Source organism: Nocardia xishanensis NBRC 101358, assembly GCF_001613365.1.
In the GTDB taxonomy this organism is placed as follows: Bacteria; Actinomycetota; Actinomycetes; order Mycobacteriales; family Mycobacteriaceae; genus Nocardia; species Nocardia xishanensis.
Genome location: NZ_BDCF01000014.1, coordinates 1 through 115,343, shown reverse-complemented (window position 1 = coordinate 115,343; position 115,343 = coordinate 1). Strand labels below are relative to the sequence as shown.

The window sequence follows — 115,343 nt, the reverse complement described above, 5'->3', positions numbered from 1 at the left end:
CCAGCGGCACCCGGAGGTTGCGCCAGGAGGGGGCGGGGCCGATGTCGAGCGGTTGCACCGAGCCGAGCTCTGTCACCGCCCCGTCGGGTCCGCGAGTGCCGTACTCCAGCTTCAGGTCCTGGCCGTAGGTGACCACGCCGTCGGCGTCCACCGACCTGATCCGCCCCGCCGCGGTGATGGCGAGCACTCGATAGGCGGGATCGTCGCGCATGCTGTCGGTGAGGTCGAGGCGGTACCACTGCGAGGTCAGCGACGACTGCTTCTGCTCGCCTTCCTGGTAGGAACCCATGATCGGGGTGCGTGCTGGATCGAGCCCGAACGGCAGCGCCACGGTGCTGCCGTTGATGCCCGCCTGCTGGGTGGAGCCGCCGCCGGTGCCCGCGCCGGTGGTGTTGGTGGTCTTGTTCTTCGAGTCCTTGTCGACCGTGTTCGCCCCGCCCGTCGTGGTTTCCTCCGCGTCGGCGGTCAGGTCGCCGGCGACGCCGTTGGGGGAGAAGCCCTTCGACTCGGCATTCAGGCCGTCGGCGGGCGAGCCCTCGTAGGGCAGCAGCAGCGAATCGGCGGTGTCGGTCTCGACGAGCACCTCGTCGGCCAGCCCGCACGGATTGCCGCGCAGCGATTCCACATTCGACTTGGCGATCGAGTACGCCGGGTACTGGGTGGCCGCGGCCTTGGCCAGCGAGGCGAACTCGAACAGCACCAGCAGAGCCGCGGCGATGGTCAGGGGCGCGGAGGCCAGTCTGTCGAAACCATTGGCGGCCTTGGTCCTCTCGCGCCGGTAGGGCTCGCGGTAGTGGAACCAGAGCCCGAGCAGCAGCGCGACGACGGTCAGTCCGAGGAACAGCGTCGAGATGCCCTTGCCCGCCACCAGCGGCGCCTTGTCCCACCACGGCACGCCGTAGCTGGACACGTACCACCAGCCGTTGGAGCCGGTGAACGTGATCGCGAGCAGGAACAGCACGGCGGCGGCGAACAGCGCGCGGTTGCGCGCGGAGCGAATCGCCGCGGTACCTACCGCGACGGCGGCCAGCGCCGCCAGCGATCCGGCCAGACCCGCGTACACGCCGAAGTGGTGGGTCCACTTGGTCGGAGTGAACATCATCAGGAACAGCGAGGCGAAGACGATGCCGAGGATGCGCACCGAAGGACCGCGCGAGGTGCCGGGGATGCGGCCCTTGCGCAACACTTGGAGCACGCAGACCAGCAGGCACAACAGCATGACCAGCACGCCGAAGCGCCGGGACAGCGAGCCGTCCGGCGCGAGCATCAGCAGCGAATCCCAGCGGGTGCGCTCGTCGAACCAGGCCACGTTCGGCCCGACGAGGGTGCGCACGCGGGTCGCCTCCATCACCGTCGCCAGGGTCTGGTCCGCGAAAACCGCGATCAGCACCAAGGTTCCGGCCGCGAGACCGGGAAGCAGCAGCGCCGAATAGCGGAAAACCTTGGCGCCCACCGAGTCCGTGGACGTGCCGCGCGCCCGCTTGACGATGATCTCCAGCACCGGGCGCGATCCGGCGATCAGCGCGGCGACGCAGATCAGGCCGGTCGGACCGGCGGCCAGCGAGAAGGCCGCGATCAGCACCGCGACGGCGGCGGGCAGCAGCCTGCCGGTGGCGATGGCGCGTTCGATGGAGCACCAGGTGAGCAGCGCGCCCGCGGCGATCAGCGGTTCCGGGCGCAGCCCATTGTCGTAAGGGAGCCAGAAGGCGAGGAAGACCAGTCCCGCGGTCCACAGCGCGACCCGGTTGCGGCGAACCCGTGCGCCGAGGCGTGGCAGCACCTCTCGGCTGATCACCAGCCAGCAGACGATCCCGGCGAGCAGCGTCGGCAGGCGCATCCACGGGCTGGCGTCGGAGATCTTGGTCATCCAGGCCAGCACCTCGTAGGACCAGCCGAACGGCGCCTCGGGGACCGCGAACCAGCGGTAGTAGTTGGCCATGTAGCCCGAATGTTCCGAGGCTCTGGCCATATTGAGGATGTAGCCGTCGTCGGAGGTGTTCGCGCCGATGACGTGCCAGACCGCAAGGGTGCCGAGCACGACCGCGTCGGCGGGGGTGAACCGCCACCAGTGCGCGGGCAGGAAGCGGCGGGCGCGCCTGCCGTCGCCGGTGTCGAGCACGTGCAGTGCGACGAGCGCGATGATCGTGCCGACCGCGGCCGCGATCATGGCGGCCAGCTTCAGCGCGCTCGGCGTGGAGGAGAACCGCGAGTCGATGTCGGCGTGCAGCCGGGCGCCGCCGAGCTGATCGGCGGACAGGTCGGTGAACACGCCGACCAGCTGCGGGCGGATGTCGCGATCGATCGTGTTGCGGAAGGCGGTGCCGTCCGCACGTCGCACGCCGGTGAATTCGACGGTGGTGGCGGCCGCCGTCGAGGAGATCTCGATGCCACCGCACGACCCGATCTCGGCGACCGGCGCGGACAGCAGCGGAATGTCGCGTTGCAGCACCGAGAGCGTGCCGTCGGCGACCGAGATCACCAACCCCTTGGGACTGGCCTGGCCGGAGGCGACCGGAATGGTGGACAGCAGCGTGTCCGCGCCGGATTGCAGCGCCGAACACGGCAGCGTGGCTTCCAGCCGCAGCGGCACGTACGACACCAGCGGCGCCTCGACCTCGGCGGCGCCCGGCTGGGGCCAGTCGAGCGTCGCCTGGTCCTGCCGCACCGGCAACAGCGGTGTGAGCAGCGCCAGCACGAATCCGAGAAGCCCGGAGACGAGGGCGATCAGGCGGTATCTGGTGAACGCTCGAGAAGATCGGTCCGGTCGCACGGTCGTTCATGCTATCCACCCCGCGATCGTGACTCTCGGCACGCGGGTGCGGCGTATCGCGTCGGTTCAGCGCAAGCCGCGAACGTCCCATAGCCACACGTCGTCGACGCGGGCCGGGGCGAACCCGAGCAATTGGGTGACGGTGCTGGTCAGCACGTCGGAGTGGGCCGACGACGGCAGTACGAGGATGTCCGCCCGCCAGTACCGCAAGTCCGCCAGCGCCGCGTCGCGTTCCTCGGCGCCGATCGGCGGCACCGCTCCGGTGTCCAGCGCCTTCACCAGCAGCGCCGTGGTCCGCCGCGCCTCGGGCCCGTAGCTGCCCTTCCTCTCGACGCCCGTAGGCCCGACGAAGTAGCCGCCCGCCAGCGGGAAGGTGAAGCCCGCGTCGGCCTGCCAGCGCAGCGCCCTCGCGTCCGGCGGCCGGGGCGGCGGGATCATGACCACCGAACCGTCGCGCACGTACTGCCGCACCGTGCCGTCGGCGAAGAATCGCGGCGTCGGCGCGCGGTCGGTGACGGGCAGGATCGTCGGCGTCAACGGGAGCAGCGCGAAGGTCAGCGCCGCGAACCAGGCCAGCGGCTTCCAGTCCGTCGCCGACTGCTTCCACGAGGCCGCGGCGCGATCGGAGGCCAGTGCGAGCACCGCGGCGATCGCGGGGACGGCGGCCATCGTCAGCCGGGTCTCCAGCACCGAATCGAGCAGCGGGATCTTCTCGGCCAGCGCCCACGGCAATTCGACGCCGGTGGGTCGTTTGCCGACGGTGGCCACCGCGCCCAGCGAGAGCACGCCGAACACCGCGATCACCGCCGCCGCCGCGCGCACCACCCGATCGCGCCAGAGCAGCGCGACAGTGGCGGTCAGCACCAGCAGCAGCGGCCAACCGAAGTACGCGTTCTGTTCGGTGTCGTTGATCGCCACGTATTGACCGGGAGACCACGCGCCGCCGAGGGATTCGGACGGGAACTGCGCGAGGGCCTTCAGGTCGTTGCCCATCGGACCGTGGTCGATGGTGTGATAGCTCTGCGGCCCGAAGAACTGCCACCAGAGCGGGACCGCGGTGAGCAGCAGCGTGAGCCCCGCGGCCGCCGCGATCGTCGGGGCCACTGCGCGCAGCGCCCGCACGCCCACTCGCGGCTGGTGCAGGTGATAGACCACCGCGAACGATCCGAACGCGAGCGCGAAGATCAGCAGCGGCTCCTCGCCGAGCGCGATCTGCGAGGCGATGAGCAGGGCGAGCACGATCGCGTCCCGCGTCCGATTGCGCGGCGCGGCTTCCGCGTCGAGCGCCGCGCGCGCCATCCGGATCAGCCGCCCGGCGATGACCGGGAGCAGCGCCAGCGCGACGAAGTTCGGGTGCGCGTTGGCGTGCGAGATCATCGCGGGCGCGAAGCCGCAGAAAAGTCCGCCGATCGCCGCGGCCGCCCGCGAACTCACCAGCTCGCGCGCGAACAGCCGGTACCAGGCGTAGGCGGTGGCGGCCAGGCCGAGGGTGAGGGCGAGCACGAAGGTGACCGTCGGCCCGAAGAGCAGGGTGACCGGGGTGAGCGGGACGCCGACGCCGAACATGGCCGTATTGGCCATCATGTTCACCCCGGCGGGGAAGTTCTGCAGATTCGTCCCGAGCGGGTTGTCCAGGTGCGCGACCGAATGCGCGGTCACCGCGAAGAACCACTCCCACATGGTCTGGTCCTGACCGCTCTTGATCAGGTAGCCGCTGCCGGTGTCGCGCCACTGCTTGGAGAGCACCGCGGTGGCCAGCGCCAGGTAGACGAACGCGGCGAGCAGGTCCGCCCGGTGGACGCGCGACGCTGCGATCGCGGGGCGCTGGAGAAGTCCCGGCCGGGTGGCCGCGATACCTCCCGCCGATCGCTGTGTTGTCTCCCGATCGGCGCTGTCCAACCGCACGCGCTAACTCTCCCTCTGCCCTGCCGGAAATCAGCCGCCCACGATAGCGACGGCGGCCGATAGCGGGCGTCCGCCGAACCCGCGCGGTGCATGGTCGACCGGATGGCAGCCGTCGAGATCCGCGCAGGCCGGGAAGACGCCCAGTCCGTCGGTTAACCAGAAACGGCCTCGCCGACACATCCGCGTCGTGGTCGGGCCGGTGACCTGCGGATTTCAGCGACGGACGGTGACAAGGGTGAACGGCCCGATGTCGGTGGTGATGAAGGCGGGATCGTCGAACAGCTGCTTCGGGAAGCTCACCGAGTAGCGCTTCACGTTCGGGTCGTTGGGGTAGACGTCCTCGGCCAGGCGCAAGGTGTACGCGTCGTCACCGCGGCGGAACAGGAAGGCGTCGGGTGCGCGCCACGGGCTGTGCGCCATCGCGTCCAGCAGCTCGGTGGGCGAATCCAGCTTGCTCCAGTCCCTGATGGCCGCCGCCCGTCCGGAGAAATCGGCGAGCTGGTTGGCGTAGTGCGAGGTGAGCGCCTGGAAACCCCAGTAGGGGTAGAAGGAGAGGAAGCTGGTGTCGGCGGTGAGCACGACCGTCTCGTCGCGCGGGCGGCCGGTCTGAGCGAGCAGCGCCGCGTCGATCTCGTCGTAGTAGGAGACCGCGGAGGCCGGGCGCTTGTCGGCGCGGTTGCCGTCGCCGTCCGTGTCGGTGTAGGCGGTGGTGATCTCCGGGGTCAGCACGTGCGGGATGTCCTGTACGAACGCGAGCGCGCCGATGATCGCGATCGCGACCACGGCGAGCCGGAACCGCCGGGGTTCGCCGAATCCCTGGTACACGGCGCGCGCACCCTCGACGAAACCGAAAACGCCCGCCGCGGCGAGCAGCACCATCAGCGGCGCCTCGAGCCGGAACGACAGCAGGGTGGTGCCCGCCGCCGTCGCCAGCATGGACAGCAGCGTCCACAGGTAGATCGCCACCACGCCGATGCCGAGCGCCTGCGCGCGCCGCGACGAGCCCGCGCGCACCACCAGCCACACGGTTCCGATCAGGCACAGTCCGCCGAGCAGCGTGAACTCGACCATCGGTAGCGGAAGCTCCGCGCCCGACTTCGGCAGGTAGTGCAGTGCGGTGCCGGAGCTGGGTGTCTTGCTGGCGAGCGATTTCACCAGATACGGGCCCCAGCACACCAGCGCGATCAGCCCGGAGATCGCGGCGATCGCCAGCAGGCGCAGCAGTGGCGGCACGGCCGCGCGCCATGTCCGCCGCTGCCGGATCTCGAGCCCCATCGCCAGCAGTCCCATCAGCGCGATCGCGAAGGCGGCGACGAGGAAGTGCAGGGTGTAGAAGGTCGCGGCGATGCCGAGGAACAGGCCGGTGCCGATCACCGCGCCCCAGCCGCCCGCGGTTCGCGGAGCGTCGGGCGCGTTCTCTTTGCCGCGCGCGTCCTCGAGCGGCCGGTACAACGCGCCCCAAGCCAGGACCAGTGCGGGCGGCAGCAGCAGCACGATCACGCCGCTGTACGGCTCGGGCGATGCGTAGGTCACCGCCACCGCGGTGGTCGCCGCGGTCACCGCGACGGCCGAGTCGGCGCGGATCAGCTGGGTCCACAGCACGAGCGCGAGCACCGCGGCCACCGCGAGCGAGCCGATCGCGTACGGCTTGAACGCCTCCCAGCCGTCCATGCCCAGCACGTTCGCCACGCGGCCGCCGACCCAGAACCAGCCGCCCGGATAGTACGGCGGCAGATCGACGTAGGTCATATCGCGCAGCGCCGCACTGTCGGTGAGGCGCGTCAGGTACTCGGTGCGGAACTCCTGGTCGACGGACACGCCGAACAGGTACAGCTTCGTCGCCGCGAGCGGCATCCCGAGCGTCACCGTCACGAACGCCGAAATGCCCACCCAGGAAAGCACTTTCGCCACCCAGGGCCACTTGTGCACCCGCAGCAGCCAGATCGCGGCGACCAGCATCGTCGCCGCCGCGACCTGCCCAGCAGTCGTCAACGCGCGAGTCACATTGGAGGAGTTGAACGCGGGCCAGTGCACCAGCGAAAAGGCCACCAGCCCAACCGCTGCGACGACCGCGGCCACCACCGCCGCGAGCAGGCCCTCACCGAGCCCGGCCCCCACCTGCCGCAGGAACAGCGACATCCGCCCCGGTGGGGTCGCGGTGCTCTGTTCCGTGACAGTGGTGCTCATAGCGCCTCCGCTCTCAGTAGTCGGCTCCGCGCCCGGTACCCACCGACCGCCGCCCCTGATTCGCACCGCACGCTAACAAACTCCCCGCACACAGGCAGAAGACCGGGTCGCACCGCCGCGCGAGCGGACCGGAACGAGAACTGCCGCGGCATCGGGGATGGCGCGGCAGTTCTCGGTGCGGGATCCCTCAGAGAGGGAGCTTGCGGAAGATGGGGCGGGGGATGTGGCGGATGACGGACATCAGGAAGCGGACGGGGCCGGGAGCCCAGATGAGTTCCTTGCCCTTTTCGGAGGCGGAGACCGCGAGCGCCGCGACCTCTTCCTTGTCGACGGTGAACGGGGCTTCCTTGGCGCCGGTGGCCTTCCAGTGGTCGAGGGTGGTCGTGGTGCGCACCTGGCCGGGGCGGATGACGAGCACGCGCGGGCCGAAGGGCCGCAGCGCCTCGCCGAGGCCGAGGTAGAAGCCATCCAGGCCGGCCTTGGTGGAGCCGTAGACGAAGTTGGAGCGGCGCACCCGCTCGCCCGCCACCGAGGACATGGCGATGATGCGCCCGTAGCCCTGCGCCTTCATCTTCTCGCCGACCAGCACGCCGACGGAAACCGCAGCGGTGTAGTTGATCCCGGCGACCTGCACGGCCTTGCGCTGGTCCTGCCACAGCTGTTCGGCGTCGCCGAGCACGCCGAAGGCCACGATGGCGACGTCCACGTCACCGCCGGACCAGGCCGCGTCGATCACCTTCGGGTGCGAGTCGGTGTCGAGCGCGTCGAAGTCGACGACCTCCACCTTGCTCGCGCCCGCGGCCTCCATCTGGGCCACCGCGCCCTCGCGCAGCGGATCGTTGGGCAGCGTGGCCAGCACGATCCGCGCCGGCCCCTTCTTCAGGTACTCGGCGCAGATCGCCAGCCCGATCTCCGAGGTACCGCCCAGCAGCAGGATGGTCTGCGGGTTGCCTACGGCATTGATCACTGAAGCTCCAGCCTTCTCGCCATATCGGACATGAAAACGCCTGTGGGATCGACAGTCCGGCGGACCTTGATCCACTCGTCGATCCGCGGGTACATCTTGTGGAAGGTCTCCGCGGTAGTGCGCGAATCCTTTCCGGTGTAGAGCCGCCCGCCGAATTCGAGCACCCTGCGGTCCAGATCGGTGACGAACTCGTTGAGGCCCGCCGAGATCGGGAAGTCGACGCAGATGTTCCAGCCCGGCATGGGGAAGCTCAGCGGCGCCTGGTTACCCGGGCCGAAGAGCTTGAAAACATTGAGGAACGAGTAGAACCCGGACCGCTGGATGTCGACGATGATCCGCTTGAACTCGTCCACCGACTCCGGCGGCACCACGAACTGGTACTGCAGGAAGCCGTTGGAGCCGTAGCCGCGGTTCCATTCGCCCAGCATGTCGAGCGGGTGATAGAACTGCGTCAGGTTCTGCACCTTACCGCGGTAGGTGCCCGACTTGCGGTACCAGAGCTCGCCGATCGGAGTGAAGGTGTACTTGTTGGCCAACCCGTTCGGGAACACGTCCGGCAAGGTGAAGAACGTCTTGCCGTTGAACCGCAGCGGATCCTTCTGCAGTTTCTTGGGCAGTTGATCCAGCTTGGCAAGGTTGCCGCGCGAGATGGCGGCCCGGCCAAGCTTGGGTTCCGGGCTGATCGCGTCGAACCACGCCGAGCTGTACTCGTAGCGGTCCTCGGAACCGTCGCTGTGGAAGGCGATGGTCTCGTCCAGACCGGCCGTCACGTCACCGTCGGCGATGAAGTACGCGGTCTCCGTCGGCGTCATCTCGATGGTGGCGCGCAGGATGATGCCGGTGAGGCCGCAGCCGCCGATGGTGGCCCAGAACAGCTTGGCGTTCTTCTTCGGCGTGATGTGCTGCACGGTGCCGTCGGCGGTGAGCAGCTCCATCGAACGCACGTGGTTGCCGAAGCTGCCCGCGCTGTGGTGGTTCTTGCCGTGGATATCGGAGCCGATCGCGCCGCCGATGGTGACCTGTCGCGTGCCGGGCAGCACCGGGACCCACAGGCCGAACGGCAGCGCCGCCTTCATCAGCTGGTCCAGGTTCACGCCCGCGTCCACGTCGACCAGCCGGGTGTCGCGGTCGATGCGGTGGATCTTGTTCAGCGCGGTCATGTCGACGACCAGGCCGCCCGCGTTCTGGGCGTTGTCGCCGTAGGAACGACCGAGCCCGCGGGCGATCACGCCGCGGCGTAGATGGGCCGGCTTGCCGTCGTTGTCCTCGGCGACCATGGCCACGGCCTTGGCGATCACTTCCGGATCGCTGGTCGAGAGCACTTCCGCGGAGGTCGGTGCGGTGCGACCCCACCCGGTCAGCGCCCGGGTCTGGGTCGGCAACGCGAAGCCGTTGGCGCTCGCAGCGCCGTTGTCGGTGCTACCTGCGGTCCCGCTGTCACCGTTCGTCGCGGTGGCGGTCGAAGCTTTCGTGGACATCGGCATAGAGGCTACAGGCATGACGGCCGAAGGGGTTGCCGTCTCCGTACTCATCAGTATGGAGACGGTCGTCACGGCCCCGCGGGCCGAGGAGGGGCGGGGTCGGGTCGCGCCCGTTACGCTCGTGCGCGTGCAAGCCGAACCCCACCTGCCGCTCCCGGCCGAACTGCCGCTGGTCGACGAGCCCGCCGGTACTGAAGTCGACCTGAAGACGCAGATCATCCGGTTCACCCTGACCGGCGGCCTGTCGGCGATCGTGGACTTCGGGCTGTACGTCCTGCTGCTGAACGTGCTCGGCTTGCCCGTCTCGATCGCCAAGTCCATCGGCTTCATCGCGGGCACCACGACGGCCTACCTGATCAACCGCAGGTGGACGTTCAAGGCGCCGCCGAGCCGCGCCCGCTTCGCCGCCGTGGTCGCGCTCTACGCCACGACCTTCGCCGTGCAGGTAGGCATCAACCAGGTGCTGTACTACGCGATCGGTGAGCAGTGGTGGCGGGTGCCGCTGGCGTTCGTCGTCGCGCAGGGCACCGCGACCGTCATCAACTTCGTCGTGCAGCGCCTGGTGATCTTCAAGATCCGCTGACGCGCCGCGCGCCGCTCATCTGGCCGGCGCGGCGGCGTCCGCGAGCTCGACGCGGGACTGCGCCTTCGCGCCGAAGTAGTCCCCGCCCTTCGCCCGCACATTGTCCGTGCCCCACTCCCTCTCGCGCTCTGCGGGCACGAGGTGCGGAATGTGTTTGCGGCAGTGGATGTACGCCTCCTCGACGTCCACCACGACCCAGAGTTCCGCGGCCCTTCCCTTGACGTTCTCGGGTAGCTCGGGAACGCTGCGCCGCAGCGTCGCGTCCTCCACGATGCGGGCCGACCCGTTGATGTGCAGGCCGATGAGGTCACGCACGAAATCGATTAGCAGGATGCCCACATGGGGATTCTCCAGAATATTGCCGAGACTGGCCATCACGCCGTTGCCGCGGTATTCGGGATACGCGACCGTCTGCTCGTCGATCACGTGAAGAAATCCGGGGGGACCTGCACGGAAGCTGTTGTCGCATTCGCCGTGTTTGTCGGCCGTCGCGATGAAAGCCATGTCCATCCTGCCGATGAACTCGATCATCGTCTCGTTGAGCCGATCCAACATCTGATCTGCGTAGAAGCGGTCGGCTCTGCCCTCTGTGCCGTACCTTTCCTGTAGCTCGCGCTCGCCATCACTGCCGCAACGTGTACCGGGCATCGCGCCCCCTCTGGTCGCCGGAGTCCGGGGTACCGCGCGACTCGACGCTGAACCGCGACTTTACCGAAATCCTGTCCATTTTAATGGGTTCGGGTGTGGCAGATCTACGAAATCGCCATCGAGAATGCACCGAATGTGGCGTTAGCGCAAGGGTTTCCGCGAGTTTGCTCAATTCCGACCGGCCGGAATTCTTTCCGGCCGGTCGGCGTCGCTTCTTGCGGCGGGCGTTCTCACGCGGGCGTCAGCGTCACCGGCACGCCGTTGAACACCGCGTTCCCCGATGGCACGTCGACCACCGAATCATCGGTCAGCACATTGGCATTCACCCCGGCGTTGGCCTTGGCCACCGTCTGCGAGCTGCCGTCGTGGCCCCAGCCGTGCGGCAGGCTCACCACGCCGGGCATGATCGCCTCGGTCGGTTCGAGCGGCACGGTCAATGTCCCCGCCGCGGACTTGACCACGGCTTGGTCGCCGAGACCGAGCCGGTTGACGTCGTCGGGGTGGATCTGCAACGTGCACCGGTTGGTACCGCTCACCAGGGTCGCGACATTGTGCATCCAGCTGTTGTTGGACCGCAGATGCCGCCGTCCGATCAACACGAAATCGGGCGCGTCCTCGGCCAGTTTGGCGCGCAGCCTCGCCGTGTCCGCGAGCAGCGGTTCCGGCGCGAGCTCCACTCGTTTCGACGCGGTGCGCAGCGCCTCCGGCAGCCGGGGCCGCAGCGGGCCGAGATCGATGCCGTGCGGGTTGTCCAGCAGCGCTTGCAGATTCAGAGTGCCGCCGTTCCACTCGCCGTACGGCCCGAGCCGCAGCATCAGGTCGATGCGCTGCTCGGTGCTGGTCTCCCCGTGCAGTTCCGGCCGACGCTCCGGAATGCCCGCCTTGTGCAGCATGCCCGCGATGACCAGCTCGTCCACCATGGTCAGCGGGTCCTGGTCCCCGGTGCCGTTGTGCGGCCTGCCGGTGAGCGCCGCGCCGAGCCGGGCCAGCACGCCCGCCTCCGAAGGGCGGTCGCCCAGCGGCACCAGCGGGCGCGAATAGCGGGTGTAGTTGCGCACCGCGAACTGGAGCAGCGCGAAGTCGTAGTGCGGTGACTGCAGCGGGCGCGGCGGCGGCAGGATGACATCGGCGTGCCGCGTCGTCTCGTTGACGTAGCGGTCCACGCTCACCATGAATTCCAGCCCGGCGAACGCCTCGTCCAGCCGCGGTCCGCTCGGCGCGGAGAGCACCGGGTTGCCCGCGACCGTCACCAGCGCGCGCACCTGACCCTCGCCCGGCGTGCGGATCTCGTCGGCGAGCGTGGCCACCGGCAGCTCGCCCATCGACTCGGGCAGACCGCGTACCCGGCTGGTCCAGCGGCCGGTGCGGAACGGTTTGGTGCGTGGGACGCCGCCCGCGGCGGCGGTGGCGAACATGGCGCCGCCCGGCGAGTCCAGATTGCCGGTCAGCACGTTGAGCACGTCGACGAGCCACTGGGTCAGGGTGCCGAATTCGGCGGTGCAGGTGCCGATCCTGGCGTACACGGCCGCGGTCGGGGCCGCGGCCAGCTCGCGAGCGATGCGGACGACCGTCTCGGCGGTCACTCCGGTGCGGGCCGCGACGACGTCCGGTGTGAAATCGGCGGCGGCCGCGCGCAACTCGTCCAGGCCCGCCACCTCGACCCGCACGTCGGTGAGTCCCTCGGCGAATAGCGTGTTCACGATGCCGAACAGCAGATAGGCGTCGGTGCCGGGCCGCACGAACAGGTGCTCGTCGGCGAGCTTCGCGGTGCGGGTCAACCGCGGATCCACCACGACGAACCGGCCGCCGCGCCTGCGCAGCGCCTTCAACCGGCCGGGGAAATCCGGCGCGGTGCACAGCGATCCGTTGGACTCCAGTGGATTGGCCCCGAGCATCAGCAGGTAGTCGGTGCGGTCCAGATCCGGTACCGGCACGGTGAGCGGATCGCCGAACATCAGCCCGCTGGCCACCTGCTTGGGCATCTGGTCGGCGGTGCTCGCGGAGAACAGATTCTTGGTGCCGAGCGCGCGGAACAGCACCGGTAGATACAGCGCGCCTGCGACGGTGTGCGCGTTCGGATTGCCCAGATAGAGTGCGGCCGCCTGGTTCCCGTGCCCGGCGAGGATCGGCGGGAAGCGTTCGGCGATGTAGTCGAAGGCCTCGTCCCAGCTCACGGTGCGCCAGGTGCCGGTCGCCCTGTCACGGATCAGCGGTTCGGTGACCCGGTCCGGGTCCTCGTCCAGATGACCGAGGCTGGCGCCTTTGGGGCAGATGAAGCCCTTGCTGAAGGGGTCCTGCTTGTCGCCGCGGATCGAGGTGACGTGGTCGTCGCCGTCGAGGGTGATCTCGAGCCCGCACACCGCTTCGCACAGCGGGCAGGTGCGCAACAGGTTGCGGGAGAGGTCTGTGATCGGAGCCATACCCCATCTTGACTTGGCGGTCGGCGGGAGGGAAGGCAAATTTGCGACATTTTTTGGACGATGTCCCATAGTCGCGATCCGTGCTCGAGAAACGAGGAAGACCGGCATCCGTCGAACGGATGCCGGTCGTTCAGGGCCGGTAGTGCGGGCCGCCCCTGCCTCAGGGGAAGCCGTCAGCAGGCGACGCTGGTCAGCTGCGCGCGGCGCCGGGTGGCGGCCGAACGCACGGCGGCGCTGATCGCGACGACCGGCGGCACCCAGCGGGCCTCGTGCGGGGCGACGCCCCAGCAGGCCGACCCGGCCGAGAGCTTGCTCGGCGGCAGCGGGACGCCCGCGCCGTCGGTGTACACGGTGGCGCCTGCCTCGCGCAGCGCCTCCAGCGCCATGGCGGCCTTGCGCACGCCGGTGACGAGGTGGATCTCGCGGCGGTCGGCACCGGGGAACTCGATCACCGGGCCGGACAGGTTGTTGGCGCGCAGGAAGCGTCGGACCGCGCCGGCCAGTTCGCCGCTGACCTCGATGCCGGAAATCTCGTCATCGGTGATCAGGCAGATCCCGTTGGCCGTTTCGGCGACCGTCCACCCGCGCTGGATGTAGTCCTGCGCCGCGGCGTCCATGTCGGCCGCGGAGACGGTAGTCGGAAACGAGGTTCGCACTGTTTTTCTCCATTCCCCGATAGATCTGGGTCCTGCGTTCATGGGTCGTATCGAGGGCCGGTGGCCCCGGCGTTACGCGATCCGCCGAACTTTTTCGAACTGTGCAGTACATCTCATCCGGAGGGGGTCCGGTCGGGGTCGTACGGGTCGCTGACACGGGCCAACTTCGGGTCGCGTCGCTGTGTCCCGGCTGTGACGTTCCCGGGGCTGGTCCGGGACGGGAAATGCGTGCAGGATTCGGCACATGACCGAGGAATCGAGCGGGACTCCGGTGCCCGATCCGGAGGAGTACGAGACCGAATCTCGTTGGATCGCTTGGAAAGAGTCGGCCACCAGGCGCTTCACCAGGGCGGGCGAGCGTGACGAGGAGCCCGCCGAGCCGTTCCGTAGCCCGGTTGCCTTCCGGCAGTGGAGCGCCGAGACCGCGCGCGCCCTTGTCGACGTGCAGTTCCACCGGAGCGCGACCACCACGCTGCTGCCGCTGGCCTACCTGCTCGGCCTGATCTTCGCCTTCACCGTCCCGATCGGCATAACGGTGTGGATGTGGCAGGTTTCGGCGGTGCTCGGCGTGCTGGCCGGCCTGGTCGCGCTGCCGCTCGGTCTCTCGATCGCCGCCGCTGTGCGCCTGATGCTGGAATTCCTGGTCAACGCCTCGCGGCTGGCCACACGGGTGCAGCACATCAGCGAGCTGGCCGACGATCTGTTCCAGGCGCTTGCGGATGTCGCCGAGCCGGTGAACCAGCTCTCCGAGGACGTGCGCGCGGTGCAGTTCTGGCGCTTCCGCAAGCGCGGTTCGCGCAAGTAGGCAACCCGACAGGGTTGCCATGGGATGACTATGCCGAACCTTATTGTCTCTCTCGAGCCATCGGCCTGCCTGGGCCAGCAATCCTGCGCTAGGTGAGTTTCGCTGTGAAACAATGCTGTTCGAGCGTGCGGGAAGGTTCCGGATGTTCGGTAGAGAGCGTCGGTATCGGCGGCACGCAACGTTTTCGCCGTGTCACATCGACGCCTGGCGCGAGGGGGAAAGCATGGCTTTACCGCAGGGAACAACCGGATCGACCATGCCGCGTCGGCAACTCGGCCGACACCTCCGCGACCTGCGAAACCGCGCCAGGATGACCACCAGAATGGCCGCCCAGCAACTGGAATGGTCGGAGGCGAAGATCTGGCGGATCGAGACCGGGCAGACCTCCCTGCGCAGCCTCGACGTCGAGGCGATGTGCAAGATCTACGGCGCCCCCGGCGATCTCGTCGGCCCGCTCACCGCGCTGGCCAAGGAGACCAAGGCCAGGGGCTGGTGGACCGCGTACAGCGATGTGCTCGGCGAGGGTTTCGAGATCTACATCGGTCTGGAGGAGGCGGCGCGTCAGCTCTCGACCTACGAGAACGAGCTGGTGCCAGGGCTTTTGCAGACGGAGGCCTATGCGAGGGCGATCCTGAGCGCGGCGCGGCCGGACGCCTCGCTCGCCGAGATCGATCGCAGGGTTCAGTTGCGGCTGGCCAGACAGGCATTGATCACCCGTGGCGAATCTCCGGTGCAGCTGGACGTGGTGATCAGCGAGGCGGTGCTGTGGCGGCGCGTCGGCGGCGCAGAAGTGGCCGCGGCCCAGCTCGAGCACCTGCGGCGCATGAGCGACCTGCCGAACGTCCGGCTCCAGACGGTGCCACCGGAATCCGGCTACCACGCCGGGATGGAGTCGGGCCGGTTCGTGATGCTCGAATTCCCCGAGGGGCGCATGGGTGAGGAGCCCGAGCCGCCCGTGGTCTACGTCGAGGCCTTCACCGGACCGGTCTACCTGGACAAGGACAGCGAAATCGACCGGTACCGGAAGGCTTTCGCGGACATCAGGTCGGTCGCGGTGGACGCGCGCCAGGTGCTCGACGACGCTCGGGCCGCTATCGCCTGATCGGACGAGCTCCGCGGGAAACCCGCACTCGGCCGGAGTGTTCGACGGGCTGCCTACTGCCAGGTGCGGCCGAGTACTTCGCGATGCGTCGGCAGTGCCTGCTCGTAGACCTGCTTGCCCTTTTCGGTCAGGCAGACGAAGATCGCGCGCCGGTCGTCGGAGCACATGCTGCGCTCGACGAGTCCGTCGCGCTCCAGCCGCGCCACGGCGCGGGACAGCGCGCTCTGGCTCAGGTAGATGTCGTTGGCCAGATCGCTCATTCGGTACTTGCCGCAGTCGGCATCGACCAGCCGGTCCAGCGTCTCGAACTCGCTGAGCCCCATCTTGTGCCTGCCCTGCAGCTCTTTTTCCAGCGCGCAGCTGACGGTGGCGTGCCGGTCGAGGAGCTCGCGCCATTCGCCAACCAGCTCGGTGGGCGCGACGGTGCGCCGAGCGGTGTCAGTGGTCGGCTTCGACATGGCCTCATCTTAGTGCCAAGGGCAGATGCATGCAACGGCATTTAATGTGTTGGCATTTAATGCGTGCGCATGTAATGTCCTCCGCATGACTTCACCAGCAACGCTTTCGGCCGCCGCAACGGCGATCGATCCGACCAGATGGTCCGCCCGGCTCTGGGGCATGCTGATCACTCTCTGCATCGTGTTGTTCCTCGACGGTCTCGACGTCTCGATGATCGGTGTCGCGCTGCCCTCCATCGGGTCCGAACTCGATCTGTCCACCTCGACCCTCCAGTGGCTGGTGAGCGGCTACGTGCTCGGCTACGGCGGCCTGCTGCTGCTCGGCGGCCGCACCGCCGACCTGCTCGGGCGCCGCAAGGTCTTCCTGATCGCGCTGGCGGTCTTCGCACTCGCCTCGCTCGCGGGCGCGCTGGTCAGCTCGGGCCCGCTGCTGATCCTGACCCGTTTCGTCAAGGGCCTGGCCGCCGCGTTCACCGCGCCGACCGGTCTGTCGATCATCACCACCAACTTCGCCGAGGGCCCCGCCCGCAACAAGGCGCTGTCCATCTACACCGTGTTCGGCGCGGGCGGCTACTCGTCCGGCCTGCTGTTCGGCGGACTGATGACCGGCGTCGGCTGGCGCTGGACCTTCCTGCTGCCGGTGCCGATCGCGCTGGCCGCGCTGGCAGCCGCATGGGTGCTGGTGCCCAAGGACAAGCCTGCGGAAGAGGGCGGCCACGACATCCTCGGCGCGGTGTTCTCCACCGCCGCCATGCTGCTGTTGGTCTACACGGTGGTCACCGCTCCCGAAGTGGGCTGGGCCTCGGCGCGAACCCTGGGTTCGTTCGTCGCGGTGATCGCGCTGTTCGCCGCCTTCCTCGCGGTCGAGCGGCGGGTCGCGCACCCGCTGGTCCGCCTCGGCATCCTGCGCAAGTCCTCGCTGATCCGCGCCAGCCTCGCCATCGTCGCGGTCGCGGGTTCGTACTTCAGCTGGCAGTTCATCGTGACCCTGTACATGCAGGAAACCCTCGGCTGGTCGCCGCTGAAGCTGGCGCTCGCGCTGCTGCCGGTCGGTCTGCTCGTCTCGCTCTCCGCGGTGTTCTCCGACAAGCTGGTCGACCGCTTCGGCACCGGCCCGATCATCGCCGTGACCATGGTCGTGATGGGGATCGGCTACCTGCTGTTCCTGCGGCTGAACACCGACCCGTCCTACCTGACGGTGATCCTGCCCGCTGTCCTGCTGATCGGCATCGGCTGGATCGGCTTCCCCGCCATCAACATCCAGGCCACCAACGGCATCGAAGACGAGGAGCAGGGGCTGGCCGCGGGCGTGCTGCAGACCTCCATGCAGGTCGGCGCGGCCATCGTGCTCGCGGTGACCACCGCGATCATCTCCTCCGGCGGGCACGGCGACTCGCCCGCTGACATGCTCGACACCTACCGTCCCGGTTTGGCATTCGCCGCGGGCGTGGCCATCGTCGGCGCGCTGGTCGCCCTGCTCGCCTTCGTGCCGAAGCGCGGCAAGCAGGCTGCCGCCGAACCGGAGCTAGAGCTCGTCGGCTGATCCGCAGCAGCCGGCGACAATCGGACGCCACGTCCGGCAGCACCCGCTGCCGGGCGTGGCGTCCGGCTTTTCGGAGAACTCAGGAGAACGGCGGCGCGGCGGCGTCTTTGGGGGAGCGCAGATAGGTCAGCGGCGTGCCGTCGCGGCCGACCTTCGGCCATTCGATGCCAAGCCGCGGGTCGAAAGCGTCCAGGTCCCGGTCCAATTCGGGGGTGTACTCGATGGAGCACAGGTAGGTGACCGTCGACTCGTCCTCCAGCGAGAGGATGGCGTGGCCGAGTCCTTCGGACAGGAAGACCGAGCGCCGGTCCACGTCGTCGAGCAGTACGCTGTCCCAGCGGCCGTAGGTCGGCGAGCCGGGGCGCAGATCCACCACCACATCGAGGAAGGCGCCGCGCACGCACGTCACGTATTTGGCCTGGCCGGGCGGGTCTTCGGTGTAGTGGATGCCGCGCAGCACGCCCGCGGCCGAGACCGAGCAGTTCACCTGGTGCAGCTCGAACGGCCGCCCGGTCGCCTTCTCGAACTCGGAGGCCTTGAACGACTCGACGAAGGTGCCGCGCTCGTCCTGGAACCGGCGCGGGGTGACCACCCAGGCGCCGGGCACCGCGAGCTCCCGAATCTGCATGCTCACCAATCCCGTCCGCGTTCCAGCAGATCGAGCAGGTAGCCGCCGTAGCCGGATCGGACGAGCGGCTCGGCGCGGGCGCGCAACTGCTCGTCGTCGATATACCCCATCCGCCAGGCGACCTCCTCCGGCACGCCGATCTTCAGACCCTGCCGCTCCTCGATGGTGCGCACGTAGTTGGCGGCGTCGAGCAGCGAGTCGAAGGTGCCGGTGTCCAGCCAGGCGGTGCCGCGGGCGAGCACGTCGACCCGCAGCCGTTCCTGTTCCAGGTAGGCGCGGTTGATGTCGGTGATCTCGTATTCGCCGCGGGCCGAAGGCCGCAGGCCGCGGGCGATCTCCACCACGTCGTTGTCGTAGAAGTACAGCCCGGGAATCGCGTAGTTGGAGCGCGGGACCTTGGGCTTCTCCTCGATCGACACCGCACGTCCTTCGGTGAACTCGACGACGCCGTAGGCGGTCGGGTCCGACACCCAGTAGGCGAACACCGCACCGCCGTCGATCCCGGCGAACCGGTTCAGGCTGGTGCCCAGCCCGGGGCCGTGGAAGATGTTGTCGCCGAGCACGAGCGCGGCGCACTCGCTGCCGATGTGATCCGCGCCGAGCACGAAGGCGCGCGCGAGGCCGTCCGGCTCGGGCTGCACGACGTAGCTGATCGAGATGCCGAACTGGGAGCCGTCGCCGAGCAGCCTGGCGAACGCCGCGGCGTCCTCCGGTGTGGTGATCACCAGGATGTCCTTGATGCCCGCGAGCATCAGGGTGGACAGCGGGTAGTAGACCATCGGTTTGTCGTAGACCGGCACCAGCTGCTTGCTCACCCCGCGCGTGATCGGGTGAAGCCGGGAACCGGTGCCGCCCGCCAAGATGATTCCGCGCATGCTCTGGAGTCTGCCAGTTCGGCCGCTCCCGGATTCGGGGAGGTTCCGACTCGTGCACGAATTGATCACGAACGTTTCGCCGCCCGGCGCGCCGGGCGATTGATGTTGCAGAGGTCACACTTTCCGTGGTCTTCTGAAACACGAATGTGTGAGATGTCAGCGCCGACACTCGCCCGCGGCCCCGGCTGAACGGGTTCGGTTCCGCCAGGCCGGGTTCGGCGCGCCAGGGTGAGGTAGGTGCGCGATGACAGCGACCACGATCGAGGGCTCCGCCGTCGTGATGAATCCGGACGGCCCGAGCGCGGCGGCGCGGCTGCTGCTGGCGACCTGCCGCGGGGTGGTGCGGCCGATGTTGCGGGTCGCGCCGATCACCAGGGCCACCATCCCGTTCGGCGCGTTCGCCATCGACGGGCTGGCCCGGCTGCGTCCGGCCCCGCACGGCATCGACCGCGAACAGGTCAGGCTGGGTGGCTTCCGAATGGAGATCGTGCGCCCCGCCGGAGCGGCGCGAGCCATGCGGCACGGCGCGGTGCTGTACATGCACGGCGGCGGGTTCGCGGTCTGCGGACTGGAGACGCACCGGCCGGTGGCGGCCAGCCTCGCTCGGCGCATCGGTCTGCCGGTGGTCAACGTCGACTATCGCCAGCTGCCCGCGGGCAGCATCGGCGGGTCGATCGAGGATTGCCTCACCGCCTACCGCTGGCTGCTTCGGCACGGCGCCGATCCGGCGCGAATAGTCTTCGCCGGAGATTCCGCGGGCGGCTATCTGAGTTTCGCGACCGCGTTGCGGGCGATAGAGGCCGGGCTGCCCGCGCCGGCCGGATTGATCGGCCTGAGCCCGCTGCTGGATCTGGATTACGCGGCCAAACGCGATCACGTCAACGTCGCGCGTGACCCTTATATCCCGCTGTCGGCGCTGGAGGCGGTCGTGAAGCTCGGCGCCGAGATCGACGGCGCGCTCGATCCGCTGCTCTCGCCGGTGAACGGTGCGCTCGCCGGGCTGCCACCGGTGCTGATGGTCGCTGCCGAGGACGAGGTGCTGCGCTACGACTGCGAGCTGATGGCGCGGCGGCTCACCGTGGCGGGCGTGCCGCACGCGGTGGAGCTGTGGCGTGGCCAGGTGCACGCGTTCATGAGCATCGCGCCGAACCTGCCCGAATCCAGGGCTGCGCTCGGCCGGGTCGCGCGCTTCGTGCGCACCAGGTTCGAGCAATTGGAGCAGGCTCGGACGGCCTGATCACGGTCGGCCGGACGAGTCTCATCCCGCCCCGGGCCCGTGCCCGGGGCGGGTACTCGGCGTATCGACTCAGCTCACCGGGAACGGTGCGGTGACGGGGCCGACTCGGGGTGGTCGGTCGCGGCGGCGGTGCCCGCCAAGACGGCGACCAGCAGCCAGGCGGTTGCGGCGAATTTCCTCATCAGCATTTGTCCGAATCACTTATTCGCAGTGTGCCGGGAATTTCGCGCGGAGTCGAAAACAATTGGTAACCGTACGAATCGGTAATGTTAAGATTGTGTTCACTCGATCACCGGGCCGCTCAGATAATTCCCTGTTCGGAGCCGTTCGGTCTCCGGCTCCACGTCGACGTCAGAACTTGAACTTTTGTCCAGCTCGAGCGCGCGGCGGCTCGGAATGTGGCGATCGTGTCTGGCGTCGAACGGGTTGCGGGAAGTGTGCGCCGCGTCGTGGCGCGTCTGCGTGGCAGGCAACGCCGCCCGGCGCGCGAAAGCCCCGCCCGGTCGAACCGGGCGGAGCCTTCTGTTCGCGACTCAGTCGCGCGTGTTCAGTTGTGCGGCAAGCCGTTCGGAACTACTTGGCCGCGGGCGGGGCCACGAACGGCTGGTTGATGGTGGTGAAGTACTGGATCGCAGCACCGATCGCCACCGGGGCGGTGATGAAGATCTGACCCGCGAGGGCACCCAGGGCGCCCACGGCCAGGATGCCACCGATGCAGCCGACGGCAGCGGCCGGAATGAACGGACCGAACAGGCCGACGATGGTCGCCGACGCGACGGTCGCGCCCGCGATGCCGCCGAGGACGCAGCCGACGGCGCCGCCGCCGAGGCCACCGACCAGGGTGCCGATGGTGGCGCCCATGCCGATGGTGTCCTTCATGCGGTTGAACGCGGCGAGCTCACGGTCGTACTCGTTCTTCCACGGCGCCTTGTCCTCGTAGGGCAGGGCGACCGGCTTGTACACGGCCTTGTCGACATCGAGCTGCGGGGTCAGGGTCGCGGTGCGGTCGGAGATCTCCGCGGCGATCGGGAACTCGAAGTCGTCGACGCGGAACTTCAGCGGGGTTCCGGCGACAACGGTGCCATCGGTGGCCTTGATCTTCAGCGCGTCGTCTTCGACGACCAGCGAGCCGGAGTCGAGGGTGATGACGGACTGGGTTTCGGTGGACTTGGCGGTGAAGTTGATGGCGCCGGTCTCGGCGGGAGCTTCGGGGGCCGCGTTGACGGTGCCTGCGGTGACGCCGAGGGCGGCGATCAGCAGCGCCGAGGTAGCGGCGAATTTCCTCATCAGCATTTCGTTTGGAACCTCGATGTGAAGCGTTCGGAGGGGACTAGATGATCGAAATCTAGACCAGCTAACGCGTGGTGAACCGGTTGTGACCGTTAATTCAAATTTTGTTCACCATTGCGACTCACAGCGTGGTGGGATCTTGGAAACGTGCACGAGGAACAGGGATTTCGGCGGCGAACCAAACCGGTCGCCACTCTTTACCGAAATTTAGTGAGACGAAGGTCACATGCACGCTGTCCGGATTGTCCGTACCTTTCATAGCCCACCCTCATAGAGGTTGCGACCCGATCCACGTAAAGTCGTGGGGTGCGATTGCTCGTAACCGGCGGTGCCGGCTTCATCGGTGCGAATTTCGTCCACCAGACCGTGGCCGAGCGACCCGACACGACGGTGACCGTGTTGGACGCCCTGACCTACGCGGGTAACAAGGCGTCGCTCGAATCGGTCGCGGACCGAATCGATTTCGTGCACGGCGATATCGCCGATCTCGACCTGGTCGACGAACTGGTCAGCGGGGTCGACGCGGTGGTCCATTTCGCCGCCGAATCGCACAACGACAACTCGCTGACCGAGCCGTGGCCGTTCGTGCAGACCAATATCGTCGGCACCTACGCCCTGCTGCAGGCCGTGCGCCGCCACGACGTGCGTTACCACCACGTCTCCACAGACGAGGTGTACGGCGACCTCGGTCCCGACGAGCCCGCCTTCACCGAGCGCACCCCGTACAACCCGTCCAGCCCGTACTCCGCGACGAAGGCGTCCAGCGATCTGCTGGTCCGCGCCTGGGCCCGGTCCTTCGGCGTGCGCGCGACGCTGTCCAACTGCAGCAACAACTACGGGCCCTATCAGCACGTGGAGAAGTTCATCCCGCGCCAGATCACCAATCTGATAGACGGCGTGCGTCCCCGGCTCTACGGCGCGGGACACCAGATCCGCGACTGGATCCACGTCGACGACCACAACCGAGCGGTCTGGGAAATTCTCGACCGCGGCCGGATCGGCCAGACCTATCTGATCGGCGCGAACGGCGAACTCGACAACAAGACCGTGGTGCGGATGCTGCTCGAGGCGTTCGATCGCGACCCCGACGATTTCGACCATGTCACCGACCGTCCCGGCCACGACCAGCGCTACGCGATCGATGCCACGTTGCTGCGCACGGAACTCGGCTGGGAACCGCGCTACGCCGATTTCCGCTCCGGTCTGGCGGCCACCATCCAGTGGTACCGCGACAACGAGTCCTGGTGGCGCCCGGACAAAGCCGCGACCGAACGCGCCTACGCGGCGGCGGGCGAGCAGGCCCTGGGCTCGGTGTAACCGACCGGGTCCGCCAACTGCCGTTCGTGCTCCGCCGAAAGAATCTCGATGTAGCGGCGCGCCGGGTTCGGCCCTGTGGAGCGGGATTCAGCGCGGCGGAGCGGGCGGGGATCAGCCCCAGACGATCGTGCTGTACTTCGCGACCGAGGCGATCAGCGCGACCGAGCTCGCGACGACGATCGTGACGGCCGCGCCCCGCCCCGGCGCCTTCCCACGGGCGTCGCTGAGCCGCAACGGCATCCAGCGCAGCAGCGCCGCGAAGGCGATCAACGCCAGCGGCACGAAGTATCGTCCCTGCACGCCGTCGATGATGTAGTAGCCGACCGGCGTGAACGACATGTACAGCGTCACGTAGATCATCGCGACGCTGGCCGCCGCGGTGAGCGCGACGACCAGCGTGCGCACGAACGTGGCGGTGCGCGGGTTCATCCGGTCGGCGATGCCGATGCTCACCGCGAAAGCGAGCAGGCAGGCCAGCACCGCGATGGCGGGCACGTCGATGTAGGCGAAGCCGAGCTCGCCGAAGAACTGGGTGAACCAGCGCTGATCGCGGTAGAAGATGCTGTCGCCGAAGACGTCCAGGAAGTGCAGCGGATCGCCGAGGATCTCGCCGAGCTGTTCACCGGGCTTGACGGTGTACCACTGGTGGCGCGGCCGCATCAGGCTCATGCCGTCGCCGGTCGGCGCGGCGATCTTCATCCAGACCGCGAAGGCGAGCGCGCCCGCGGCGGCGAACGCCCACGGCACGAGTCGTCGCCAGGTGAAGCCGGAACCCGCCGCGGCGCCGAAGAACGCGAAGCGGTCCACCGGAACGAGCACAACGAGCATGGCGAGCAGCACATAGGTCGGCTTGCTGACCGGAAGCAGCACCGTCGCGCCGAGCAACGCGACCGTCTCGGTACGGGTCAGCCCGTTGCCGAGGAACAGCGCCTTGATCAGCAGCGCGGAGACCATGATGGCCAACGCGTTGGTGAGGGTGTCGGCGGTGACCGTGCCCGCCTGGAACACCGCGATCGGCAGCACGGCGACGGTGAACGCGAGCCACTGCACGCGGTGCGCGCGCAGCGCGTACAGGCCGAAACCGACCACGACCAGATAGGCGAGCAGACCAGCGAGCCTGGTCAGGATCACCATCGAGCCCACGTCCAGGTCGAGCAGCGCGGCGGCCCGGATGCCGACGGCGGCGGGCACATACGGCACCGGGGAGTAGGCGGCGGTGTTGGTGAACCATACCGATTCCATCGGCGAATCGACCTGGGCGCTCTTCAGCCGGTCGTACGCGCCGGGATCGGACACCATCGCGCCCGGCTCTTCCGGGTTGTCCTGGTAGTCGCGGAACGAATAGCCCATCAGCGCGTCGATGTTCGCGGGCACATCGCCGCCGTAGGCGAGACCGCGATCGTCATGAATCTGCTGCGGCAGGAACCCGCCGTAGGCGACCTGATAGGCGCGACCGAACTGGGTGATCTCGTCGTGGCCCCAGAACGGCGGGGTGAGCACGGTGAACAACGTGCCGAAGAGCGTGGTGAGCACGGCGAAAGCGATTGTCGCCGCGCCGAAGCGAGTCACGATGGCGCGGGCGGCCTTCCGGACCGCGCCGGGCGGCTTCGAATCGGTTGCCGAATCCTGTTCGCGCGCATCGGCTTCGGCCTCGGACGCAGTCTTGCCCACGTCAGCGGAGGCCGGTGCGCCGTCCTTGTGGCCCGATCCGTTGGTCTGCGCCGAGCCCGCTTCGGTCTCTTCGGTGGTGCCTCTATCGGCGGACGTGGTCACCGCGCGTTCCCACGGGTCTGCGCGTCACCGCCGTTTCGGAACGGGTCGTCGTCCGCCGCGACCGCCGAATACCGCAGGTAGACCAGGCGCGCCGCCTCGTGGCGGGAACGGCGGATGCCGTCGAGGATCAATCCCGCGGTCCAGGCCAGGCTGCCCAGCAGCAGCAGGGTGAAGCCGAGGAACAGGGTGGGGAAGCGCGGAACCTCGTGCGTCCTGGTGAACTCGATGACGATCGGGATCGTCAGCACGATCGAGATGAGCCAGCTCAGCGTGCCGAACAGACCGTAGAACGCGACCGGTCGCTCGTGCCTGGCCAGGCCGATGATCAGCGCCAGGATCTTGAAACCGTCGTGGTAGGTGCGCAACTTGGATTCGCTGCCCGCCGGGCGATCGCGGAATCCGACCGGCACTGCGGTCTGCGGCACCCGCAGGTGCAGTGAGTGCACGGTCAGCTCGGTCTCGATCTCGAACTCGCGGGAAACCGCGGGGAAGCTCTTGACGAAGCGGCGCGAGAACACCCGGAAGCCGCTGAGCATGTCTTCGACGTTCTCGCCGAATACCTTGCCGACCACGCCGTTGAGCACCCGGTTGCCGGTCTCGTGGCCTGCGCGGTACGCGGTGCCGGTGGCATCCTGCTTGCGCACGCCGAGCACGTGATCGTAGGGGCCGTCGAGCAGCGTCTTGATCATCAGCGGGGCGTCGCCGGCCTCGTAGGTGTCGTCGCCGTCGATCATCAGGTAGACGTCGGCCTCGATGTCGGCGAAAGCGCGCCGCACCACGTTGCCCTTGCCCTTGGTGTGTTCCTGACGGACGATCGCGCCTGCCTCACGGGCGAGCTCGGAGGTCCGGTCGGTGCTCAGGTTGTCGTAGACGTAGACGACGATTCCCGGCACGGCGGCCTGCAGGTCGGCGACGACCTTGGCCACCGAGGCCTCCTCGTTGTGGCACGGGACCACGGCGGCAATACGAAGCTCGGTGGAGTCCACCCGGGGTCATTCCTCGATGTCGGCGTGAATGGGGAACACCGGGAGGGTACATGGCGCACGGCCTCCGGCGCGCACCCGAGGCGTTCGGGTGCTGGGGTACCGTCGCCCGGTGTCTTCCCCCGAGCAGCCCGTGTCCGTTCCCGAGCGCTCCACTCGATCCGCGCAGGACGAACCGGCGCGGCCCGCGTCCGAGTCCGTCACCGGCGAGCCGCTGACCGTCAAGGTGGTAGGCGCGCTGCGCAAGGGCGCGGCCTTCCTCGTGGTCGGCGCGATCGGCTTCCTGGTCGACGCGGGCACCTACAACGCGCTGGTGTTCTGGGGCGGCGAAGGCGTGCTTTACCACTCGCCCCTGCCCGCCAAGATCATCGCGATCGCGGTCGCGACGGTGGTGACCTATTTCGGCAACAAGTGGTGGACCTTCGGCCACCAGCAGACCGATAATCCGGCGCGGGAGTATCTGCTCTACGCGGTGTTCAACGTGATCGCCATCGGCCTGCAACTGGGCTGCCTCGGCTTCTCCCGCTACGTTCTGGACCTGTCGAGCCCGCTGTCGGACAACATCTCGGGAACCCTGGTCGGACAGATCGTCGCGGTGGTCTTCCGGTATTGGGCCTATGACAAATTCGTCTTTACCGGCGAACTGGCAAACAAACAGCAACAATAACGGGTGAGGTACCCCTGGTTGCTGGACGGGCAGGGTCCGACGTCGGTTGATATCCTCGCTCCCGCCGCGAACGGTATCCAGGGACACGTCTGTCCCGTCGGCAATAAATGAGGATTTCGAGGACTTCATGGAGCAGTCGGCTACCCAGGCCGTTACCGAATCGAACGATCACGCTACGCCCGCCGCCGCGCCCGCTTCGTTGCGTGCCGATCACCGGGCACCGGACAGGTTGGTCCTGCAGCGCGGCATCTTCACCGGTCCCTCGGCCAAGGTGAGCGACGAACTCTACGCGGTGGTCAAGGGGCGCTCGACGCGTGAACGACTGGCGTTGCACCTGGACAAGGGCGCAACCGCCCACACCAATACTTACTTCGGCCGGTTCGCGGCCAGCTATTGGCAGCGCTGGACCACCGTCACCGAGGTCCGCGCCACGATGGTGCTCGACGTGACAAAGAAGGCCAGGGTCAGGCTGGTCGCCTCGGACATCGCGGGCCATCGCAGAATCATCGACACCGCGAAGGTCGACGCGAGCGGTCCGCTCACCCTGACCGCGCCGCTGGACCAGTACGTCGACGGCGGCGCGATATGGCTGGAGTTCGACGCCGACGGCGGCGAGCTCGGCATCTCCGAACTCACCTGGTCCTCCGTCGCTCCCGAGCGCATCCGCCCGGTCGCCATCGCGATCTGCACCTTCAACCGCGCGGCGGACTGCGCCGAGACGGTGGCCGCGCTGGCCTCCGACGCCACCGTGCTCGCCGCCATCGACGCGGTCTATGTCGTGGACCAGGGCACCGATCTGGTGCAGGACCGGCAGCGGTACCAGGAGGTGCAGCCCGTCTTCGGCGACAAGCTGCGCTACATCCGTCAGCCCAACCTCGGCGGCGCGGGCGGCTTCACGCGCGGGCTCTACGAGGTCTCCGCGGTGAACGAGCACGCCGACGTCATCCTGATGGACGACGACATCCTCTGCGAACCGGAAACGGTGCTGCGGCTCAACGCCTTCGCCAACATGACGGTGGAACCCACGCTGGTCGGCGCGCAGATGCTGTTCCTGCTCAACCCCGACTACCTCAACGTCGGCGCCGAGGAAGTGCACTTGCACGAGCTGCGGCACGGCCAGAAGGTGCCCAAGGCGCTGCGCAACACCAGCATGCTCAAGAAGAACCAGGAGCGCCGCGTCGACGCGGGCTACAACGCCTGGTGGACCTGCCTGATCCCGGCCGAGGTGGTCGCGAAGATCGGGCTGCCGGTTCCGATCTTCTTCCAGTGGGACGACGTGGAGTACGGCGTGCGTGCGCGGGAGCACGGGTTCGTCACCGTCACGCTGCCCAACGCGGCGGTCTGGCACGCGGACTTCTACTGGAAGGACTTCGACGACTGGGCGCGCTACTTCAGCACGCGCAACTCGCTCATCGTCGGAGCCATGCACGCCGATCTGGACGGCAAGAAGATCACCAAGCAGCTGTTCCGCAATATCGCCGAACACTTGGTCGCCATGCAGTACGGGCTGGTGCACACGACGTTGCAGGGCATCGAGGACTTTCTCGAGGGCCCGAAGGTGCTGCGCGACGGCGGTATCGCCGCGCTGGCCGCCGCCCGCACCAGCCGCGCCGACTACAGCGAGACGATCAAGCACCCGGCCGCGACGCCGCCGGTGCGCGCGGCCGACATCCAGTTGCGCCGGGCGGGCGGCGAGCCTAGCCGGGAAGCGCTCGTTCTCGTCAAGCGCGCGATCAACCAGTGGTTCGGCCGCACCCAGCACGGCCTGATCGGGGTCACCCGCGAGGACGCGCACTGGTGGCACGTCTCGCTGTTCGATCATGTCGTGGTCACCGACGCCTCGCAGTCCGGCGTCCGGGTCAGGCAGCGCGACAAGGCGCGCGCCCGCGCGCTGCTGCGGCGCACGTTCCACGTGCTGCGTCGCCTGCGCAAGGAACTGCCCACCCTGCAGGAGCAGTACCGCGCCGCCATGCCCGAACTCACCAGCCGCGCCAACTGGGAGCGCCTCTACGGCATCAGCGACTGAGCCGGAACGCGGCGCCGTCGGCACGGCGGCGCCGCGGGGCGGTCACACCAATTCGGGTACGCGCAGGTGCGCGAGTGCCAGCTCGAATTCGCGGACGTCGGTCACCCGGATGCCCGCACGCCTGGTGTTGGTCTCGCGCATCGCCGCGGCCTGCTCGCGGTTGCGTTCCATCGCTTCCGCGCTGTCGAAGGTGACGGTGGAGACGCCGCGCCCGGATGCACGGTCGACCATCAGGCTCGCGCTGCAGAAGCCTTCCAGGCCCTCCATTTCTTGCAGAGTGTGGGACTTGTAGGTCTCGATCGCCGTATCCGCTCGACTCGGGTCACCCTCCACCCAGACCCCGCGTACGCAGGCGCCTTCCCGGGAGCGGTGGTCGCGGTGCAGCACGGCGATCTCCCATTCCTGGACTTCCGCGTTGCCGCCGAACATCTCGGCCGCGCGCTCCCGGATCGGCCGGACCCGGACCGCGCTGTCGTGCATCGCCTGCTCGGTCTCCCACGCCGTCGTGACTATGCACCGGCCGGAGCGCCGGTCGACGAGCAGCGAGAGCCCGATACAGCCCGGTATGCCTTCCACCGCGGGCATCACTTCATCGCGCACGTGCGCGATTCCGTCGTCTATCGCGGAGGTTCGCGCGTGAATAGTGGTAGAACGTGCGAACACGGTCCACCCCCTCTGTGCTCGGGGCAGCGCCCCGGTGGCGCCACCGGTGCTTATCACACTTCTCCACCCGCCGCGCCTAGGCAATAGGACCCCGCATCGCACACGCTTCGCACGCCGCGGAGCGGCGATGGCCCTGTGCGGCGTGCGAAAGGTGTGCGGCTACGGCGGTATCAGAGGAAGAGGTCGGTGGTCAGCTCGGCGTCGCCGGGGACCACGCGGTATTTGTCGAGGTCGGTGATGCCGTGTGCGGCGAGCACCTCGTCATCGATGAAGAAATTGCCGGTGGTCTTCTCGGCCGGGGAGGTGAGCACCAGGTAGGCGGAGTCGGCGTAGATGTCGGGGGTGCGCGAGGTGGCTACCATCTGCTCGCCGCCGAGTAGGTTGCGCACCGCGGCGGTGGCGATGGTGGTGCGCGGCCACAGCGAGTTCACCCCGATGCCGTCGCCCTTCAGCTCTTCGGCGAGGCCGAGTGTGGTGAGCGACATACCGTATTTGGCGATGGTGTAGCCGAGCGAGCCGCCCGCCCACTTCGGGTCCAGATTCAGCGGCGGGGAGAGGGTGAGTATGTGCGGGTTGCGCCCGGCCTTCGCCGATTCGCGCAGGTGCGGCAGGCTCAGCTTGGACAGCAGGAAGCTGCCGCGGCAGTTGATGTCCTGCATCAGGTCGTACTTCTTCATCGACAGCGCGTCGGTGTTGGACAGGTCGATCGCCGACGCGTTGTTCACGACGATGTCGATGCCGCCGAAGCGTTCCACGGTCAGGCGCACCGCCTCGGCCACCGACTCGTCGACGCGCACATCGCCGACGAACGGCAGCACCTGCCCGCCGGCCTCCTCCAGTTCCGCGGCCGCGGTGTGGATCGTGCCGGGGAGCTTGGGATGCGGCTGATCGGTCTTGGCGATCAACGTGATGTTGGCGCCGTCGGCCGCGGCGCGCTTGGCGATCTCGAGACCGATGCCGCGGCTGCCGCCCGACATGATCATCGTCTTGCCAGCCAGCGACTTCGAACCCGGTTCCGTCATGGCCTGCTCCTGTCGTCGTGCCGCGGATCGCGGCTGCCACGCCTTGCAGGCTAAGCGTAACCCCGCGCCCTATGCAACTAGTTGCATAGGGCGCGGGATCGATCGCTACGGAAGCGGCGACGTCGGGCAGAGCATCGTGCCGCGGGAGGGCCTCATTTCCGTGAACCGCGCTCCCGATACATCCGGCGCTGCTCCTTTCTGATGCCGCGCCAGGCGCGGTCGCGCTCGGCTTGCAACCGCTTGTCGACCCTGGCCGCCATCCAGGCGTTCTCCTTGGCGAGCTTGCGATAGCTGTCGAACCGGCGCTGGGTCAGCGCCCCCGTCTCCAGCGCGTCGCGCACCGCGCAGCCGGGTTCGCTCTCGTGCGAGCAGTCATCGAAACGGCATGCGGCGGCGAGGGATTCGATATCGCTGAAGGTCTTCTCGATCCCTTCGGCGGCATCCCACAGGCCGACGCCGCGCAGCCCGGGAGTGTCGATGAGCGTCCCGCCGTTGGGCAGCGGGCGCAGCTCCCGGTGCACGGTGGTGTGCCTGCCCTTCTTGTCCACCGCGCGAACGGCGCTGGTGGCGAACACTTCCGCGCCGAGCAGCGCGTTGGCCAGCGTCGACTTGCCCGCGCCGGAGGGGCCGATCAGCGCGACCGTCCCGTCCAGCACGGCGGTGAGCACATCGATGCCGTACCCGCTCGCCGCGCTGACCGCGAGCACCGCGGCGCCCGGCGCGACGGCCTGCACCGCCTCGATCGGAACATCCTCCGCCGCATCGGCTTTGGTGAGCACGACGACCGGTTGCGCGTTGCTCTCCCAAGCCAGGGCGAGCAGCCGTTCGATCCGGCCGAGATCCACGTCGCCGTCGGCGGCGGTGCAGATCAGCACGGTGTCGACATTGGCGGCGAGCACCTGCCCCTCGGACCGTCGCGAGGCCGTGGAACGCACGATCGCCGAGCGGCGCGGCAGCAACGCGCGCACGTTGCGCTGCGCGTCGATGCTCACCCAGTCGCCGGTGCACAGTCCATTCGGCTCGGCATCCGCGCGCGGGCAGCGGGCTCGCGTCGCGCCGTCCGGTGTCGCGACCTCGCATTCGCTGCGATCCATCCGGATCACCCGCGCGGGCACGCACCCCTCGTCGATGAGTGCGGCGTATTCATTGCCTACGGCTTCCGTCCAGCCGTAAGGGACGAGCAGGTCGTAGTCGACCATGATGGGAAGAATCCATTCGTCGGGCGCCGAACCCGACCCGGGTTCAGCGAGAGGAGACAGAGGTGGAGTGCGGTGCGGCGGCACGCGGCAGCGCGGCGCACGCGGGCACGACAACCCGGACGTTCGTCGTCACGATCTCCACCTCCTCACTTCCGTCTCGCCCGGCCGAACCGGGAACCTCCACGAACATTGCCAGACCCGGATAGGCCCCGCAAGCGATTTTTCGCCCCCGCGATCGGCGGCCTTACTTCTCCGGTTTGCCGAACTGCTCGTTGCGCCCGAGCGAGCGCAGGTGGAACCATTCGCGCAGTCCCGCCGGGTCGCGGCGAGTGACGAGGAAGAACCAGGAGAAGCGAATCCACTCCTGCGGCAACAGTTTGCGCATACCGGGCTGGGCCATCAGATAGCCGCGGTTGCGGTAGGTGAAGTAGCGCTTCACCGGATCGTCGGGGTACTGGGTGTGCATTCGGCCGCCCAGGATCGGCTTGAATTCGGCGGCGCCGTTGGGATGCAGGTAGGCGGTCTGCAGGCAGGTGCCGAAGGGTAGGCCCGAGCGGACCAGCCTGCGGTGCACCTCCACCTCGTCGCCGCGCACGAACAGGCGTAGGTCGGGTACGCCGATCAGGTCGACCGCCGCGGCGGAGACGAGCGCGCCGTTGAACAGCGACGCGATGCCGGGCAGGAAGTCCTCGTCGCCGAGCTCGGAACGCAGCCGCCGCCACACCACGCCGCGGCGCAGCGGGAAGGCCAGCCGGTCCGGGTCGTCGATATCGCAGACCACGGGGGAGACCTCGGCGAGCTCGTGCCGCTTCGCGCAGTCGAGCAGGGTGGCCAGCACCTCGGCGCCCTCGGGTCGCCCGTCGTCGTCGGCCAGCCACACCCAGTCCGCTCCCTGGGTCAGCGCGTGCAGGATGCCGAGCGCGAAACCGCCCGCGCCGCCGAGATTGTGCGCGGAGCCGAGATAGGTGGTCTCGATCGGCTGCTGCTCGACCAGTTCGGCGACCTCGGGCTCGTTGCCGTTGTCCACCACGATGAGGTGATCGACCGGCCGCGACTGCGAGGTGACGACCTTCAGCGATTCGGCGAGCAGCTCACGGCGCTTGTGGGTGACCACGACGGCGATGATGCGGGCGCCGGGACCGGTGTCGCTGGGCGTGTAAACCCGCTCCGGTGCGGTCGAGTCGACCGGGGCTTGCGCCCCAGCGGTGATCGGGGCGTCTTGCCCGGTCGGCTCGTTCATGCGTTGTTTCGCTCCAGTTCTCGTGCGCTGTCCTCGGACTTTTCGGTCGCCACCCGCTCCGCTGCCATTTCCTTCAGCACGGTCGCGACGTGGTTTCCGGCGTCCGGACCCTCGTACGCGCGCACCACCTCTTCGATGCCGCCGCGCAACCGGATCTGTCCGTGATCGATCCACAGTGCGGAATCGCAGAGCTGAGCGAGGAATTCGTTGGAATGGCTGGCGAACACCAGAATGCCAGAACGCGCGACGAGTTCCTGTAGACGAAGCCGCGCTTTTTTCATGAATTCCGCGTCGACCGCGCCGATGCCCTCGTCCAGCAGCAGGATTTCGGGGTCGATGGACGTGACGACGCCCATCGCCAGCCGCACCCGCATACCGGTCGAATAGGTGCGCAACGGCATCTGCAGGTATTCGCCGAGCTCGGTGAACTCGGCGATCTCGTCGATCTTGGCGAGCATCTGCTTGCGGGTCTGGCCGAGGAACAGCCCGCGAATGATGATGTTCTCGTAGCCGGAGATCTCGGGGTCCATGCCGACGCCGAGGTCGAATACCGGCGCCACCCGCCCGCGAATGCGCGCGCTGCCGCGGGACGGTTCGTAGATACCCGAAAGCAGGCGCAGCAGCGTGGATTTGCCCGCGCCGTTGTGGCCGACCAGGCCGACCCGGTCGCCTTCCTTGAGCGACAGCGTGATGTCGCGCAGCGCTTCGACCACGACCACGTCGGATTGGTTGCGCCCGATCGCGCCGCCCGCCTTACCGAGGAACGCCTTTTTCAGAGACCGCGATTTGGCGTCGAAGATGGGGAACTCGACCCACGCCTGACGGGTTTCGATACTCACACGACTCATCGCTGCGGCTCCTATACCCAGTACGGTACGCGCGAACGGTACTGCTTCATGGCCAAGGCCGCGATGATCCAGCCCACCACAGTGATCGCGCCGACGATCACCCAGTGCCGCGGTTCCTGCGGTTCACCGAGCAGGGGAGCGCGGACGATCTCCAGGTAGTGGAAGGTCGGGATGATCTCCACCAGCCTGGCTCGTTCGCTCGCCCCGCCGATCTGGCTCTCCAAGGTTTTGGTCGTCCACATCACCGGCGTCAGCACGAACAGCATCAGCGTGGTGCTGCTGAGAATCGGCGCGATATCCCGGTACCGGGTGCTGAAGATGCCGAACACGATCGACACCCACATGGAATTGAGGAAGATCAGGCCGATCGCCGGTATCGCGAGGAGGCTCGACCAGCGCAGGTTCTCCCATATTCCGAACGCCGCAAGCAGTACCAGGTAGATGACCATGTTGTGGGCGAAGAACAGCAGTTGTCGCCACACCAGCCGATACACGTGCACGCTCAGCGCGGACGGAAGCTGTTTGATCAGGCCCTCGTTGGCGATGAACACCTCCGAGCCCTCGAGAATGCTCGCCTGGATCACATTCCAGACGATCAACCCGACGGTCACGTAGGGCAGGTATTCGCGCAGCGGCTGATCGAGCAGGGTCGCGTAGAGGATGCCCATCGCCGCGGCCTGCACGCCGGTCGCGATGGTGATCCAGAAGGGGCCGAGCACCGAGCGCCGGTAGCGCTGTTTGATGTCCTGCCAGCCGAGCGACAGCCATAGCTCGCGCTGGCCGAAGCCGTCGCGCATGTCCTTCGCCGCGCGGCCGAAGGTCTGCGAGTCGGAGACGAGCGGCGTCATCGCCTCGGCGCTCGGCTGCTCCGGCGCGGTGCTCTCGGCACTCACCGGACGCTCTTCGGTGGTCGAGGGACTGTCTGAACGCAAGCTGTCATCTGAACGCACTGGGCTCTCTTCAGGACGCGCCGTACTCTCATCGGAGTCGGGGCGAGCGGCAGCGGCGGGCACGGTGCTCGACCCTACCCCTGCATCCTCGCACCGGGTCCGCTGGTACACGCTGGACCGGGGAAACTCCTCACCCGCCAAGCGGGGTTACAGGTACTGGCCGGAACCGCCCGTTACCTGGTCGCCGCGGCCGCCGCGCGGGTCTACCGCGTGGATGCCCGGCGGCAGCGCGCCCTGGCGCATCTGCTCGAGCTGCGCGCGAGCGGCCATCTGCTGGGCGAACAGCGCGGTCTGGATGCCGTGGAACAGGCCTTCCAGCCAGCCGACCAGCTGGGCCTGGGCGATGCGCAGCTCGGCGTCGGACGGCATGGTGTCGTCGGTGAACGGCAAGGTCAGCCGCTCGAGCTCGTCGCGAAGCTCGGGGGCGAGGCCCTGCTCGAGCTCGCGCACCGAGGACTTGTGGATCTCCTTGAGACGGTTGCGGCTGGCGTCGTCGAGCGGAGCGGCGCGCACCTCCTCGAGCAGCTGCTTGATCATGGTGCCGATGCGCATGACCTTGGCCGGCTGCTCCACCATGTCGGCGAGCGACTCGCCCGCCTCCTCGCGGTCGTTCGCGTCGTCGGCCTTCTCGTCGCCGTCGGTGACCACCTGTCCGGTCAGCGGGGTGCCCGCGTCGGCCGGGATGATCAGCGGCCGGCCGTCGGGTCCGACCACGACGATGGAATCGGGTGACTCATCCGAGTGCGTCATGTCCCCTATCATGTCGCGTTGTCGGCGGACGCGCTAAATGGCCACCTCCCGGCGGAGGTGGCCGGGCCGGTGCCGCGGCTGGACGGCGCCGACTATCCTGTTCGGGTCCGTGTGGTTCGGATTTTGCTGAAAGTCGGTTGCCATGCTGATTCCCGGGTCGCTGCGTTGCCGCGCATCGGCGCCAAGTCCTGACCGGTCCGGTTCCGAGCGACTCAGCGCGGAGCGGTCCCGCCCCCGTCGGTCCTGCCCCGCGCCGCCCCGCCCTCCCCGGCGGAGCCCCGGGCGAAATGCCAGGTCCGGGTCGGTGCCGAGCCGGCCGCGTCCGTCCGTCGTCCGGTCCGCGCCGCGTGCCGTGCCGACGCCTTCGCGAGCAGGCCGGGAGGGGAAGGCGGTTACGCAGGCTTGCCCGCTGCCCTTAGAGTGGCCAGCATGACTTACGACGTCGCGAGGGTTCGGGGCCTGATACCGTCCCTGGGCGACGGCTGGATCCATCTCGATCCGCAGGCGGGCATGCTTGTCCCGGATTCGGTATCTCGTGCCGTATCAACGGGTTTCCGCACGTCGTCGTTCTCTCACATCGGCCGCAACGGCGCAGCGGTGCGCAGCGCGGCCATTCTGGACGCGGCCCGCGAGGCCGTCGCCGATCTGGTCGGCGGCGATCCGGCGGGCGTCGTGCTCGGCCCCGACCGGGCGGTGTTGCTGGCCTGGCTCGCGGAATCGCTGAGCTCCCGGCTCGGTCTCGGGACCGGGATCGTGCTGTCTCGCCTCGACGACGAGGCCAACGTCGCGCCGTGGCTGCGGATCGCCAACCGCTATGGCGCGCACGTGCGGTGGGCCGAGGTCGAGATCGAGACCTGCGAGATGCCGTCCTGGCAGTTCGAGGAGCTGATCGGCCCGACAGCCCGGCTGGTGGCGTTGACCGCGGCCTCGCCCATCGTCGGCTCCGCGCCCGCCGTGCGGGTGGCCGCCGACCGGGTGCACGAAGTCGGCGGTCTGCTGGTCGCCGACGCGTTCGGCGCGGCGCCCTACGCGCTCATCGATATCGACGAACTCAACGCCGACGTGGTCGCGCTGAGCGCACCCGCGTGGGGCGGTCCGCAGATCGGTGCGCTGGTGTTCCGCGATCCCGCGTTCCTGGACCGGATCCCCTCGATGTCGTTGAACCCGTACGCGAAGGGCGCGGAAAGACTCGAGGTCGGCGGGCATCAGTACGCGCTGCTTGCCGGGCTCACCACGTCCATCGATTTCCTCGCCGGTCTGGACGAACGGGCCACCGGCACCCGCCGCGAGCGCCTGGAAATCTCCATCACCTCGCTGCAGGACTACCACGACCAGCTCTTCGAGCACCTGATGGACACTCTCGACAAGATCCCCGGCCTCACCGTCATCGGCCGCGCCTCCACGCGAATCCCGACGGTCAGTTTCACCATGGCGGGCATGCAGGCGGAGAAGATCGCCGCCAAGCTGGCCGACGCCAGGATCGGCACGCTCAGCGGCGTGCACGGCGGGAGCAGGCTGCTCGACGCGCTCGGCGTCAACGACGAGGGCGGCGCCGTGACCGTCGGACTCGCGCCCTACACAACCAGATTCGAGATCGACCAGCTCGGCCGCGCGCTCGCCGCGTTGGAGTGAGCCGGATATTCAGTTCACGTCTTCGCGCACGCGCAGCACGACCTTGCCGAAGGTGTCGGCGCCATCGAGCATCCGATGCGCCTCGGCGGCTTCGGCGATCGGCAGCTCGGCGTGGATCACCGGAACGATGGTGCCGTCGGCGATCAGCGGCCAGACGTGCCTGTGGACATCGGCGATGATCTCGGCTTTGCTTCCCGTGCCGGTGGCGGGACGGTTGCGCACGTTCGTCGCGTGCACCGAACCCCACTTCGACAGCAGCGCACCGAGGTCGAGCTCGGCCTTCACACCGCCCTGCATGCCGATCACCACCAGGTGGCCGTGCTTGGCCAGCGCCTCGACGTTGCGGGACAGATAGGCGGCGCCCATGTTGTCGAGGATGATGTCGGCGCCCGGTCCGTTCACGCCGGACCGCTCGGCGCGCACGGCGGCGACGAAATCGTCCTCGCGATAGTTGATCAGCACGCTCGCGCCGAGTTCGGCGCAGCGAGCCAGCTTCTCGGCCGAGCCCGCGGTGACCGCGACCCGCGCGCCCTTGTGCACCGCGAGCTGGATGGCGTGCGTGCCGATGCCGCTGCCGCCGCCGTGGATCAGCACCAGCTGGCCCGCGTGCAGACCGGCCGTCATCACCAGGTTCGACCACACCGTGGCCGCCACCTCCGGAAGAGCCGCCGCCGCAGCGAGATCCAGGCCTTCCGGCACCGGTAGCACCTGGCCGGCGGGGACGACGACCCGCTCGGCGTAGCCGCCGCCCGACAGCAGCGCGCACACCCGGTCGCCGACGCGCCAGTCCCGCACGCCGTCGCCGACCTCGGCGATGACGCCCGAGCACTCCAGACCGATGATCTCGCTCGCGCCCGCGGGCGGTGCGTAGAAACCTTGGCGCTGGAGCAGGTCCGCGCGGTTCACTCCCGCGGCCACCACATCGATCGACACCTCGCCGTGGCCCGGTGCAGGATCGGGAGCCTCGCCCCACGTGAGCACCTCGGGCTCGCCGAATTCTTTCAGCTCGATCGCACGCATCACCCCATAGTGCCCCGCCGCTCGACGCGCCACCCGCGCGACCCGTTTCCCGCCCGTTCGCTCGTCGGCGAACGCCGCTTATTCGCTCAGCGTCCTGCGGGAAAGGAAACAACGGACTAGCGTTCGCAGCGTGAGCAGCTTCATCGACTTCCAAAACGAGATCTACCTGGGCGGATTGGGCGGTCTAGTGCCCGAGCTGCCCATGACGGCCGCCGGTTTGGAACAGCGCGCCAAGGAAGTCCTAGGGCCTGCCGAATACGCCTACGTCGCGGGCAGCGCGTCGGCGGAGCGCACCGCGGCGGCCAACCGCGCCGCCTTCGACAGGTACCGGATCATCCCCCGCATGCTGCGCGGCACCACCGGGCCCGGCACACGCGATCTCTCGGTGGAGGTGCTCGGCACCCGGCTGGCCGCGCCGGTGCTGACCGCGCCGATCGGGGTGCTCGAACTGATGCACGCCGGCGGCGAGGTGATCGTCGCCGAGGTCACCAAGGAACTCGGGATCGGGTCGGTGCTTTCCACCGCGGCCTCGTCCACCATCGAGGAGGTCGGCGCGGCCGCGGGCGAATGGTGGTATCAGCTCTACTGGCCCAACGATCACGAGCTGGCGCGCTCGTTCGTGCGGCGGGCCGAGCGCGCGGGCGCCAAGGCCATCGTGGTCACGATCGACACGCCGACCCTCGGCTGGCGGCCGCAGGATCTCCAGCTGGCGCACCTGCCCTTCCTGCACGGCAAGGGCATCGCCAACTACCTGTCCGACCCGGTGTTCCGCGCCAAGCTGCCGACGCCGCCCGAGGAGAGCGAGGACGCCATGCGGGTCGCGATCCTCACCTGGGTCGGCCTCTTCGGCAACCACAACCTGCGCCCCGCCGACCTCGCCCACCTGCGCGAATGGACCGACCTGCCGATCGCGGTGAAGGGCGTGCTGCACCCGGACGACGCCCGTGTCGTGGTGGACGCGGGCGCCGACGCGGTGGTGGTCAGCAATCACGGCGGCCGCCAGGTGGACGGGTCCATCGCGGCGCTCGACGCACTGCCTGCCATCGTCGCGTCGGTCGGCGACCGCGCCGACGTGCTGTTCGACTCCGGCGTGCGCAGCGGCTCCGACGTGCTGATCGCGCTGGCGCTCGGCGCCAAGGCGGTGCTGTACGGGCGGCCGTACGCCTACGGTCTCGGCATCGCGGGCCGCGACGGCGCCAGACACGCGTTGCGGCTGCTGCTCGCCGATCTGGACTCGGTGCTCGGACTCTCCGGATGCGCGAAGCCTGCCGATCTGAACCGCGGCATGATCGCCGCCGTCCGGTGAAAAGAATCGGGGTTTGCCCAGCTCAGGGCTGCTTAGAATAGTGCAGTGGATCCCGAACCAAGCGGTCGCACGTCCGAACCTCGCTGGCTGAGTCCGACGCAGCAGCGCGCGTGGCGCGCCTACATGGACGGACATCAGCGGCTGATGACGGAGCTGAACCGGCAGTTGCAGCGCGACAGCGACCTCAGCCTGGCCGAGTACCGCATCCTGGTGCTGCTGTCCGAGGCGCCGGGTCGCTCGCTGCGCATGAGCGAACTCGCCGACGGTGTGCTCTCCTCCCGCAGCAGGCTCACCCACCAGATCCGGCGTATGGAGGCGCAGGACATGGTGCGCCGCAACACCTGCGAAGAGGACGGTCGCGGTGTCCTCGCCGAACTCACCGACGAAGGCATGCGCCGCCTCGAAGCCGCGGCCCCCGGCCACGTCGAGGCCGTCCGCAACGACTTCATCGATCTGCTCGTCCCCGAACACCTCGCGGTGATCGGCGAGGTGTTCGCCCGCGTCGACAAGATAATCGGCGAGCGAGCCGACTGAGCCGTCCGTTAGGATCGGGGGCCTGGAGACGTGGCAGAGCGGCCGAATGCACTCGCCTTGAAAGCGAGCGTCGCGAGAGCGACCGGGGGTTCAAATCCCTCCGTCTCCGCTCCACTCGTGCGTGGCGCATGCTCATGGGGAGCATTCGCCGGGCTCGTTTCGCAATGTTTTGTGGGGGTGCAACCCCCACGCCCCGCCCGGCGGGCTTCGCCTCCGGACCCCCGTTTGTGGTCGGGCCGATCATGGGACTTTCGCGTGTAATCCAGTGCGGCGCTCAGCGGATCGGGAGCCGGGCGGGGAATCCGGGTTGTGCGGCAGCTCCGTTCGCATCCCACAACGTGACTGCGGCGGGGGCGATCATCCGGTGCAGTACCGCCGTTCCGGCCAGCAGGAGGACGGCGGCTATGGCGTCGAGCCAGTAGTGGTTTCCGGTGCCGATCACGATGACGGTGGTGAGGGTGGGGTGGGCGAGGGCGAGCCAGCGCCAGGGGGTGTTGGTCGCGGCGACCACGGCGACAGCGAGGAGCAGCGCCCAGCCGACGTGTAGCGAGGGCATGGCCGCGAACTGGTTCGACAGGCCTTCGGATTCCGTGGGGCCGTAGACGGATTGACCGTGCAGGGCCGCCACGTCGACGAAGCCGCGGTCGGGCAGCATGCGCGGCGGTGCGAGCGGCAACAGCACGTGCAACAGCAACCCGGCTCCGGTCAGACCGACCATGAGGTTGCGCGTCATGCGGTAGTGCCAGGGGCGGAAGACCCACAGCCAGACGATCACCGCGACGGCGACGGTGAAATGCGCTGTCGCGTAATAGAAATTGGCGGGTACGGCGAGAAAGTCCCAGTGCAGGAACGGTCCCTGCACGGCGGTCTCGGCGAGGAATCCCAACCGGTGCTCGACATCGAGCAGCGCGTGCGCGTTGCTCGAGGCGCGTTCGGTGTCGTCGGCGGTGATCATCCGGCCGGCTCGATAGCCGAGATACAGCACGGTGATCAGGGCCAGCTGCCGGACCGCCTCGCCGCCGCGGCCGTGCACCGCCGCACGCAGCCGTTCGACCACTCCGGTGGCCGGAAGGCCGAATTCCAGATGCGGACCGGGAAATCCGACAGCCACCATCGCCCGTGGTCTCCTTCGCCATTGAACAGATCCGCCGAAACGTTTAACCGGAGGTGCATTCTCCGTTTACCGTAACAGCATCGGCTCGTCGGAAAGTCCGTGTGTGACCCGAGAAACACCCCGGGTCGACACGGCGCCGAAGGGCAGGACCTGCGTGGCAGCGAAGCGGACGAGACTCAGGTGGTCTCGCGGTGGACGAAGTTGGGGCGGATATCGTCGTCCGGCGGGTCGAAGTAGCGGTGGAAGGTCGGGGTCAGGCCGGAAGAGATCGGCGGGTTGATCCAGCTCCAGTCGGTGGGGCAGGCGCGACCTGCTGCCTTCTCTTTCTCGGCGTGGTCGCAGAACTGCTTCGCCACGGTGTGGTGGTCGACGATGTGCACGCCCGCCGTGCGATAGCTGTGCAGGACGGCCCGATTCAGCTCGATCGAGGCCTGGTCGCGCCAGAGGGTGCGTGGGTGCGAGGTGTCGAGGCCCATCATGTCGGCGATCAGCGGGAGCATGTTGTAGCGGTTCGTGTCGCTGAGGTTGCGCGCGCCGATCTCGGTGCCCACGTACCAGCCGTTGAACGGCGCGAAGGGGTAGGTGACGCCGCCGATCTCCAGATTCATATTGGAAACTGCAGGCACCGCATGCCATTTCAAGCCGAGCTTGGCGAACCAGTCGAACTCGGGATGCTCGATATCCACCTCGCGGGCCAGCTCGCGCGGCACCTCGAACCACCTGATCGGCTCGTCGGGCGTGCTGATCAGGACAGGAAGAATGTCGAAAGGCGTGCCCGCGCCGCGCCAGCCGAGCTTTCCGGCCAACTCGGTGATCGCGACATTGGCCGCGTCGCCGGTGACCGTCCCGTCGCCGTTGCGGTACCCCGCGTAGCGCAGCAATTGTGGGCTGACGATGCGGTACTCGCGCCCGTCGCCTTGGCGCGGCGGACCGACGGTGATCATGGACTGCACCGCGCCGCCGTTGGTCGCCATGTGCAGGTGCTGCCAGCACACCTCGGCCAGGTCGCGCGCCGAGCGGACGCGCCGCGCATCGAGCAGTTTCAATGAGCGCCAATGCTTTCGGCCGACGCATCGGGAATGGTTGCGCCAGGCCAGGCGTGCGCCGATCAGGATTTCCTCGGCGGTCTGCACGTAAGAGCCGGTCTGGCGCAGCTGGTCCAGCGCGTTGCGGCGGCGCTGGGCGTTCAGGTGGGCGAGTTCGGGTTGTCGGAAGAAGTCGTCGCACTCGCGCAGGCGGCGAGCCAGCCCAGGGTCGAAAGACGGGGTGGCGGAGGCGGTTTCGGGCGGTGGAACGGGCAATACGTGGTTCACGGTCTTTTCTCCGGTCGGGCATCAGGTACTGCGGCCAAACAGACATCGATCGAGCAGAGAATTCGCGCGCGGCACGGCCGGCACACCGATCAGCTCGGTGGTGCACGGGTGCGCGTCAGCGGCGCCGGGGGAATTAGCCCTCGCGTTGCCAAAAACCCGGTCGGACGGTGTGGATGCGGGCGCGCCGGATGCCGACCTCTGTCAGGGTCGTGGCTGTGTCCGGTCATGGCGGTCCCATCGACGTCCCGTTGAAACGCCCGAGACGCAGCGTAAGGCGAGTGTGCTGGCGGTGTGCCCGAATTCGGAGTATTCGCAGTTCACCTCGGTGCGAGCGGAACCGCGAAAGTGGCGCTCGTCACAAAGGATTCGAATCCGGAATCGCGGGGTCGAGTGGCCCGCTCGCCATCTGGCACCATGGCAGGCATGCTGTCTCGGCGTTGGATGCGGCGACGGCTTGCGGTCGTCGCGATGAGCGTTGCACTGCTCACCGGTGCGGCTGGGTTCGGAGCGCCTGCGACGATGGCCGCGCCCGACAAACCGAGCACCGGGTCTTCCGACGGGCCCGGCCCCGCTGAGCCGACCACCGCGCCTGCCAACACGCCCTCGATCGAGCGCATCGAACCGATCACCGACCGCAGGTTGCGCGTGTTCGTGAAATCACCCGCGATGAGCCGCACCGTGCAGGTGCAGGTGCTGCTGCCGCGCGACCAGAGCCACAGCAGGCCGACCGTCTACATGCTGGACGGGCGCAGTGCCGAGGCCGACAGCAACAACTGGCTCGAACTCGGCCACGCGGACCGCTTCTACGAAGACAAAGACGTGAACGTGGTGTTCACCGTCGGCGGCCCCGCCAGCTTCTACACCGACTGGCAGCGTCCGGATCCGGTACTCGGCACCAACCGGTGGGAGACCTTCCTGACCACGGAATTACCGCCGCTCATCGACGAGGAATTCCAGGGCAACGGCCGCAACGCGATCATGGGCGTCTCGATGGGCGCCGAGGCCGCGATGATGCTCGCCTTCCGCAGGCCGGAGCTCTACCGCGCGGTGGCGGCGCACAGCGGCTGCTTCTCCACGGGCACCGATATGGGCCAGGCGCAGGCCCGCGCCGTTGTCGCCACCTATCAGGGCCAGCCGGACAACATGTTCGGGGAGGAGGGTGATCCGGACTGGCTCGCCCACGACGTGGTGTTGCACGCGGAAGCGCTGCGCGGCAAGGCGATCTATCTCTCCGTCGGCAGCGGTATGCCCGGCAAGTACGACGTGCCGGGCAAGACCGACGTTGTCAGCACCATCGGCTTCGGCGGACCGCTGGAGGCCGCGACCAACGCGTGCACCCGCAGGCTGGTCGACCGCTTCACCTCGCTGCGTATGCCGGTCACCGCGAATTTCCGTGCCACCGGCACCCATTCGTGGCCGTACTGGGGCGACGAGCTCGCCGCCTCGTGGACGACGGTGTACCCCGCCCTCCGCTGACGGCGCGGGCGTCGGCAACCGGCCCTTGGACAACGACGGGCGTCGCGCCCGGTCTCAGGCGAAACGCGCCAGCACGCCCGCGTCCGTGGCGAAGTCGAGGAAACTGTCGTTCTCGTGCGGATCGCCGACGGTCACCCGGACGCCGTCCGTTCCGTACGGCCGCACCAGCACACCGGCTTCCGCGCTCGCCTCACCGAACTCGGCGCTGCGCTCACCCAGCGGCAGCCAGACGAAATTGGTCTCACTCGGCGGCACCGGGTAGCCGGCCGCGACCAGCGCCGTGCGCATCCGATCGCGCTCCAGGATCACGGCGTCGGTGCGCTCGAGCAGCTCGTGGCGCGCCTCCAGCGAGGCGATCGCCGCGGCCTGGGCCACCCGGTTGACGCTGAACGGGATGTGCACCTTCATCAGCGCGGCGATCACCTCCGGGTCGCCGACCGCGTAGCCGACGCGCAGGCCCGCGAGCCCGTAGGCCTTCGAGAAAGTACGCAGCACAATCACATTCGGCCGGTCGCGGCCCAGCTCGACGCCGTCGGGGCGATCCTGCGGAGTGAGCCGCAGGTACTCGTAGTACGCCTCGTCCAGCACGACCAGCACGTGCGGAGGGACCGCGTCCAGGAAGCGGATCAGCGCCTCGCGGCCATGCGCGGTGCCGGTCGGGTTGTTCGGGTTGCAGACGAAGATCAGCCGGGTGTCGCCGGTCACCGCGGCCGCCATCGCGTCCAGGTCGTGCGTCAGCTCCGGCGTCAACGGGACCTGCACGGCCGTCGCGTTCCCCACCTGGGTGACGATCGGGTACGCCTCGAACGAGCGCCAGGCGAACAGCACCTCGTCGGTCGGTGCGGCGCAGGTGATCTGGACCAGCTCCTGGCACAGCGCGACGCTGCCGCAGCCCACCGCGACGTGCTCGGGCGTGACCCCCAGGAACTCGGCCAGCGCGGCGCGCAGCTCGCTCGCCTGGTTGTCCGGGTACCGGTGGGCGAGCTCGGCCGCCTCGGCGATCGCCTTCGCGGCGGCGGGCAGCGGGGGCAGGGTGGTCTCGTTGCTGGCCAGTTTGACCGCGCCCGGATGGCTGCGCCCGGGCGTGTAGGCCGGGATGGCGGAGAGGTCGGGCCGGATGCGCGCTGTCACCCCTCCACCCTAAAGGGCCCGTGGCGAGCGACGACCGGCCGTCCCTCCGCCTTCGCCGCAGCCGTGCGCGGGCCGCCGCCGGGCCTCCGGCAGTGCCGGAATTGCGGCTTCCATACCGGAAATGTTGCGGGTAATGGCCGCTCACGTGCAATTTCTCGCGAAGACAAGCGGCTCGCCCTAGGCTGGTTCCATGTCGGGCATTTATGACGATATCGCCCCACTACGCGGTGGCGAAGACCTCGAGCAGCGCCCTACCGAAGGCAGCCGGGTGCCCATCACCGTGATCGAACCGGAGGGCAACTCGCGCGGCGGAATCGTGGTGTTGCACGAATCTCGGGACTTCAGCGGCGGACTGCTCGAGTTCATGCGCGCGCTGGCCATCGAGGGATGGACCGTCGTCGCGCCCAACCTGTTCCACCGGGCGAACGGCGGCGACCCCGAGCACGAGGTCTTCGGCGACGAACTCTTCGACGACTTCGACGCCTGCTTCGACTGGCTGACCCGCCGCGGCGTCTTCCCCGACTGCATCGGCGTGCTCGGCTTCGACCACGCGGGCACCGCCGCCTTCCTCGTCGCCACCAACCGGCCGATCGGCGCCGCGGTCAGCATCGCCGCCTCCGGCATCACCGAACCGCTCACCGAAGAGGCCGAGGCGCTCGTGCGCGTCGCCCCCGACCTCCAGGCGCCCTGGCTCGGCCTCTTCGGCTCCGACGATCCGTCCACCCCGCCCGACGACGTCGACCGCCTGCGCGACGCCGCGGCCCGCGCCTCCGTCGCCAGCCTGGTGGTCACCTATCCGGGTCTGCACCACCGCGCGGACAACCCCGACGCCGAGGACGACGACAACGATTCCGCCATCGACTCCCAAACCCGGATCTTCGACTGGTTCGACAGCAACTTACGCTGATAACCAGGCGTTTTGTTATCCGGACGTTGGGTCATGTAACCTTCATGCTCGGCGGTTCGAAAGGACCGGTGCCCTCGAAGAGAAGGCTCCAGGAGGCGTGCCAGAGCGGCCGAATGGGACTCACTGCTAATGAGTTGTCCCTTCACGGGGACCGGAGGTTCAAATCCTCTCGCCTCCGCCACACCCGGTTCGCCGGGTGACAACTGAAAAGGTAATGCGCCCGTAGCTCAACGGATAGAGCATCTGACTACGGATCAGAAGGTTAGGGGTTCGAATCCCTTCGGGCGCACTTTCCGAAAGGCCCCTCCCGCACTCGGGAGGGGCCTTTCGGCTTGTGAGCGATCTTCGTCACAGATGCGCTGACGCGCGCGGTGGTCGATCGCGACGGGAAGGGCGTCGAGTTCTGCGAGGACGTCAGTTGCGGCCAGGCGGCCCGTTTGCCTCCATGGTGTCGGCACGGGCACGCCAGGGCGAACGGTCCGAGAGGCCGACCGGCCGGTATGCGTAGTGGCTCGAGTAAACGCGGGTAGCGCGGTACGCGTGCCGTGTGGGAGCGGGTGCGGGAATCTGGGGCGGAGGCGACCGATCGTGAAGGTCGGGTCGGGGGACGTGCCGATGGAGGGGGGTGGCTACGCGGGCACGCGTGCCGCCATCGACCGCAACAACTGGCCCTGACACGCAAGGAGACGTCACATGGCCACGAAGCGGCAGTCCGAGACCGCGGGACACTCCGAGGAGCAGCTGCTGGCAGCGCTGCGGCGGTTCATTCGGAGCAAGGGCAGCGAGTATCTGGACGACCCGAACATTTCGTCGATCGGCGTCGGATACAAGATTGTCGACGGCACGGCGACCGAACAGCTCGCGGTGCAATTCACGGTCGACGAGAAAGTCGAACCGGAGGCTTTGAATTCGTTTGCCACCACGGCGATTCCCGACTCCATCGAGGTGGACGGCGTCGCGGTGCCGACCGATGTGATCCAGCGCAGTTACGAACCGTCGTTTCGCGTCGTCGCGGAACCGGAGCCGCCGCTGACCAAGGTCAGGTGCGATCCGATTCGGCCGGGCATCAGCGTTTCGAACGTCAAGGGCACGGCCGGAACGCTCGGCTGCATCGTGTACGACAAAGTCGACGGCACGCCGCTCGTGTTGAGCAATTGGCATGTGCTGCACGGCCCCGACGGGATGATCGGCGACACCGTCGTCCAGCCGGGGCCGCGCGATGACAACCGGATCGAGCGCAATCGCCTCGGAGTGCTGAATCGCTCGCATCTCGGGATCGCGGGAGACTGCGCCGTCGCGACCGTCGAGGACCGTCGATTCGATGACCGTGTCCTCGGAATGGGCGTCGTTCCGGTGCAGTTGGGCGAGCCCGAGCTCGGTGACAAGGTCGTCAAGAGCGGCCGCACCACCGGCGTCACGCACGGCGTGGTGCGGCGGATCGACACCATCGTGAAGCTGCGATACGGCTCCGCGGGCGTACATAACATCGGGTGCTTCGAGATCGGACCCGACCCCGCCCGGCCCGCGGGCGACGACGAGATCAGCCGAGGCGGCGATTCCGGGTCAGTGTGGTTGTTCGAAGCAGGCGACGAGACCGTCACGGGTGTGCTGGCGGGTCTGCACTTCGGAGGCGAGTCCGAGAACAGCCCCGACGAGCACGCTCTCGCGTGCCTGCCGGAGTCCGTGTTCGAGAAACTCGAGATCACGCTGCGCCCGCCGGCGCCCGTCGAGGCGGTCGAGGCGGTGCGAACCGGGTACGACCCGAACTTCCTCGCCACTCGCATCGATGTGCCGAGCGTCGACACGGTCTTGCGGGACGATCTGGTGCTGATTGGCGGGTCCGAAGTCGTTGCGTACACACATTTCTCGCTGGCGCTCAGCCGGTCGAGGCGGTTCGCCCGATGGGTCGCCTGGAACATCGACGGATCGAGTCTGAAGAAGATCGACCGCGTCGGAATCGAATTCGTGAAGGACCCGCGTATTCCCGCCGAGTTCCAGACCGGCAACGAGCTGTACCGGGACAACCGTCTCGACCGCGGACACATCGCCCGCCGGGCCGACCTGCTGTGGGCGTCGCTTCCGGAAGCGCATCAGGCGAATACGGATTCGTTCTTCTACACCAACATCACCCCGCAGATGGACGACTTCAATCAGAGCAGCAAGGACGGGCTCTGGGGGCAGCTGGAGGACGCGGTGTTCGCCGATGTCCAGGTCCAGGATCTCAGGGTCACCGCGTTCGGTGGCCCGGTCTACCACGACGACGACCGCGTGTATCGCCGGTCGCGGATTCCCCGGGAGTTCTTCAAGATCCTCGCGTTCGTGGACAGCGGTGATCTGAAGGCGCGCGCGTTCCTGCTGACCCAGGCACTCGATCAGCTCGAGGCCCTCGAGCTCGACGAGTTTCGGGTCTTTCAGGTCACGGTGGCCGAGGTCGAGGAACGGACCGGGGTGCGGTTCGGTGCGGAACTCCGCAAAGCGGACACGTTCACCGTTCCGGAAGGCCTCGAGCCACGACGGGCACTGGACACGATCGCCGATATCCAATGGTGACGCCTTCCGCCCCGATCGCCGCGCGCACGTCCGGCCACGTCCTTCGAGTAGCCGAGTACTCGTGATTCGGGCCGCCGAACGCGAGAGCGTGGAGAACGCACACGAGTGGAGATCGCACAAGAACGGACGGAGGCCGGACATGCGTGACGTGGTCGTGTTGATCCCGGGGATCGGCGGCTCAGTGCTGGCGCGCGACGGCAAGGAGCTGTGGGCGCCCACGCCGGGCGCGGTCCTGCGCGGAGTGCTGTCCCTCGGCCGCAGCATCAAGCTGCTGCGGCTGGACGGCGATGATCCCGCTGCCGACGACGTGGACGGCGTCGTCGCGACGCGGATCGTGCCGGATCTGCACATAGTTCCCGGCCTGGATTGGAAGATCGACGGCTACACCCGGTGCCGCCGACAACTGGTCGAGCGGTTCGGTGCGGTCGCGGGCGAGAACTATTTCGAGTTTCCCTACGACTGGCGGCGCGACAACCGGGTGGCGGCGGCCAAGCTCGCCAGGTCGGCGCACTACTGGCTGCGGAACTGGCGGGAGAAGTCCGGCAACGCCGACGCGAAGCTGGTCCTGATCGGGCATTCGATGGGCGGCATCGTCTCGCGGCTCTACCTCGAGCAGTTGGACGGATGGAAGGACACCCGCACATTGATCACGTTCGGGACGCCCTATTCCGGGTCGATCAACGCGCTCGAATTCCTCGCGAACGGGTTCCGCAAGAGCTGGGGGCCGTTCGACGTCGACCTCTCCGACCTGCTGCGCTCTTTCACCTCGGCGTATCAGCTTTTGCCGTCGTACCGCTGCGTGGCGGGGCCGGGCGGTGCGTGGCTGAATCTCGACGACCCCAGCCTCGACTGGAGCCGCACCGGCGTGGACGTCACCCGGCTGCGGGCCGCCGTCGAGCTGCATCGCGGCCTGCGCGAGCAGGTGGACGACCGGATCGCCGAAACCGGACCCGGTTACGAGATCCGGCCGGTCATCGGGGACTTCCAACCGACGAGGTGGGCCGCGAGATTCACCGACAGCGGGCTCGAGGTGCTGTATGCGCGCAAGGCCGCAGGCGAGGACGGGGGCGACGGCACGGTCCCGAAGGTCTCCGCTGTCCCGCACGAGCTGATGAACGGCTGGCGTAACGCCTCGTTCGTGAGCCAGAAGCACGGGTCGCTGCAGAACGACGATCCGGTCCTCGACCACGTCGGCGGCGTACTGCGCACCGCCGAATTCGGTGGCGTCGATGTCTTTCCCGCGGTGAAGGACCCGGTCGCGCTCGAGGTGGAGGACGTCACCACCGTCGAACCGATGGTGATCCGCGCGAAAACCGCCGCCGAGGAGGCGGCCTTGGTCGCGACGGTGGAGGATCTCGGCCGAGGCCTGTCCAGCACTCATCCGCTCATCGAGGCGTCCGACGGTTGGCGGCAGGCGACCCTGGCGAACCTGCTCCCCGGTGACTACCGGGTGACCGTGGCCGCCGACACCGTCCACCCGGTGACCGAGCTGGTGAGCGTGGTGGACCTCGACGATCTCGCCCGCAGTGCGGAAGGGCCGGGATAGCGATGCCACCAGAGCCCACGCAGGCCTTCCACCGATTCGACATCAGTGTGCTGGATGCCGGTGGGCGCGTGTGGATCTCGGCATCCTCGCCCCAGGGCGCGGTGTACGCCGTGCCGCGGACGCCGCCCACCTGGGCCCTGCCCGACGGCTTCGAATCGCCGTCCGAGTGGCTCAACGCGGTCGTGCGTAATGCCTGTTCCAGCGCCGAACCGGCCGCTATCGAGGTCGGGCGTGTCTTGACGCGACTGGTGTTCGACGTACCCGAGATCCGCAATCTGTTCGCGCGCACACGAGGCGCCGCCCGCCACACCGGGGCGCAGGTGCTCGTACGCGTCCAATCGGCGCCCCAGCACGTCAACGCCTGGCCGTGGGAGCTGCTGCTCGACCCGGAGAGCGGCATCGCCAGAGGGGTCGACCTCCTCGCCTGCGCTCGTGACACCCACATCCTGCGGCTCGGGCGCTTCCGCACCTATCCGGTTCAGCAGGCCCAAGACCCGATCAAGGCGCCGTTGAACGTCCTGATCGTCATGTCGAGCCCGATGCCGAAGGTCGGCGAGGAGCACCAGGAGGCGCTGTTCGACCTGTACGAGGCGAAGCGTTCGCTGCTCGATGGGCTGCGCCCCCTCGTCCAGCAGGGCAAGCTGAACGTCGTCGTAGAGGACCGTCCGTCGACCGAACGAATCCGGCGGACCATTCGCCGCCAGTCCGATGGGTTCCAGATATTCCACTATCTCGGGCATGCCGCGCCGAACGGCTTCAAGCTCGAAGACGCGAGCGGCCGTGGCCGTTTCGTCCACAATCAGGAACTCTGTGACATTCTCTCCGAGCTACCCGACCTGCGGCTCGCGGTCTTCGCGGGGTGCGAGACCGCGCGGGCCCCAGCCGCCGTCGCGGGCGACGACTGGCGCGGTCAGATGTCCACCGCCGACCACTTCGTGCGCGCCGTATGCCCGATGGTCATCGGCATGCAGACGGTGCTGCCGTTCGACACCGAGAGGATCTTCACCAGCTCGTTCTACGAAGCGATCACCGCGGGGCACACCGTCGTGACGGCGGTGCGCATGGCAAGGCAGGAGATCGCGGCCGACGAATCCTCCGGCGGAACCAGGCTGAACTGGGTGGTGCCGACGCTGCACGTCGGCGCCAACGAGCCGGGCGCGCTGATCGACAAGCGCAGCCCGGGCAAGCCGATCGACCGGCTGCCGCGCGTCTATCGCCCGTTCGGCATCGTGCAGGGCGACCGCAGATTCATCTCGCGACTGATCGAGCTGCGGCAGGCCATCGACGTACTGGCGGGATCCGCGCAGGCTCGGCTACTGCACGTCAAAGGAGTTGCGGGCACCGGCAAGTCGGCGTTCATGGACCGTGTGCTCGACGATCTCGACGACGACGTCGTCCGGGTGTTCGTCGGCGCGCGCTGGTTGCTCGAAGAGGCGGAACGCAGACGTCAGGATCACAACCCGGTCGGGATACTGCACGACGCCGTGGCCTCCGCGATGCTCGAGAGCGGCCTGCGGGTGCCGCGCGACCGTCTGGCGAAGGACCCAGCCGATCTCTGGCGCAACCTGCTCGGCAAGCTCGAGCACACGCGCTTCGTCCTCGCCGTAGACGAGGCGGAGTTGCTCGCCGGCGACACGCGAGGCGCCGCGACGCTGCGCGCGCTGGCGGAAATGCTGGACCGGCGCCTGCCCGCCCGGGTGGCGGTCACCTCGACCACCGGCGTCGCGGGGTTGACCGATCGCGCCGATATGCCGTCGCGGACCCGGGAAATACGGTTGGACCTGCTGGCCTGGCCCGAGGTGTGGCAGTGGATCCGCCGTAATCAGCCGGTGCTCATCCGGTTCGGACCCGCCGTCCTTTCGCGCCTGTACGCCGATCTGCCGCACCTCGAACAGTGGGATCAGCTCGCCGACCGAGTGCGGGAATGTCCGATACCCCCGTCGGCGGAATCGCTCGCGAACCTCGCGCGCCAGAACGTCGAGGAAGTCGCGGCACCGGTGAACGCGGAGGATCTGTTCACCGCGACGACGGACCTGGGCAGGACGGAACGCCCGCTGCGCCTCGCCCTCGCGGGGTCGGACGCCGGTGAACTCGCGCGCACGATCACCCAGTTCGCCGGAGAACATGGCGTAGCCGGACGGGCGGTTCCCTTCGGAACCGGGGACAGCGCCGCCGTGTTCGCCGAAGTGATCTGCCTCGATGATGCGGCGGATCGGGATCGGTTCGTTCAGCAGGCGGGCGGCGACATCGTCGTGGTGAACGAGGTCTCGGAGGCCGAGATGCTCGACGGCGCAGACCATCTCGTCGTCGTTGCCACGGCCTCGGGAGTCGAGGAAATCTCGGGCGTCGCGCGGGAGCGCGTATTGATCGCGGGCACCGTCGAGGACCGCGCCGGGCCTGTCGATGTCGTCACCGCTCCGTCGCTGCCCGGCATGTCGGCGGCGACCGAAGCGGCCATCGTGGCGCTGATCGTCTGGGCAACCGATCGCAAGCAAGACGCCGCCCACGTACGAACCCTGCTGCTGAAGACCGCCGAACAGAAGCAGCTCGCGGACGGGCGCGTGGTGCGACGGCTGAACGTGGCGGCCGCGCTGGACACGCTGCGCAAGCGAGACATCGTCGAAACGATCGGATCGGGCAGGCTCGACCTGCCACAGGTACTCGCCAGGACGGCCGCCAGATCGGAGCAGGCCATCACCTTGGTCGACCGGCTGGTCGCGGGCGGTGCGCTGGTCAAGACCGTCACCGATGGCGTCGAGTGGTTCGCCCGGCCGGATCGATGAGGCCGTTCAGCGCCACGCGGGGAGCGTGGGCATTGGACCGGACAGATCTCGGCCGGGGGAGCGGCCGATGAGCCAGGCGAGGAGAGAGTGGGCCGGGCCGAGGACGGTGTGAGCCGGGGCGCCGGGGGTGAGGGTGGCGGTGAAGTCGAGGTCGGTGGCTTGGATGTCGAAGGGCGGCGTGGCTGGGTCGAGAGTTTTGGCGAGGTCGGCGGCCACGCGAGGGAGGGCGCGGGCGACGAAGGAGGCGGGCCAGTCGGCCGGGGTGTAGGAAGCGGCCAGGTCGACATGGTGGATTTCGACCTCCTGCAGGCGCATCCAGGGGACTTCGGCGGCGGGGATGGCGCGGCCGGCGCGGGTCCGGACGGTGGCGGTCCAGTTCTCCGTCGACGCGGTGCTCGCTAGTGCTGACCAGCGGTTGGCGGCGGCCTCGATGTCGCGGAGTTGTTCGGCGACCGGTCGCGCCGCCCCCGCGTCGATGTCGAATTCGCGCAGGAACGGGCTCGCGTACTGGGGCGTCTCGATGCCGGTCCGCGCCCAGATCAGCAGATTGACGAGGCTGTCGGCATTGCGGGCGAGATGGGCCAGCACGTGCCCGCGTGTCCAGCCGGGCAGCGGCGAAGGTTCGATGACGTCGCCGTCGCTCAGACCGCGCACGGTATCGAGCAATCGGGCGGTCGCGTCGGCGACTTGGTCGAGCAGATCGTGCGGGGTGGGATCCTGCGCGTCGCTGGTCACGACGTCGACCCTAGTGGACGTGGCCGGATGAAGGCCGTTGACAGCGCGCACGGCTGGAGCGAACGCGGAGGGGCGCAACCCGAAGGCCCGCGGACGGCCGGAGCGAACGCCTACCCGGCGACCGGCCGATCGAGGCGCTCATCGGCGACGACCGCGTCGGCCTCGATCTCCACCAGCAGGGCGGGCGTGATGAGCGCTTTCACCTCGTACATCGACGCGGCGGGCCGGATCGAACCGAACACCTCGGCGTGCGCGGCGGCGACCTCGGGCCACCGGGCGATGTCGGTGACGAAGATCCGCGTGCGGACGACGTCGGCCATGCGCGCACCGGCTTCGTCGAGCGCGCTCGCGATGCGGCGCAGGGCCTCTCTGGTCTGCTCGCCGATGTCGTCCCCGCCGACCGCGGTACCGCCCGGCGCCGCGGCGGTGGTCCCGCTGACCGCGACGAAATCGCCGACGCGCACGGCCCGCGAGTAGCCGACCACGTCTTCGAACTCGGATTCGGAGGAGATGTTCACACGCTTGGTCATGGCGACAGCATGGCCGCCGCGGTCCGCCGTGACCAACAATTAACCTCGGTGTCGACTCCGCGATGGGTCGGCGCGATAGGCATGCGGGGTGATTGCCAGACCCGGTCTCCTGCTCTCCTGCTCCGCGATCGTGTGCGCGGCCGCCGTGGCGGCCGGTTGCGCGGCCGACGGCGACGGCGCCGATTTCCATACCGCGCAAGACCGTCCGGTGGTGATCACGCTCGACCAGTTGCTGGCCGCGACCGGTGGACGCACCCCGATCGCGGTGACGGCGGAGCCGGAGCACGGCACGGTAGCCCGCCGCAACGACGGAGCGTTCGAATACACCCCTGCCGCCGGTTACCAGGGGACCGACGGATTCACGGTCACCACCAGCGACGCGGTCCGCCTGTACGCCACCGACATCCCGCCGCTCGGCCAGTTCGGCGGAATCGCCGTGCAGGGCAGCGGTTTCGGCTCCGCGTTCACCCCCGTGCCCGGCCGCGCCGACGAGTTCTACGGACTCACCGACCGCGGCCCGAACGTGGACGGACCCGGCAAGAACGAAAAGATCGCGCCTATACCGCGATTCGTACCCAAGATCGGCCGATTCGAGCTGGAAGGCGCCCGCGCGGTGCTCCAGTCCGCCATCGAGTTGCGCCGCGCCGATGGCACCCCGTTCAACGGTCAGGTCGACGTGGCCGCGAACACCGGAGAGACCATCAAGGATCTCGACGGCACGGTGCTGCCAGCCACCGATCACGGCCTCGATCCAGAGGGTTTGGTCGCCTTGCCCGACGGAACGTTCTGGGTCTCCGACGAATACGGCCCGTTCCTGGTGCATTTCGACGCGACGGGCAAGGAGATCGAGCGCCTCGCTCCCGGGGCGGGTCTGCCGAAGGAACTCGCGCTGCGCACCCCGAACCAGGGCATGGAGGGACTGACCGTCACCCCGGATGGCAACACCCTGGTGGGCGTCGTCCAAAGCGGTCTCGAGACACCAGGTCTGGACGGCTCGGCCAAGGACGTGCCGATGACCCGCATCGTCACCGTCGACCTGAAGACCAAGGCCCAGCGCGAATTCGTCTACCCGCTGGCGAATCCGAAGCAGACCAAGGTCGCGGTCTCCGAGATCACCGCGCTGAGCGCCACCACCTTCCTGGTGGACGAGCGCGACGGCAACCTCGCCCCGAAGTCGGACAAGAAGATCTGGACCATCGACATCTCCGGCGCGACCGACGTCGGGCCCGAGTCGAAGGTGCCAGGCGCGCAGTACGATCCGGAACGCGGCGGCCTGCTCGTGGACGGCAAACCGCTGGAGACGATGGTGGGCCCGGTCTCGACCGACGATGCGGTGGCCGCGCTCGGCAAGGTAGGCATCACGCCGGTCGCCAAGCAGCGCAACCTGGATCTGACCGCGCTGGTGGCAGGCCTCGACGCGCAGGGTCGCTTCTTCGGTCACGACAAGATCGAGGGCGTCGCGACCACCGACGGCGGCAAGACGATCTACATCGCCAACGACAGCGACTTCGGCTTGGCCGCGAGCGAGGGCGAGCAGCCGCCGTTCCGGCTGAAGCCCAAGACGCTGCCCGACGGACGCCAGGACACCGGCGAGATCCTCGTCGTCGACACCGCGAAGCTGCCCGCCGCCACCGAAACCCACCGGGTGAGCGTCAAGGTCGGCTGACCGGTTCGGTCCACTCCCTGCCCTCGACGACCACCGCGACGGCCAGTGTGAGCAACCACAGCGACATCGACCCGACCTGAATGCGCTGGGCGATGCCGAGCGCGTACTCGCCGGGCAGGTTGTCGGCGACCAGCAGCCACACCGTCGCCAGCGATCCGATCACCAGCACGGCCACACCGAACTCACGCAGAATCCGCCAGCGGTGGTACCGGAACGCCGCCAGGCTGAACGCGAATACCGCGATCGCGATCGAGGTGACAGCGAGCGTGCTCGTCAGCGCGTGCGGCTGATGCAGCTGTGGAAACAGCTCGCTCGGCGTGCCGCAGCCCGGCTCGCCCGGCGTGCAGTCACGCAGCGGGAGCAGCGCGTCGGCGATGGTCGACGCGCCGAAGCAGGCCAGCGCCACCCAGCCGACGGTGGTGAGCCTGCGCCGAGGGAAGATCAGCAGCCCGCCGAGCGCGGCCGGGAGGAGCAGCAACCCGACGATCTTGTCGCCCGTCCCGAACACTTCGCGATACGGCTTGCCTTCCGCGTCGAGCTCGCTGAGGAACTGGTTCACCGGATCGGAGTCGATGGGCAACACGAACTCGAGTACCCAGGACGAGTAGCAGAGCGCGGCGACCGCGATCGCCGCGGCGATCAACCAGGACGCGATCGGCGCGCGTCGTTCGGCGATCTTGCTTCCGTCGTCGGTCACCCTGCCCATTGTCCCGAACCGCTCGATGTGCGGTTCGAGCGGTAATCAGCGTGTTGCCCGCGGTTCGCACGGCATTCCCACCGGGTGCACAGGCTACTGTCAGCTGGTCCGGCAAGTCTGGAGTGGAACCGAGTGAGGAGGTTTCCATGATCGGATACGCGACAGCCGCCGCCGGTTTGGCGATGATGGCGACGATGGTGGTGTCGGGTTATCTGGCCGCGCACGCGCCACGCACCCTGGTGCGCATGCGCAACCGCTAGCGACTCGCCCGAGTCAGCCGGGATCCCGGCCGAGCACGGACTGCACCCGATCGGCCGCGGCGGCCGGGTCCTCGTGTTCCCAGATCCGCACCACCTGCCACCCCGCGGCATGCAGCGTCTCGTCGGTGGCGCGGTCGCGCGCCACATTGCCCGCCAGCTTGGCGGCCCACCATTCGGCGTTGTTCTTCGGATAGGTCGCGTGGTCCGGGCAGCTGTGCCAGAAGCACCCGTCGACGTACACCGCCACCTTGCGCCGCGGAAAGACCACGTCGGCGCTCCGGCGCTGACCACGTAGTGGAGCGCGGTCGACGAAATAGCGCAGGCCGCGCCGGTGCAGTTCGCGACGCAGGGCGAGTTCGGGGGCCGTCCCGCTGCGCCGCTGCTTGGCCAGCCTGGCACTGGTCGCGGCGTCGGTGCGTGGGCGCTCGATCATCGGCTCAGGCCGCCCAGCCGCCCATGCGGTCCAGGTGGTTCTCCATGTCGGTGAGGAACCCGTCGGGAAAGCGCAGCGTGCCCATCCCGGCCCGGCGCAGGAACCCGGCGGTGGCGCGCGCGGAGAGCAGCCGCGAGTCGGTGAGGAAGTTCTTCAGATCCTCGTAGGGTTCGTGCACCGGCCAGCCGGAGACCGGCACTCGATAGGCGGTTCCCGCGCGGCCCCAGGCGGCCGTCGGCCACGGCTGACCGGGCAGCAGGACCTGATCGTGCGGTATCGGGTCCAGCGGCGCGGTGAGCCTCGCGCCGACCCAGGCCGCCATCCGCACGCTGACCGCGTTGCCGACCAGCTTCCAGCGGTGTCCCTGCCGGATGCCGCGGACCGTGGTGGCGGGCGCGGTCCAGTCCGGGGCGAACCCTTGCAGCCGTTCCCCGTCGACCAAGCCCGGTGTCACGATCTCGCCGGACGGCAGCCGAACGGCGGGCGGGCTCGCGATGCCGAGCGCCGAACCGCCTTTGAGGGTGGGCACGGCGTTCACCGCCCAGCCGAGCCCGCGCACGCCCTCGGTCCAGTAGAAGCCGCACGGGTCGCTGTCGGCGTCGCCGAGCTCGAGCGGGCCCGCGTCCTCGCCGAAGAGCACGCGGCGCGGATCCTCGGTGCGCGAGGCGAGCATCAGCACGCGCTGGCGGCGCTGCGGCAGGCCGAACGCGCGCGCGTCGACGACGCGGTATGCCCAGGTGTAGCCGAGATCGTCCAGCGCTCCGGTGATGTGCCGCATGGCCGCGCCACGGCCCAACTGCAGCATGAAAGGCACGTTCTCGATCAGCAGCCAGCGCGGCCCGCGCTTGCGGCGCACCAGACGGAACACCTCGTCGACCAGTCCGGAGCGCTGGCCGGTGATGCCCGCGGTTCGCCCGGCCTGCGAGAGGTCCTGGCAGGGGAACCCGGCCGCGACGAGTTCGGTGCCCGCCGGGATGCCGCGCAACCTGGTGATGTCGGCATGCAGCGGAACGTCGGTGAAGTGGGCCGCGAGCACCGCCTGCGCGCCCGCGTCGATCTCGCAGAGCAGCTCGGAACGCCAGCCGTGCTCGGCGAGGCCGAGCTCGAGTCCGCCGATACCGGCGAACAGCCCGACCATCCGCCCGCCCGTCACAGTCATCCCTTCTCGCGATTCCACGACGGGCGCGAACACGTCCGCACTCCGTGCCCCGCACAGCACGTTACTCGAGCCCTCCGATGCCGACCACCGGGAGGACCACCGGCGGCGCATCGAGCTCCCCGGCCCCACCGGCCAGGGTGCGGTACGGATTTGCGTGTCTTGCTGCGGATTAGCTCAGGCTCCCCGATAATGCGAATCGGCCGGATCACGACCACGGTTGCTTCTCCCGCTTGGCCTTTCGACGCCGCGGCGTCGACGCGCAGTTCCCGGAACACCCCGATGCGATAGCCAGGAAAGTGAGTTTCGATGCAGCTTCCGTCCACCACACGTGGCAACTTCCCCGACGTCGTGGTGACCAGCCTCGCGGCGACCACCTCGATCGCGGGAGATGTCGACTCCACCTGGAAGGGCTTACTCAACGGCGAAAGCGGCATCGATGTCCTCGACGATCCGTTCATCGAACAGTTCGAGCTGCCGGTCCGCATCGGCGGGCACCTGAAGGTCACCCCTCGTTCCTGCCTCGGTGTCGAAGAGGTCCGCAGGCTGGCCTACGTCGAGCAGATGGCCACCGTGCTCAGCCGCGAGGTCTGGCGCAACGCGGGCAGCCCCGAGGTGGACCCGGACCGGCTCGCCGTCTCGCTCGGCACCGGCCTCGGCGGCGCGGACGCCATGATCGACCAGCGCGACAAGATGGAGAATGGCGGCTACCGCAAGGTTTCTCCGCTTGCTGTGCAGTGGATCATGCCGAACGGACCGGCCGCGTGCGTCGGCATGGAGGTCGGCGCGCGCGCCGGCGTCTGCACGCCGGTCTCCGCGTGCTCATCCGGCTCGGAGGCGATCGCCAACGCGTGGAAGATGATCGTGATGGGCGATGCCGACATGGTCGTGACCGGCGGCGTCGAGGGTTCCATCCAGGCGGTGGCGATCGCCGCGTTCACGATGATGCGCGCGATGAGCACCCGCAACGGCGATCCGAAGGGCGCATCGCGGCCGTTCGACGTCGACCGCGACGGATTCGTCTTCGGTGAGGCCGGCGCGATGATGGTGCTGGAGACCGAGCAGCACGCCAAGGCCCGCGGCGCGACCATCCACGCCCGGCTGCTCGGCGCAGGCGTCACCTCCGACGGATTCCACCTGGTCGCCCCCGACCCGGAGGGCACCGGCGCCGCACGCGCGATCACCAGGGCCATGGAGATCGCCGGCCTGGCGAAAAGCGATGTCACGCATATCAATGCGCACGCCACCGCGACGCCGATCGGCGACACGGCCGAGGCGCGGGCGATCGGCAAGGCGGTGGGCTCGCACGCGTCGGTCTACGCCCCGAAATCCGCGCTCGGCCATTCGATCGGCGCCGTCGGCGCGTTGGAGTCGGTGCTCACCGTGCTGAGCGTGCGCGACAGCGTCGTGCCGCCGACGCTGAACCTGGAGAACCAGGACCCCGACGTCGACCTGGACATCGTCACGGGCGGTGCGCGGCGGGGCCGCATCGACTACGCGGTCAACAACTCCTTCGGTTTCGGTGGGCACAACGTGTCGATCGCGTTCGGAAGGTACTGAGCAGGGGCTACCGGGAAGCAAGACCACTTGGCCTTCCCGGCGCTCCGCTGTCGATCTGTCTTCGGTGTCACAGCACGGTTTTCGTGCGTGCGTTGGATAAGGATGGCGATGATCCGCGAGACCTTTGACGACTATCTGGACGAGCAGGGCAACATCACGATCCCGGGCGACAAGACTCTGATCGACTTCGTCGACCACCACGCGGCGACGAGCCCGGACCGTCTCGCGTACCGCTTCATCGACTATTCGCGCGAACGCGAGGGCGAGTACCGGGACCTGACCTGGGGTCAGTTCGGCGTGCGGCTGCACGCGGTGGCGGCCCGGTTGCAGCAGGTCGCGAAGCCGCACGACCGGGTCGCGATCCTCGCCCCGCAGGGCTTGGACTACGTGGTCTCGATCTTCGCCGCGGTCTACGCGGGCACCATCGCGGTGCCGCTGTTCGATCCGGAGGAGCAGGGGCACACCGACCGGCTGCACGCGGTGCTCGCCGACTGCGCCCCCTCGGTGATTCTGACGATATCGACGGCGGCCTCGGGTGTGCGGAATTTCTTCCGTCATCTGCCGGCGATGCAGCGCCCGCGCATCATCGCCGTGGACGCGATCCCGGATGGTGTCGGCGCGAGCTGGGTGCACCCGGACATCGACATCGATAGCATCGCCTACCTGCAGTACACCTCGGGCTCGACCCGGGTACCGGCGGGCGTTGAGATCACCCACCGCGCGGTCGGCACCAATCTGCTGCAGATGATCGACGCCATCGGCGTCACCGAGAATTCGCGCGGCGTCACCTGGCTGCCGCTGTTCCACGACATGGGCCTGCTGTGCGTGATCCTGCCGACCATCGGCGGCGGGTTCATCACGATCATGTCGCCGAGCGCGTTCGTTCGCCGCCCGTACCGCTGGATCAAGGAGCTGGCCGCGGTCTCCGACGGCGCGGGAACCTTCGCCGCCGCACCGAATTTCGCGTTCGAGCACGCGGCGGAGCGCGGGTTGCCGAAGCAGGGCGAGATATTGGACCTGTCGAACGTCATCGGGTTGATCAACGGCAGCGAGCCGGTCTCGGTGACTTCGATCAAGAAGTTCAACGACGCGTTCGCCCCCTACGGTCTGCCCAAGACCGCGATCAAGCCGTGCTACGGCATGGCCGAGGCGACACTGTTCGTCTCGGCGACCAAGGCCGAGGACGAGGCCAAGGTCGTCTACGTCGACCGGTGCGAGCTCAACGCGGGCCGGATGGTTCAGGTCGAGCCGGGCACCGAGAACGCCATCGCGCAGGTGTCGTGCGGTTATGTCGCGCTGTCGCAGTGGGCCGCGATCGTCGATCCGGAGACCGGCGAGGAACGGCCGGACGGTGAGGTGGGCGAGATCTGGCTGCACGGCGACAACATGGGCATCGGCTACTGGGGGCGGCCGGAGGAATCCGCGGCGACCTTCCACAACCGGCTGCGGCGGCTGCCGGAAGGCAGTCGCGCGGAAGGCGCCGCCGAGGACGCGAAATGGATGCGCACCGGCGATTTCGGCGCGTACTTCGAGGGCGAGCTGTACATCACCGGCCGGGTGAAGGACCTGGTGATCGTCGACGGCCGCAACCACTACCCGCAGGATCTGGAGTTCTCGGCGCAGGAGGCGAGCACGGCACTGCGCCCGGGCTTCGTCGCCGCGTTCTCGGTGCCCGCCAATCAGTTGCCCGCGGAGGCGCTCGAACAGAGCGGCGCGGGAACGCGATTCGACGCCGAGGACACGTCGGAACAGTTGGTCGTCGTGGCCGAGCGCGCTACCGGCGCGGCCAAGGCGGATCCGGGCCCGATCGCCGAGGCGGTGCGTGCCGCCATCGCGCAACGCCACGGCGTGACGGTTCGTGATCTATTGCTGGTACCCGCGGGCTCGATCCCGCGCACCTCCAGCGGAAAGATCGCCCGGCGGGCCTGCCGCACCGCGTACCTGGAAGGCACGCTGCGCGGCGGGTACCGGCAGCAGTCGTTCCCCGACGAGCTGGACCGCGAGCCGGAAGGCGCGGGCGTTCACTGAGTAGACGGCGGGCGCCCGTTCGGGAACGGGCGCCCGCCGTCTCACAGGGGGTTTCGACGGTCGAGGTATCCGGCGACTATCGGCATTGCCGCAGCTCGCACCCGCGGCGCGGGCCGCGGGTGCGCGAAAATCGGTTGGCCGAAACGGTCGGCGGTGCCACCCTGAGATGTCGGACCCCGGTGCGAACATCGCCGGGAGGCCGGATCACTCGACACCGCGATCCACAGACAACGAGGGGGAGCATTGTCAGTCACGCTGGAGCTGCCGTCGGCCGAATCGGACGCGGACAGACCTGAGCGGCCCGCCGCGAGGCCGCCGGGCCGCCTGCATTCGTTGCGGCGCTTCGGGCCGTACCTGCGCCCGCACCGGGCCGCCCTGCTCGGGGCGACCACATTGGCGGTGCTGGCGACCCTGACCGCCGTCGTCATCCCGCTGCTGATCGCGCGCATCATCGACGGACCCATCGCGCACCGCGATTACGGGGGTATGGTGGCGCCAGTCCTGCTGGTGCTGCTGCTCGGCCTGCTGGAGGCGGCCGGCATCTGGGGCAGGCGATGGCTGGTCTCCAAACCCGCCACGTCGTTCGAGATCACGTTGCGCGCCAAGATCTTCCGCAAGCTGCAGACGCTGGCGATCGGTCGCCACGACGCCTGGGAGTCGGGCCAGCTGCTCTCGCGCGCCGTCGACGATCTGGCCATCATGCGGCGATTCGTCGCGTTCGCCGGACCGTTCCTGGTGATCCACCTCGTGGTGATCCCGATCGGCCTGTTGGTGCTGTGCCTGCTGAACTGGCGGGTCGGCCTGATCTTCGGCCTGATCTCGATTCCGCTGGTGTTCATCGCGACCCGATTCGAGCGGCGCTACGCGGTGGCTTCGCGGCGCTCGCAGGATCAGTCCGGCGACCTGGCCACCACCGCGGAGGAATCGGTGCAGGGCGTGCGCGTCCTCAAGGCGTTCGGCCGCGGCTTGTTCTTCGGTTCGCGATTCACCGCCCAGTCGCGCGAGTTGCAGCAGACCGAACTGCTCAAGACGCGGCTCGACGCCACGCTGTGGTCGGCCATGATGGGCATGCCGCAGCTGGCCATCGCCTTCGCGCTCGGCTACGGCGGCTACGCGGTCGCGCACGGCACGATGACGCTCGGCACCCTCGTCGCGTCCGTCACGCTTGCGACCTTCTTGCAGTGGCCGATCATCTGGACCGGCTTCCTGCTCGCCGAGCTGAACGACGCGCGCACCGCGGCCGACCGCTACTGGGAGATCATCGACACCCCGGTGGACATCACCGATCCGGCCGATCCGGTGCGGCTGCCCGAGCGGGTGGCGGGCGAATTGACCTTGGACGGGGTGCGTTTCGCGTTTCCGCGCGGCGAGGACGAGGACACGGACCCGACGCCGGACGCGGAACGCGAAGTGCTGCGAGGCGTCTCGCTGAAAGTGCGGCCCGGCGAGACGGTGGCGCTGGTCGGCGCGACAGGCAGCGGAAAGACCGCCCTGCTCAACCTGATTCCGCGGCTCTACGACGTGACCGGCGGCGCGATCACCATCGACGGCATCGATATCGCCTCGATGCGGGTATCGGACCTGCGTTCGCTGGTGACGGTCGCGTTCGAGGACCCGGTGCTGTTCTCGGCGAGCGTGCGCGAGAACGTCGCTCTCGGCGACCCGGAGGCCACCGACGAGGACGTGCGCCGCGCGCTCGATGTCGCCCAGGCCACCGATTTCGTGGACAAGCTGCCGTGGGGCCTCGACACCAGGATCGGCGAGCAGGGCCTGAGCCTGTCCGGCGGCCAGCGGCAACGGCTTGCCCTGGCCCGCGCGGTGCTCGGCCGCGCGAGCGACGGTGACCGCACCAGGATCATGGTGCTGGACGATCCGCTGTCGGCGCTGGACGTGGAGACAGAGGAACGGGTGCAGGAGCGGCTGCGCACCGTATTGGCCGGCGCGACAACGCTGCTCGTCGCGCACCGGCCGTCCACCGCGGCACTGGCCGATCGGGTGGCGCTGCTCGCCGATGGCCGCATCGTCGCCGAGGGCAGCCACGACCAGCTGCTGCGCAGCAGCCCCCGCTACCGCGAACTGATGGGAGGCGAATCGTGACCGCGACCGAGACCGTGTCGAAAGACGCGGTGAACGCGCCGGATTCGGTCGACGAGGTCGCCGACTGGCGCGGCATCGCCAGCGAGGACAAAGAGGTCACCGAGACCGGAAACCTGGTGCTGGCCGGGCGGTCGCGGCGGCTACTGCGCGACCTGGTGCGCCCGTACCGCAGGCTCGCGGTGCTGGCGCTGGTGCTGATCGTGGTGGACAACGCGGCCACCGTGTCGGCGCCGCTGTTCGTCGCCTACGGGCTCGACACCGGCATTTCCGAAGGCGCCAAAGGTAATTGGACGCCGCTGACGCTGACCGTCGCCGGCTACCTGACCGTGGTCGGCATCAGCGTGTGCACCACCTTCAGCTTCCTGCGTGTCTCGGGCAGGCTCAGCCAGAGCGTGCTGTTCGACCTGCGCGTCCGGCTGTTCGCGCACATGCAGCGGCTGAGCGTGAGCTTCCACGAGAAGTACACCTCGGGCAAGGCGGTCGCCCGGCTCACCGGCGATATCGAGACGCTCCAGGAACTGCTGGAGAGCGCGCTGAACCAGGCGCTGAGCGCGATCCTCTCCGTGGTCACCATCGCCGCGCTGCTGGTCTACCTGGATCAGACCCTCGCGGCCATCGTGCTCATCGGTTTCGTGCCGCTGGCGCTGGTGACCAGGTGGGCCCAGCGCAGGCAGCGGGCGGGCTACCGGCGCACCCGCGGCGCCATCGCCAAGGTCGTCGTGCAGTTCGTCGAATCCATGGGCGGCATGCGCGCGGTGCAGGCGTTCCGCCGCGAGCAGCGCAACGAGGCCGTGCTCGCCGTCGAGGACGCCGAGTACCGGGCCGCGACCACCGCCGCCATGCGCGGTATGGGTGATTACGCCGGGCTCACCCGGTTGCTCGGCAACCTCACCACGGTGATCGTCATCGTGGTCGGCGCGTGGCAGGTGATCGAGGGCGATCTCGCCGTCGGCGTGCTCGCGGCCTACCTGCTGTACCTCAACGAGTTCTACGGCCCGCTCGACGAGCTCGCCCAGGTGTTCAACTCCTACCAGTCCGCCGCGGCGGCGCTGGAGAAGATCTCCGGCGTGCTGGAGGAGGAGCCCTCGGTGCCGGAACCCAAGGACCCGGCGCCGCTCGGCAAGGCTCGAGGCGCGGTGCGGATGGACGCGGTGTGGTTCGGTTACGACTCCGCGCCCGGTCCGGAGACGCTCGACGCGGCGACCGCGACGGGGCGCGGGCCGGTGCTGCCCGAGTTCTCGCTGGAGATACCGGCCGGGCAGGTCATCGCCCTCGTCGGTGCGACCGGTGCGGGCAAGTCGACCCTGGCCAAACTGCTGACCAGGTTCTACGACCCCTCCGGCGGCACGGTCACGCTGGACGGGATCGATCTGCGCCGGATCACCGACGCGGACCTGCGGCGCAATGTCGTCATGGTGACCCAGGAGTCCTACCTGTTCTCCGGGTCGGTCGCCGACAACATCCGCCTCGGCAGGCCGGACGCCACCGATGCCGAGGTGCACGCGGCCGCCCGCGCGGTCGGGCTGTACGACTTCGTGGTGAAACTACCGGAGGGTTTCGGCACCGACGTGCGCAAGCGCGGCGGCAGGCTCTCGGCAGGTCAGCGGCAGCTGGTCGCGTTCGCCAGGGTGTTCCTCGCGGATCCGGCGGTGATCGTGCTCGACGAGGCGACCTCGAGCCTGGATATTCCGGGTGAGAGGTTGGTTCAGCGGGCGCTGGAGACGGTGTTGCGCGACCGCACCGCGGTGATCATCGCGCACCGGCTGTCCACGGTGGCGATCGCGGACCGCGTGCTGGTGCTCGAACACGGCAGGATCGTCGAGGACGGCGCCCCCGCCGAGCTGATCGAGGGCACCGGCCGATTCGCCGGACTGCACGCCGCGTGGCGCGAGTCACTCGTGTGATGGCCGCGGCGTTCATGACGGGCCAGGAGGAGGTAGCGCGGCGTGACCGAGCAGGGACCCGCGAGCGCCGCAAAAAATCAGTGAGCCGGATTTTTTCGCTTACGGTAGATACGTGACCAATCCAGCCCCCGCCCCCGACAGCAAACCGGCGGCACCTCGGTGGCCGGCGATTCTGACGTGGCGCGCGCACAACGCCACGCGGATGGAATCGGTGCGCGTGACACTGAACGGCAATCGCATTCGCGCGGCCGGTCGCATGATCGGCGGCGCGTGCGAGGACCACCCCGCCTTCAGCGCGTCCTACGACCTGGTCACCGACGAGAACGGCGTCACGAAGCGGCTGTCGCTGCGCGCGACCACCGCGGCGGGGGAGCGGCACGCATCGATCGCGAGGGACGAGGAGAACTACTGGCTGGTCGACGCGGGCGGCAGCCACGTCCGCTCCACCTTCGCGGGCGCGCTCGACGTGGACGTGGTGCTCAGCCCGTTCTTCAACACCCTGCCGATCCGGCGCTACGCGCTTCAGCACGCGGTGGAGGACGTTCAGGTGCCGGTGGTGTACGTGCGGCTGCCCGATCTGCTCGTCCAGGAAGCCAGCCTGGTCTACAGCAGCGGGACAGACGGCATCAGCGTGCTGTCGCCGGTCTCCAGCGCGACGGTCACCGTGGACGAGGACGGCTTCCTGCTGAACTACCCGGGGCTCGCCGAACGCATCTGAGTCGCTTCCTGGTTCAGACGGCGGTGATCACGCCGCCCCGCTGACCGGCCTCGCGCAGCCGCTCCAGCCAGTCGTGGTCGCCGGGCCGCACGTCGGTGATCTCCCAGCGCTGGGCGGTCTCGTAGTCGTTCCGCGCGTCGTGGCCCGCCTGGGTCAGGTCGGCGAGCGAACCGTCCTCGCGCAGGGCGTCGCGGGCCGCGCCGAGCACCGTCAGCGTCTCCTCCAGCACGGTGAGCAGTGCGTCGCGGTTCGGTTCGCAGATCGCGCGCACCAGCTCGGGAGCGGTAGCCGCGACCCGGGTGCCGTCGCGGAAGGACCCCGCGGCCAAGCCCAGCGCGAGCGGCCCGCCGCCTGCGCCCGCGACGGCCAGCGCCTCGGCGAGCACGTGCGGCAGATGCGAGATCCGGGCGACGGCGCGATCGTGCTCTTCGGCGGCCACCGGCACCACCACCGATCCGCAGTCCAGCGCCAGCGCCGCGACGCGCCGCCACGGATCCGCATGGGTACCCGGATCGACGCCGACCGCCCAGACCGCGCCCCGGAACAGATCGGGATCGGTAGCCGCCCAACCGGATTCGGAGGTACCGGCCATCGGATGCCCGCCGACGTACCGCGCCGCGAGCCCGTGCTCGCGCACCGCGGCGGCGACCGGAGCCTTCACGCTCACCACGTCGGTGAGCATGCATTCCGGCGCGAAGGTGGCCACCGAGGCGAGGATGTGGTCGACCGCGGGCATCGGCACCGCGATCACGATCAACGCGTCGGCTTCGGCGGCCCGGCCGAGCACACCTGGCAGGTCGTCGTCGACGTCGAAACCGTCCGCACGCGCGGCGGCCGCTCCCGGCCGCGATCTGTTGTATCCGAATGCCGTATAGCCCGCCGCCGCTGCGGCGCGCAGCAGGGAACCGCCGATCAGGCCCGTCCCGAGGACACACACCGGTGCTTTCTGGTCGCGAGTCACCGGAACAGATTCGCATACGACTTCAACATTTGAGCTCGAGCCGACTACCGTTGCGGCCATGGCAGCACAGCGCTCGGGCACGAACAGGGCGGCGTCGGAAGATTACGACGACGTGGAAGGGTTCGCAGTGGCGGTTGTCCGCGAAGAAGGCAAATGGCGGTGTAGTCCGTTGAGCCAGGCGGCCCTCACCGATTTGTCCGTCGCGGAAAACGAGCTGAAGGCATTGCGCAGTTCGGGGGCGGTCTTCGGTCTGCTCGACATCGACGACGAGTTCTTCATCGTGTTGCGGCCCGCGCCGAGCGGCACCAGGTTGCTGGTCTCGGACGCCACCGCCGCGATCGACTACGACATCGCCGCCGACGTGCTCGAGGCCTTGAATATCGAGATCCCCGATATCGATCCGGACGAACTCGACGACATCGAACCGTGGGAAGAGGGCGATCTCGCGGTGCTCGCCGACTTGGGCCTGCCCGAGCCGGTGCTCAGCGTGATTCTCGCCGAGACCGACCTGTACCCGGACGAGCAGCTCGGCATGATCGCCCAGCGCCTTGGTTTCGCCAACGAACTCTCGGCGGTACTGGACAAGCTGCCGCGGTGATCGCGGTGCGCGCATGAGCGAGCGAGTCGTGCGGCGGCGCGTATCGGGCATGCCGGGGTCGAGCGTCAGCGAGGCGCAGGCATGAGTGTGTTGCCGGAGAACCCGCTCGTATCGGATGTCGCGATGATGCGCGCCGCGCTGGATGCGGCCGCGGCCGCCGATCCGCGCGATGTGCCCGTCGGCGCGGTGGTCTTCGACGCCTCCGGTCGCGAGCTGGCCCGCGCCGCCAACGCCAGGGAGGCGCTCGGCGACCCGACCGCGCACGCCGAAGTGCTCGCGCTGCGCCGCGCCGCCGAGGTGCACGGCGACGGCTGGCGGCTGGAGGGCGCGACCCTTGCCGTCACCCTGGAGCCGTGCACTATGTGCGCGGGCGCGCTCGTCCTCGCGCGCGTCGGACGGCTGGTGTTCGGCGCGTGGGAGCCGAAGACGGGCGCGGTCGGCTCGCTGTGGGACGTGGTGCGCGACCGTCGGCTCAATCACCGGCCGCAGGTCCGCGCCGGCGTCCTCGAACCGGAATGCGCCGCCCTCCTCGACGACTTCTTCCGCACCCAGCGCTGAGCCCGCCCCCCGTTTTACGGGGCCGCGGCAGCGGGACCGCCTGCGTTTTCCGGGGCCGCGGCAGCGGGACCGCCTGCGGTTTCCGGGGCCGCGGCAGCGGGACCGCCCCCATCTTGCCGGGCTTACCGGGGCCGCGGCAGCGGGACCGCCCCCAGGCGATTTAGCGATCCGGACCGGGTCGGGTAACCTAGTCGGCGGTGGCGTGTCCGAGCGGCCTAAGGAGCACGCCTCGAAAGCGTGTGAGGGGTAACCCCCCTCCGAGGGTTCAAATCCCTCCGCCACCGCCACAGCCCCTCACCCGATCACTCGGGTGAGGGGCTTTTTCGTGCGGACCTACAGCTCCACGGGCCGCTGTGCAGAGCGACCAGCACGACCGGGTCCCACGTGTGGGCGAACAGATCGGCTGTTGGACGCGAGCGGGGCACCAGATCACCGTCGCCGGGCGATCGCAGGACAAGGCCCGGCTGCTGGCCGCTCGGCTGGGTGGCGGTGCGCGAGCTGCCACGGTCGGCGAGGCCGTCGCCGGAGTCGACGCCGTCCTGCTCGCGGTGGCATGGGAAGGCGTGGCCGACATCCTGCGCAGCGCCGGATCCGTCACGGGAGCACTCGCGGGGACGACGCTGATCGACCCGACCAATGCTGTCGATCACGGAGTCGGTGTGCTGACCACGCCGCCCGGCGGCTCGAGTGCGCAACGCGTGGCCGAACTCGCGCCGGGTGCGCACGTGGTCAAGGCATTCCACCTGTTCCCCGCCGAGCAGTGGGGTGATCGGGCCGATCGCCCGGTGACCGTGGCGATCTGCGGAGACGATCCAAATGCTCTGCGCGTCACCGAGTTCCTGGTTCGAGGTGCCGGCGCGGAAGCAGCTGTGCTCGGCGGCCTCGACCGTGCCAGGCAACTGGAGGAAGCGGCGGGCTTCGTGATCGGCCTAGCGTTCAAAGGCTTCGACCCGCGCGCCGCGGTGCCGCACGTGCCGGCGAGCGCTTCGGCGGTCGCCTAGCCACGACGCGGACGAAATGTCCGGTTCGCGCGGTAGAACCCCGAATTCCGGGTATACGCGGAACAGATGGAAAGCGGGAAGGGATGTGACGCCAAATGCGCCGCCGAGCCGTCCGCGTGGGAACGATGCGCGAGAGTTCAATGAGAATCGGAAGTCTGATTGTCCTGATCTGGTTGCTGATCGGGGTGGCCGCCTGTGTCCAGCGTGACTACTTCGACAGCGGTCCGGTCAATTGCGCCGGTTTCGGCACGATCGCGGTCACGGTGATCGCGGGGCCGCTCAACTACATGGGCGTGAACCCGAAGGTCTCTGATTGCAATGTGCCGCAGCCAAGTCCGTAGTCCGCGCGGATAGCGCGCCGGGCGGCGGAATCCGGTCCCGGTGGTCTTCCGACCGCCGGGACCGTTTCGTTCAGCGTGCCGCCGCGGTCAGATCCCGCGGTGCGCTGTCCGCCATCGTGTGCCCAGCCTCGATCGCGACGTCTCCGCGTCGCCGATCGGCCGCGAAATAGGCCGAGCCAGCGGCGGCTGCGACCACGGTCGCGACGCCTGCCCACTGCGCCGCGTGCAGACCCTCTCCGAGCAGCACCAGCCCGGCCACCGCGGCGACCGCGGGTTGCAGACTCATCCACACACCGAACACCGACGCCTCGATCCGCCGCAGCACGGTCAGCTCGACGGCGTGCGGCACCAGCGACGAGCACACCGCGACCACGGCGACCCCGGCCAGCAGTATCGGGTTCAGTAGTGCCGAACCCCCCTGCGCCACAAGGAAAGGCAGCACGAGTACGCCGCCGAAAGCCATCGCCAGCGCGAGCCCGTCGTGGCCCGCCGTGTGCTGGCCGACCACCGCGCCACAGGCGATGTACGCGCCCCATCCGGCGCCGGCGAGAAGCGCGAAAAGCACACCGGTCCAAGACATCTTCCCGCCGGAGTCCATCAGCAGCAATACGCCCCCGCCGGCGAGGAGCGCGAAGAGCGCGTCGCGGATCTTGCGCGATCCGAGCAGCGCGACGGTGAGCGGCCCGAGGAATTCGATGGTGACCGCGACGCCGAGCGGAATCCGCTCGATTGCCGCGTAGAAGCTGAGATTCATTGCGGCGATGGAAATTCCGAGCCCGGCGATGCCCGGCAGCGCGCGGCGACGCACCCGGAGCGCGGGCCGCCAGAGCAGCAGCGCGATCACACCGGCGACGACGATGCGCAGGCAGGCGACCACATCCGCGCCCGCGAGCGCGAACAGCTGCTTGGCGACGGCCGCGCCGAGGTGGATGGAGACCATCGCGCCGAGCACCAGCAGCGGCGCGGGCACCCGGTCTACGGGCGTTCGGGAGGTGAGTGGGGGAAGGGTGCGCGGCGGTATTTGTTCAACCGAGGTGACGACCACGAGCCGAAAGCTAGGTGTGCAAAGTAAAAGAATTTCGTCCGCCCGGTTGCCACGCACGCCTTACTCCGTTGCGAAATGTCGCCCGAATTGTGGCCGAGCGCACTGAGAGTAACCGGTGGGCATGAGGGTATCTCCCCCCTTACGCCAATCGGCGCGAGTGCGGAAGGAAGCGATGACTATGCGCGAGCGAGTGACTCACGGGCGGGCTGCGCGCGAATCCGGGATGCGGTGGTTCAGTCTGCTGCTCCTGGTGTGGTTGGCCGTCGGCATGATCGCCGCAGGCCAGCGGCAGTACTTCAACAGCGGGCCGATCAATTGCGCCGGATTCGGCACGATCGCGCTCACCGCGATCTCCGGGCCGCTGAATTACCTGGGTCTCAACCCCAGGGTGTCGAACTGTGTCGTGCCGCGGCCGAGTGAGTGACTCGGTGGCAACCCGGTAGCGCAGGGCGTTCGGCTACCGGGACGAAAACGGCCACGTACCAACCGGTGCGAAGCCGATTCGACCGCGCGGGAGTCAGTCGCCGACCGTGACGGACTCCCGCGCGGCGACCGCCCTGGCCCGAAGGTCGTGCAGCCGCGCGCCCTCCACGTCGATATCGGGCACGATCTTGTCCAGCCACCTGGGCATCCACCACGCCCACTCGCCCATCAGCACCAGCAGCGAGGGGATCAACACCATCCGGACCAGGAAGGCGTCGAGCAGCACGCCCGCCGCGAGGGCGAAACCCATCGACTTGGCGGTCGGGTCGGATTCCAAGAGGAACGACCCGAACACGGAGATCATGATGATCGCGGCCGCGGTGACCACGCGCGCGCCGTGGTGGTAACCGTTGACCATGGCCTCCTTGGGTGAGGCGCCGTGCACGTACTCCTCGCGCATGCGCGTCACCAGGAACACCTGATAGTCCATCGCCAGGCCGAACACCAGGCCGATCAGCATGATGGGCAGGAAGCTGACGATCGGATGCGGATCCTCGATCAGTCCGAGCTTGCCGTCCTGGAAGACCAGCACGGTCGCGCCGAAGGTCGCGGCCATGGAGAGCAGGAAGCCGAGCGCGCCGGTCAGCGGGACCAGGATGGATCGGAAGACCAGGATCAGCAGCACGAACGCCGCCCCGGCGACGATCGCCATGTAGGGCACGATCTTGCTGAGCAGCACGTGGTCGATGTCCGCGTAGATGGCGGTGGTTCCGGTGATGCCGTAGTGGATGCCGTACTCGGCGTTGAGGCCCGCCTCGGCTGCGCGGGCGTCGCGCACCAGGTCCTTGGTCGACTGGTTGTTCGGGCCCGACTTCGGCACGCCGTCGAGCAGGGCGCCGTTGCCGTCACGGCTCGGCGTCGGTTCGGTCACGTAGTCCATGTCGGCGTAGGAGGCGAGCTTGTCGCGCAATGCGGTCATCGCCTCCGCCCGGCGATCGGCGGGCACGTCGGTGAGGTCGACGGCGACGTTGAGCACGCCGTTGCTGCCTTCGCCGAAGCCTTCGGTGCGCAGTTCGTAGGCCTTACGGACGGTGGAGGTCTTGGGCATGCTGTCCTCGCCGGGCAGGCCGAGGTTCAGTCCGGCCGCGGGCGCGGCGAGCAGGCCGAGCACCACCACGCTGAGCGCCAGCGTGACGGCGGGAACGCGGCCGATCAGCCGGGCGACGCGCATGCCATTCGTCACGACGGAGTCGTCCTCGGGATCGTGCTCGGCGACCAGCGGCAGCTTCGGCTTGAACAGGAACCGCCCGAGCGCGCCGAGCAGCGCGGGCATCAGTGTGAGCGCGACGAGCACCGCGAAGCCCGCCGCGACGGCGCCGCCCAAACCCATGAACGTCAGGAACCGGACGCCGACGACGCTGAGCCCGACGAGCGCGATGATCACGGTGAGACCGGCGAACACCACCGCGGACCCAGCCGTGGCCAACGCGGTGCCCGCCGCCTCTTCCGGCGAATCCCTCACGGCCAGTTCGTGTTTGTACCTGGACACGACGAACAGCGCGTAGTCGATCGATAGCGCGATGCCGATCATCGAGGCGAGGAACGTGGTGAAGCTGGGGATGGACAGCACCGAGGTGCCGAGGAAGATCAGCGAGGTGGCCGCGCCGAGGCCGACGATGGCGGTGACGATCGGCACGAAAGCGGCCACGATGGCGCCGAAGGCCACGATCATCACGACCAGCGCGACGCCCATGCCGATCATCTCCGACTTGCCGCTCGGGGCCTGCTGCTCGATCGCGATGGTGCCGCTGAGCTCGACCGTCAGCCCGGCGTTGCGCGCCGCGTCGGCGGCGTCGTAGGCGGCGGCGCGCTGCTCGGCGGTGATGTCGGCGAACTCCTCGATGGCGAACGGCACGCTGACGACCGCGACGGTGCCGGGCTCGGTCTTGTTGAGCACGTTCAGCGGGGCTCCACTACAGGTGGAGACGTCCGGGTTCGGCACGAGGCAGCCCATCCGCTGGGCCGCGGCGATCGGGTCGACCAGCGGCTTGGCGTGGTCGACGATGTCGAGACGCTCCAAGCTGCCGATCAGCGCCACGACCGCCTCGTGGTCGACCGGATCGGTGAGCCTCTGTCCCGTCGGCGCGCCGATCACGTACGTGCCGGTGACCGCATCGAACCGGAACGCCGCCGACATGCCGGGGAAGTGTTCGTCGAGGATTTCCGTCGCCCGCTCGGAAGGCAGATTCGGCAGGCTGAAGTCGTCGGTCATCGGCTCCTTCAACTGGGCGCCGAGTCCGCCGAGAAGCAGGAATAGGACGAGCCATACCGGCAGCACGATCCATTTGCGGCGGAAAGCGAACTTTCCCCACCGGTATAGATACACGGACAACGGGTTCTCCTCGCGGTGATCGGGTCGAGCCGGTTCGGGAACGAACACGCGGGCTCAGCCGCACGCGCTCGCGAACTACCTCCGCCGCGCCGACGCGCAGGCGGTCTACCGAGCAAAGAGTCGAACACCCCGAGTCTGCTGCGAACTGGGCACGAGATCAAGAACCCGCGAAAACACGTCGGCCCCGCACCCAGGACCTGGGTGCGGGGCCGACGTTCGGCGGAATCCGCTCAGCTCACGGCGACCGGTTCCTTCTTCAGCTCGACGGACTTCCGCTGCAGATCACGCAGCTTGGTTCCCTCGACATCGATATCGGGCACGATGCGGTCCAGCCACTTCGGCATCCACCAGGACCACTTGCCCATGATCACCAGCAGCGACGGGATCAGCACCATGCGGACGATGAAGGCGTCGAACAGCACGCCCGCCGCCAGCGCGAAACCGAAGGACTTCGCCGTGACGTCCGACTCCAGGATGAAGGAGGCGAACACCGAGATCATGATGATCGCGGCCGAGGTCACCACGCGCGCGCCGTGGTGGTAGCCGGCGACAACCGCTTCCTTGGCCGACTTGCCGTGCACGTATTCCTCGCGCATGCGAGTCACCAGGAACACCTGGTAGTCCATGGCGAGACCGAACACGAGACCGATGAGCATGATCGGCATGAAGCTGACGATCGGCTGCGGATCGTCGATCAGGCCGAGCTTGCCCTCCTGGAAGATCAGCACCGTCGCGCCGAAGGTGGCCGCCATGGAGAGCAGGAAGCCGAGCGCGGCGGTCAGCGGCACCAGGATCGAGCGGAACACCAGGATCAGCAGGATGAACGCGGCGCCCGCCACGATGGCCAGGTACGGCGCGATCTTGCTGAGCAGCACGTGGTCGACATCGGCGTAGATGGCGGTGGTACCGGTGATGCCGTATTCGATGCCGTACTGCGCCTTCAGGCCCGCTTCGGCTTCGCGGGCGTCGCGCACCAGGTCCTTGGTGTCCTGGTTGTTCGGGCCCGACTTCGGCACGCCGTCGAGCAGCGCGCCCGCCTTGTCCTCACCGCTGAACTGCGGCTCGGTGACGTAGTCCATGTTGTCGTAGGACGCGAGCCGTTCGCGCAGGGCGCCGACCGCCTCGTCCCGCTTCTCCGGTGCGACGTTGCTCAGGTCGACGGCGACGTTGAGCACGCCGTTGCTGCCTTCGCCGAAGCCTTCGGTGCGCAGTTCGTAGGCCTTACGGACGGTGGAGGTCTTGGGCATGCTGTCCTCGCCGGGCAGGCCGAGGTTCAGTCCGGCCGCGGGCGCGGCGAGCGCGCCGAGCGCAACGACGGACAGGATCAGCGCGGCCCACGGCGCCTTGCCGATCAGGCGGCCGAAGCGCATGCCGTTGGTGACGACGCTGTCGTCTTCCGGGTCGTGCTTGGCGACCAGCGGCAGCTTGGGCTTGAACAGGAACCGGCCGAACGCGCCGAGCAGCGCGGGCATCAGCGTGATCGCGGTGATCACCGCGAAGCCCGCCGCGATCGCACCGCCGAGACCCATGAAGGTCAGGAACTCGACGCCGACGATGCTGAGCCCCGCCAGGGCGATGATCACGGTCAGACCGGCGAACACCACCGCGGAACCGGCGGTGCCGAGCGCGGTGCCCGCCGCCTCTTCCGGCGAATCCTGCACGGCCAGTTCGTGTTTGTACCTGGACACGATGAACAGCGCGTAGTCGATCGAGAGCGCGATGCCGATCATCGAGGCGAGGAACGTGGTGAAGCTCGGCACCTCGATGATCGAGGTGCCCAACATGATGACCGAGGTGGCGGCGCCGAGGCCGATGATCGCGGTGACGATCGGCACGAAGGCCGCCACGATGGCGCCGAAGGCCACGATCATCACGACCAGCGCGACGCCCATGCCGATCATCTCGGCGGTACCGCTCGGCTGCTCCTGGGTCTGGGCGATGGAGCCGCTCACCTCGACCTGGAGCCCGGAGTTCCTGGCCTCGGCCGCCACGTCGTAGGCCGCCGCGCGGTTCTCCGCGGTGACGTCGGTGAACTTCGCGATGCCGAACGGCACGCTCATGAACGCGACGGAGTTCGGGTCGTCCTTGCTCAGCACGTTCAGCGGTGCGCCGCTGCACTGCGAGGGATCGGGGTTGGCGAGGCAGCCCATCTTCTCGGCGGCGTCGATCGGGTTCGAGATCGGCTTCTCGTGGTCGACGATGTCGAGCTGGTTGAGCTTGGCGATGAACGCCTCGACCGCCGCACGGTTCGCGGGATCGGTGAGCTTCTGCCCCTCGGGCGCGCCGATGACATAGGTGCCGGTGACGGCGTCGAACTTGAACGCGTCCGACGCGCCGGGGAAGTGCTTGTCGAGAATCTCGTTGGCCCGGGCCGAGGGCAGCTCGGGCATGCTGAAGTCGTTGCTCATCGGCTTGCTGAGCTGCGAGCCGAGGCCACCGATCAGCAAGAACAGGACAAGCCAGACCGGAAGCACTATCCATTTCCGGCGGAAAGCGAACTTTCCGAATCTATAGAGGTAAACGGACACGAGGGGTACTCCTAGCGATGACTGGGGGTGCTGGTTCGTGGCGTGCAGACAACACTCTCGCGGGGGCTTGGCGTTGCCCCCGCCTCCATTTACGCTTCTGCCTACCGTGCGGTAGGTAGACTACCGACCGGGTAAGTGGAGGTACAACCTCAATTTCGGTGGCAACGTTAGCCATGCGCAGAGTTGATGAGAGGATCATCCGATGGCCGGACCGAACGCGCCCGACAGCGTTCTCGCAGGTAGCGGCACTAAAATCGCGATTCGCGACGCCGCTGTGAAGCTATTCGGCGCCAAGGGATTCGAGCAGACGAGCCTTCGCGAGGTCGCGGATGCGGTGGGAATCACAAAGGCTTCGCTGTACTATCACTACCCCTCGAAGCTCGATCTGCTATTGGCGATCATCGACCCGATCATCGACCACCTGCGCTCGGTCATCGAGGACATCGACGCGGTTCCGTACAACGCCGAAGGCGTGCGCGCGGTGCTGCGCGGCTACCTGCGCGGGCTCATCCGGCACCGCGACGCAGGCGCGCTGTGCGTGCGCGACGCGGTGGCGATCGTCAACGCGATGGCCGACCGATACCCGGACCTGCGGGATTCCAATAAAGTGCTGCGCGAGTGGCTGGCGGGCCCGGATCCGACCGACGAGTCGCGGCTGCGGGCATGCGCCGCGCTCGAGGTGCTCGGGGTGGCGCTGATTTCGACGGAGCTGGTGCCTGGCGCCGACGACTCGCTGCTGGAATCCACACTGCTCGACTCGGCCACCTGCGTGTTGACCGCCTGCGGCACCGCGTAGATTCGAGCGCGTCGTCGAACACGCCTGGGAGTAGCCGTGCACATCACCGCGAAGGTCGATTACGCGGTGCGGACCCTGCTGGAGATCGCAATGGCCACACCGGAGGCCAAGATCAAGGCCGATGCCATCGCGACCGCGCAGCGGATTCCGCCGAAGGTGCTCGAGACCGTGCTGGGGGAGCTACGCCGCGCCGAGCTGGTCGTCAGCAGGCGGGGTCCCGACGGCGGCTACTCGCTGGCCAGGCCCGCGTCCGAGATCTCCATCGCCGATGTGATTCGCGCGATCGAGGGCCCGCTCGCCTCGGTCCGCGGGCAGCGGCCGGAGGACGTGAAGTACTCGGGCGCGGCCGAACCGCTGCAGCGGGTGTGGATCGCACTGCGGGTGAACATCCGCTCGGTGCTGGAGAACGTGACTGTCGGCGACATCGTCGCCGACGGTTTGCCCGAGTTCGTGGAGGCGCTCACCGGTGATCCCGGCGCCTGGGCGCGGCGCTGAGCTGGGGATTTCCGCCGGGAGAAAACTCCCCGACAGCTGTCACCGATTGCCGGTAGCCTGCCAAGCATCATGTTGATCAGACTGCTCAGGACCCATCTGTCCCCCTACCGCGCACAACTGGCGGGGGTCGTTGCGCTCCAGCTGGTTTCGGTCATCGCGATGCTCTACCTCCCGAGCCTGAACGCCGATCTGATCGATGGCGGCGTCACCAAAGGTGACGTCGGTTACATCTGGAGCACCGGGCTGTGGATGCTCGCGGTCACCGGCGTGCAAATCGTCGCGTCCGCGTTCTCGGTCTATCTCGGCGCGCAGGCCGCCATGGGCGCGGGCCGGGATCTGCGCGGTGCGCTCGTGCACCGGGTCGGCACGTTCTCCGCCCGCGAGGTCGGCATGTTCGGCGCGCCCTCGCTGATCACCCGAAACACCAACGACATTCAGCAGGTGCAGCTGCTCATCGTGATGTCGGCGACCATCCTGGTGATGGCGCCGATCATGTGCGTCGGCGGCATCGTCATGGCGCTGCGCGAAGATCTGAGCCTGTCCTGGCTGCTGCTGATCGCGGTGCCCGCGCTCGCGCTGTCGATGGGATCCATCGTGGCCAGGATGGTGCCGGGCTTCCGCGATATGCAGGAGCGCATCGATGGCGTCAACCGGGTGCTGCGCGAGCAGATCACCGGCATCAGAGTGGTGCGGGCGTTCGTCAGGGAACGGCAGGAGACCTGGCGGTTCGGCCTGGCCAACACCGAACTCACCGATGCGGCGCTGCGCGTGGGCAGGCTGATGGCGCTGATGTTCCCGCTGGTCATGCTGATCAGCAACATCACCGCGGTGGGGGTGATCTGGTTCGGCGGGCATCTGATCGACTCCGGTGAGATGCAGATCGGCTCGCTCACCGCGATGTTGTCCTACATCATGCAGATCCTGATGGCGGTCATGATGGCGTCGTTCCTCGCCATGATGGCCCCGCGCGCCGCGGTGTCGGCCGACCGAATCGGCGCGGTGCTCGCCACCGAGTCCTCGGTGCAGCCGCCGCCCGTGCCGCAGCCGTTCGAGGGCGACCCGGCCTCCGTCGACTTCCAGTTCTGCGAGTTCGCGTTTCCCGGCGCGGAGAAGCCCGTGCTGCGCGCGATCCGGTTCCAGGTCGAGCCGGGCACCACCACGGCCATCGTCGGCTCCACCGGTTCCGGCAAGACCACGCTGCTCAACCTGATCCCGCGACTGATCGACGTCACCGACGGCGCGGTCCACGTGGGCGGCACCGATGTTCGCCACCTCGACCTGGAGGTGCTGCGCGAACAAATAGGACTGGTGCCGCAGAAGGCGTACCTGTTCTCCGGCACGGTCGCGAGCAACCTGCGCTACGGCAACCCCGACGCCACCGACGAAGAACTCTGGCGTTGCCTGGAGATCGCGCAGGCCGCCGACTTCGTGCGGGAGATGCCGCAGGGTTTGGAGACGCCGGTTGCCCAGGGCGGCACCACGGTCTCCGGCGGCCAGCGTCAGCGTCTGGCCATCGCGCGTGCGTTGGTGCGCAAGCCGCGCGTCTACCTTTTCGACGATTCGTTCTCCGCGCTCGACGTCGCCACCGACGCCAGGCTGCGCGAGGCGCTGAAGCCGGAAACCAAGAACGCCTCGGTGATCATCGTGGCGCAGCGCATCGCGACCATCCGCGACGCCGACCAGATCGTGGTGCTCGAAGACGGCGTGATGGCCGGCATCGGCACCCATGAACAATTGCTGCGCGACTGTCCCGAGTATCAGGAGATCGTGGCGTCTCAGCTGAGCGTGGAGGAGGCGCGATGAGGCCAGGGGCCCCCACCCCCGGATCGCCGGACGCCAAAGCGAAATCGTTCGGGCCGTCGCTGAAGCGGTTGCTGCGCAGGCTGGCTCCCGAACGGTTCTACGTCTGGTGCATCGTCGGGCTCGCGATCGTCTCGGTGGTGCTCAACACCCTCGGCCCGTACCTGCTCGGCAAGGCGACCAACCTGGTCTTCGACGGCGTCGTCGGCAGGAACCTCGAGGCGATGCGCGGTCTGTCCAAGGAGCAGGCCGTCGAGCGGCTGCGTGCCGGCGGCAACGACACCCTGGCCGACATGCTCAACGCCATGAACGTCGTCCCCGGCGTCGGCGTGGATTTCGGCGCGGTGGGCCGGGTGCTGCTGGTCGTTCTCGCGCTCTACATCGGCGCCTCGGTATTCGGCTGGCTACAGGGCTATCTGCTCAACATCGTCATCAACAGGACGGTGAAGCGGCTGCGCAGCGACGTCGAGGACAAGATTCACCGGCTGCCGTTGCGCTACTTCGACTCTCAGCCGCGCGGCGACGTACTGAGCCGGGTCACCAACGACGTCGACAACGTCTCCCAGAGCCTGCAGCAGACCATGAGCCAGCTGCTGATCTCGGTGTTCTCGGTGATCGGCATCCTGATCATGATGTTCTGGATCTCGCCGCTGCTCGCGCTCATCGCGCTGCTCACCGTGCCCGGCGCGATCGTCGTCACCGCGCAGATCGCCAAACGATCCAAGCCGCACTTCGTCGACCAGTGGAAGTACACCGGTCTGGTGAACGCCCAGGTCGAGGAGGCCTACACGGGCCACGAGGTGGTCACCGCCTTCGGCCGCAGCCGCGAGGTGGGCCGGGAGTTCGACGAGCGCAACCAGGCGCTCTACGAATCCAGCTTCAAGGCGCAGTTCATCTCGGGTCTGATCATGCCCTCGATCATGTTCCTCGGGAACGTGAACTTCGTGCTGGTGGCGCTGGTCGGCGGCCTGCGGGTGGCGACGGGCCACATCTCGCTCGGCGAGGTGCAGGCGTTCATCCAGTACTCCAGGCAGTTCAGTCAGCCGCTGACCCAGATCGGCGCGATGGCGAACCTGCTGCAGTCCGGCGTGGCCTCGGCCGAGCGGATCTTCGAGATCCTCGACGCCGAGGAACAGAGCCCGGACCCGATCATGGAGAACGCGCGGCCGGTGGATCGCGGGCGGGTCGAGTTCGAGGCCGTCTCGTTCCGGTACGAACCGGAGAAGCCGGTCATCGAGCGGCTCTCGCTGGTCGCCGAGCCGGGACACGTGGTGGCGATCGTCGGCCCGACCGGCGCGGGCAAGACCACGCTGGTGAACCTGCTCATGCGCTTCTACGAGCTGGACGCGGGCACCATCACCATCGACGACGTCGACATCACCGAGATCACCCGCGACCACCTGCGCTCCCGAATCGGCATGGTTTTGCAGGACACCTGGCTGTTCCGCGGCACCATTCGCGAGAACATCGCCTACGGCAATCCGAACGCGAGCGAGGAGGAGATCCTCGCCGCGGCACGCGCCGCCTACGTCGACCGTTTCGTGCACGCGCTGCCCGAGGGCTACGACACGATCATCGATGAGGAGGGCTCAGGCGTCAGCGCGGGTGAGAAGCAGCTGATCACCATCGCCCGCGCGTTCCTGGCCAAGCCGTCGATCCTGGTCCTGGACGAGGCGACCAGCTCGGTGGACACCCGCACCGAACTGCTCGTCCAGCACGCCACCGCGGCGCTGCGCAAGGACCGGACGAGTTTCGTCATCGCGCATCGGCTTTCGACCATCCGCGACGCCGATCTGATCGTCGTCATGGAGGCGGGCCGGATCGTCGAGCACGGCACGCACGAGCAGCTGCTCGAGGAGCGCGGCGCGTACTACCGCTTGTACAGCGCCCAGTTCGCCGCCGCTGCCGCCGAGGCCTGACTCCGGTCGGTCAGACGCGGAACGCACGGGGCCGCCTGAGAGGATGAGAGGCGTGTCAGCTCCGGAATCGTTCTCGTTCACCGTCGGCGCCCGGCTGGACGGACGGCACGGTCGCACGGGCGTCATCCAGACGCCGCACGGTGCGATCGCGACGCCCGCGTTCATCCCCGTCGGCACGAAGGCGACGGTCAAGGCGGTGCTACCGGAGACGATGCGCGAACTGGGCGCGCAGGCGCTGCTCGCCAACGCCTACCACCTCTACCTGCAACCTGGCGCCGACATCGTGGACGAGGCGGGCGGGCTCGGCGCGTTCATGAACTGGCCGGGACCCACCTTCACCGACAGCGGCGGCTTCCAGGTGATGTCGCTCGGCGTCGGGTTCAAGAAAGTGCTGGCCATGGAGTCGGTCGACGTGCGCAGCGACGACGTCATCGCCGCGGGCAAGGAGCGCCTCGCCACCGTCGACGACGACGGCGTCACGTTCCGCTCCCATCTGGACGGCTCCAAGCACCGGTTCACCCCGGAAGTCTCGATGGGCATCCAGCACCAGCTCGGCGCGGACATCATGTTCGCCTTCGACGAGCTGACCACGTTGCTGAACACCCGCGGCTATCAAGAGAAGTCGCTGCAGCGCACACACGAGTGGGCGCAGCGCTGCATCGACGAGCACGAGCGGCTGACGGCAGCCCGCACGCACCGTCCTTACCAGGCGCTGTTCGCCGTCATCCAAGGCGCGCAGTACGAAGACCTGCGCCGCAAGGCATGTCGCGAACTGGAGGCGATCCGGGGTGCAGGCGGAACGGGTTTCGACGGTTACGGCATCGGCGGCGCGCTGGAGAAGCACAACCTCGGCGCGATCGTCGGCTGGTGCTGCGACGAACTGCCGCAGGACAAGCCGAGGCACATGCTCGGTATCAGCGAGCCGGAGGACGTCTTCGTCGCGGTGGAGAACGGCGCGGACACCTTCGACTGCGTGAATCCGTCGCGGGTGGCCCGCAACGCCGCCATCTATGTCGACGAGGGCCGTTTCAACATCAACACCAGCCGGTTCCGCCGCGACTTCACCCCGATCGACGAGAACTGCGACTGCTACACCTGCGCGAACTACACCCGCGCCTACATCCACCATCTCTTCAAGGCCAAGGAGATGGTGGGCGCCACGCTGTGCACAATCCACAACGAGCGCTTCACCATTCGCCTGGTCGACCGCATCCGCGCCAGCATCGAAGACGGCCGCTTCGACGAGTTCAAGGCCGAAACACTCGGCCGCTGGCAGGGCCGCATCCGCACGCCCTGGCCAACGGCCGCACACGGTGGCCGCTGAACCGCGATGCGCGCCGGGACCCGCGTCAGTCCTGCCCGGCGTCCGGCGTCCTACGCGTGCAGCGGATCGACCGAGCGCGGCGCGTAACTGGGTTCGCGCTTCTTCAGCAGTGCGATCACTCGATAGGTGATCGGCATCACCAGTATCTCGACCAGCGTCTTCCACAGGAAGCCGACGATCACGTAATTCACGAACTGCTGCCAGGTTTCGATGCCGATGGCGCCCGCGGCGATCGAGCAGAAGATCAGGGTGTCGGCGAATTCGCCGACCACGGTGGAGCCGATCAGCCTGGCCCACAGGTGCTTCTCCTTGGTGCGCTCCTTGATCAGCACCAGCGTCGCGGAATTCAGCAGCTGGCCGACGAGATATCCGGCGAGACCGGCGATCACGAGCCGCGGCACCGGGCCGATGATGCTGCGCAACGCCTCCTGGTTCTCGTAGAAGCTCGCGGCGGGCAGGCGCAGTACGACGGCGAAGCACAGCACGGTCAGCAGCAAAGCGCCGAAGCCGTAGTAGATGGCGCGCCGGGTGGCGCGGAAGCCGTACACCTCGCTCAGCACGTCGCCGAGGACATAGGCCAAGGGGAAGAGGAAGAACGCGCCGTCGGTGACGATCGGCAGGATCTGGAACGGTCCGAGCATCACCGATTCGTCGCCGAAGAATTCGACGCCCTTGGTGGCGCAGATATTGGAGATGATCAGCGTCGCGGTGAACAGCGCGACGATCAGTGGGTAGTACCCCCGCGCGACCTGGGCGAATGCCGCGTGGTCCGGCGCGGGGCGTCCAGACTCTTCGTGTTCTTCGGTTTTGTGCACATCACTCACGGGCATCATCTTCCCAGCTCGGGGCTGCCCGCGTTGGCCTGTCGTCATCGCCGGCCGCTGTCGCCCCGCTTTCCGGTCGGCGCTGCCCGTCCGCGCGCCTGCCCCCGCACGACTGAAGCGGGGCCCAGTCCGCCTGCGCCCATTACGCTGTACTCATGACGAATCCCGGCGATTCCGACGAGTGGTGGAAGCAGTACGGCGGCCAAGGCGTGTCGCCGGACTCGGGCGCCCAGGGCTCGGTTCCGCAGTATCCGGCCTCCGAACCGACCGGGTACCCCTCCGCCCCGCAGTACCCGCAGCAGCCGCCGCCGTCGCAGCCGCAGTACCCGCAGCAGTCGCAGTACCCGAACTACCAGCAGCCCGCCGCCGGGTCGCCGTACCAGTCGGGGCCCGCGCCCTATCCGCAGCAGCCGAATTACGGTTATCCCCAGGGTTATCAGCCGTACGGCGCGCCGCAGGGTGGCGGTTCCAACGGTCTGGCCATCGCCGCGATGATCGTCTCCATCGCGGGCGTCGCATCCTGCTGCTTCCTGCTGCCGAGCATCATCGGCCTGGTGCTCGGCGTCGTCGCGCTGAATCAGATGAAGCAGTCGGGTAACTACGAAGGCAAGGGCATGGCCCAGGCCGGCGTGTGGGTCGGTGTCGGCGGCATCGTGCTCGGCATCCTGTATTGGGTGCTCAACATCATCGGCATCGTCGCCGGGGTCTGAGCCGAAAAGCACTCGCACGAAAACGAATCAGGGGCGCTACCCGCATCGCGGGTGCGCCCCTGAACGCTTGCCGGGGGTGGATCAGCCCTTGACGACCTGGGTTCCGCCCGCGAACTTGTCGTGCCAGCCCTGCTTGTTCGGGTCCTGCTCGATGCTCACCGCGATGTAGATCGCCAGACCGAACGAGACCAGGCTGCCCAGGCAGTAGACCGCGCTCGCCGCGAGGAAGACGTTGCGCTTGAGCGAGGTCACCGGGTCGATCTTGGCCGCACCACCGGGCGCGACCACCCGCAGGCCGAGGATCTTCTTGCCGAGCGTCGCGCCCTGCGTGGACTCCATGCCCACGAAGTAGGCAGTGATCAAGATGCCGGACACCGCGGTGGTGATGATGTCGGTGAGGAAGCCGCCGCCAAGCGCCGCCCCCAGCACGAGGACGATGATGCCCGACGGAATACCCGCGATGACGCCGTCGATCAGTCGCGCGGCGAAGCGGGGCAGCAGCTCACCGGGCTGCCCGCCGCCGAAACCACCGGCCCCGTAGCCCTGTTGCTGCTGCGCGTACTGCGGCTGACCGTACGGGTCCTGGTTGTACTGCGGCTGCTGCTGGCCGTATTGCTGCTGCCCGTAGGGGTCCTGACCGTACTGGGGCTGCTGGCCGTACTGCTGCTGCTGACCGTACTGCGGCTGCTGCTCGCCGTACTGCTGCTGCCCGTAGGGGTCCTGACCGTATTGCGGCTGCTGGCCGTACTGCGGCTGTTGCCCGTACTGCTGCTGGCCTTGCGGGTACGGCTGGCCGTACGGCTGCCCGCCCTGGGGATGCTGGTTGGGGTCGTACCCACCGCTCGTCATGCTCTGTCCTCGTGGTGATCGGTTGATCCGTGGTCGATTCCGTACGTTACGGACACCCGCTGGGTTGCAACAACCCGTCGGCGGTCATGATCCAAGGTTCCTTGGGCAGTCGCGCCGGATCGAAGTGTTCCAGGAGCTGCGTCGGCGTGCTCGCGGCGTAGCCGAGCGAGTCGGCGAGCACGGCCACCACCTGCTCGGGCGTGTTGCCGAGGGCGAGCCGGTCGGCGAGAGTCACCGCGCCGTCGCGCTTGGCCAACCGCTGGCCGTTCTCGTTGAGCACCAGCGGCACGTGGGCGTAGCGCGGACTGGGCAATCCGAGCAGGCTCGCCAGATATGCCTGGCGCGGGGTGGAAGACAACAGGTCGTCGCCGCGCACCACTTGGTCGATGCCCTGTTCGGCGTCGTCGACCACAACAGTGAGGTTGTAGGCGGGCGTGCCGTCGCCGCGACGCAGCACCACGTCGTCGACCGGTCCGCGGTAGCGGCCGTGCAGTTCGTCGGTGATCTCGAAATCGGCGGCCACGGCGCGCAGACGCAACGCGGCGGGCCTGCCCTCGGCGCGGCGCCGGGCGCGGGCTTCGGCGCTCAGGGTGCGGCAGATGCCGGGATAGGCGCCCATCGGTCCGTGCGGCGCGGTCGCGGCCTGCTGGATTTCCCTTCGGGTGCAATAGCACTCGTAGGTCAGGCCGGCGGCGGTGAGCCGTTCGATGGCGGCGTCGTAGTGCGGCAGGCGCTCGGACTGGCGGACCACCGGGCCGTCCCAGTCCAAGCCGATGGCGTTCAGGTCGGCGAGCTGGCGCTCCGCCGCGCCGGGACGTACCCGATCGAGGTCGTCGATCCGCAGCAGGAACCGCCGCCCGGTCGATCGCGCGAACAGCCAGGCCAGCAGAGCCGTGCGCAGGTTGCCCAGATGCAGGTCGCCCGACGGGCTCGGCGCATAGCGGCCCGCGCCTCGGGTGCTTTGGTCGGCATGGGCGGGCGGCACGACTGCCATGGTAGGCGGATGCGCTGTCGTCTCGGTCGACCGCGCGTCCGGGTCAGACGCGCAGTCGCGGCTTGAGATCGTCCTCGGTGATCGCGGCGCCGGTGTCCAGCGCGGCGAGCAGTGTTTCGGCGCGCGCGATCAGACCCGCGCCATCGATGTCGTAGGGCAATGCGCGGTTCCCGGGTTCCGTCGAGTTGTCCGTCCCGTCGCCATGGCTCTCGTTGTCCGAATTGCGGCTATCGCCTGATTCGTAGGCCCGCAGCCTGCCCACCGCCCGAGTCAGCAGGGTGCGCGCTCCCTTCGGATTACCGCGCTGTATGTGCGTCAGGCCGACCGCGTATTGCGCCAGCCCCTGCCACAGCATCCTTTCGGCGAACGGTCCGTTCTTCCACGCGGCCTCCAAAACCTCATGGGCGTTGAATGCTAGACCATCGTCCAGGAGTTGCTGGGCAAGGGTAAGTGTTTGCTGGGGCGGAAGATTCAGATCGTCCGGAATTCTCGGCACGCCCACGCTACCCATCGGTAGGGGGCGGCCGAATCGGTCTCGTGGGCGAGGATTGAGGGCGCGACCTGCCTCGTCGCGTGGGCGTTCGACCATGGGATCCATGATCCACGCCGTGTCCAGGCCGGGTGCGGGAGGTCCGGGAGCGGCGGCTTTCATTGGCGGATCACGGACCAATCACGTCGGCGCATATGTTTGCCCTCCGCCGCTATTCGAGGGAAAGCCGGAGACCGGCAATGTTTCCGCAACTTATCGTCTTCGCAAGCTTGGCAAATGGGTTGGTTCAACCGGCAAGAGACCGGCAAATTCATCGCGAAACCTGCTAGGGTTTAGCCGCGGAGCAACCCCCGGGGTCATTCGCCCGGAACTATCGCCAGCGATACCGCATACCGAGAAAGTTGCGCGCTACCACCAGGCGCACCACGGTATTCGGCGTTCCCGCCGGATGCCGGAGTTAATTTGAACGAATCTCAGTAGGAAAAATTCTCGTTCTCGACGCAGCAAAGGAGCTAGTGCCGTGGAGGTTGATTTGACGGGGGCTGTGTGGCGTAAGAGTTCATACAGCGGCGCCGACGGGAACTGCGTGGAAGTGGCATTTCTCGGCGGCGGCAATGTCGCGGTCCGCGATACCAAGGATAAAGGCAGCGGCCCGATCCTGGCGTTCACCCCGGGCGAGTGGGACGCATTCGTGAGTGGAGTATCGGCGGGGGAGTTCGACAGGGCCTGAATATCAGGTCCGAGCCGTCAGCACGGGCCCCGGGCCGAGACAGGCTCGGGGCCTTCGCGCTTCTGAAAGGCCCAGCGTATCCGAAGGACCCAGCGTATCCGGGGGGCTCAGCGCATCCGAAGTCGATCGCCGGCTATTCGGTTTCCTTGTGTCCGTTTCCGTTTCCCGCGGCGCGGTCCTGGTAGCGCCGCAACACCGCCAGCTGCCGGTGCTCTTCCTCGTGCTCGATGGCGCGATTGCGGTTGGACTCGGCCACGGGATCGGCGCGCAGGAAGCTGCCCGTGCCCGGCTTGCCCGCCGAACCCAGCCGGTTCATCTTCTTCGGCACCGCCGCGCCCTGGTACTCCAGCGGAAGCGGGTGGCCGTGCTCGTCGACCGGGCCGAGCGGCTGGTGCACCTCGATGTACTCGCCGTGCGGCAGCCGCCTGACCACGCCGGTCTCGATGCCGTGGTCGAGTACCGTGCGGTCGCTGCGTTGCAGGGCGACGCACAGGCGATAGGCGACGAAGTACGCGATCGGTGGCCCGAGCAGCAGGCCGATGCGGCCGATCCAGGTCGTCGCGTTCAGCGAGATGTCGAACTTGTAGGCGATGATGTCGTTGACGCAGGAGAGCGTGAGCACCACGTAGAACGTGATGGCCATGGCGCCGATCGCGGTGCGCACCGGAACGTCGCGCGGTCGCTGTAGCAGGTTGTGATACGCCTCGTAGTCCTTGGTGAGGCGCTTCTCGATCCAGGGGTAAGTGAGGAGCATGACGAACACCAAGCCCATGGTCACTGCGACCCAGAACACGGCCGGAACCGTGTAGCGACCGAGGTACAGCTCCCACGGCGGCATCAGACGCGCCATGCCGTCGGTCCACATCATGTAGAAGTCCGGCTGCGAACCGGCCGAGACCTGGGATGGATTGTACGGTCCGAGGTTCCAGATCGGGTTGATCTGGAACAGGCCGCCCATGATGCCGACCACGGCGAGGGTGAAGGCGAAGAAGGCGCCCTGATCGGCGGCGAACACCGGCACGATGCGCGCGCCGACCACGTTGTTCTCGGTGCGGCCAGGGCCGGGGAACTGGGTGTGCTTCTGGTACCAGACCAGCGCGATGTGCGCGGCGATCAGGGCGAGCATGATCCCGGGGAACAACAGCACGTGGGTGACGTAGAGGCGCGGGATGATGATCTCGCCGGGGAAGTCGCCGCCGAACATCAGCCAGTGCATCCAGGTACCGATCAGCGGGATCGAGATGGTGATGCCGGAGAACGCGGCTCGCAGACCGGTGCCGGAGAGCAGGTCGTCGGGCAGCGAGTACCCGAAGAAGCCCTCGAACATCGCCAGGATCAGCAGCAGCGATCCCAGTACCCAGTTCGCCTCACGCGGCTTACGGAACGCGCCGGTGAAGAAGATACGGAACAGGTGCACGATGATCGACGCCGCGAACAGCAGCGCCGCCCAGTGGTGCACCTGCCGCACGAACAGGCCGCCGCGCACCTCGAAGGAGATGTTCAGCGCGGTCTCGTACGCCCGCGACATCGTGACGCCGCGCAATGGCTGATAGGAGCCGTCGTAGACGACCTCGGCCATCGAGGGGTCGAAGAACAGCGTCAGGTACACACCCGAGAGCAGCAGGATGATGAAGCTGTAGAGGGCGATCTCACCGAGCAGGAAAGACCAGTGGGTCGGGAAGACCTTGTTGATCGACCGCTTCATGAACGCCGCGGCGCGATATCGCTGATCCGCCGCATCAGCCTGTTCGCCAATTGTTCGCGCAAGCTCTTTCGCCATGGCCGACACTCCGCTTCTGCGTGTGTGGAATGGGTCTACTACAGACGGTAGCAATATCTCGGCGCGGAATCGATAGTTTTCGGGAGTCCCCGTTGATCAAATCGTCATCGGTCGTCGAACTGCCCGCGGACCGGCGGATTCGTGCCGATACGTACCTCAGCCTGCGCTGCGAGGACCTCGTCCGGCAGCGCGGATATGGTCGGTGCGTGAGTTCGATGGCACCGCAAGACGCGACCATGTTCTGGCTGTCGGCCCGCACCCGCAACGATCTGTTCCTGCTCTACAGCTTCGCCGACGCGGGCGTGCCGACCGACGCCCTACGCACCGCTGTGGCGGCACGCAGCGCCCGGATTCCCGACCTGCGGGTCCGGCTTCGCGAGGCGCCCGGTGACCTCGCCTATCCGTCCTGGGTGCCGTGCGAGTTCAGCGCCGATCAGTTCGTCGAACACCGGTTGCCGGATTGGGCTGCGGTGGAAGCGGCGCTCGGCGACCTGCTCGCCACCGGGGGCGACGCCAGGATCCATCCCTGGCGGTTGCACGTCTTCCGCGGCGTCGCGGGTGCGCCCTTGCGCGGCTCGGACGAGGAGCTCGCCACCGTGGTGGTGCTTCAGATGTCGCATGCGCTGGCCGACGGAAAGCGGGCGGCCGCGATCGCGCGGGAGTTGTTCTCCGAAGACGGACCGGGTCGTGCGAGTTGGGGACCCTCCGCCGGTGAGGAGAAGACAGGACGGGGCGCGGACGTGGCAGCCGCTCGCGGGGGCGGTCGGGCGGACGGGGCGCGGCACGAGTCCGATCGGTCGGCAACAGACCTCGGGGGTTGGGCGGATACCGGGCGAGACGGTATCGGGATGCGATGGATCGGAGTACCCGCGACCTTGGGTGCTGCCGCCGAGCTGATCACGCGCCTGCGTCACTCGGCTTTCCTCCGCGCGGTGCTCGGCGCCGTTCGGATACCGGCCGGGATGGTGAAAACGGCGGTGCGCGGATATGGCGCGTATCGCGCGCAGACGGAGCTCGCCATGCTGACGGAGGCGGGGGAGGTGCCGCCGCCGGGTCCGGGGTTCGCCCCGTGCGCAGTGAACAGGATTGGGCCCCAGGGCATTATCGAGCATCGTGCGCGGATGATCGTGTGTTCGGCCGAGGAACTTCGCGTTCCCGGCCGGACGATCACCGTTGTCGTGCTGACGGCGGTGTCGGTGGCGTTGGCCGAATACCTTGCGGCGCACGGCGAACCGGTGGATCGGCTCGGGGCTCAGGTGCCGATGGCGCTGACGGAACAAAGCAATGGGTTGGCGCGCAACAACTACCGCAGTCTCGGTGTAGACCTTTTCGCCGACGAGCCGGATCTGCGAGCGCGCGCCGACCGGATCGCCGCCGCTCTCGCGGACCGCCGCCTCCGCGCCCGGCATCCGCTGCTGTCGGCCCAGGGCCGCGTCACCGCCGTCACCCCCGCGCCGATCCTGCGCCGCGATGTCGACCGCTATCCCATCGACGCGGTGCCCGATTCCATCTCGGGCCACACCGTCGTCTCCAGCGTGTACCGCGGTCCCGCCGACCTGTCCTTCGGTGGTGGTCCGGTCCGCTGCACCGGCGGGTTCCCCGCGCTCGGCGCGGTCATGCATCTCACCCACGGTGTGCACGGCCTCGGCGATACCGTCACGGTTTCCATTCACGCCGACGCCGCGGTGGTCCCCGACGTCGACGAGTACGCGAACCTGCTCCGCGCCGCGCTGCGTGAGGTGAGAGCGGCGCTCGGCGAAGGTGTCGACCACTGAACCGCTAGCTCGTCGACCGAACAACCCGCCCGATCCGCGATCCAGAGACGGGTGGTCGAGGGCAGCCGCCGATCAGTCGTTCTCCTCGGCCAGCCGATCGAAGACTCGCGCGTAATAGCTGACGAAGAACCGCCGCCCCGCCAGCCGCATCATCGCCAAGGTGGCGTGGGTCGACGGATGCAACGCGGTGTTGTCCCACACCCCGTGCACATCGCTGCCGCCGTCCTCGGCCGGGTGGATCGTCACCTCGTGGAAACCGCCCGGCGCGAAGTAATCACTGTCGACCACGTGCATCCGCACCGTCCCCGGCGTCGACCAGTCGTAGCTCCAGCGCGCCGAAATCGGCGGAAAGTCCTGCCCCTCCACCACGTCCGCCGTGTGCTCACCCACCTCGAGCACCCGATACCGCCGCGCCGACAGCGCGGGCCACCGCCGCGGCCGCTCCGCGGAGAAATCGGTGAACAACTCGACGACCTGCTCCGGCGCCGCAACGGTATGCAGGTCGAACTCGAACCGAGTACGCATCTCGCCTCGCTCACCCCGAAGATCCGCCGTCGAGTCTAAGCTCGCCCCCTCCACCCCACGGCCTGATCGGGTCACTCGGGTGCCGTGATCGATCGGGTTCCGTTCGGGGGCGGGCGGTTGCCTGTAGGGTCTGGGACTCGTGGTGGACAGTGGAACTCTCGCGCCGCGCGAGGTGTACAAATGGGGCATCATCACCGCGCTCGGCGTGGTCGCGGGGTATGTCGCGGTTCTACTGGCCAACGTGCGGCATTTCTATACCGACGACACCGAGTCCCAGTACGCCCCGCTGTGGGTGATGATGGGAAGGCGGCTGCGTGAGGGCGATCTGCCGATCCTGGTCCCCGAACATTGGATGGCCGGCAACTACACCATCGAAGAAGCGGGCCTGCTGAATCCGCCGCAGCTGCTGATCGACCTGATCGCGCCCTCGGTGGACAACCTCGCGCTCTACGCCACCGTGGTCAAGCTGATCTTCGCGATCGTGCTGGGGCTCGGCGTCTACCGAATCTGTCTGGCGTACGGGTCGCGTGCGCCGTGGGGGGCCGTGGCGGGCGTCGCCATCCCGTTCAGCGGCTGGCTGCTCTTCTTCGACGAGTCGAGCTGGATGACCGCGTTCACCGGCACCGCATGGCTGGCGCACGCGTGGGCGTCGGGTGTGCGCTATGCGCGCGGGCGTTCCGGGCCGATCCCGACCTTCGTCTTCCTGTACCTGGCGATCTCGGTGCAGTACATCTTCCCGGCCGTCGAGGCCGGGATCATGATCGTCGCGGTAGCCGTCGGCGAGCTCGTCTACCGGCGCAAGTGGCAACCGTCGCTGCGGCTGCTCATGGTCTCGGCCTGTGCGGCGCTGGCCGGGCTCGCGACGTACCTGCCGAGCATGCTCTCGGCCAAGGTCACCTGGCGCGGCACCGCGCAGATCAACAACGACCAGCTGCTGACCGTGCCGTGGTCGGAGTCGTTGAACGCCGGCCTGCCCAGCACCTTGCCCGCGTTCACCACGTGGTGGGGTTATGTGCAGCCGATGCCGGTGGTCTACATCGCCTGGTTCGTGATCCCGGCGCTTGCCTTCGTGGACTGGCGCAAGGCGCTGGATTCGGCGCGCGAACTGACCGCGCCCGCTCTTTTCACGGCAGTCGTGCTGATGTGGACCGCAGGCCCAGGCGCCATCGGCCCGCTGCGCTGGCCCGCCCGGGTGCTGCCGATGGTGGCGCTGGGTCTGCTGGTGCTGTTCGGCGTGCTGCTCGGCCGTTTCGCCACCTTCGCCGACTGGCGGCGGCGCGGATCGATCGCGGCGGGGCTGATCGGCCTGCTGTGGCTGCGTTCGGTGTCGGCGGCGCCACAGGAAGTGGTGTGGCACGTCGTCTCGGCCCTGGCGGTGGCGGCGCTCGGCGCGGCGGTGGTGTGGCTGGCGCGCGGCCGTGGCGCGGCGGCGGCGTGCGCGCTGATGGTCGTCTCGATCTTCCCGATCGCGTATCTGCAGGTCTGGGCGGCTCAGCCGACGCCGCTCGGCTGGAATCTGCCGGAACACCGCTCGCAGATGAAGGCCGCCTTCCCGGATTTCCCCGGCACCACACTGCAACTCGGCGACCGCGCATTCATCCCGCCCGGCGAACGCACCCTGGAAGGCGCGTACGGATCCCTCGTCTTCGGTAACTACGCCAAAGATCTCGAGCTGACCTACGTCAGCGGATACACCCCGAACGGCCACTTCCAGTTCGGCGAGATGCTCTGCATGCGCTGGGACACCAGCGTCTGCCCCGACGCCTTCCGCAGGGCTTTCGCCGTCGAGCCGACCACCGGCAAGACCATCGTCGATCTGATGAAGGTGGACCGGGTCGTGCTGCACACCGCCCTGTACCCGGACGCGCGCAACCAGTCCGCCCCGCAGGGCTGGAAGTGGGTCGACTACCCCGGCCACGAGAAGTACATCTCCGTGCTGGAGCGGGAGACCGGCTTGCTCTCCACGATGAATGGCCGCGTCGCCGCCGCGAACGGCGTGACCGCCGAGTCCATCGCCGAATCGGACACCACCAGCCGGGTTCGGGTGAGCTCGGAAACGGGTGGTCGTGTGGTATTCGCGCGATTGAACTGGCCCGGCTATCGCGTCACCCTCGACGGCCGCGAGATACCGGTCGACGCCGTCGCGAAAACCTTTGTCGCCGTCGATCTCCCGGCCGGCACCGAGAACGCCGAACTGAAGCTCGCCTGGCAACCGCCCGGCTGGCCGATCGGCGGAGCGAGCGCTTTGATCGGACTGCTCGGCGTCGGCGTCTTGTACTGGCTGTACCGGCGCCGTGGGGAAGACGAGTCCGCCGGACTCCCGCAGGCGGCCGACGCCATCGAGGCCGAGCTGGCCGTCCGATGAACATCGTCGACCAGGCGGAACTGGATCCAGGGCCGTTGCTGCGTATCGTGCGGCGGCAGGAGATCGCGTTCGCCATGGTCGGCATGGTGAACACTGGACTGGGTATCGCGCTGACGGTGATGTGGCTGGCGATCTTCGACGGCCGCGTCTCGGCCGCGTTCGCGCCCCCCGCGGCGTACAGCATCAGCATCGTCGTCGCGTTCGTGCTGCACCGCACCCTGGTCTTCCGGGTGCGCGGGCGCGTCGTGCGCGACTTCTTCGCCTTCGTCGCAGTCAATTCCGGCGGCTTGCTGATGAACATGGTGCTGCTGCAAGCGGCCGTCTCGCTGCTGCATCTGCCGAGCATTCCGGCGGCCGTCGGGGTGATGGCCTTGGTCGCCGTCGCCAGTTTCTTCGGTCACCGGCACATCTCGTTCCGCCGCAAGCCCGCCGAGCCAGGTCTGGTCGGAGCCGCCGGACAATAGCGGTTCTGCGCCAGGACTTTCGTGCTCTGGCTACGCAGCCGACGGCGCGGTGACGCGCTCAGGGGCGGGAAGGGGTTCCAAGCCGAGTTCGGTTCGCGCGGCCTTGACGACCGACAGTTCCTGTTCGACGACGCTGGCAATGGCCTTGTGCCACAACGTCCTGATGTCATCGAGGTCGTCCGCGGTCGCTTCACCGTCCAAGGTGAGGGTCAGCTTCTGGACGGTGATGTTCGCGGCGGCGGTGAGGGTGCGCAGCAGATCTTCACAGCGGTTGGGGATGCGCGGGCTCGACAGGATGCGCAGCCGGGTGACCGAACCGGTGCACTGCTCGATGCTTTCGTGCAGATCGAGGCCGAAGCGGTCGATCTCGCCGAGGTAGGTGAAATCCTGGCTGGACAGCTGCTGCCGGACGGTGGCCGAGGTCTCCAGCAGGGCGGTGACGGCCGCCAGCACCGATTCGCGACGCCACTTCTCGTGCTCGCGCTGTTCGGCGGCTTCGGTATTCCGTTGCGCCGCTTCCAGTGCGGACCTGCTCCGCTCCTCGGCCGCCGCGTTGACCGCCGCCACGTTCCGCTGCGCTGCCTCCAGCGCGATGCTGCCGCGCTCGTCGGCAGCGTCGATCGCCCTGCGGTTCGTGCGGTTGGTGATGAGGACGCCGACCAGAACGACGAAGGCGACGACCAGGGAACTGAAGAGGGGGAGCCACTGAGTCACCCCGGAATCATCGCAGCCCCGCGGCAATCCCGTCGCCGCTGGAGGGCGGGACACCAGAATTCAGGGCCTTGACCTCGAGTGAGGTCGAGCTCTTAGCGTCGGCGCGGTGGAAAGGAACACCGTGACAACACTGGTAACAGGCGCGACCGGCAACACCGGCCGCCACGTCGTGGCGGAACTCGTGCGTCGAGGCGAGCGCGTGCGAGCACTCACCCGGAATCCCGCGGCGGCGGCCGCCGGACTCCCGGCCGGAGTGGAACTGGCCGCTGGCACCCACACCGCACCCGAAATCATGGCCGAGGCGCTCGACGGCATCACCCGCCTGCACATCACCGTGACGGCCGGACTGGCCGAGGTCGGCCCGGAACTGGTCCGCCGGGCCGTCGACGCGGGCGTCCGGCGCATCACAATCGTGTGGGGCGGTGGGGTCGGTCCGGTCGAACAGGCCGTCGCCGACTCCGGCGTGGAATGGACGCGGCTCGAGCCGCAGGAGTTCATGTCCAACACGCTGACCTGGACGGACTCGATCCGCGCCGAGGGCGTGGTGCGGGAACCCTATGACCACCCGAGCGCCGTGGTGCACGAGGCCGACATCGGCGCGGTGGCGGCCGTCGCCCTGGTCGAAGACGGCCACGCGGGCCGCGCGTACAGGCTCACCGGCCCGCAGCCGCTGACCCTGCACGAACGGCTCGCGATCCTGTCCGATGCGGTCGGCCGCGACATCGCCTTCGACCGGATCACCCACGCGCAGGCCGTGGAACGGCTGATGGCCACCGGCGTCTCCCGGGCCGACGCCGATTACGTCATCGGCTGGTACGCCGCGCCGCCCGCGGAATCGGCGATCGTCGACGACACCGTTCCCCGTGTACTCGGCCGTCCGGCAAAGACGTTCGCGGAATGGGCCGCCGAACACGCGGACCGCTTTCGGAGTCCCGCGCCCGCGGGCAACGCGCACTGAAGCCGGTGCGCTGATATCGCGCCGATAAAGATCCGTGCCCGCGAGGCGGCGCCGCGCGGGCACGGTCTATCCGCCCGGGCCGGAGCGCGGGCTCATACCGCCGGAGGGTTGCTAGGGCGTTCCGTGCGAAGGGCTCGGTCAGCTGCTACCGAACAAGCCGAATGGGAAGAAGTTGCTCGATCCGCCCCAACCTTGGTTCCCGCCGCACTCGTCGTATCCGCGATCGCTCCGGCCGTAACCGCCGCCGCCATAGCCGCCGTAACCACCACCACCGCCGCCGCCGTAGCCACCGCCGCCGCCCCACCAGTTGTTGCCGCCGCCCCACCAGTTGTTGCCGCGGTCGCACCCGTCGTAGTCGCGATCGGAATTGCACATGAACCCGCGTTCACACGGCGGGAATTCGGTCTGCACGACGCCGGGCGACGACGCGGGCGCGGCTGTCGCGGGAGCCGCCGCCACCACCGGAACTGTCATCGCGGCCCCCACTGCCGCTAACCCCAGAATCAGGCGCGCCCTGCCCACCGTACGAATCTTGTTGGTGTTCATCTCTGCCTCTTCCGGCGAGCCCGGCATGCGGCCTGGACAACTCGCCGATCGATCGGTCGGTTGGTTGTGTTGAGATTCCCCGACTTCCTCGATCCTAGGCGCGCACTATCGGTTGCCACCAGTATGCGGGCAACCGAATTTCCAGGCTTCCGCCCCGGTGCGCGGGCGAGTTGGTCGGCCCCACTCAGGAATTTTCGTCCGTCTTTTGCTCGTCGCTGTGGGCATACAGCTTCAAGACCGGGACGCCGACTTCGTGCCGAGCGCGCGACGCCCAGTCGTGGTGGAAGAACTCCTCGATCGCGTGCGGCTCGGTCAGCAGGATCACTTCGTCGGGGCCGATCTCCTCGACCACCGCGCGCAGCTGGTCGAGCGGATGGCCCTCGACGACCTGCCCCACGGCTTCGGCGCCCGCCGCATCAGCGCGATGAACGACATGTCGGCTTGCGGTCGACATCCATCGGCCGATGGGGACCGGTCCGGCGAAATCGCGGACCGGCCACCGCGGCGGCGGGATCGATTCTTGTCCAGTTGCCGGCCGAAAACAGCAAATCCGAACACCTTGTCGGTCCGGTCGCGGCGTTGCGGGCCGAAAATGCCGCCGCCGAATGACATTGTGGAGTAACGGTTTCAGCTCCGCGGAAGACTTAGCTCGGGGAGATGGGCCCAGGGGTCCGTCCGAATACAGTAAGAGAGGGATCGATGCCCGATGAATGCCGAGTGATCCGGTCGTGGGCCGGAATCACGGCGCGACCACGTGTCGCGGGCGATCGACCGCTGGGGGAGACTATCTCGACGACAATGTGGCCGACGAAGGCCCGTGGAATGGAGCCGACTGTTCGATGAAGCTTTCCGCACTACGCAGCGTGGCCGCTCTGCGGACCGCGGCCCTCGCGCTCACCGCCGCGTTGTCGGTGGCGGTGGCCGGTGGCGCCGCTTCGGCCGAGCCGCAGAAGCCCTCCGCCGTGACGTCCATCGTCAAGGAGGGGCGTACCTGGCACCTGAAGGTGTACTCGGCGTCGATGGACACCGAAATCAAGGTCGATGTGCAGCGTCCGGCCGACGAGTCGACCCCGGCGCCGAACCTGTACATGCTCAACGGCCTTGACGCCGGTGAGGGAACCGCCAGCTGGAAGGCCGCGACGCACGCGCTGGACTGGCTGGCCGACAAGCAGGTCAACGTCATCCAGCCGATCGGTGGTCGCGGCAGCTACTACACCGACTGGCGGCAGCAGGACCCGAAGCTCGGGCTGAACAAGTGGAAGACCTTCTTCACCGAGGAACTGCCCCCGCTGCTCGACGAGACGCTGCATTCGACGGGCCGCAACGCGTTGGCGGGCCTGTCGACGTCGGGCACGTCGGTGTTGCAGTTGGCCGAGGCCAAGCCGGGGCTGTGGAAGACGGTCGCCGCGTACAGCGGCTGCGCGCAGATCGCCGACCCGATGGGTCGGCAGTTCGTCAAGCTGGCGACCGAGACCTGGGCGGGCGGCAACACCGACAACATGTACGGTCCCGCCGACAGCCCGCTGTGGGCCGAGAACGACCCGGTGATCAACGCCGAGAAGCTGCGCGGCACGCTGCTCTACGTCTCCAGCGGCAGCGGCATCCCGGTGATGGAGGACGTTCAGTATTACCTCAGCACCGCCCCCGGACCCATGGGCGCGGTCAACCTGAGCCTCGGTGTGATCATCGAGGCGGCCGTCAACGGCTGCACCGCCAACCTGAAGAACCGGCTCGACTCGCTGAACATCCCGGCCACCTACCAGTTCAACCCTGTCGGCACGCACTACTGGCCGTACTGGGAAGAGGCGCTGCACAACTCGTGGCCGCTGCTCGCCCAGGGCATGGGCCTGAACGGCTGATACCCGCGCGGGAGGAACTCGGCGACGGACTCCTCCCGTGGATTCGGGGTTCTGCCGCTGCCGCTCGCGGAAGCCGGTGCGGCGCAAGCCCGGTTCGATAGCGCACAGCCGGTTGTAAGTGAAATAGTCTGCGGCGCAAGGCGATAACTACCCGCAGAGCGGACAACTGAAAACCTACCGCGCGGGCGGATCGGACGAGATTCGGTACCGATCCGCCCGCGCGGTCTTGTATCGGCTCCGGTGTCGGCGCGAAGCCCGGCTACCGCGTGCGATCGGTCGACGGTGACCGCCGACCCGCGAACGCGATCACGTCCTCACGCCGGGTGAACCGGACGCGTGAGAACGTGGACGCATCGATCTCCCTATCGACACGAAACCGCCGGCCCCATGCGCGGTGCCGCTGGCGCGCAGTTTCCCGGCGGAGCATCCCGGGGTTCGGCCAACCGGCAAACGAAGAACGGCCCAGGTCGGCAACGGATGAACCGTCTTCGACCTGGGCCGTCGTGGCGGAGGATAGGGGATTTGAACCCCTGAGGGCGTTAACCCAACCCGCGTTCCAGGCGAGCGCCATAGGCCACTAGGCGAATCCTCCGTGGAGCAGCATACCGGTTGCCCCCGGTCGGACGCCAAATTGCCCCGGTGAATCGATGGTTTGCGCTGGTCGAGCCTGGTTTGCGGGCGGGACCGCACGGGTCGGAACGGCCCAATTCGGACGGAGCGGGGATCACCCGCTACACTGGCCGACGGATCCCGCGCGGCGCGCATCCTGTGAACTCCCCCAGGGCCGGAAGGCAGCAAGGGTCAACGGGCTCTGCCGGGTGCGCGGGGTCCCCTATATTTCCGGCCCCGGGCCGAAGTTCGGGCACTCGCCGTCGGTCCACTGGTATCCCGGGAACGGCGCAGCCGGAGAAGTCCGTCAGCGGACCGCGCGGAGCGCGAGCGTAGGCAAAGGTACGCCTCCAATTCCGGGCAACACACGGGTAACGTGGTCAACGGTCCACCGACGGTCGTCGGCACGGACGTCGATTAACGCCCCTTCGCTGCTTCGAAAGGCTGCTCAGGATGCCCCGGCAAACGCAGATCGGTTTGATGAGCCATGAGGAGCTCGTGTCCGAACACGAGACTCAGACCGCGAACTACGCGACGCTCAAGACCGAGAAGCTCACGCTGGACCTGACGAGGGGAAAACCTTCGCCCGAACAACTAGACCTTTCGGCGGAGCTACTCACTCTGCCCGGCGAGGGTGACTACCGGGACGGCACCGGCACCGACTGCCGCAACTACGGTGGGCTGCACGGTCTCCCGGAGCTACGCGCCATCTTCGGTGAGCTGCTCGGCATCCCGGTGGAGAACCTGCTCGCGGGCAACAACGCGAGCCTCGAGCTGATGCACGATGTCATCACCTACGCGATGCTGTACGGCACCAACGATTCCGAGCGCCGCTGGGCGGCCGAGCCCGCGCTGAAGTTCCTCTGTCCCGCACCGGGTTACGACCGGCACTTCGCGATCACCGAGGCGCTCGGCTTCGAGATGATCCCGATCCCGATGCGCCACGACGGTCCCGATACGCATCGCATCGCCGAGCTGCTCGCCGCCGACCCGCAGATCAAGGGTCTGTGGGCGGTGCCGAATTACTCCAACCCGACCGGCGTCGTCTTCTCCGAAGAGGTTGTGCGGGAATTGGTTTCGATGCCAGCCGCGGCGCCGGACTTCCGGCTGTTCTGGGACAACGCCTACGCCGTGCACCCGCTGACCGACATCGCGGCGCCCGTGGTCGACGTGCTCGGCCTTGCCGCGGCCGCCGGAAACCCGAACCGGCCCATCGTCTTCGCCTCCACCTCGAAGATCACCTTCGCGGGCGCGGGCGTCAGCTTCCTCGGCGGGTCCACCGCGAACCTGGACTGGTACCTCTCGCACGCGTCGAAGAAGAGCATCGGCCCGGACAAGATCAACCAGCTGCGCCACCTGCGTTTCTTCGAGAACGCCGCTGGCGTGCGCGCGCACATGCAGAAGCACCGCGAGATCCTGGAGCCGAAGTTCGCCCTGGTGCTGAAGATTCTGGAGGACCGGCTCGGCGCGTCCAAGGTCGCCTCGTGGACCGAGCCGAAGGGCGGTTACTTCATCAGCCTCGACGTGCTCGAGGGCACCGCGGCCCGCGTCATCGCGCTGGCCAAGGACGCGGGCATCGCGCTGACGGCGGCGGGTTCGGCCTTCCCGTACCGGAACGATCCGGAGGACAAGAACATTCGCATCGCCCCCAGCTTCCCGAAGCTGCCGGAGCTGGAGAAGGCGATGGACGGCCTTGCCACCTGCGTGCTGCTCGCGGCCACCGAGAAGCTGCTCAGCAAGTAACCGGCCTCGACAAGTAACGGGCGCAGAAAAACGAACGACGGCCCTCCGCACACCGGTGCGGAGGGCCGTCGTTTGCCCGAGGAGCTTCGGCTCAGCGCGGCTTGTGCGCCAGCACCGCGAACATCGTCACCGACAGATGGATGTCGCCGGTGTCGGCGCCGCGCTCCAGGTCGGCGAGCAACCGGTCGCGCTGTGCCTCGGTGATGGCACCGCGCGCCACCGCCATGGCCGAGATGCGGGTGACCAGCGAGCCGGGGCCGACGCTGCGATCCTGTACGAGCGCGTGCGAGCCGACGTCGTCGATCACCAGGCCCGCCTGGGTGAGCAGGCCGGGCAGCCTGCGGCCGGACAGCGGGTTGGTGGTGGCAGAGACCAGCGTGTCCAGCACTTGGCGGACCACCTGCCGGTCGCCGGGGTGCACGATCGCGGTGTCCCAGTCGACGTCGACCACCACGGCGCGGCCGCCGGGGCGCAGCACCCTGGCGATCTCGTTCGCCGCGCGGGCGGGCGCCGTGAGGTGCTGGAAGACGCGCTCGCAGAGCACCGCGTCGAAGCAGTCGGCGCCGAACGGGATGCCGTAGGCGTCACCGGAGTGGAACTTCGCGTGCGAGCCGAGCTGGGACGCGCGGCGCTGCGCGGAGGCGAGCAGATTCGGGTCGGGCTCGACGCCGATCGCCTCGCCGGTCGGGCCGACCGCGTCGGCGAAGGCGAAGACCTCCGAACCGGTGCCGGAGCCGACGTCGACGGCGTGTTCGCCGGGTTGCAGCGCGAGCGCCTCGTGCGCCCAGGTGCGCAGGCGCCGGATGCCAGGTAGGGCGGCCTGCAGGTCGCGCACGTCGACCAGTTGATCTCGGCCCGCCCTGTCGAAGCGATCCGGACGCAATGAATAAGTGTCCATGGGCGCTTGTCCGTCCCTAGGTATTGCCGTCGTCTGAGGCATGGCCAGAGCCTACGCGCGGCTGTGGCGTGCCGCACAGCTGGACGCGGGTGAGATGATCGACGGACGAACGCGCCGACAAACCGAAAGGAACGACGGTGACCGTCACACTGTGTCTCGCGCAGGAACCGGAGGCCGACAAGCTCCTGTCGGAGGACCCGTTCGCTCTGTTGACGGGCATGCTCCTCGATCAGCAGTTCCCGCTCGAACACGCTTTCCGCGGCCCGAAGAAGATCGCCGACCGGATGGACGGGTTCGACATCACCAAGATCGCCGAAGCCGATCCGGAGGCGTTCGAGGAACTCGCCGCGACGCCGCCCGCCATCCACCGCTACGGGCGGTCCATGGCGCGGCGCACCCAGGAATTGGCGCGCTACGTCATCGAACACTACGACGGCGACACTGCGGCGATATGGACGAACGGCGATCCGGACGGCAAGGAAGTGCTGCGCAGGCTGAAGGCGTTGCCGGGCTACGGCGACCAGAAGGCGCGTATTTTTCTCGCCTTGCTCGGCAAGCAACTCGGGGTGCGCCCGAAAGGCTGGGAAAAGGCGGCGGGCGCTTACTCGGAGAAGGACTCGCGGCGCTCGGCCGCCGACATCACCGACGCTCAGTCCCTGCTGGAGGTGCGTGCGTTCAAGAAGCGGGTAAAGGCGGAGGCGAAGGCCGCCGCGGCGAAATAGCATTCGCTCCGCGATTGCCCATTCGAATCTCGCTGCTTTTTTCTCTCGTACGAACCCGGCCGGTGCTCGATGCTTTTCCCTCGAACACGCTCCATCGGATGAGGGACAGCAGTATATGAGAATCAGGAAGCTCGCCGTGGTCGCGGCACTCGTGACCATGGCGACCGGCGTGACCGCGGGAACCGCGGTGGCCGGTCCGGAGACCCCCGCCGGGGACGTCATCGACTTCACCGCCACCCAGACCGAGACCACCGCGATCATCAGCACCGACGCGGGCTCGCTCGTCACCGAGGACGGCGCGCTGAAGATCAAGGCCGCGGACGGCACCGTGGTCGCGGGCACGCCGCTGAAGTTCCGGCTCGACGAGTTCGAGTTCCCGATCGCGGCGCAGATCTCGGGTCGCACCGCGACACTGACGCCGCAGCTCGATCTCGACCACGCGACCTACAAGCCGGTCGCGCTGCCGTTCGAGGACAAGGCGCCGTGGAAGAACGAATACGACCGTGAGGTCGCGGCCTGGACCCGGTTGACCAGCACCATCAGCATGGGCGCCACGATCGGCACGCTGGTCGGCGGCCTCGGCGGCGCAGCGGTCGGTTGCGTTGTCGGCGGCATCCTCGGCGGCGCGGCGGTCGGCGGCACCATCGTCGGACTGTTCGGACCCTTCTTGCCCGCGGCGGCCGTCGGTTGCATCGCCGGTGCGGCCGCGGTCGGCGCGCTCGGCACCATCGCGGGCCAGATCTTCGTGACGGCGCCCGTCGCCATCGGCGCGCTCATCCAGTACTTCTCGACGGTCAACGCGCCGTTCAACGCGCCTGCCCCGGCGAAGTAGTCCGTCTCGCTTCCTCGGTCGTCACCGCCGTGGAAATCGGCCCCGCCCAATGCCTCTCGCTTGGGCGGGGCTTCGTCGTGTCCGCCTCCGACCAGGCGAAACGCTGTGTCTTCGAGCACCGGGATTCGCGGAAGCTTGGTGCGCCGGTGAATTCGGTGTTACCTTTTTCTTCATGTCCTCCAGCAGCCTCTCCGCCTTGCGGGTCACCTACGTGACCGCCGCGCTCGGCCTGCGGCTGCCGCTGACGCGGGAGCTGTGTCGCTCCCGTCGTTGCAGCTGAGCCACCCTTTCGGCGCTCGCTGCTCAGTCGCCGCTCGTGTAGGCACGTCCCGTTCGACGGGACTTCAGCAAGGACTCTTCATATGTCGATCCCTACCCTGGAACGACCCGCTTCGCGGGTTGCTACCGGTCGTGTCCGCGTCCAGCGTCCCGTCGTGGCGCCGGAACTCCGCATCTCCGACAATCCCGCGGCCGCGGTGCTACGCGCCGCGACCGGCGGACCGATTTCCCGTGACAACGCCGCGCGCGCAACGGGTTCGAGCATCGCGACGGTCAACCGTCAGGTGTCTTCCCTGCTCAACGCCGGTCTGTTGCGTGAGAGGCCGGACCTGACCACGTCGGGCGCGGTGGGCCGCCCCCGGGTGCCTTTCGAGGTCGACTACGACACCTACCTGACCCTCGGCATTCATATCGGCGCCGCCGCGACCAAGATCGTGGTCGCCGACCTGCGCGGACGGATTCTCGGTGGGCTGGCGATCGCCACCCCGCAGACGGGCCAGGAATTCGCGACCACAACGGTGGCGCGCAGCGCGAAAGCCTTCCTCCAGCGCTGGCATCGGCGAAAACCGCTGTGGGCAGGCGTCGCTATCGGTGGTCGCGTCGACCCGCTGACCGGCGTGGTCGATCACCCGAAACTGGAATGGAAGGGCGCTCAGATCGGCGCCGTGCTCGGCGAAGTGCTCGAGCTGCCGGTCTCGGTGGCGCCGCACGTCGAGGCGATGGCAGGCTCCGAACTGCTGCTGCCGACCCCGGAACCGCCCGAGGGACAGCAGCGCGGCAGCAGCCTGTACTTCTATGTTCGCGAAACCGCTGGCATCGCAGTCACTCTCGACGGCCGGGTGCACACCCCGAGCAACGGCCCCGGTTCGATCGCGCATCTGCCCACCGGCTCCGACGTCGAGTGCACCTGCGGCAGGCGGGGTTGCTTGGAGGTCACCGTGGGTGACCGGGCGCTGCACGCGCGGGCGGTCGGGCGCGGAATCATCCCGGCGTACAACGGGACCGCGGGTTCCACCATCGCGGATCTGTACCGGGCGGCCGCGTCCGGTTCGGCCCCGGCGCGCGAACTGCTCGCGGAGCGGGCGGCCATGCTCGGCAGCACTGTCGCGCTGGTGCGCGACATGCTCAACCCGGATCGCGTCATCCTCGGCGGGCAGGCGTTCACCGGCTACCGGCCGGGCATCGCCCACGTCGCCGAGGCCTTCCGGCAGAGTTCCACCCTCCCGCCCACCGACATTCGCATCAGCGGATTCGGCGGCAAGGTCCAGGAATTCGCCGCCGTGGTGACCTCGCTCAGCGCGCTCTACGCTGATCCGCTCGCCGCCATGCGACGCACCGCGTTCGCCGACTGACACCGAAGCCGAAAACGCCGAAAGGCCGGGTTTTCCTGGAGAACCCGGCCTTTCGGCATATATATGGTCAGCGGGCCGACGATCCGGTGAACAATCCCTCGAGCGCCGTGATGAAGAACGGGAAGTGGGCGGCGAAGCGGTGCAGGTTCTGGTCGCGTTCGAAGCTGCCGAACCAGTAGAGGCCCGGTTGGGCGTCGGCGGCCGGATTCAGGTCGCGGAACGCGCGGATCCAGTTGTCGGCGCGGCCGCCGATGACGGTGAACGGCAACGCGCGGGAGAATACCGTCTCCTGATCGGTCGGCGGAATCTGTTCGCGCCGAGTGGCATCGAGGCCGCGCTGCAAGGCGCGCACCTGGGAGGTCAGCTTGCGGCCCGCCTGGGTGCGCGACGGGAGATACTTGGGCATCAGCACGGTCGCGACGCCCGCGAGCAGGATCGCGACGCCGACGAGCGCGGAACCCGCGGTGACGGCCAGACCAACGGTGGCGGCGATGCCCGCGACGATGAGCGCGCCGCCAACCCAGACCGGCAGTCCGATGCTGGACCGGTCGGCGAAGGCGCCGCGCCGCACCGCGTCGTCGACCATCGCCCGGCGGATCGGCTCGGCCTGCACCCGGCCCGGTGCGCGCAATTCGGCGACGGTGATCGAGTCGGCGCCCTCCGGCAGCAGCGCCGTGTACACCGCCTTCTCGTAGTCGCGCAGCTGGTCGTCGGCGGCGTTCACCCGGTTGATGCGCCAGTCGCTGTCGCTTATCGGCGTCACCCAGATGTAGCGGCGCACCGCGAGATCGACCACGGTGGCGGCGATATCGATGGCGTCCGCGTGCTCGTCGAGCAGCAGACCCGCCTCACCGGGCAGAATGCCCTCCGGCGAGGTGAACTGCACCTGGTTGCCGTCGCGCAGCAGCGGGTCGACGGTGTCGGAACCGGTTCCCGCCGCCGCATTCTCACGACGCGCGCGCAGCACGAACACGGCCAAGCCCGCCAGCGCGAGCAGCAGCACACCGAAGGCGGCCAGCACCGGAGTGGTCACCGAGAACGGTCCCGGCGCGCTCTCGTCGTCGATATCGGCGTTGGCGGGGACGGTGCCCGGCGGCAGCTGCAAAGTCAGGTCGATGGCGTCGCCCTTGTGCAGGTCGGTCTGCTCCAGCCAGAGCACGCCGTCGGATTCGATACGGACGTCGGCGCACGGCCTGGTATTGCCGGGCGGACCGAGTTTGCAGTCCACGATGGCCATTTCATAGCTCGGGCTGATCACCGAGGCGCTGATGGAGGCGATGTCGGCGTTCATCACGCCGAGCCAGTGGAATACCTGGGTGCCGGGCGCTTCGCTGACGGTGTTGTGGATCGAGTACTTGTAGCTGGACTCACCGGGTTTGGCGTCGATGGTGAACTGATCGTTGGCGACCGTCGCGGTGCCCGCCCCCTGCGCGTCGATATCGGTGACCTCGAAGCGCCGTTGCACGTCGTCGCGCAGCTGAAGGCGCAGTGGCAGTGACATCTTGAACGATCCGCCGGGTGGTACGGTCACCGTCTCGTCGACTTCGAGCACGCCATCGCGGCTGAGTTTCAGATCGGCGACGATAGTTACGCCCTCTTGCGGCGGTTCGCTCTGGGCACCCGGCGCGGTGGCCACCAATCCCGCGGCGGCGAGAATCAGCGCGCCAGCGGCGGCCCCCCGAAATGTCAGCATGAGTGCCTACTCTAGACAGGTTGCTATTCTTCGTCAGCGGCTGTCGACGATCACCAGAGGCGAGGGGGTACGGGGGAGTGACCCAACCACCGTACGGTTATGGACCGGTTCCACCTGGTGGACACCCTGTTCCGCCGCCTGGCTACGGCCCGCGTCCCGGTTACGGGCCCCCGCCCGGATACCCGCCCCCGCCCGGCTACGGTCCGCCGCCGGGGTACGCGCAGCGTCCGGGATATGCTCCGCCGCCCGGTTATTCGGCCCCGCCCGGCTACGGTCAACCGCCCGGGTACCGCCCGCCGATGCCGCCCCCGATGCCTTACGGCCCGCCAGGACGTCCGCCGCACCCGCCGCGCAAGAGCGGCGGAGGAAAGATCGTCTCGCTGCTGCTCGTCGTGGTGTTCCTGGTGGCGGGCGCGTTGGTGCGCACCGCGATTCGCGTCGACCGCAACGACCGCGCCTCCGGGCCGTCGCCGAGTTTCACCTACACCCCCGACGGCTCACAGGGCGCCGCGGAGACGGGGAACAACCCGCTGCTCACCGATCCGAACGCGACGCTGATCCCGGCCGACTGCGATTACACCCCGTGGAGTACGCAGGTCGAGACCGCGCGCAAGTTCTTCGAGACCGCGGCGGGCTGCCTGGAGTCGGCGTGGAAACCGGTGCTGCAGAAGGCGAATCTGCCGTTCACGCCGCCCGCGTTGAACGTGAGCGCCTCCACCGCGGGCATCTCGACCCCGTGCACCGGCACCACCACCAACTTCGCCGCGTTCTACTGCCCGGCGAACAAGACCATCTACATGCCGATCAGCCAGTTGCAGACCGACCTGTTCAAGGACAACTGGGTGGTCTACCTCTCGGTCTTCGCGCACGAGTACGGCCACCACGTGCAGGCCATGTCCGGCATCCTGCGCAAGGCCAACAGCGAGCGGGTGGACGCGGGCGCGCGCAGCCAGCGCGGACTGGAGCTCTCTCGGCGAATCGAGTTGCAGGCGCAGTGCTTCAACGGCATGTACCTCGGCTCGTCCGAGGACGGCGGTTCGCTCTCCTCCGCGCAGATCGGCGTGGCGCGGCGGGACGCGCACGGCCGAGGCGACGGACCGACCGACGCGCGCGATCACGGGTCATCGGAGAACAGCGGCGACTGGTTCGAAGAGGGCGTGGACAAGAACCGCACGAACCAGTGCAACACCTTCACCGCACCGGCAGGCAGGGTGAGTTGAGATGACGACGCCGCCTTACGGTTACGGACACCAGCCGCACTATCCGCCACCGTACGGCCCGCCGCCGGGTTACGCGCCACCGCCCGGATATCCGCACCCGGGCTACCCGTACCCAGGGCACGCGCCCGCTCCTTACGGGCCGCCGCCGGGCTATGCCGTTCCGCCTTACGGCCCACCGGGTTACGGGCGTCCCTATCCGCCGCCTCGGCGCGGCGGCGGAGCGGGAGCGGTGCTGGGTGTGCTGGGAATCTTCCTGATGGTCGGCGCGCTGGTCGCCGCGGCGGTCGCGGTGGCGAGCAGCGAAAACGAGAACAACCGCAGGACAACCGCGTACACACCGAGCTACACCTATACGCCGACGATCCCTTCGTCGTCAGCGGCGACGACCACGTCGGCCACGGCGTCGGCCCGTCCGACCACCGCGGCGAGCAGTCCGGTCCGCACCACCTCGGCCGCTCCGACCAGACCCGCGGGGCCGCAACCGGTCGCGAAGCTCGGCGATCATCCGCTGTTCACGCACGCGGAGACGGGACTGAACAACATCCAGTGCACGTTCTCGCGCTGGGCGCCGAATGTGGCCGCGGCCCAGGCTTTCTTCCAGTCGGCCTCCACCTGCCTCGGTCAGATGTGGAAAGCGCTGCTCGATTACGAGAATCTGCCGTTCTCGCCGCCGAACATCAGCGTCCCCGCTCGCGGCGTCGACGCGATCTCGCCGTGCACCAGCTCGGGCGGCAACTACGCGGCGTTCTACTGCTCGATGAACAACACCATCTATATGCCGCTCGACAAGATCCAGACCAACTTGTACGGCGACAACTGGGTCATCTACCTGACGGTGTTCGCGCACGAGTACGGCCACCACGTGCAGGCGATCACCGGTATCTCGAAGCGAACGCACGAAGAGCGGTACAACGCGGGGCCGCGCAGCGCGCGCGGCCTCGAGTTGTCGCGCCGCATGGAGCTGGGCGCGCAGTGCTTCGGCGGAATGTTCATCGGCTCGTCCGCCTATGTCGGCTCGGTCTCCGGGGCGCAGGGCGAGAACACGGTCCGGGACAACTACACCCGCGGCGACAACCCCGGTGACTCCCGCGACCACGGGTCGAAGCAGAACTACGGCGCCTGGTACGAGCACGGCTATCGGAACAACCGGGTCCAGAAGTGCAATTCCTGGGTCGCCTCGGCCGATGCGGTGTCCTGAGCTGTTACAACGAGGTCCGGCCCGACTGCGCCGGGCCGGATAGCCGGTAGGGTCAGTCCTCGTCCCGATCGTGCGGCGCGTGCCCGCCGCCGATGCCGAAATGCCCGCGCGGCGAATGCCCGTGCACCCCTTCGGCGTACGCGGTCTCCGCGTGCAGCGCGAAGTCGATGCCCGATGTCTCGTCCTCCTTGCTGATCCGGAAGCCGATGCCCCGGTCGATGCCCTTGCCGAGGGCGAACGAGACGCCGAAGGCGTATGCCGCGACCACCACCGCGCCCAACAGCTGCTTGCCGAGCTGGGTGAGCCCGCCGCCGTACAGCAGACCTGTCACGCCGCCGGTCATCACGTGACTGGCGAGCAAGCCGATCAGCACCGTGCCCACCACGCCGCCGACGAAGTGCACGCCGACCACGTCGAGGGAGTCGTCGTAATTGGCCTTGAACTTCCAGCCGACCGCGAAGGAACACACCGTGCCCGCCGCGAGCCCGACGACGACCGCGCCCATGGTGTCGACGTAACCGCACGAAGGAGTGATCGCCACCAGGCCGGCGACGACGCCGGACGCGGCGCCGAAGGTGGTCGGGTGCCCGTCGCGCACGCGCTCCACCGCGAGCCAGCCGAGCATGCCGAGGCAGCCCGCGACCAGGGTGTTCAGGAACACGGCCGCGGCCGCACCATTGGCGTTCAGCGCCGAGCCCGCGTTGAAGCCGAACCAGCCGAACCAAAGCAGACCCGCGCCGAGCAGCACGAACGGCAGATTGTGCGGTCGCATCGCGTCCACTTTGAAGCCGATGCGCGGGCCGAGCACCAGCGCCAGCGCCAGCGCGGACGAGCCGGAGGCGATCTCCACCACCAGGCCGCCCGCGTAGTCCAGCGCGCCGAACTTGGCCAGCCAGCCGTCCGGTCCCCACACCCAGTGCGCGATCGGCACGTACACGACCAGTGTCCACAGCGGCACGAAGACCATCCAGCCGGAGAACTTGGCCCGGTCGGCGATGGCGCCGCTGACCAGCGCCGCGGTCAGAATGGCGAAGGTGAGCTGGAAGGTGGCGTAGAGCAGTTCCGGCACCGTGCCGCGCACCGTTGTCGGGTCGATGCCCGCCAGGCCGACGTGCTCGAGCGTGCCGATCAGTCCGCCGCCCGCGTCGGGCCCGAAGGCCAGGCTGTAGCCGAACAACAGCCAGGTCACCGTGACGAGCGGGATGGCGATGAAGCTCATCATCAACATGTTGAGCACGCCGGTGGAACGAACCATGCCGCCGTAGAAGATGGCCAGACCGGGGGTCATCAGCAGCACCAGTGCGGTGCTGACGAGCAGCCATGCGGTGGCCGCGGGATCGATGGTCGGTGGCATGGGGGTAACTCCTTCTACACGGACGTGCGTCGCGAAGAAGTTACCGAACGCTCACGATGTCTTCCGACGGTGCGGGAGGTTTTGGTCCAGCCAGACGTCGACCTCGTCGGGGCTCGGTGAGCCGCCGACCATGTTCAACACCGTGTGCCCGAGGCAGGCCGCGCACATGACCCGATTCGCCATTTCCTCGCGATCGCCCCACGGCAGATGCGGTTTGGCGATCAGCAGGGAGGCGATGCCGTGCGCGACGGCCCACATGTCGAGCACGATCGGCAGCGGGTCGCCCGGCGCGATCGAGCCCTCCGCCATGCATTCGCGCACCGTCGCCGCGAAGTGCTGGAACGCGCCGCTCGTGAGCACCTCGTCCACCGCGCCGCCGCTCTCGGTCGGCCCCGTCGCCAGCCGGTACTGCTCCGGGTGCTCCAGCGCGAAGCGCACGTAGGCCAGTCCCAGGTCGCGCAGCCGGGTCATCGGCGACACCGCGGGGTCGGTGGCCGCGCGCATGGCCTCGGCCAGATCCTCGAACGCCTTGGCCACGGCCGCCTCGATCAGCTCGTCCTTGTCGGCGAAGTGCCGGTAGATGGACGGTGCGCTCACCCCGACCAGCTTGCTCACCTCACGGATCGACACCGCGTCGGCTCGTCCGGTGCGCGCGAGCAATTCCGCTGTTGCGGTGAGTATCTCGGTACGCAGTTGGGCGCCTGAGCCGCGCGGTGATCGAGGTCGACGGTGGAGGGTCATGTGCGTCCCGCGTGCTCCGGTTCCGGTGCGATGGCGCGCTGGTCGACGTCCTCGGCCAGGCCGATCCGATCATGCAGCCGGGCAAGGGGTTTCGGCGCCCACCAGTTGGCCGTCCCGAGCAGGCGCATCAGCGCCGGCGCGAGCAGGGCGCGGATGATCGTCGCGTCGACCAGCACGGTCAGGGTCAGGCCGAGACCCATCAGCTGCATGAACGAAACGTTCGAGGTGATCATCGCGCCCAACACGATAGCCATCAGCACCGCGGCGGCGGTGAAGATCCGGCCGGTGCGGGCGACGCCGATGGCGACGGCGCGGGTGTTGTCGTGGGTGCGCAGCCACTCCTCGCGGATCCGCGAGAGCAGGAACACCTCGTAGTCCATGGACAAGCCGAAGGCAAGGCAGAACATCAGGATCGGCATGGTCGGCACCATGTAACCGACGGCGGTGAAACCGAGCAGGTTGGACAGGTGGCCCTCCTGGAACACCCACACCATCGCGCCGAAGGCGGCCGCGAGCGAGAGGGTGTTGAGCGCCAGCGCCTTGATCGGCAGCACGACGCTGCCCGTGAACAGGAACAGCACCACCAAGGTGGCCAGCACGATCAACGTGGCCGCCAACGGCAGTCGATCGTTCAGCGCCGCAAGCGAATCCGCGTTGACCGCGGCCGCGCCGCCATACAGCGCGGGCGCCGGGGCGGTCACCTCCTCGATCGCGCGCAGCTGACGTTCGCCTTCGGGAGAGAAGGGGTCGACGTGACTGACGACGGTGAGGTAGGTCCCGGTGTCGTTGGCCATGCCGGGCGGCGCCACCCCCACCCGCGCGCCGTTCACGAACGTACCCGCGCTGGACAGCACGGCAGGCACGTTCGGCAACTGGGAAAGCCGCGCCGCGTAGGCTCCGACGCCCGCGGCGTCGCCGGTGTAGCCGTCCAGCACGATCGTCGTGCTCGCGCCCGGATCGGCCTGCGGGAAGCGCGCGCGCAGTTCGTCGCCGACCTGCCTGCTCGTCGCGGAGGTGGGCAGCACCCGGTCGTCCGGGTAACCGAACTTCACCGACAGGAACGGCGCGCCTAGGACGAGCAGCAGCGCGATGATCACCACGGCGATCGGCGCCGCGTGCCGCATCACCACGGTGACCAGCCGGTACCAGCCGGACTGCTCCGGCGGCACCGGGCCCGCGGAGGGCGGGCGGCGGAACAGCCGCCGCAGCGGGACGCGCAGATCGAGCGCGTTGACGCGGTATCCGAGCAGCACCAGCGCGGCGGGCAGGATCACGATCGCCGCCGCCGCGGCGGCCGCGACCACCGCGACGCCCGCGTAGGCGAAGGACCGCAGGAAATAGAGGTTGAACACGCTCAGCGCGGCCAGCGAGAGCGCGACGGTGAGCGCGGAGAACAGCACCGTGCGCCCTGCGGTCTGCACAGCGCGGATGGTGGCCGCCGTCGGATCGAGGCCGTTGCCCAGTTCCTCCCGGTACCGGCTCACGATGAACAGGCTGTAGTCGATCGCCAACGCCAGACCGAGCGCGGTCGTCATGTTCAGCGCGTAGATGGACACGTCGGTGACGAAGGTGAACAACCGCAGGATGGCAAGGGTCGCCGCGATCGCGAAGAGACCGACGGCCAGCGGCAGCGACGCCGCGACCAGGCTGCCGAACACCAGGATGAGCACGATCATCGACAGCGGCACCGCGATGCCCTCGGCGACGGCAAGGTCGCGGGTGGTTTGCTCGTTGACGTCGTGATAGATCGCGGCGATGCCGCCCTGCCGCACGGTCACGCCGTCGGTGGAGCCGGTGAGCCGCTCGGTGAGTTCGCCCGCGATTCTCTGCACCTCGGTCTCGTCGCCTTCGAGGAAGGCGGCGATCAGCGCGCTCGACCCGCCGTCGTTGCTGCGCAATGCGGTCGAGAACGGCGGCGGGATCGTCCAGTAGGACTGCACGGCGGTCACGTCGGGGCGGGCGCGCAGTGCGTCGACGAGCCGGAGGCCGGTGGCGCGGGCGGCGGGGCTGTCGACGCCGTCCTCGGCGCTGACAAGCAGGACGAAGTTGGGCGATGCGCCGCCGAAATTCTCCGAGAGGATCCGGTTGACCTGCGATGATTCCGCATTGCTCGCGACGAATCCACCGGACTTCAGGTGCGCGGCGGCAGTGGCGCCGAAAAGTCCGCACCCGATAACCAAGGCCAGCGCGGCGATCAGGATGACGCGCGGGTATCGCGTGGTCGTTTGTGCGATCCGATACAGCATCGCGGCTCCCCTCCATGAGTTAACGCGGTTAGGGTAACGCCGTTAACTCATGGGTGTCGAGGGCTGAAGGCCGGTGGCCGGGAAATCGCTCAGCCGCGGTTCTTGCGCGTCAAGGCGCGCCGGCCGCGGCGGCCGGGGGTCGGCAGGTCGTCCTCGACGACGACCCACTCGGCGGTGGTGAGCCACAGCTGCTGTGCCCGCGCGTCGGCGGTGTCGTGGAAGACGCGACGTCCGCGGTCGTCGCGCAGGTCGTACGCGAGACTGGACCAGCGCGGTGGACGGCCGTGTTCGTCGAGGTGCGCGGCGAGATGTCCGGCGACCAGCGTCCCGATCGCGTTGACCGGCCGCAGCGAGACCCGGTTGCCGTATTTGGCGGCGTGGAAACGCCTCGCCGCGCAGAGGGACTGCGGATTCGCGTTGGACGCGATCCAGCCCGCGCGTTGGGCGCGCTCGATCAGCCACAGGTGTTTGACAGCGTTGGGCGCGATGACGCCGATGCGTTCCTCGAGCAGCGCCGTCACCGGTTCGGAGGTGAGGATGTCGCGGCGGGTGGGGCCGATACCGTGCGTCATCCAGTGCTCGTGCGCGAGCCCGGCGAGCAGTCGGCCGAAGTCGTCGATGCTGCGCTGGGCGCGGCGGCCGAGTCGTTCGATGCGTTCGGCCTCGCGGCGCATCTCGTTCTGCGCGGTGAGGGTGCGGATCGCGGCCATGGTCGGCACCTGGCCGCGTTGGAGCAGCTCCAGAATGGCCGAGGCGGTGGCGGGATCGGCGGCCGCGGCCACCGGCAGCGAATCGCGTTTGAGCGCGAATTCCTGGGGACTGATGGCCCGGCTGAGCAGTCCGACGGCGGCTCGATCGCCCGCGAAGTCGGTATTGGAGAGCCAGGCGGCGGCGATGTCGTCACACGACAGCACGTGGAACGGTCCTCCGATATACGCGGTGGGGAGTTCGGCGATGTCGCACGGGGCCGAAAGATCTTCAGGTTGTGCCCCGGCCGGGATGAGGGACCGGCCGGGGTCACCAACCTGATGAAGGTTTGGCTACCGAAGTTGCCAATAGTCACGGTAGCCAGCGGCGGGGGTAGCTGTCACCCGGCTTGACTTGTTCGTTACATCGATAAAAAGCGCGCTAAGCGGGGCGCGAGTCGGTATTTCCGCTGACAGGGGCGGCGAACGGGCTGGTTCGTCCGGTTTTGGATAACCGATTGATGCACGATTGCCGGTGTGTTGCCGGTTTGCGAGAGGAAACAAGCTGCCGAAGAAGTCTCTCGGAAATATGTGATCTACATCACATGGGAAGTCAATTTCGCGGTCCTTCGTGAGCGGGGCGGCGGACCAGCGGCGTTAGCCCCGGTCGCCGACCGCTTTGTCGGTGGTCGCCGGTAACCTCTGGCCGTGGCTCTGTACCGGAAGTACCGACCGGCAACGTTCGCTGAGGTGGTGGGTCAGGAGCACGTCACCGACCCGCTGAGCATCGCGCTCGACACCGGACGGATCAGTCATGCCTATCTGTTCTCCGGTCCGCGGGGCTGCGGCAAGACTTCGTCGGCGCGCATCCTCGCGCGCTCGCTGAACTGCGTGCAGGGCCCGACATCGCGGCCGTGCGGCGTCTGTCCGTCCTGCGTCGCGCTCGGGTCGGGCGGACCGGGCAATCTGGACGTCATCGAACTCGACGCCGCGAGCCACGGCGGCGTCGACGACACCCGCGAACTGCGCGACCGCGCCTTCTACGCGCCCGCCGAATCCCGGTACCGCGTCTTCATCGTCGACGAGGCGCACATGGTCACCACCGCGGGCTTCAACGCGCTGCTCAAGATCGTCGAGGAGCCGCCTGCCCACCTGATCTTCATCTTCGCGACCACCGAGCCGGACAAGGTGCTGCCGACCATCCGCTCGCGCACCCACCACTACCCGTTCCGGCTGCTGCCGCCCGCGACGATGCGCGGGCTGCTCGGCAAGATCTGCGAACAGGAAAACGTTCCGGTCGAGGAAGCGGTGTACCCGTTGGTGATTCGCGCGGGCGGCGGTTCCCCGCGCGACAGTCTCAGCGTGCTCGACCAGCTGCTCGCGGGCGCAGGCCCTGAGGGTGTCACCTACAACCGCGCGGTCGCGCTGCTCGGCGTCACCGACGTCGCGCTCATCGACGATGCGGTGGAGGCGCTGGCCGCCGACGACGGCGCGGCGCTGTTCGGCACCGTGGACAGCGTCATGGAGGCCGGTCACGACCCGCGCCGTTTCGCCGTCGACCTGCTGGAGCGCTTCCGCGATCTGATCCTGTTGCGCGCGGTGCCCGACGCGGCCGACCGGGGCCTGGTCTCCGGGCCGGGCGACGTGCTCGACCGCATGCGCGATCAAGCGCAGCGCATCGGCCCAGCCACCCTGACTCGCTACGCGGAACTACTGCACGAGGGTCTCGGCGAGATGCGGGGCGCCACCGCGCCGCGGTTGCTGCTCGAGGTCGTCTGCGCCCGCATGTTGCTGCCCTCCGTCTCCGACACCGAATCCGCCGCGCTTCAGCGCCTGGAACGTCTCGAACGCGGCTTCGCCGGCGGCGTGATCACCCCGGCCCCGGCGTCCGCGCCCGCCGCCGAAGCGGGCGCGAGC

95 protein-coding genes, 5 tRNA genes and 1 other RNA gene (1 of these 101 running past the window's edge) are annotated in these 115,343 nt (G+C 68.3%); 51 read left to right on the top strand and 50 right to left on the bottom strand.

The features are described from left to right. The 5 genes from NX1_RS13865 to dprE1 form a co-directional block, all read right to left on the bottom strand. Positions 1–2,770, bottom strand: partial view of an arabinosyltransferase domain-containing protein gene (locus tag NX1_RS13865; RefSeq protein WP_068058371.1) — the 5' portion only. Its footprint begins 485 nt before the window's first position; 2,770 of the gene's 3,255 nt are visible here — the first part of the coding sequence; it begins with the start codon at positions 2,768–2,770; its stop codon lies off the left edge, out of view. A 66-nt stretch (positions 2,771–2,836) separates the two neighbouring features. After that, positions 2,837–4,675, bottom strand: coding sequence for a glycosyl transferase (locus NX1_RS13860; protein ID WP_245668492.1), 1,839 nt, complete (start codon positions 4,673–4,675; stop codon positions 2,837–2,839). A gap of 213 nt (positions 4,676–4,888) precedes the next feature. After that, positions 4,889–6,814, bottom strand: coding sequence for a galactan 5-O-arabinofuranosyltransferase (locus NX1_RS13855; protein WP_068058494.1), 1,926 nt, complete (start codon positions 6,812–6,814; stop codon positions 4,889–4,891). 235 nt (positions 6,815–7,049) lie between these two features. Beyond that, the gene (gene dprE2 / locus NX1_RS13850; RefSeq protein ID WP_068058369.1) at positions 7,050–7,829 is read right to left on the bottom strand and encodes a decaprenylphospho-beta-D-erythro-pentofuranosid-2-ulose 2-reductase; all 780 of its coding nucleotides are present in this window, start codon (positions 7,827–7,829) and stop codon (positions 7,050–7,052) included. Further along, positions 7,826–9,313, bottom strand: coding sequence for a decaprenylphosphoryl-beta-D-ribose oxidase (dprE1, locus tag NX1_RS13845; RefSeq protein WP_245668491.1), 1,488 nt, complete (start codon positions 9,311–9,313; stop codon positions 7,826–7,828). Before dprE1 ends, dprE2 begins: the two co-directional genes overlap by 4 nt. Positions 9,314–9,437: 124 nt before the next feature. On the opposite strand from dprE1, the gene NX1_RS13840 reads away from it, so the two are divergent. Further along, positions 9,438–9,893 (top strand): GtrA family protein, encoded by a 456-nt coding sequence (locus NX1_RS13840; RefSeq protein WP_281216414.1) that lies wholly within the window; start codon positions 9,438–9,440, stop codon positions 9,891–9,893. A gap of 15 nt (positions 9,894–9,908) precedes the next feature. On the opposite strand, the gene NX1_RS13835 is transcribed toward NX1_RS13840, so the two are convergent. From NX1_RS13835 to NX1_RS13825, 3 genes are all read right to left on the bottom strand, one after another. Continuing rightward, complete coding sequence (locus NX1_RS13835) at positions 9,909–10,541, bottom strand: pyridoxamine 5'-phosphate oxidase family protein (protein WP_068058367.1); 633 nt, start codon at positions 10,539–10,541, stop codon at positions 9,909–9,911. A gap of 230 nt (positions 10,542–10,771) precedes the next feature. Then, positions 10,772–12,961 (bottom strand): molybdopterin oxidoreductase family protein, encoded by a 2,190-nt coding sequence (locus NX1_RS13830; RefSeq protein WP_068058365.1) that lies wholly within the window; start codon positions 12,959–12,961, stop codon positions 10,772–10,774. Between the two features lie 173 nt (positions 12,962–13,134). Then, positions 13,135–13,617 carry a hypothetical protein gene (locus tag NX1_RS13825; protein WP_068058361.1) on the bottom strand — a complete coding sequence of 161 codons (483 nt, stop codon included), beginning with the start codon at positions 13,615–13,617 and terminating at the stop codon, positions 13,135–13,137. A gap of 244 nt (positions 13,618–13,861) precedes the next feature. Between NX1_RS13825 and NX1_RS13820 the strand changes: the two genes are divergently transcribed. Next, entirely contained in the window at positions 13,862–14,422 is a 561-nt protein-coding gene (locus tag NX1_RS13820; protein ID WP_068058359.1) for a DUF4282 domain-containing protein, read from the top strand. A gap of 223 nt (positions 14,423–14,645) precedes the next feature. Beyond that, positions 14,646–15,524 (top strand): helix-turn-helix domain-containing protein, encoded by an 879-nt coding sequence (locus NX1_RS13815; protein ID WP_068058357.1) that lies wholly within the window; start codon positions 14,646–14,648, stop codon positions 15,522–15,524. 53 nt (positions 15,525–15,577) lie between these two features. On the opposite strand, the gene NX1_RS13810 is transcribed toward NX1_RS13815, so the two are convergent. Continuing rightward, the gene (locus NX1_RS13810; RefSeq protein ID WP_068058355.1) at positions 15,578–15,982 is read right to left on the bottom strand and encodes a MarR family winged helix-turn-helix transcriptional regulator; all 405 of its coding nucleotides are present in this window, start codon (positions 15,980–15,982) and stop codon (positions 15,578–15,580) included. 85 nt (positions 15,983–16,067) lie between these two features. Between NX1_RS13810 and NX1_RS13805 the strand changes: the two genes are divergently transcribed. Further along, complete coding sequence (locus tag NX1_RS13805) at positions 16,068–17,525, top strand: MFS transporter (protein WP_068058354.1); 1,458 nt, start codon at positions 16,068–16,070, stop codon at positions 17,523–17,525. A gap of 79 nt (positions 17,526–17,604) precedes the next feature. Here NX1_RS13805 and NX1_RS13800 read toward each other — a convergent pair whose 3' ends face one another. Continuing rightward, on the bottom strand, positions 17,605–18,153 hold the full coding sequence (locus NX1_RS13800) for a dTDP-4-dehydrorhamnose 3,5-epimerase family protein (protein WP_068058352.1): 549 nt from the start codon (positions 18,151–18,153) through the stop codon (positions 17,605–17,607). 2 nt (positions 18,154–18,155) lie between these two features. Continuing rightward, positions 18,156–19,028, bottom strand: coding sequence for a glucose-1-phosphate thymidylyltransferase RfbA (gene rfbA, locus NX1_RS13795; RefSeq protein WP_068058351.1), 873 nt, complete (start codon positions 19,026–19,028; stop codon positions 18,156–18,158). 244 nt (positions 19,029–19,272) lie between these two features. Between rfbA and NX1_RS13790 the strand changes: the two genes are divergently transcribed. Continuing rightward, entirely contained in the window at positions 19,273–20,265 is a 993-nt protein-coding gene (locus NX1_RS13790; RefSeq protein WP_068058349.1) for an alpha/beta hydrolase, read from the top strand. Positions 20,266–20,838: 573 nt separating this feature from the next. On the opposite strand, the gene NX1_RS13780 is transcribed toward NX1_RS13790, so the two are convergent. After that, on the bottom strand, positions 20,839–21,558 hold the full coding sequence (locus tag NX1_RS13780; RefSeq protein WP_068058345.1) for a DUF8020 domain-containing protein: 720 nt from the start codon (positions 21,556–21,558) through the stop codon (positions 20,839–20,841). Positions 21,559–21,861: 303 nt separating this feature from the next. Between NX1_RS13780 and rfbB the strand changes: the two genes are divergently transcribed. Further along, positions 21,862–22,872 (top strand): dTDP-glucose 4,6-dehydratase, encoded by a 1,011-nt coding sequence (gene rfbB / locus NX1_RS13775; RefSeq protein ID WP_068058343.1) that lies wholly within the window; start codon positions 21,862–21,864, stop codon positions 22,870–22,872. A gap of 111 nt (positions 22,873–22,983) precedes the next feature. Here rfbB and NX1_RS13770 read toward each other — a convergent pair whose 3' ends face one another. Together NX1_RS13770 and NX1_RS13765 are read right to left on the bottom strand one after the other, a co-directional pair. After that, complete coding sequence (locus NX1_RS13770; protein WP_068058341.1) at positions 22,984–24,645, bottom strand: DUF2142 domain-containing protein; 1,662 nt, start codon at positions 24,643–24,645, stop codon at positions 22,984–22,986. After that, positions 24,642–25,631, bottom strand: a complete 990-nt coding sequence (locus NX1_RS13765) for a glycosyltransferase (RefSeq protein ID WP_068058339.1) — start codon at positions 25,629–25,631, stop codon at positions 24,642–24,644. Before NX1_RS13765 ends, NX1_RS13770 begins: the two co-directional genes overlap by 4 nt. 109 nt (positions 25,632–25,740) lie before the next feature. Between NX1_RS13765 and NX1_RS13760 the strand changes: the two genes are divergently transcribed. Both NX1_RS13760 and NX1_RS13755 read left to right on the top strand, forming a co-directional pair. Next, the gene (locus tag NX1_RS13760; RefSeq protein ID WP_245668489.1) at positions 25,741–26,295 is read left to right on the top strand and encodes a GtrA family protein; all 555 of its coding nucleotides are present in this window, start codon (positions 25,741–25,743) and stop codon (positions 26,293–26,295) included. Positions 26,296–26,422: 127 nt separating this feature from the next. Continuing rightward, positions 26,423–28,321 (top strand): glycosyltransferase, encoded by a 1,899-nt coding sequence (locus NX1_RS13755; RefSeq protein WP_068058337.1) that lies wholly within the window; start codon positions 26,423–26,425, stop codon positions 28,319–28,321. A gap of 42 nt (positions 28,322–28,363) precedes the next feature. Here the strand turns inward: NX1_RS13755 and NX1_RS13750 are convergent, their stop codons facing one another. The 7 genes from NX1_RS13750 to NX1_RS13720 form a co-directional block, all read right to left on the bottom strand. After that, positions 28,364–28,984, bottom strand: coding sequence for an antibiotic biosynthesis monooxygenase (locus NX1_RS13750; RefSeq protein ID WP_068058336.1), 621 nt, complete (start codon positions 28,982–28,984; stop codon positions 28,364–28,366). Between the two features lie 170 nt (positions 28,985–29,154). Next, positions 29,155–30,006: an SDR family oxidoreductase gene (locus NX1_RS13745; protein WP_068058334.1), complete on the bottom strand. Its 852-nt coding sequence runs from the start codon at positions 30,004–30,006 to the stop codon at positions 29,155–29,157. A gap of 152 nt (positions 30,007–30,158) precedes the next feature. After that, complete coding sequence (rsgA, locus tag NX1_RS13740) at positions 30,159–31,205, bottom strand: ribosome small subunit-dependent GTPase A (protein ID WP_068058332.1); 1,047 nt, start codon at positions 31,203–31,205, stop codon at positions 30,159–30,161. Between the two features lie 244 nt (positions 31,206–31,449). Next, positions 31,450–32,445 (bottom strand): galactofuranosyltransferase GlfT1, encoded by a 996-nt coding sequence (gene glfT1, locus NX1_RS13735; RefSeq protein WP_245668488.1) that lies wholly within the window; start codon positions 32,443–32,445, stop codon positions 31,450–31,452. After that, a complete protein-coding gene (gene wzt / locus NX1_RS13730; RefSeq protein ID WP_068058330.1) occupies positions 32,442–33,293 on the bottom strand; it encodes a galactan export ABC transporter ATP-binding subunit Wzt/RfbE in 852 nt (283 codons plus the stop codon). The genes glfT1 and wzt overlap by 4 nt, the downstream gene beginning before the upstream one ends. A gap of 11 nt (positions 33,294–33,304) precedes the next feature. Further along, the gene (gene wzm, locus NX1_RS13725; RefSeq protein WP_068058484.1) at positions 33,305–34,141 is read right to left on the bottom strand and encodes a galactan export ABC transporter permease subunit Wzm/RfbD; all 837 of its coding nucleotides are present in this window, start codon (positions 34,139–34,141) and stop codon (positions 33,305–33,307) included. A 249-nt stretch (positions 34,142–34,390) separates the two neighbouring features. Beyond that, positions 34,391–34,993, bottom strand: coding sequence for a bacterial proteasome activator family protein (locus tag NX1_RS13720; protein ID WP_068058328.1), 603 nt, complete (start codon positions 34,991–34,993; stop codon positions 34,391–34,393). A gap of 429 nt (positions 34,994–35,422) precedes the next feature. Here NX1_RS13720 and NX1_RS13715 point away from each other — a divergent pair, with 429 nt between their 5' ends. After that, positions 35,423–36,625 carry a cysteine desulfurase-like protein gene (locus NX1_RS13715; protein ID WP_068058326.1) on the top strand — a complete coding sequence of 401 codons (1,203 nt, stop codon included), beginning with the start codon at positions 35,423–35,425 and terminating at the stop codon, positions 36,623–36,625. A 9-nt stretch (positions 36,626–36,634) separates the two neighbouring features. Here NX1_RS13715 and NX1_RS13710 read toward each other — a convergent pair whose 3' ends face one another. Continuing rightward, the gene (locus NX1_RS13710) at positions 36,635–37,645 is read right to left on the bottom strand and encodes an NAD(P)H-quinone oxidoreductase (RefSeq protein WP_068058324.1); all 1,011 of its coding nucleotides are present in this window, start codon (positions 37,643–37,645) and stop codon (positions 36,635–36,637) included. 130 nt (positions 37,646–37,775) lie between these two features. On the opposite strand from NX1_RS13710, the gene NX1_RS13705 reads away from it, so the two are divergent. The 3 genes from NX1_RS13705 to NX1_RS13695 all read left to right on the top strand — a co-directional run bounded on the left by NX1_RS13705 (position 37,776) and on the right by NX1_RS13695 (position 39,594). Further along, a complete protein-coding gene (locus NX1_RS13705; protein ID WP_068058323.1) occupies positions 37,776–38,951 on the top strand; it encodes a lactate 2-monooxygenase in 1,176 nt (391 codons plus the stop codon). A 123-nt stretch (positions 38,952–39,074) separates the two neighbouring features. Then, positions 39,075–39,485, top strand: a complete 411-nt coding sequence (locus NX1_RS13700; protein WP_084501421.1) for a MarR family winged helix-turn-helix transcriptional regulator — start codon at positions 39,075–39,077, stop codon at positions 39,483–39,485. A 24-nt stretch (positions 39,486–39,509) separates the two neighbouring features. Continuing rightward, positions 39,510–39,594: transfer RNA gene (locus tag NX1_RS13695), tRNA-Ser, on the top strand. Positions 39,595–39,759: 165 nt separating this feature from the next. Here NX1_RS13695 and NX1_RS13690 read toward each other — a convergent pair. Both NX1_RS13690 and NX1_RS13685 read right to left on the bottom strand, forming a co-directional pair. Beyond that, on the bottom strand, positions 39,760–40,599 hold the full coding sequence (locus NX1_RS13690) for a phosphatase PAP2 family protein (RefSeq protein ID WP_084501403.1): 840 nt from the start codon (positions 40,597–40,599) through the stop codon (positions 39,760–39,762). Between the two features lie 176 nt (positions 40,600–40,775). Continuing rightward, entirely contained in the window at positions 40,776–41,846 is a 1,071-nt protein-coding gene (locus NX1_RS13685; RefSeq protein ID WP_245668499.1) for a nitric oxide synthase oxygenase, read from the bottom strand. 534 nt (positions 41,847–42,380) lie between these two features. On the opposite strand from NX1_RS13685, the gene NX1_RS13680 reads away from it, so the two are divergent. Then, on the top strand, positions 42,381–43,388 hold the full coding sequence (locus tag NX1_RS13680; RefSeq protein WP_245668487.1) for an alpha/beta hydrolase: 1,008 nt from the start codon (positions 42,381–42,383) through the stop codon (positions 43,386–43,388). Positions 43,389–43,442: 54 nt separating this feature from the next. Here the strand turns inward: NX1_RS13680 and hisC are convergent, their stop codons facing one another. Then, complete coding sequence (hisC, locus tag NX1_RS13675; protein WP_068058318.1) at positions 43,443–44,519, bottom strand: histidinol-phosphate transaminase; 1,077 nt, start codon at positions 44,517–44,519, stop codon at positions 43,443–43,445. Between the two features lie 190 nt (positions 44,520–44,709). Between hisC and NX1_RS13670 the strand changes: the two genes are divergently transcribed. The 6 genes from NX1_RS13670 (at position 44,710) to NX1_RS13645 (ending at position 52,305) form a co-directional block, all read left to right on the top strand. Beyond that, positions 44,710–45,426, top strand: a complete 717-nt coding sequence (locus NX1_RS13670) for a dienelactone hydrolase family protein (protein WP_068058316.1) — start codon at positions 44,710–44,712, stop codon at positions 45,424–45,426. 91 nt (positions 45,427–45,517) lie between these two features. Beyond that, positions 45,518–45,607: transfer RNA gene (locus NX1_RS13665), tRNA-Ser, on the top strand. Positions 45,608–45,642: 35 nt separating this feature from the next. Then, positions 45,643–45,715, top strand: a tRNA-Arg gene (locus NX1_RS13660). A gap of 404 nt (positions 45,716–46,119) precedes the next feature. After that, complete coding sequence (locus NX1_RS13655) at positions 46,120–47,976, top strand: DNA/RNA non-specific endonuclease (RefSeq protein ID WP_068058314.1); 1,857 nt, start codon at positions 46,120–46,122, stop codon at positions 47,974–47,976. 139 nt (positions 47,977–48,115) lie between these two features. After that, the gene (locus NX1_RS13650; protein ID WP_068058479.1) at positions 48,116–49,522 is read left to right on the top strand and encodes a lipase/acyltransferase domain-containing protein; all 1,407 of its coding nucleotides are present in this window, start codon (positions 48,116–48,118) and stop codon (positions 49,520–49,522) included. A gap of 2 nt (positions 49,523–49,524) precedes the next feature. Beyond that, the gene (locus NX1_RS13645; RefSeq protein ID WP_068058312.1) at positions 49,525–52,305 is read left to right on the top strand and encodes a CHAT domain-containing protein; all 2,781 of its coding nucleotides are present in this window, start codon (positions 49,525–49,527) and stop codon (positions 52,303–52,305) included. 6 nt (positions 52,306–52,311) lie between these two features. On the opposite strand, the gene NX1_RS13640 is transcribed toward NX1_RS13645, so the two are convergent. Beyond that, positions 52,312–53,040 (bottom strand): maleylpyruvate isomerase family mycothiol-dependent enzyme, encoded by a 729-nt coding sequence (locus NX1_RS13640; protein ID WP_068058310.1) that lies wholly within the window; start codon positions 53,038–53,040, stop codon positions 52,312–52,314. Between the two features lie 110 nt (positions 53,041–53,150). Continuing rightward, complete coding sequence (locus NX1_RS13635) at positions 53,151–53,570, bottom strand: RidA family protein (protein ID WP_068058477.1); 420 nt, start codon at positions 53,568–53,570, stop codon at positions 53,151–53,153. 88 nt (positions 53,571–53,658) lie between these two features. On the opposite strand from NX1_RS13635, the gene NX1_RS13630 reads away from it, so the two are divergent. Then, a complete protein-coding gene (locus NX1_RS13630; RefSeq protein WP_084501401.1) occupies positions 53,659–55,236 on the top strand; it encodes an esterase-like activity of phytase family protein in 1,578 nt (525 codons plus the stop codon). Here NX1_RS13630 and NX1_RS13625 read toward each other — a convergent pair. The 3 genes from NX1_RS13625 to NX1_RS13615 form a co-directional block, all read right to left on the bottom strand. Next, positions 55,223–55,933: a DUF998 domain-containing protein gene (locus NX1_RS13625; RefSeq protein WP_245668486.1), complete on the bottom strand. Its 711-nt coding sequence runs from the start codon at positions 55,931–55,933 to the stop codon at positions 55,223–55,225. The two genes, NX1_RS13630 and NX1_RS13625, sit on opposite strands and share 14 nt — an antisense overlap. A gap of 273 nt (positions 55,934–56,206) precedes the next feature. Then, a complete protein-coding gene (locus NX1_RS13620) occupies positions 56,207–56,626 on the bottom strand; it encodes a very short patch repair endonuclease (RefSeq protein ID WP_068058308.1) in 420 nt (139 codons plus the stop codon). A 4-nt stretch (positions 56,627–56,630) separates the two neighbouring features. Then, positions 56,631–57,764: a DNA cytosine methyltransferase gene (locus NX1_RS13615; RefSeq protein WP_174555482.1), complete on the bottom strand. Its 1,134-nt coding sequence runs from the start codon at positions 57,762–57,764 to the stop codon at positions 56,631–56,633. Between the two features lie 327 nt (positions 57,765–58,091). Here NX1_RS13615 and NX1_RS13610 point away from each other — a divergent pair, with 327 nt between their 5' ends. From NX1_RS13610 to NX1_RS13590, 5 genes are all read left to right on the top strand, one after another. Next, positions 58,092–59,342, top strand: a complete 1,251-nt coding sequence (locus NX1_RS13610) for a KasA/KasB family beta-ketoacyl-ACP synthase (RefSeq protein WP_068058306.1) — start codon at positions 58,092–58,094, stop codon at positions 59,340–59,342. Between the two features lie 108 nt (positions 59,343–59,450). Next, on the top strand, positions 59,451–61,370 hold the full coding sequence (gene fadD32, locus NX1_RS13605; RefSeq protein ID WP_068058465.1) for a long-chain-fatty-acid--AMP ligase FadD32: 1,920 nt from the start codon (positions 59,451–59,453) through the stop codon (positions 61,368–61,370). Positions 61,371–61,613: 243 nt separating this feature from the next. Further along, complete coding sequence (locus NX1_RS13600; protein WP_068058301.1) at positions 61,614–63,467, top strand: ABC transporter ATP-binding protein; 1,854 nt, start codon at positions 61,614–61,616, stop codon at positions 63,465–63,467. Positions 63,468–63,481: 14 nt separating this feature from the next. Then, a complete protein-coding gene (locus NX1_RS13595) occupies positions 63,482–65,371 on the top strand; it encodes an ABC transporter ATP-binding protein (RefSeq protein ID WP_068058463.1) in 1,890 nt (629 codons plus the stop codon). Between the two features lie 112 nt (positions 65,372–65,483). Further along, positions 65,484–66,089, top strand: coding sequence for a putative glycolipid-binding domain-containing protein (locus NX1_RS13590; RefSeq protein WP_084501399.1), 606 nt, complete (start codon positions 65,484–65,486; stop codon positions 66,087–66,089). Positions 66,090–66,102: 13 nt separating this feature from the next. Here the strand turns inward: NX1_RS13590 and NX1_RS13585 are convergent, their stop codons facing one another. Further along, on the bottom strand, positions 66,103–67,050 hold the full coding sequence (locus NX1_RS13585; RefSeq protein ID WP_068058299.1) for a prephenate dehydrogenase: 948 nt from the start codon (positions 67,048–67,050) through the stop codon (positions 66,103–66,105). Between the two features lie 58 nt (positions 67,051–67,108). On the opposite strand from NX1_RS13585, the gene NX1_RS13580 reads away from it, so the two are divergent. The 5 genes from NX1_RS13580 (at position 67,109) to NX1_RS13560 (ending at position 69,548) form a co-directional block, all read left to right on the top strand. Continuing rightward, positions 67,109–67,648 carry a tRNA adenosine deaminase-associated protein gene (locus tag NX1_RS13580; RefSeq protein ID WP_067789685.1) on the top strand — a complete coding sequence of 180 codons (540 nt, stop codon included), beginning with the start codon at positions 67,109–67,111 and terminating at the stop codon, positions 67,646–67,648. Between the two features lie 81 nt (positions 67,649–67,729). Beyond that, a complete protein-coding gene (locus tag NX1_RS13575) occupies positions 67,730–68,206 on the top strand; it encodes a nucleoside deaminase (RefSeq protein WP_068058297.1) in 477 nt (158 codons plus the stop codon). A gap of 196 nt (positions 68,207–68,402) precedes the next feature. Beyond that, positions 68,403–68,493, top strand: a tRNA-Ser gene (locus tag NX1_RS13570). Between the two features lie 99 nt (positions 68,494–68,592). Continuing rightward, a complete protein-coding gene (locus tag NX1_RS13565) occupies positions 68,593–69,207 on the top strand; it encodes an NADPH-dependent F420 reductase (RefSeq protein ID WP_068058295.1) in 615 nt (204 codons plus the stop codon). A 140-nt stretch (positions 69,208–69,347) separates the two neighbouring features. Continuing rightward, positions 69,348–69,548 (top strand): hypothetical protein, encoded by a 201-nt coding sequence (locus NX1_RS13560; RefSeq protein ID WP_068058293.1) that lies wholly within the window; start codon positions 69,348–69,350, stop codon positions 69,546–69,548. 70 nt (positions 69,549–69,618) lie between these two features. On the opposite strand, the gene NX1_RS13555 is transcribed toward NX1_RS13560, so the two are convergent. Further along, the gene (locus NX1_RS13555) at positions 69,619–70,593 is read right to left on the bottom strand and encodes an EamA family transporter (RefSeq protein ID WP_084501396.1); all 975 of its coding nucleotides are present in this window, start codon (positions 70,591–70,593) and stop codon (positions 69,619–69,621) included. Positions 70,594–70,771: 178 nt separating this feature from the next. On the opposite strand from NX1_RS13555, the gene NX1_RS13550 reads away from it, so the two are divergent. Beyond that, positions 70,772–71,017 carry a hypothetical protein gene (locus NX1_RS13550; RefSeq protein WP_245668484.1) on the top strand — a complete coding sequence of 82 codons (246 nt, stop codon included), beginning with the start codon at positions 70,772–70,774 and terminating at the stop codon, positions 71,015–71,017. Positions 71,018–71,110: 93 nt separating this feature from the next. Here NX1_RS13550 and NX1_RS13545 read toward each other — a convergent pair whose 3' ends face one another. Continuing rightward, on the bottom strand, positions 71,111–73,408 hold the full coding sequence (locus tag NX1_RS13545; RefSeq protein WP_068058459.1) for an MMPL family transporter: 2,298 nt from the start codon (positions 73,406–73,408) through the stop codon (positions 71,111–71,113). Between the two features lie 230 nt (positions 73,409–73,638). Next, a complete protein-coding gene (locus NX1_RS13540) occupies positions 73,639–75,936 on the bottom strand; it encodes an MMPL family transporter (protein WP_068058287.1) in 2,298 nt (765 codons plus the stop codon). A gap of 202 nt (positions 75,937–76,138) precedes the next feature. Between NX1_RS13540 and NX1_RS13535 the strand changes: the two genes are divergently transcribed. The 5 genes from NX1_RS13535 (at position 76,139) to tgt (ending at position 82,270) form a co-directional block, all read left to right on the top strand. Beyond that, positions 76,139–76,732, top strand: coding sequence for a TetR/AcrR family transcriptional regulator (locus tag NX1_RS13535; RefSeq protein ID WP_068058285.1), 594 nt, complete (start codon positions 76,139–76,141; stop codon positions 76,730–76,732). A 36-nt stretch (positions 76,733–76,768) separates the two neighbouring features. Beyond that, positions 76,769–77,227 carry an RrF2 family transcriptional regulator gene (locus NX1_RS13530; RefSeq protein ID WP_068058283.1) on the top strand — a complete coding sequence of 153 codons (459 nt, stop codon included), beginning with the start codon at positions 76,769–76,771 and terminating at the stop codon, positions 77,225–77,227. Positions 77,228–77,296: 69 nt separating this feature from the next. Further along, a complete protein-coding gene (locus NX1_RS13525) occupies positions 77,297–79,030 on the top strand; it encodes an ABC transporter ATP-binding protein (RefSeq protein ID WP_068058282.1) in 1,734 nt (577 codons plus the stop codon). Further along, complete coding sequence (locus tag NX1_RS13520) at positions 79,027–80,946, top strand: ABC transporter ATP-binding protein (RefSeq protein WP_068058281.1); 1,920 nt, start codon at positions 79,027–79,029, stop codon at positions 80,944–80,946. Before NX1_RS13525 ends, NX1_RS13520 begins: the two co-directional genes overlap by 4 nt. A 43-nt stretch (positions 80,947–80,989) precedes the next feature. After that, positions 80,990–82,270, top strand: a complete 1,281-nt coding sequence (gene tgt / locus NX1_RS13515; protein ID WP_068058280.1) for a tRNA guanosine(34) transglycosylase Tgt — start codon at positions 80,990–80,992, stop codon at positions 82,268–82,270. A 50-nt stretch (positions 82,271–82,320) separates the two neighbouring features. On the opposite strand, the gene NX1_RS13510 is transcribed toward tgt, so the two are convergent. Further along, entirely contained in the window at positions 82,321–83,103 is a 783-nt protein-coding gene (locus NX1_RS13510; protein WP_068058279.1) for a queuosine precursor transporter, read from the bottom strand. A 146-nt stretch (positions 83,104–83,249) separates the two neighbouring features. Between NX1_RS13510 and NX1_RS13505 the strand changes: the two genes are divergently transcribed. Further along, positions 83,250–83,804 carry a DUF4190 domain-containing protein gene (locus tag NX1_RS13505; RefSeq protein ID WP_068058277.1) on the top strand — a complete coding sequence of 185 codons (555 nt, stop codon included), beginning with the start codon at positions 83,250–83,252 and terminating at the stop codon, positions 83,802–83,804. A gap of 81 nt (positions 83,805–83,885) precedes the next feature. Here NX1_RS13505 and NX1_RS13500 read toward each other — a convergent pair whose 3' ends face one another. From NX1_RS13500 to NX1_RS13490, 3 genes are read right to left on the bottom strand one after another with little or no spacing between them, the layout of a single operon-like run. After that, a complete protein-coding gene (locus NX1_RS13500) occupies positions 83,886–84,653 on the bottom strand; it encodes an RDD family protein (RefSeq protein WP_068058275.1) in 768 nt (255 codons plus the stop codon). A 46-nt stretch (positions 84,654–84,699) separates the two neighbouring features. Next, positions 84,700–85,638 carry a tRNA glutamyl-Q(34) synthetase GluQRS gene (gene gluQRS, locus NX1_RS13495; protein ID WP_245668483.1) on the bottom strand — a complete coding sequence of 313 codons (939 nt, stop codon included), beginning with the start codon at positions 85,636–85,638 and terminating at the stop codon, positions 84,700–84,702. A gap of 52 nt (positions 85,639–85,690) precedes the next feature. Further along, a complete protein-coding gene (locus NX1_RS13490; RefSeq protein WP_068058457.1) occupies positions 85,691–86,236 on the bottom strand; it encodes a DUF309 domain-containing protein in 546 nt (181 codons plus the stop codon). A gap of 421 nt (positions 86,237–86,657) precedes the next feature. Here NX1_RS13490 and NX1_RS13485 point away from each other — a divergent pair, with 421 nt between their 5' ends. Continuing rightward, a complete protein-coding gene (locus tag NX1_RS13485) occupies positions 86,658–86,867 on the top strand; it encodes a DUF397 domain-containing protein (protein WP_068058273.1) in 210 nt (69 codons plus the stop codon). Positions 86,868–87,000: 133 nt separating this feature from the next. On the opposite strand, the gene qcrB is transcribed toward NX1_RS13485, so the two are convergent. Then, entirely contained in the window at positions 87,001–88,647 is a 1,647-nt protein-coding gene (gene qcrB / locus NX1_RS13480) for a cytochrome bc1 complex cytochrome b subunit (protein ID WP_068058272.1), read from the bottom strand. Positions 88,648–88,862: 215 nt separating this feature from the next. Here qcrB and NX1_RS13475 point away from each other — a divergent pair, with 215 nt between their 5' ends. After that, positions 88,863–90,422, top strand: coding sequence for a wax ester/triacylglycerol synthase domain-containing protein (locus NX1_RS13475; RefSeq protein WP_245668497.1), 1,560 nt, complete (start codon positions 88,863–88,865; stop codon positions 90,420–90,422). A 72-nt stretch (positions 90,423–90,494) separates the two neighbouring features. On the opposite strand, the gene NX1_RS13470 is transcribed toward NX1_RS13475, so the two are convergent. Beyond that, on the bottom strand, positions 90,495–90,947 hold the full coding sequence (locus tag NX1_RS13470; protein WP_068058270.1) for a hypothetical protein: 453 nt from the start codon (positions 90,945–90,947) through the stop codon (positions 90,495–90,497). Between the two features lie 142 nt (positions 90,948–91,089). Between NX1_RS13470 and NX1_RS13465 the strand changes: the two genes are divergently transcribed. Further along, positions 91,090–93,312: a hypothetical protein gene (locus NX1_RS13465; RefSeq protein WP_245668482.1), complete on the top strand. Its 2,223-nt coding sequence runs from the start codon at positions 91,090–91,092 to the stop codon at positions 93,310–93,312. Further along, on the top strand, positions 93,309–93,776 hold the full coding sequence (locus NX1_RS13460) for a GtrA family protein (protein ID WP_068058269.1): 468 nt from the start codon (positions 93,309–93,311) through the stop codon (positions 93,774–93,776). The genes NX1_RS13465 and NX1_RS13460 overlap by 4 nt, the downstream gene beginning before the upstream one ends. Before the next feature lie 30 nt (positions 93,777–93,806). Here NX1_RS13460 and NX1_RS13455 read toward each other — a convergent pair whose 3' ends face one another. Next, positions 93,807–94,490, bottom strand: a complete 684-nt coding sequence (locus tag NX1_RS13455; protein ID WP_068058268.1) for a hypothetical protein — start codon at positions 94,488–94,490, stop codon at positions 93,807–93,809. A gap of 121 nt (positions 94,491–94,611) precedes the next feature. Between NX1_RS13455 and NX1_RS13450 the strand changes: the two genes are divergently transcribed. Beyond that, the gene (locus NX1_RS13450; RefSeq protein ID WP_068058454.1) at positions 94,612–95,448 is read left to right on the top strand and encodes an NmrA family NAD(P)-binding protein; all 837 of its coding nucleotides are present in this window, start codon (positions 94,612–94,614) and stop codon (positions 95,446–95,448) included. 138 nt (positions 95,449–95,586) lie between these two features. Here the strand turns inward: NX1_RS13450 and NX1_RS37265 are convergent, their stop codons facing one another. Then, positions 95,587–95,994, bottom strand: a complete 408-nt coding sequence (locus tag NX1_RS37265) for a hypothetical protein (RefSeq protein WP_176580384.1) — start codon at positions 95,992–95,994, stop codon at positions 95,587–95,589. A gap of 184 nt (positions 95,995–96,178) precedes the next feature. Beyond that, a complete protein-coding gene (locus NX1_RS13440) occupies positions 96,179–96,448 on the bottom strand; it encodes a hypothetical protein (RefSeq protein WP_218024123.1) in 270 nt (89 codons plus the stop codon). Between the two features lie 385 nt (positions 96,449–96,833). Here NX1_RS13440 and NX1_RS13435 point away from each other — a divergent pair, with 385 nt between their 5' ends. Continuing rightward, a complete protein-coding gene (locus NX1_RS13435; protein WP_068058453.1) occupies positions 96,834–97,853 on the top strand; it encodes an alpha/beta hydrolase in 1,020 nt (339 codons plus the stop codon). A 504-nt stretch (positions 97,854–98,357) separates the two neighbouring features. On the opposite strand, the gene NX1_RS13430 is transcribed toward NX1_RS13435, so the two are convergent. Next, positions 98,358–98,445 (bottom strand) — tRNA-Ser (locus NX1_RS13430). A gap of 150 nt (positions 98,446–98,595) precedes the next feature. On the opposite strand from NX1_RS13430, the gene ffs reads away from it, so the two are divergent. Together ffs and NX1_RS13420 are read left to right on the top strand one after the other, a co-directional pair. Further along, positions 98,596–98,690: signal recognition particle sRNA small type (gene ffs / locus NX1_RS13425), an RNA gene on the top strand. A 225-nt stretch (positions 98,691–98,915) separates the two neighbouring features. Then, positions 98,916–100,205 (top strand): aspartate aminotransferase type Ic, encoded by a 1,290-nt coding sequence (locus NX1_RS13420; RefSeq protein WP_068058265.1) that lies wholly within the window; start codon positions 98,916–98,918, stop codon positions 100,203–100,205. A gap of 91 nt (positions 100,206–100,296) precedes the next feature. On the opposite strand, the gene NX1_RS13415 is transcribed toward NX1_RS13420, so the two are convergent. Continuing rightward, a complete protein-coding gene (locus NX1_RS13415) occupies positions 100,297–101,103 on the bottom strand; it encodes a methyltransferase domain-containing protein (protein ID WP_084501395.1) in 807 nt (268 codons plus the stop codon). Between the two features lie 137 nt (positions 101,104–101,240). Between NX1_RS13415 and NX1_RS13410 the strand changes: the two genes are divergently transcribed. From NX1_RS13410 to NX1_RS13400, 3 genes are all read left to right on the top strand, one after another. Beyond that, positions 101,241–101,825 (top strand): HhH-GPD-type base excision DNA repair protein, encoded by a 585-nt coding sequence (locus tag NX1_RS13410; protein WP_068058261.1) that lies wholly within the window; start codon positions 101,241–101,243, stop codon positions 101,823–101,825. A 115-nt stretch (positions 101,826–101,940) separates the two neighbouring features. After that, the gene (locus NX1_RS13405; protein ID WP_068058259.1) at positions 101,941–102,657 is read left to right on the top strand and encodes a DUF8020 domain-containing protein; all 717 of its coding nucleotides are present in this window, start codon (positions 101,941–101,943) and stop codon (positions 102,655–102,657) included. A gap of 362 nt (positions 102,658–103,019) precedes the next feature. Beyond that, positions 103,020–104,288 (top strand): ROK family transcriptional regulator, encoded by a 1,269-nt coding sequence (locus NX1_RS13400; protein ID WP_068058257.1) that lies wholly within the window; start codon positions 103,020–103,022, stop codon positions 104,286–104,288. 67 nt (positions 104,289–104,355) lie between these two features. Here NX1_RS13400 and NX1_RS13395 read toward each other — a convergent pair whose 3' ends face one another. Further along, a complete protein-coding gene (locus tag NX1_RS13395) occupies positions 104,356–105,981 on the bottom strand; it encodes a DUF2207 family protein (RefSeq protein WP_068058255.1) in 1,626 nt (541 codons plus the stop codon). 299 nt (positions 105,982–106,280) lie between these two features. Between NX1_RS13395 and NX1_RS13390 the strand changes: the two genes are divergently transcribed. Both NX1_RS13390 and NX1_RS13385 read left to right on the top strand, forming a co-directional pair. Beyond that, complete coding sequence (locus NX1_RS13390) at positions 106,281–107,201, top strand: neutral zinc metallopeptidase (RefSeq protein WP_068058253.1); 921 nt, start codon at positions 106,281–106,283, stop codon at positions 107,199–107,201. Position 107,202: 1 nt separating this feature from the next. Further along, complete coding sequence (locus tag NX1_RS13385; RefSeq protein WP_068058251.1) at positions 107,203–108,399, top strand: neutral zinc metallopeptidase; 1,197 nt, start codon at positions 107,203–107,205, stop codon at positions 108,397–108,399. Between the two features lie 52 nt (positions 108,400–108,451). Here NX1_RS13385 and NX1_RS13380 read toward each other — a convergent pair whose 3' ends face one another. The 4 genes from NX1_RS13380 to NX1_RS13365 all read right to left on the bottom strand — a co-directional run bounded on the left by NX1_RS13380 (position 108,452) and on the right by NX1_RS13365 (position 113,654). Then, the gene (locus NX1_RS13380; protein ID WP_068058249.1) at positions 108,452–109,753 is read right to left on the bottom strand and encodes an ammonium transporter; all 1,302 of its coding nucleotides are present in this window, start codon (positions 109,751–109,753) and stop codon (positions 108,452–108,454) included. 51 nt (positions 109,754–109,804) lie between these two features. Next, a complete protein-coding gene (locus NX1_RS13375; RefSeq protein WP_068058247.1) occupies positions 109,805–110,494 on the bottom strand; it encodes a TetR/AcrR family transcriptional regulator in 690 nt (229 codons plus the stop codon). Continuing rightward, positions 110,491–112,740 (bottom strand): MMPL family transporter, encoded by a 2,250-nt coding sequence (locus NX1_RS13370; protein WP_068058246.1) that lies wholly within the window; start codon positions 112,738–112,740, stop codon positions 110,491–110,493. Before NX1_RS13370 ends, NX1_RS13375 begins: the two co-directional genes overlap by 4 nt. 89 nt (positions 112,741–112,829) lie before the next feature. Further along, the gene (locus NX1_RS13365) at positions 112,830–113,654 is read right to left on the bottom strand and encodes a hypothetical protein (RefSeq protein WP_068058245.1); all 825 of its coding nucleotides are present in this window, start codon (positions 113,652–113,654) and stop codon (positions 112,830–112,832) included. A 480-nt stretch (positions 113,655–114,134) separates the two neighbouring features. Between NX1_RS13365 and NX1_RS13360 the strand changes: the two genes are divergently transcribed. Then, the coding region (locus tag NX1_RS13360) for a DNA polymerase III subunit gamma and tau (RefSeq protein ID WP_157119721.1) at positions 114,135–115,343 on the top strand (1,209 nt) is incomplete at its 3' end.

What these genes read in the sequence shown, in the direction of transcription:
- NX1_RS13380 (WP_068058249.1), bottom strand. Translation starts at nt 109,753, where the DNA reads ATGCCACCGACCATCGATCCCGCGGCCACCGCATGGCTGCTCGTCAGC.
- glfT1 (WP_245668488.1), bottom strand. Translation starts at nt 32,445, where the DNA reads ATGAACGAGCCGACCGGGCAAGACGCCCCGATCACCGCTGGGGCGCAA.
- NX1_RS13720 (WP_068058328.1), bottom strand. Translation starts at nt 34,993, where the DNA reads ATGACGCACTCGGATGAGTCACCCGATTCCATCGTCGTGGTCGGACCC.
- NX1_RS13460 (WP_068058269.1), top strand. Translation starts at nt 93,309, where the DNA reads ATGAACATCGTCGACCAGGCGGAACTGGATCCAGGGCCGTTGCTGCGT.
- NX1_RS37265 (WP_176580384.1), bottom strand. Translation starts at nt 95,994, where the DNA reads ATGAACACCAACAAGATTCGTACGGTGGGCAGGGCGCGCCTGATTCTG.
- NX1_RS13755 (WP_068058337.1), top strand. Translation starts at nt 26,423, where the DNA reads ATGGAGCAGTCGGCTACCCAGGCCGTTACCGAATCGAACGATCACGCT.
- NX1_RS13855 (WP_068058494.1), bottom strand. Translation starts at nt 6,814, where the DNA reads ATGTCGCTGTTCCTGCGGCAGGTGGGGGCCGGGCTCGGTGAGGGCCTG.
- NX1_RS13610 (WP_068058306.1), top strand. Translation starts at nt 58,092, where the DNA reads ATGCAGCTTCCGTCCACCACACGTGGCAACTTCCCCGACGTCGTGGTG.
- NX1_RS13635 (WP_068058477.1), bottom strand. Translation starts at nt 53,570, where the DNA reads ATGACCAAGCGTGTGAACATCTCCTCCGAATCCGAGTTCGAAGACGTG.
- NX1_RS13815 (WP_068058357.1), top strand. Translation starts at nt 14,646, where the DNA reads ATGGCTTTACCGCAGGGAACAACCGGATCGACCATGCCGCGTCGGCAA.
- NX1_RS13820 (WP_068058359.1), top strand. Translation starts at nt 13,862, where the DNA reads ATGACCGAGGAATCGAGCGGGACTCCGGTGCCCGATCCGGAGGAGTAC.
- NX1_RS13560 (WP_068058293.1), top strand. Translation starts at nt 69,348, where the DNA reads ATGAGAATCGGAAGTCTGATTGTCCTGATCTGGTTGCTGATCGGGGTG.
- NX1_RS13670 (WP_068058316.1), top strand. Translation starts at nt 44,710, where the DNA reads ATGTCGGGCATTTATGACGATATCGCCCCACTACGCGGTGGCGAAGAC.
- NX1_RS13655 (WP_068058314.1), top strand. Translation starts at nt 46,120, where the DNA reads ATGGCCACGAAGCGGCAGTCCGAGACCGCGGGACACTCCGAGGAGCAG.
- NX1_RS13810 (WP_068058355.1), bottom strand. Translation starts at nt 15,982, where the DNA reads ATGTCGAAGCCGACCACTGACACCGCTCGGCGCACCGTCGCGCCCACC.
- NX1_RS13680 (WP_245668487.1), top strand. Translation starts at nt 42,381, where the DNA reads ATGAGCGTTGCACTGCTCACCGGTGCGGCTGGGTTCGGAGCGCCTGCG.
- NX1_RS13580 (WP_067789685.1), top strand. Translation starts at nt 67,109, where the DNA reads ATGGCAGCACAGCGCTCGGGCACGAACAGGGCGGCGTCGGAAGATTAC.
- dprE1 (WP_245668491.1), bottom strand. Translation starts at nt 9,313, where the DNA reads ATGCCGATGTCCACGAAAGCTTCGACCGCCACCGCGACGAACGGTGAC.
- NX1_RS13400 (WP_068058257.1), top strand. Translation starts at nt 103,020, where the DNA reads ATGTCGATCCCTACCCTGGAACGACCCGCTTCGCGGGTTGCTACCGGT.
- wzt (WP_068058330.1), bottom strand. Translation starts at nt 33,293, where the DNA reads ATGAGTCGTGTGAGTATCGAAACCCGTCAGGCGTGGGTCGAGTTCCCC.
- NX1_RS13475 (WP_245668497.1), top strand. Translation starts at nt 88,863, where the DNA reads ATGGCACCGCAAGACGCGACCATGTTCTGGCTGTCGGCCCGCACCCGC.
- NX1_RS13505 (WP_068058277.1), top strand. Translation starts at nt 83,250, where the DNA reads ATGACGAATCCCGGCGATTCCGACGAGTGGTGGAAGCAGTACGGCGGC.
- NX1_RS13790 (WP_068058349.1), top strand. Translation starts at nt 19,273, where the DNA reads ATGACAGCGACCACGATCGAGGGCTCCGCCGTCGTGATGAATCCGGAC.
- NX1_RS13420 (WP_068058265.1), top strand. Translation starts at nt 98,916, where the DNA reads ATGCCCCGGCAAACGCAGATCGGTTTGATGAGCCATGAGGAGCTCGTG.
- NX1_RS13575 (WP_068058297.1), top strand. Translation starts at nt 67,730, where the DNA reads ATGAGTGTGTTGCCGGAGAACCCGCTCGTATCGGATGTCGCGATGATG.
- fadD32 (WP_068058465.1), top strand. Translation starts at nt 59,451, where the DNA reads ATGATCCGCGAGACCTTTGACGACTATCTGGACGAGCAGGGCAACATC.
- NX1_RS13405 (WP_068058259.1), top strand. Translation starts at nt 101,941, where the DNA reads ATGAGAATCAGGAAGCTCGCCGTGGTCGCGGCACTCGTGACCATGGCG.
- NX1_RS13690 (WP_084501403.1), bottom strand. Translation starts at nt 40,599, where the DNA reads ATGGTGGCTGTCGGATTTCCCGGTCCGCATCTGGAATTCGGCCTTCCG.
- rsgA (WP_068058332.1), bottom strand. Translation starts at nt 31,205, where the DNA reads ATGGTCGACTACGACCTGCTCGTCCCTTACGGCTGGACGGAAGCCGTA.
- NX1_RS13490 (WP_068058457.1), bottom strand. Translation starts at nt 86,236, where the DNA reads ATGGTCGAACGCCCACGCGACGAGGCAGGTCGCGCCCTCAATCCTCGC.
- NX1_RS13620 (WP_068058308.1), bottom strand. Translation starts at nt 56,626, where the DNA reads ATGATCGAGCGCCCACGCACCGACGCCGCGACCAGTGCCAGGCTGGCC.
- NX1_RS13435 (WP_068058453.1), top strand. Translation starts at nt 96,834, where the DNA reads ATGAAGCTTTCCGCACTACGCAGCGTGGCCGCTCTGCGGACCGCGGCC.
- rfbA (WP_068058351.1), bottom strand. Translation starts at nt 19,028, where the DNA reads ATGCGCGGAATCATCTTGGCGGGCGGCACCGGTTCCCGGCTTCACCCG.
- NX1_RS13375 (WP_068058247.1), bottom strand. Translation starts at nt 110,494, where the DNA reads ATGACCCTCCACCGTCGACCTCGATCACCGCGCGGCTCAGGCGCCCAA.
- NX1_RS13550 (WP_245668484.1), top strand. Translation starts at nt 70,772, where the DNA reads ATGCGCGAGCGAGTGACTCACGGGCGGGCTGCGCGCGAATCCGGGATG.
- wzm (WP_068058484.1), bottom strand. Translation starts at nt 34,141, where the DNA reads ATGACGCCGCTCGTCTCCGACTCGCAGACCTTCGGCCGCGCGGCGAAG.
- NX1_RS13800 (WP_068058352.1), bottom strand. Translation starts at nt 18,153, where the DNA reads ATGCAGATTCGGGAGCTCGCGGTGCCCGGCGCCTGGGTGGTCACCCCG.
- NX1_RS13470 (WP_068058270.1), bottom strand. Translation starts at nt 90,947, where the DNA reads ATGCGTACTCGGTTCGAGTTCGACCTGCATACCGTTGCGGCGCCGGAG.
- NX1_RS13370 (WP_068058246.1), bottom strand. Translation starts at nt 112,740, where the DNA reads ATGCTGTATCGGATCGCACAAACGACCACGCGATACCCGCGCGTCATC.
- NX1_RS13830 (WP_068058365.1), bottom strand. Translation starts at nt 12,961, where the DNA reads ATGGCTCCGATCACAGACCTCTCCCGCAACCTGTTGCGCACCTGCCCG.
- NX1_RS13650 (WP_068058479.1), top strand. Translation starts at nt 48,116, where the DNA reads ATGCGTGACGTGGTCGTGTTGATCCCGGGGATCGGCGGCTCAGTGCTG.
- NX1_RS13745 (WP_068058334.1), bottom strand. Translation starts at nt 30,006, where the DNA reads ATGACGGAACCGGGTTCGAAGTCGCTGGCTGGCAAGACGATGATCATG.
- NX1_RS13385 (WP_068058251.1), top strand. Translation starts at nt 107,203, where the DNA reads ATGACGACGCCGCCTTACGGTTACGGACACCAGCCGCACTATCCGCCA.
- NX1_RS13805 (WP_068058354.1), top strand. Translation starts at nt 16,068, where the DNA reads ATGACTTCACCAGCAACGCTTTCGGCCGCCGCAACGGCGATCGATCCG.
- NX1_RS13700 (WP_084501421.1), top strand. Translation starts at nt 39,075, where the DNA reads ATGGACGGACATCAGCGGCTGATGACGGAGCTGAACCGGCAGTTGCAG.
- NX1_RS13615 (WP_174555482.1), bottom strand. Translation starts at nt 57,764, where the DNA reads ATGGTCGGGCTGTTCGCCGGTATCGGCGGACTCGAGCTCGGCCTCGCC.
- NX1_RS13780 (WP_068058345.1), bottom strand. Translation starts at nt 21,558, where the DNA reads ATGCTGATGAGGAAATTCGCCGCTACCTCGGCGCTGCTGATCGCCGCC.
- NX1_RS13510 (WP_068058279.1), bottom strand. Translation starts at nt 83,103, where the DNA reads ATGATGCCCGTGAGTGATGTGCACAAAACCGAAGAACACGAAGAGTCT.
- NX1_RS13440 (WP_218024123.1), bottom strand. Translation starts at nt 96,448, where the DNA reads ATGTCGACCGCAAGCCGACATGTCGTTCATCGCGCTGATGCGGCGGGC.
- NX1_RS13715 (WP_068058326.1), top strand. Translation starts at nt 35,423, where the DNA reads ATGACTTACGACGTCGCGAGGGTTCGGGGCCTGATACCGTCCCTGGGC.
- NX1_RS13835 (WP_068058367.1), bottom strand. Translation starts at nt 10,541, where the DNA reads ATGCCCGGTACACGTTGCGGCAGTGATGGCGAGCGCGAGCTACAGGAA.
- NX1_RS13415 (WP_084501395.1), bottom strand. Translation starts at nt 101,103, where the DNA reads ATGGACACTTATTCATTGCGTCCGGATCGCTTCGACAGGGCGGGCCGA.
- NX1_RS13710 (WP_068058324.1), bottom strand. Translation starts at nt 37,645, where the DNA reads ATGCGTGCGATCGAGCTGAAAGAATTCGGCGAGCCCGAGGTGCTCACG.
- tgt (WP_068058280.1), top strand. Translation starts at nt 80,990, where the DNA reads ATGAGAGGCGTGTCAGCTCCGGAATCGTTCTCGTTCACCGTCGGCGCC.
- NX1_RS13520 (WP_068058281.1), top strand. Translation starts at nt 79,027, where the DNA reads ATGAGGCCAGGGGCCCCCACCCCCGGATCGCCGGACGCCAAAGCGAAA.
- NX1_RS13535 (WP_068058285.1), top strand. Translation starts at nt 76,139, where the DNA reads ATGGCCGGACCGAACGCGCCCGACAGCGTTCTCGCAGGTAGCGGCACT.
- NX1_RS13390 (WP_068058253.1), top strand. Translation starts at nt 106,281, where the DNA reads ATGCCGCCCCCGATGCCTTACGGCCCGCCAGGACGTCCGCCGCACCCG.
- NX1_RS13645 (WP_068058312.1), top strand. Translation starts at nt 49,525, where the DNA reads ATGCCACCAGAGCCCACGCAGGCCTTCCACCGATTCGACATCAGTGTG.
- NX1_RS13395 (WP_068058255.1), bottom strand. Translation starts at nt 105,981, where the DNA reads ATGCTGACATTTCGGGGGGCCGCCGCTGGCGCGCTGATTCTCGCCGCC.
- qcrB (WP_068058272.1), bottom strand. Translation starts at nt 88,647, where the DNA reads ATGGCGAAAGAGCTTGCGCGAACAATTGGCGAACAGGCTGATGCGGCG.
- NX1_RS13525 (WP_068058282.1), top strand. Translation starts at nt 77,297, where the DNA reads ATGTTGATCAGACTGCTCAGGACCCATCTGTCCCCCTACCGCGCACAA.
- NX1_RS13500 (WP_068058275.1), bottom strand. Translation starts at nt 84,653, where the DNA reads ATGACGAGCGGTGGGTACGACCCCAACCAGCATCCCCAGGGCGGGCAG.